Below are 93,404 nucleotides of genomic sequence, written 5' to 3'. Positions count from 1 at the left end.
GCTGCAAATATACCTCCTTTTTGGATATCTGCAAGCCTTTTTTTGGGTTTTCGGGAAATATTTTGAAAAAATGAATTTAGAGGACTGGAATTGAAGCGCTTGGGTGCGCAATTATTTTATAGCTTATAGGAAGTGACGTGTTCACGTTTCCTTGTAGCCCCTTTTGAATACATACTATATATAATGTATACAAAGAACACAAAATACCCCTCACCTTATATATAAACGATACACCGAAACAGGAAAAACTTCTATTCACCCACCATTATTCCGAATGAAGAAACATCTTTTAATAATGAGTGAAAACTATTTTGATATCAATGGAAGGATAATCAACAATCAATTCTTCATTCACAACAGTCCCTATACCTAATAAATAATTGCCCGGATTAGTATAAAATTCATAGCCATTACCATTTTTCTTCCACAATGACTTATAGTCCGGATCCGAATAACAACTTTCCGGCGTTGCAGCAGCATCTTTAAATTTCCAACTATAAACACCGTCTTCTTCAACCTTTAAATATTTGTGCTCAACACAGGCCAGAGGCACCAAGTGACCATCGTAATATCTCTCGACTGCTTTCCAACTGCCAACTACATTATCCAAGTCATCATTTGAACAGGAAAAAAATAATACCAAAAATGAACATAGAAATACAAATGTCTTTATCATAAGTAGAAATTAAAACCTCCAAAGATGTTAAAAACAGAAAATGGACACAAGGGAGTAGCAACATTATTTTCCTTAGAAAGAATACTTCAATGCAATGAAACCGGAAAACAAATCACAAAACACCATGAAACAAAAAAGCCTCCCTAAATCGGGAGGCTTTTGTTGGCCTACTAGGGCTCGAACCTAGACTCTTCTGGACCAAAACCAGACGTGTTGCCAGTTACACCATAGGCCATCGCTTTGTTTTGCGAGTGCAAATTTAATACAATCTTTGACATGCGCAAAAGTTTTTTTAAAAAAATTTTCAATCAACCTAAGGTTTACCTAAAAGCCATAGTGTTTATCATATTTATTACTAAATTCGTCCGCAACAATAGACAACATCTTATGACACATTTCAACTTCAAGAAATGGAATACCATCCTGGGATGGATCGCTTTTACAATAGCTCTTATCACTTACGCTTTAACCATTGAACCCACCGTAAGCTTTTGGGATGCTGGAGAATACATTTTAACTTCTTCAAAACTGCAGGTTGGACACCCACCTGGAGCGCCATTGTTCCAAATGCTAGGAGCGTTCTTCTCCTTATTTGCATTAGAACCTTCACAGGTAGGAATGATGCTAAATATGATGAGTGCCGTTTCCAGTGCATTCACTATTTTATTCATGTTTTGGACCATTACCTTATTATTGAAGAAATTGGTAAAAGAAGATGAAGAAGGCATGACCCAACAGGCTGCAATGGCTATTTTGGGGAGTGGTTTGGTAGGAAGCCTTGCTTTTACCTTTACAGATTCGTTTTGGTTCAATGCTGTTGAAACAGAGGTTTATGCCATGGCTACCCTTATCATGTCAATAATGTTTTGGTTGGGATTACGCTGGGAACAGGATATGCATACTCCTAGAGGAAACCGTTGGCTCATTTTAATTGCCTTTATCATTGGGCTTTCCTTTGGGGTTCACTTTATGGGGTTATTGACCATTCCTGCCATTGGTTTGATCTACTTCTTTAAGAACTACAAAACTGTAACAGTTAAGAATTTTATCATTGCCAATGCCGTTGCTATTGCCATTTTATTGTTCATCTTTAAATTATTGGCTCCAAATATCATGAGAGCCTTCAGTGCCTCAGAGTTATTTTTTGTAAATACTGTTGGATTACCATTTAATTCAGGATCTATTATTGCGGGTATTGTGTTGATTGCCTTGATTTATTTTGGACTGAAATATACCCGTGACAAAGGCTATAAGCATTTAAACACTGGCATCCTATGCCTTACCTTTATAATTATAGGATTTTCATCTTGGTTGATGCTTCCTATTAGAGCCAATGCCAATACCATTATTAATGAGAACAACCCTTCCAGTGCCCGAGAGCTTTTGGCCTATTATAACCTTGAGCAATATCCCGAAACTCACCTTTTCTATGGACCCTTGTTTACAGACCAGTATACGGGGTATGACGAAAACCAACCTTTTGTTGACGACAAGCCAAAATATGAAAAGGACCTTGAAAAAGGCAAATATGTTGTTGTAAACAATTATAAGAACGCCAAACAGAATTACAACTCCACACAGGCCGCTTTATTACCTAGAATGTGGAGTACAGAGCATGCCGAAAACTACATGCGCTTTACAGGCCTCTTGGACTTCAAGATCAAACCAGAGTACCAAATGGAAAATGAGGTACGTGCCTTGGTGAATGATTTTAGAAAACGTGTTGCCGAAGGCCGTATCGATTATGAAGGCTATCACAATTTCCTAAAACAGTATGGACAACAATTCTTGGATATCGAAAAGCCTTCCTTGGGAAAAAACATCAGCTATATGTTGGAATACCAACTTGGTTATATGTACTGGCGTTATTTTATGTGGAACTTTGTAGGGAAGCAAGATGATATCCAAGGGAAATTTGATGACCTCCACGGAAATTGGATCAGTGGTATTAACTTTATTGACGAACTACATTTAGGCATGTCCCAAGACAACCTTCCTAGCGATATATTGAACAATAAAGGACGTAACACCTATTACTTCCTACCATTTATATTAGGACTCATTGGCTTTATGTTTCTGTTGAACAAAGACAAGAAAACCTTCTGGACCATGTTGGTATTCTTCCTGTTTACAGGTTTGGCCATTCAGTTCTATACCAATGTAAGACCTTTTGAACCTAGAGAACGTGATTATTCGGTGGTAGGATCTTTCTACGTTTTTGCCCTTTGGATAGGATTTGGAGTGTACGCACTTTATGATCTATTGAAAAACTTCACCAAATCAAAGTTCTTGGCACCTGTAATTACCACTGTGTGTCTAGTATTGGTTCCAGCTATTCTTGCTGCCAACAACTGGGATGACCACGACAGATCCAACAAACGTACTGCACAGGCCATGGCAGCGCAATATTTAGAATCTTGTGCGCCTAATGCTATTTTGTTCACCATTGGAGATAATGATAGTTTCCCACTTTGGTATGCCCAGGAAATTGAAGGCATCCGCACCGATGTGCGAGTAGTGAACACCAGTTTATTCCAAACAGATTGGTATATCGACCAAATGAAACGAAAGGCTTATGAGAGTGATCCAATCCCTTCTCAACTTACACACGACAAGTATAAATATGGTACCAGAGATGTTATTATAAAAAGAAGAATTTCTGACGATACTGTGTCAATTAAAGACTTTTTGAACTTTATCACTAGCGACAGTCCTAAAGCTAAATTTAAGTATAGGTTACAGCAAGATGGTGAAGATCCAAGTTATTACCCTGAAAACTTATTGAATTCAAACTACTTCCCTACGGAGAATATCAGAATTCCTGTTGATAAGGAAGCTGTTTTGAAAAATGGCATTGTTAAGGAAAAAGATGCCGACAAGATTGTGCCTTATATAGATGTGCGCATCACTTCTGGAGCCATCTATAAAAACAGGTTGATGATGTTGGATATTATTGCCAATAACAATTGGGAACGACCAATCTATTTCACGGGTGGAGCTTTTGGAGACGAAGATTATATCTGGATGAAAGATTACCTGCAATTGGATGGTCTATGTTATAAATTGGTTCCTATAAAAACTCCTGTAGACAGAGCAAATCCATTTGACATGGGCCGCGTAGATAGCGATTTGATGTACGACAAAGTAATGTCTTGGGATTGGGGTAACAGTGGGACCGATATTTACCACGATGTAGAAACCCGTAAAAACGGAATTACTTACCGCGGAAACCTTGCCAGACTTATCGAACAGTTGATTAATGAGGAAGACTACCAGCGCGCCGAAAAAGTTGCCGATTTGGCCATGGAAAAAATGCCAGTAGACATTTACGGATATTACACCTTATTGGAACCCTACATTAGCGCCTACTATGAAATGGGACAAAAAGAAAAGGGTCGTAAACTCTACAAGGAGGTTTCTCAAAAATACCAAGAGAAACTTACTTACTACAGTGGCTTGAGTATAGAAAACCAAACGCGTTATTTGGATGAAATTGTTACGGATATTGAACGGTACAGAAGTTTGGTAGACATCTTGGTAATCTATAACGACAAAGATTTTGCGATGGAAGAAACCCAAAAATTTAACAATTATTTGAAACTTTTTGGGCACTTTACAGATGAAGAACCTGCTGTAGAATCCTTGATTGAAGATGAAGATATTGCTGTGGACACCATCGACAGCATGTTGAAACTGGAAGAATAAGGCTAACAAATCATGCCTCTTGGGATTGCTTTTTAAAGACACCCTATCATGAAAGTTGCACCCATCAAAACACCGGAAGTAGTGAAGCGAATGTTCCCAAACTATGTTTGGGACATGCCTTCCGGCGAAAAAACGATTTACCTCACCTTTGACGATGGTCCTACCCCAGAAATTACTGAATGGACTTTGGACATTCTCAAACAATTTGATGCCAAAGCCACCTTCTTCTGCATTGGGGATAACATCAAAAAATATCCTGAGATATTCCACAAAGTTTTAGATGAAGAACACCGTATTGGCAACCACACCTTCAACCATCTTAAAGGCTGGAAAACCGAAACTGAAGACTATCTCGAAAACACATTAAAGGCCCAACAGATCATAGATACCGAAAGTGACCAAATTGGCCTAAGCAAAACTTCTCTTTTAGCACCTAAATTATTCAGACCTCCTTATGGCAAAATAAAACCTTCCCAAACCGAACGATTGCTTGCACAGGATTATAAAATTATCATGTGGGACGTGATTTCTTATGATTGGGACAAGGACATTTCCAAAGAACAGTGTTTGGAATATGTAACTTCAAAAGCAAAAGATGGAAGCATCGTAGTGTTTCACGATAGCGTAAAGGCAAACAGAAATATGAGTTATGTGCTTCCAAAAGTTCTGGAGCACTTCAAACAAATGGGATATACTTTTAAATCCCTATAGAGATTCTTAAATAAATTCTTGAATAATACCGATAAGGGTGTTGGCATCTTGCTCGCCACTGTGACGCCATTTCATCTCACCATTTTTGTAGATGATCAAAGTAGGTAGACCTTTTACTCTAAGGGCATCGGCAAGCTCCTTATTTTTATCGACATCAATTTTGATAACCTTGGCTTTATCTCCAAGGGCTGCTGCCACATCCCTTAGTACAGGGTGCATGGCGATAGATGGTTCACTCCATTCTGTGAAAAAATCCAATAGAACCGGGATATCAACATCTATTAATTCCCCAAATTTTGACATACATAATTGTTTTAGGCCAAATCAGTTATACAAACCTACATATATTTTCCCAATTTAAACAATATCATATCAAAATTGTAAGGTTTATACTAATTCTTTCAATAAAAATTAGGATACTTTACCTTTTCTTAACTCAATGACAGTTACCTCTGGCCAAATACCCGTGCGCCCCGGAAAACCTAAATAACCAAAACCGCGGTTGACATTAATGTATTGGCCCATTTGTTCATAGATACCTGCCCAATATTTATAACGCCATTTGGCAGGACTCCACTTCACCCAACCTGGGATTTCAATCCCAAATTGCATGCCGTGGGTATGACCACTCAAGGTTAAGTGATAATGATAATCATCATGAACCACGACATCTTCCCAATGGGATGGGTCATGACTCATCAATATTTTAAAGTCATTTTCATCAACAGATTGCACTGCTTTTTTAAGGTCGCCTGCTTTTTTGAATGGCCCTCTCCCCCAATTTTCAACGCCAACAAGTGCCAAACGCTGCCCGTTTCGTTCTATAAAACGGCTTTCATTCAACAACAAATCAAAGCCCATATCCTTTTGGATTTGCTTCAATTCTTCCAAATTGGCATGTTTATCTGCTTCAGAATTCCATTCCACATAATCTCCATAATCATGATTTCCCAACACCGAATACACACCATCCTTAGCCTCGAGTTGTCCAAACAAATCCTTCCAATCATGCATTTCTTCAGCCTTATTGTTGACCATATCGCCGGTGAACAAAATCATATCACTCTCCTGCTTTTTGATTAGATCGATACCATAAGCAACCTTGTTTCTATCATCAAAACTTCCACTATGAACATCACTAATTTGAGTAATCCTATAGCCGTCAAAAGCTTCGGGAAGATCTTCAAAATGTAGCGTATATTTCAACACTCTATAATCATACTTCCCTTTATACATACCGTACAATAAGGATGAAAACGGAATGGTTGCCAAACTGAGTGCTAACTGACTTACAAACTTTCGCCTAGAGGGGATATATAAAGACTCTTTTCCTGAGGCGTATTTATCATACACTCCAAAAATCAACCTAAGTATATCTTCACCCAAAAGAATGGGAACCACTACAATGTTAAAAGACATGAACACCAACAAAAATCCAAAGGCATAACTCTTGGACTGTGTCAATACCCGACCTTCCGGGCCAGCAACAAATTGGAAGATAAAATTCCCCAAGACTAGAAGGGCAATGGCAATGAAGACATATTGCACCCAATTATATTTAAAAATTGTTTTAATGGCCTGCAAACCATAAGCAGTCAATAGCGCATAAACAATGCCGAAAATAATCCAACGAACCATAATTCAAATTTGCCCAAAGATAACCTCATTTTAATGGTATTGCCATCCACCGAAGCATATTTAACTATACCTTAAGATTTTAATACTTTAAAATGAGCTGTTCATTAAAACCACTTAATGGTCATATTGATTAATTTTTGCTTTAAGGACGTATACGGAGGAAACAACAGTTCAATGGCTCCTGATGTATGCTGTTTTAAAACCGCCCGCTGGTTTGAAAACTCCTGGAACCCAAAATACCCATGACTTTTACCAATGCCACTGGTGTTACTTCCTCCAAATGGCAGATAATGATTGGAATATTGCAGTACATTGGCATTAATTGCGGTACTCCCAGCTCTGGTATTATTTAAAATCTGGTCTATAAAGCGTTGGTTTTTACTGTAGATATATAGCGCCAACGGTTTGGATTTAGCATTGACATATTCCAAAATATCCTCAACCTTATTATAGGTTTTAATAGGCAAAATAGGCCCAAAAATCTCTTCTTGCAACAGACTTGCCTCATCAGGCAAGTTGCTAACCACTGTGGGAGCGATATAGCAATCTTCCTCTATAGCTTCTCCTCCAATATCAAAACTAGCCTTGCGGTTCTTGGCATCATCCAAATGCCCAACCAACCTATCGAAATGTTTTCTGTTTACCACCCTACAATAAGCCGATGATTCGTGCGGATTCTTAGAATAAAATTCTTCTAACTGGAGTTTTAAGGCTGCAACAAAATCATCCTTTACCGATTCTTTGACCAACACATAATCTGGCGACAAACAAATTTGCCCGTTGTTTATGAACTTCCCCCAGGCAATCCGTTTTGCAGCCAGTTTTAGATTGGCGGTTTCATCTATAATTGTGGGCGATTTTCCTCCCAATTCCAAGGTAACCGACGTTAAATGTTCGGAAGCGGCTTTCATCACCAACTTTCCCACTCCGGGTGACCCTGTAAAAAAGATATGATTAAAGGGCAGTTTCAACAATTCCTGAGACACCTCTACATCTCCCTGCACCAAGGCTACCTCTTCTTCTGGAAATAGATTTGTAATGATTTCTTCCATCACTTTTGAAATATGCGGCGTCATTTCCGAAGGTTTCAAAATCACGGTATTCCCGGCAGCAATGGCTGATACCAAGGGCCCCAATGTTAGATTCAACGGAAAGTTCCAAGGCGCCATAATCAAACAGACACCTTTGGGTTCATGTTGATACCATGACGATGTCCCCAACAACGCCAATGGAGTTTCCACTTTTTGAGGTTTTAACCACTGCTTTAAATTTTTACAAGCAAACTTGATTTCGCTTACCACTGGATAAATTTCCGTAAGATCGGTTTCTGCAAATGGCTTTTTAAAATCATTGTACAGAGCTTTTTGGATTGCTTCCCTATACCTAAATTCTATAGCCTTTTGTAGTTTTTTCAGCTTTTGAATTCGGGTTTTGTAATTGGTATTTCCTAAATGGAATTGATTCTGTTGTTGTTTTTCAAACAAGCTATCATACTTATTGGCAGCGGATTGTAGCATTTACTGTGATCTAATTTAGAAGATTGAAGGCTCTAAGGTGCATTTCATCGATATTTTTGGTGCTGTTTGTCAGATAATCCATTTATCGACGTTTTTCATCTAATTAATTTACTGTAACCGTATCAGTTATGTTTCTTTGACTTGCATTACAAACAAAAACCCACTTTTAGGTCATGAAAAAAGTTATCGCACTTATAGTATTAGGCTTTCTACCAATCATGTTAATTGGACAAAACAATACTACTGAAAACTTACAACAAGATACTAAAATAATTAAGGAAACTTCGGTCGAAAAAACCGAATCCACCAAAGAGATTAAAGAAGGTACAGAGCTAAAATCGGCCATCAAGGCTCAGGTTTTAGACCTCAACTATAGAAAAAGTAATGATATCATTAGCGTGAAAGCTTATAAGAAAAGCCTCCAAATCAAGGCGAAGTCCATAAAGCTTTGCTAATGCATTACCGGCCAAAAAGAGAAAACCGAAGTTCACGCTTCGGTTTTTTTCTGGAATAATCTCAACGCACATTTCTATTCGCCCCTAACTTTTCGTAGTTTTGAAGTTCTTTCAAAAACAAATACATGTCAGCACCTAAACGTCTTTTTTTAGTCGATGCCTACGCCCTGATTTTTAGAGGGTATTATGCTTTTATCAAAAACCCAAGAATCAACTCCAAGGGAGTGGATACCTCTGCCATATTAGGGTTTATGAACTCCCTTTTGGATGTTATCAAACGGGAACGCCCAGACCACTTGGCCGTATGTTTTGATAAAGGTGGTAGTACCGACCGTGTGGAGATGTTTGAGGCCTACAAAGCCAATCGTGACGAAACACCAGAAGCCATCAGGATTGCGGTACCATATATCCATGAAATCCTGAAATGCATGCATATTCCTATCATGGAAAAAGAAGGATACGAAGCAGATGACATCATAGGAACCCTTTCAAAACAGGCAGAAAAACAAGGCTACCAAACCTTTATGGTCACTCCAGATAAGGATTTCGCCCAATTGGTTTCAGACAATATTTTTATGTACCGCCCTGTATTTGGCGGCGGCTATGAAACTTGGGGAATTCCCGAAGTGAAAGAAAAATTTGAAGTGAATGATCCTTTGCAAGTCATTGACTTTTTGGGAATGATGGGAGATTCTGCGGACAACATCCCAGGGCTTCCAGGAGTAGGAGAAAAAACAGCCAAAAAGTTCTTGGCCCAGTTTGGCAGCATGGAAAACCTTTTGGACAATACCCATGAGCTAAAGGGAAAAATGAAGGAGAAAATAGAAGCCAACAAAGAACTTGGCCTTATGAGCAAAAAACTGGCTACCATCATGCTGGATGTGCCTGTGAAATTCTGTGAAACCGATTTTGAAATGTCTGAACCCGATGTTGAAGCGGTAAAGAACATTTTTCAGGAATTGGAATTCAGAAGGCTGATTGACAATTTTATTAAAACATTTGCTGCTCAAGCAGACACTACCTCTGCCGACAACTCTGCAGAAGGCAATACCACCACTACAACCTCAGCAAAACAAACGACGGCTGGCGCAGGTCAATTTTCTCTTTTTGGAGACGATTCCAGTTCATCTGCTCCAACAACTGAATTCTCCAGAAACACCTCGATTTCTACCTCACATTTTTATCAAAGTGCCGATTCGCCTTTGGCCATAAAACTATTGATCAAAAACTTGATGCAACAGACTTCGGTGTGTTTTGACACCGAAACTACAGGCATCAATCCTTTAACGGCAGAATTGGTGGGAATAGCATTTTCATGGGAAACAGGAAAAGGTTTCTACGTACCCTTTCCCGAAGCCCGCGATGAAGCCCAAGCATTGATTGAGCAGTTCCGAGAGTTTTTTGAAAACGACACTATTGAAAAAATAGGTCAGAACCTTAAATACGATATTAAGGTTTTGGCCAAATACAATATTCAGGTAAAAGGCAAACTGTTCGACACCATGTTGGCTCATTACCTCATCAACCCAGACATGCGTCACAACATGGATGTGTTGGCTGAAACCTATCTCAACTACACGCCTATTTCCATTGAAAGTCTTATTGGCAAAAAAGGTAAAAATCAATTATCCATGCGACAGGTATCTCTGGAAAAACAAACGGAATATGCTGTTGAAGATGCCGACATTACCCTACAACTAAAAGAACACTTTGCCAAAGAATTGGGAGCTGCCAATACACAAGCTCTTTTCGATGATATTGAAGTACCACTTTTACGGGTTTTGGCTGCCATGGAATTGGAAGGCATTAATTTGGACCAAGAATTCCTGAAGCAACTTTCGGAAGCACTTAATAAGGACATCGCCGATTTGGAGCAAAAAATATATACGGAGGCTGGAGAAGAATTCAATATTGCCTCTCCAAAGCAATTGGGAGATATCCTTTTTGACAAATTAAAATTGATTGACAAACCCAAGAAGACCAAGACAGGACAATATGCCACTTCCGAAGATATTCTGTCCTACCTCGCCAAAGACCATGAAATCATTCAACATATTTTGGATTTCCGCGGCCTAAGCAAATTAAAAAGCACTTATGTGGATGCCCTACCTCTACAGGTAGAACCTTCCACTGGGAGAGTGCATACAGATTATATGCAAACCGTGGCTGCTACAGGACGCTTAAGCAGTAACAACCCTAACTTGCAGAACATCCCAATCCGTACGGAACGCGGTAGACAGGTTCGTAAAGCTTTTATTCCACGCAACGAAGACTACACCCTTTTGGCTGCGGATTATTCTCAAATTGAGTTACGCATAATTGCTGCTCTAAGTGAAGAAGAAACCATGATCAACGCTTTTAAACATGGTGAAGACATTCACGCTTCAACAGCTTCAAAAGTATTTAATGTGCCTTTGGAAGAAGTTACCAGAGAACAACGTAGCAATGCCAAAACCGTCAACTTTGGAATTATTTATGGCGTGTCTGCCTTTGGTTTGAGCAACCAAACCGATCTTTCAAGAAGCGAAGCCAAGGAATTGATAGATACTTATTATGCTACCTATCCAAAATTAAAGAGATTTATCAGTGAGCAGGTAGATTTTGCCAGAGACCATGGCTATGTACAAACCGTTTTGGGAAGACGCCGCTATTTAAAAGATATCAATTCTAGAAATGCGGTGGTGCGAAGTGGCGCAGAACGTAATGCTGTGAACGCTCCTATACAGGGAAGTGCCGCCGACATTATTAAAATTGCCATGATTAATATTTACAAGAAATTGGAAGAAGGCAATTACAAAACCAAGATGTTATTACAGGTACATGATGAATTGGTATTTGATGTGTACAAACCAGAATTGGAAACCATCAAAACCTTGGTCAAAACTGAAATGGAAAGTGCCTACAGCTTAGCAGTGCCGTTGGTGGTTGATTTAGACACAGGAGACAATTGGCTGGAAGCCCACTAATACAGAAAAAGCTATCGAAATTCGATAGCTTTTTTTCTTTTCCGGATGAATTTTCTAGCCCAATTCTTTAGCTACTAGATAATAAAATGCAGGCCGGTTTTTATTTTTAAACTCAGACATTGTTTCGGCAACCTTTGTAATGGCAGCCATGGCCTTGTCCTTATCGGTGATTCCCAACTTCTTTTCAACAAAATTCCTACGCACCGTTTCCAACTCCGATGGATCCTGGGCTGCTACCAAGGATGCATCGTGGTTGTCTACCATAGTTTTCAAACTATTTACGTAACCGTCCAATTGGGCATGGTCAATATCACTCACACCACATTTGTTCAGTTGGCTGACAGCAATTTCTTTAAGCTCTGACAATTTTGCTTCTACGTCATTCATGTTCTTAAAATTTTATGGATTAATAATTGATTTTCAAACAGATAGGATAAATTAAACAATTTACAGCACATTACCTCAATCCCTTTTCATCTATTTTTTAACCCTCCCGATTAATTAACTTTTGCTTAACGGACAGGTCCATTTTTCATCTTAAAAAATTTCATTCACACACTGATATTTAGACTTAACACTTTCAGTTTTAAACTTTTTTGTAATTTAAACAGCATAAAATCCAACCAAAGATCTCCAACCACAACTCATAAACACTATGGAAAGTTTACTCAATATTGGCCTGAGCATTGTTGCTTCCTTAATCATGCTTGGTTTTGGTTACATTATTGGACGCATTAGGGAACGTAAACAGCAACAAGGCACGCCTCTTGAAGACTATCCTTTTTATCCTTTTAAAGTGAACCAAGACAATTTGCTGTGTTTCGATCTAGATTTGTTTAATGAGGCCGTGAGCGAACTTCTTCAAAAAACCAATCCCCAAGCAGGAAGACAATTGGTACTTATTGGAGAACAAAACAATGTAAAACACCTTTTGAAAAATCCGTTCAGAAAGCGCTATTATAAATTGTATAAAAAATATAAAGGCGATCAAGTTTTGGATGAATCGGTTAATTATCTAAAAAACTACAAACGCATTGTACAACATATTGGGGATAGTTTCCCAGATTCTGGTATTGAGATTCTACTTCACAACCTTACCAACCCTTCCAAAGCTCTTTACTATATCAAGAATAATGTCACTGGTCGCAATATAGAAGCACCCGCCACCAATTTGGTATTGGACCTAAAAAGACGCAATTCGCATAACGAAGACAAAATCAATTACGAACTCAATATTGGTGCCCGGAAATTTAAATGCACTACCATTCCTATTTATAAAGAAAAAGACGGCTTGATTGGCGCCATATGCATTAACATAGACTACAACTATATTAATGACGAAGTGCGCCACAATCCAAAGATTATGAATTCTTTTTTGGATTCCATAATAAGGACAGACATGGTACTTAACGAAAACATTTTGAGCAAATCAGAATTCCAAAAAGCCCAAGAAGGCAAACGGCATTTTAGAGACTTTTAAAACTGTACATCAGCATATTATATTTTAGTATCTTTATAAGAAACAAAGCTTTCTAACATGGCTAATGTAAAGATTCCCGTGGTTACCTATACTGGCATCAACCAACAGATTGTACACACCGATCCTGACTCTACACTCCTAGAACTGTCCATCAACAACCAAATACCGCACATGCACGAGTGTGGAGGCAATGGTTTATGTACCACCTGCCGAATTCGGGTTTTGGACGGTCTGCACAACCTTACGCCTAGAACCCTTAAGGAGCAAGAAGTAGCCAGTATCAGAAAATGGGATCCTTCCATTAGATTGGCCTGTCAATGCTATCCAAAAGGAGATGTCAGTATTCAGCGTTTGGTTTGGACCAGTGCCGAAGTCAACAAATTACAATTAGAAACAGTTCCTGAAGGTTCGGCAGAAGAACGTGCTATTGCCATTTTATTCTGCGATATTAGAGGCTTTACCAAAATGGCCTCGGAAAACAGTAACTTTGATGTTGCTCATATTCTTAACCGGTTCTATACTGTATTGGGAGATCCTATCTTAATTAACAACGGTGTCATCTATCAATATGCCGGCGATGAAATCATAGGTCTTTTTGGGGTTTCAGGAGGCCTTCGGAACAAAAATTGCCAAGATGCCGTAAGGGCGGCATTAGGTATGCAGTATGCGATTGAACGACTCAACAGATTTGAATTGGTAGATTTTGATGTCACCATTAAGCTTGGCATAGGCATCAATTTTGGAAAAGCCTACATTGGCCACTTGGGCCATCCAAAACATAAGCAATTTGCCGTAGTTGGCGACCCTGTTAATACGGCCAGCCGTATCCAATCCTTTAACAAAACAGCCATGACGAATATTTTGATTTCGGAATCTATTTATAAAGGATTACCCGAAGGCACTTTGGAAACAGGACAAGTCTTTACCCCACAAATGGACGGCCATGAACACCAAACCACACTCTACGAACTGAAAGGTTTCAAGGAAATGGATATTCAATTGGAACTGCAGCGTTCCCTAGACTACATCTTACGCAATGAAGAGGCCTTTGCTACCAAGTTTTATAATCGGGTATTTGAAAAAGCTCCGGAAGCTAGAGCCCTTTTCAAAAATAACATGGCTTCCCAAGGGCGGTTGCTCACCCATATGCTAGGAGGTATCGTCTATTCTATGAGTCGGCCAGAACATCTTACGTTAGGTCTTAAAATGTTAGGCGAAAGTCATGCCAGATATGGGGTTAGTGAAGCCCATTATCCAGTGGTCTTATCTTCACTTTTGGAAACCATAGAAGAAGAATTGGGCGATTATAGCAGTGGGCAATTACTAAAAGCTTGGGAACAGGCCTTGACCATCATTACCACCGAAATGAAAAAATACGCTTAAAGCCATTTTTCTCCATACACTTCCCATAAGGTATCCATAGGGTTGATATGGGGATGCTATAGGGCAGCTATTGCATTTCTATAAAAGGGATTTCAATACAAAATGTTTAGTATTTCTTCTTATAAAACCTCCTTTATCCCCCTTCTTTTTATAGGCTTTTAAGTATCTTTATACCTTAAGTTCATAACTCAATAATACATAAAAGACCATTACAAATGACGGATCTTCAAATATCGCAAAGCGTCGCCCCAAAGCATATCCGCGACATTGCAGCCACACTAAATATCGACGAATCTCAACTGGATTATTACGGATCGGACAAGGCCAAGCTTCCTTTGGACCTTATTGACCAAAACAAGGTTGACCAAAGCAATTTAATTTTGGTTACTGCCATTACTCCAACCCCTGCCGGTGAAGGAAAAACGACTACTTCTATTGGTTTGGCCGATGGCCTGAGTAAAATTGGCAAAAAAACGGTAACCGTTTTGCGCGAACCTAGTTTAGGCCCTGTATTTGGGATTAAAGGTGGTGCCGCCGGAGGTGGATGGAGCCAAGTAATCCCAATGGTAGACATCAACCTACATTTTACGGGAGATTTCCACGCCGTAGAAAAAGCCAACAACCTTTTGGCAGCACTAATAGACAATAACATCCAAAGTAAAACCAGAAGTTTAGGAATTGATCCCCGAACAGTACTTTGGAAACGCTGTATGGACATGAACGACAGAGCCCTTCGCAATATTGTTGGCGCTTTGGGAGGAAAAGCGGGTGGTGTGCCTCGCGAAACAGGCTTCAACATTACGGCTGCTTCCGAAATTATGGCCATCCTTTGTATGAGTACGAGTTTGGAAGACCTTACAGAACGCATGGGCAACATTTATATAGGAGATACTTGGGAAGGGAAACCAGTTTTCGCCAGAGACCTCAACGCCCACGGTGCTATGGCCGTTTTGATGAAAGATGCCATTAAGCCCAATTTAGTTCAAACTTTGGAAGGAACACCTGCTATTATCCACGGTGGCCCATTTGCCAATATAGCACAAGGTACCAACTCAATCCTTGCCACAAAAATGGGAATGAGCCTTGCCGACTATGTAGTCACCGAAGCTGGTTTTGGTGCCGATTTAGGGGCCGAAAAATTCATGAATATCAAATGCCGAAATGCAGGACTCTCACCTAAGGCTGTTGTATTGGTAGCCACTATTAGAGCTTTAAAATACCACGGAGGAAAACCCTTGTCGGAATTGACACAAGAAGACACCGAAGCTCTTGCCAAAGGACTCCCAAATTTGGAACGTCATGTGGACAGTTTGAAAAGTTTCGGGGTACCTGTGGTGATTTCCATAAATACTTTTGATAGTGATACCGAAGCTGAAAAACAATTGCTCTTTGAACACTGTGAGAAAATGGGAGTACCTGTAGCCCTAAGCTATGGATGGGCCAAAGGAGGTGACGGTTGTACCGATTTGGCAAAATTAGTGGTTGAAGCTGCTGAAAATTGCACCGAAAAAATCAGCCACACTTATGAATTATCGGATTCCATCAGAACCAAAATGGAAAAAATTACCCGAACCATTTACGGAGCCAAACATGTCATCCTTTCCAATAAAGCAATGAATCAAATGAAGCACTTTGAAGCGCTTGGTTTTGGAGACCTTCCGGTTTGTATGGCTAAAACGCAGAAAAGTTTGAGTGATGACGAAAAGAAACTGGGCCGCCCGGAAAACTTCGATATCAATATTAGAGAATTTGAAGTTGCTTCAGGAGCAGGATTTATCATTCCAATTGCCGGCGCCATTTTGCGAATGCCAGGATTGCCAGCCACACCTTCGGCAGAACTTATAACCATAGATGCCGAAGGCAACATTGAAGGCCTATTTTAAACCGCATTACTAAATAATGAAAAGCCCAAAAAGATAAATTTTGGGCTTTTTGTTTGCCTTAATTCACTTGAACCATTTATTGTGTATCTTGTTATTACCAAATCCAACACTGTTAACAAAACCAAAAGATCATGAAAAACACGAGAATATATAAAATGGCATTTGCCAGCGTCTATCCCCACTATGTTACCAAAGCAGAGAAAAAAGGCCGCACCAAAGAGGAAGTAGACACCATTATTTGTTGGCTTACGGGATATGACCTAACCGAACTTCAGGAGCAAATAGATACCAAGGCGGATTTTGAAACCTTTTTTGCAGAAGCTCCCGAAATCAACCCCAATGCTTCCAAAATTACAGGTGTTATCTGTGGTTACCGTGTAGAAGAAATTGAAGAAGATCTCATGCAACAAATTAGGTATTTGGACAAACTTATTGATGAATTGGCCAAGGGAAGGGCTATGGAAAAGATTTTGAGAACTTAAAAAGACCTCTCTTTTCATCTTCTCGATTTAAAACACAAAAAAGCCCCAAAATATTTTGGAGCTTTTTAAAACAAATCACAGTCTAAACAGGATTGTTTACCATACTAATTGATCCTGCCTATTTTTTAAAACAACTAACTTTTAATGTGCTATCAATTTTATGGTTTTTGAACCATCTTGAGCATTTAAGTTTACAATCCAAAGACCATTCGCAATATCTATTGACGTATCCTGATTGGTTTCAAACTCATGTACTAAGGCACCTGTTAAAGCATACACTTTTACCTGAGTTGCAGAAGACACATTGGAAATAAATAACTGCTGACGGTAAGCTCTCACGGTAACCGCAGTTTCCATAATGTCATCTTCAATTCCCAATGAGCCGTCTAATTCCGGAAAAGGGTCCCAACCATCATTTCCTTGGGTAAAATTAAGAGTATTGATGGCAGTGCCATCGGTCAACTCTGCTGTGGTCAACACCGTAGACCATGCCGCACGGTTCTCAGAGTTATCTACTCCTTCAGCATTTTCAATAGTACCATATTCATACATCATGGACGACTCTCCTCCCAAACTATTGGTCCAACCAGCTGGTGCAATCAAGGACAAGCCTTCTGATCCTGGATATGTTGACTCGTCAATAGTCGTATTGTAGAACACAACTTCACTGGTATTCGGTGCCCAGGGACGTCCAAAATACCCAGGTTTAGAACCATAAGTAGAAGCCGTCTCCACACCTGGTACTGGCGATACTACATGACATTCATACATTAAAAACCCTCTTCCACTGGTTTGTTGTGCTGCCGTGATATAAGCTGCATCGTTACTGGAATCACTGGTATTTAATACTAAATCGGTTTGGTAAAACACAGCGGTCATTCCTCCAAACAGATAATCCACAGCTCCCATCATGGCACCTTTGTAAATCGCTACACGAGCTCCCGATGCTCCATAGAAAGAATCCTGACGACCAATAACACGGCAATTGTTCAAAATTATTCTATCGGCACTATTGGCAATCCCGATAGCAGCAGCCTGGGTTACAAAACCAGCCGAGCGATCCTGCACACTTGTGTTTCCATAATCGGTTGGACGAGTTGGTTCACTTGGTGCTTTGGCCAATACCGTATCTTCCGATTCCTTTTGAGAAATATATTGGTTAAAAGAGTTTTCCAGAATGATGTTTTCGAAAGTCACATCCTCGGCAGTAATCACTACGGTGGCATTCCAATAGGAACTTCCTCCTCCAGTGCCTTCTTGGTTCACATAATTGGTATATCCGTTGGCAGTATTTACCGCCAAAGCCTCAGCACTCCATTTATTGTCTGTGCCTTGACTAAAGAAGTTATATTTCTGTCCATAATAAGAGGTAATACGAACAGCATTGGCATCTATATCCACACCTTCGTTCAGAATTGCGATACTTGGAGTAGATGATACATTCGTTAGAGTGACATTAGGGCTTGACACCACCAACATCTCCTCATAATTACCTGGATCTATCTCAATGGTCACCAATTCATTATTTGGACGTTCCATATTGGCTACAGCATCCAAAGCAGCGTTAATAGTTTGGTAATCCTTATCAACTCCCACAGTAATCACAGCGCTATAAGCTACGATATCTACCACTTTAATAGAGCGGAAATAAGAAGTTCCACCTACCGAAATCGTCACCGTACCATCTACTGTTCCTTCATATACATATTCAGAAACCACGCTAGAACTGGTACTTCCAGAAGTATTGGCTACTACATCGCCATCTTCAATGGTATAATTAGATTGGTAGTAATCGGTTACAATCACTTTTTGACCAACAGCAATTGGCACTGCAATAGTAGCTCCAGTAGAGGCTACCAAGTCTGGTGGACTGTGATCTCCTCTTACGCTCACACTTCCTGAAAAAATCAATCCTTTATAAGCTGCTGCATTGGAAATGACTTTATCATCGAATAGCCATTCGCTTACAGGATCAAAAGAAAGTTCCTTAGAAGTATCGGCTCCATCAACAGTTATATTGGAAGTTAAGGCCAATTCAATTGGATAGGCGTCCAATCCATCGTATGTAATACTATAAACCCCATTACGTAAAGCTACAATAGTAACATCGGCAAAAGTATAGGTATAGCCTTCTTCATTATTATTGGTAAAGGTCAAACTCAAAGCACTCATTTGCTCAGCATCCAAATCTGGAGCAGTAATGCTTACGTTATATACTGGTTTTAAAGTGAAATTGACATCGGAAGTCGCAGCTGCAGTTCCTATAGTAATGGTATTATCCAAAATCTCATAGTCGTTAACACCTTCTGCAGAAATGGTATATTCTAAATCGGCTTCAAGATTAACCGAATAGGTCATAGCTTCTGGATCTACGGTAACTATTGGTTGGTAAATGGTTTCCACTAATGGATCTGGGGTGAAATGTAATTCCAAATTTGAAAGGTCTGACAATCCAGTGATAGCACCACTTAAATTGTATAAGTCTACTTGTAACACCGTAATGTCATGCATAGTGCTTTCCTCAGTTACCTCCACAGTATCTCCATTGGTAATGACATACCCATTGGCGCCACCTAAACTTAAGGCATAAGTATAAGGTGCAGGCACCTCAATGCTGTAAGTTCCATCGGTCACTACGGCTTCATACATTTTACCTGCCTCATTGGTATATTGTACGGTATAACCCTCTGGAATCCCAGGTGCTTCAGTAGTATCTACATTTCCTGTAATGGTGATGTAATTGGCTGCTTTTCTTAAAACCCTAAAATAGCTAGGCTTTCCTATATTGTCATATACATGGTATTCTCCCGCATATTGGGCCACGAATTGCAGTTCTACCTCTGCGGCAGGCATTTCAACCTCATCTTTTTGGGCAGCCGGGTCGGCGGCATATTCAAAATTGATATTTCCTCCTGAATCTGTTCTGGCATGAATGGTAACTTCATCATCTTCCTGTAAATTAAGCGTCAAGTAACGATTCGTATTAGCTCCAGAATTAACGTATACTCTTCCAGTGAAATTAGTTGAACTGGCAATATTTTCATCCCAACGGGTAATACTGGTGTTGGTAGTTCTTAAACGATCGCTGGTGCCATTGGTAACATAGCCCAAATCGCCAGCTGAAAATGACGGTAGGTTTATACCACTTGTCCCTGGAGTTACACCATCATACCAAGCATTGATTACTTCTTCATTCAAATGATTATTATACAAAACCTCATCAAATTGTTCTGCCCCAAAATCCCAAACATCTGTCATAATGATAGACGCAGGAAGATTGGTCACCTGAATGGCAGGCGTATAAGCATTGGAGCCATTAAATGTAAAATATAAGGTAGTAGCTCCTCCCACATAAGTAAACTCATAGTAGCCTGTTTGGTCTCCCATTTCAGGGTAGGCATCCATATCAACGTCCATAACTCCCAAATCGTTACCTCCCAAGGTGGTTCCTCCACTCATGGTACCCGAGCTATACACCGATCCGTAAAAGCGAACCGTAGTATTGGTTCCCTCCACATCAATTTCCAATGAGTTTCCTTCCTTAAAGGCCACCCCATAACCGGTACTATGCCACTGAGATGTTGCCGCTTGGGTTCTTACCTTTCCGTCAGGACTTGTGGTAGACGTTACGGGATCCCATTGTACTCCAGTATTGGTAAAAGTAGATTGGTCTCCCAAATTATAAATGGTATAGGGATAGGTGACCTCTATAGCCGGAGTGTAAGCATTGGAACCACTAAATGTAAAATATAGGGTTCCAGCCCCTCCCGTATAACTGTATTCATAATACCCCGTTTGGTCTGCCATTTCTGGATATGCATCCATATCTACATCTAAAGTGCCAAGATCGTTTCCCCCTAGGGAAGTACCGCCATCTAAGGTTCCTGCACTATAAACCGATCCATAAAATCGGATGGTACAAGTTCCCGTAACGTCTATTTCCAATGAATTCCCATTTTGGAAGGCAATGCCATATCCGGCACTATGCCACAAACTTGTCGCGGCTTGGGTTCTAACGTTCCCATCTGGACTTGTGGTAGAAGTCACAGGATCCCACTGATTACCCGAATTGGTAAAGGTGGATTGGCCCCCTAAATTGTAGCTGGTCGTGGTCTGCCCTTGAACGGCAGCTACAACACATAAAAGGAACAATTGCAAAAGAAAGTAATGTTTTTTCATGTAGTAACAATTTGTTCTAGTTAATTATCAAAAAACGTCAAGTCAATGACTGGCATTAACTTGTGACATTCTTCACCAACAATGGTAGGTTTAGCCAATTAATAAGGGGAATCGATAAGATTTTAAGACGGTCGACAACTACTTAAAATTAATGTAATCGATTACGTAAATATATTACAAAATTGTTATAATCAAAAAATATCACTCAAAAAAGTGTGAATTTCACATTTATCACATATCAAAAAAACCAATATATTAATCCGGGATAAAAAAACCCCAAGAACTCGTCTTAGGGTTTACAAGGGTTTTTAAACTATTTTCTATCGTTTCATCAAACGGAAGCTTTCAGTTTTTCCATTAATTTGAGGTTTACATATGTACATACCTTTAGAAAATTGACTCAAATCTAAGGCGTATCTTTCTAGCCCATCCATTTCATGAGTATTTGGAAGGGCATCCAATTTTTGTCCTGTTACAGTAAAAATTTCTATGGACACATTTCCATTAAGTTTGGATGGGAATTCGATATAGCACATATCTTCCACAATCGTTGGATATACCTTTACCCCTATACTTTCTAAGTCTTGAAGGCCCAGATTATCACAAGAGGAGGAAATTTCCCCTGTATCAGTAATATCAAGAGTAGCTCCAGCACCACAACTTTCATTACTAATCACCTCAGCAACATCTTCTACCTCAATCACGGTATAGCTATACGTAGGCGCCGTAACTGTGCCAACATTAGATTCGCCATTTAAGCAGTTGTCAAATACCAAGGACACGGTTCCTCCGTCGGAACTAGCATTTTGGTACACATTGCCCACATTCGCAAAATCTGTATTTTCCACATAGCAGGTAAGATCATTGATACCTCCTCCCAATCCCAAGGCTGTAGAACTCGATACATCTGTATTGACATAACAGTTTAGAATATGCAATTCGGCATTTCTGGCTCGGGGCATTCTGGCCTTCACACCATCTGCCCAAAAGCAATTTTGAAAGGTCACACTGTAATGTCCATCTACAGGAGCATTGGTACTGCTAGAACCCACCAAATTGGAAAACCTGTGGTCATTAGATCCCCCTGGACCACCTGGAACGGCAGGCTTTAAATAGGTAAACTTACACCAAGACACCGTCACATTATCTGAATTTCCTTTAATATCGAAATCGCCATCCACACCATCCTGAAACTCGCAATGGTCCACCCATAAATTGGTACAACCATCGGCCGTTAAATTATCACGTCCATCCACATCATAAGCCCCCGGACCTTCAAAAATCAAGTTTCTTATAATTACATTATTCGATCCATTTTTCAAGTTCAAAATCCCTGAACCACTTTGAGTCTGGCTATTGTTCACCAATTTGGCACCCGGCAACCCTAAAATAGTTTTATCGGTCACCACTTTACTAATTTGCTGACCTTCCGGAATGGTGATCGTCCCAGAAACCAAAATAACTTTGGGACCAGCCGCCTCAATATTCGTCTTCAAAGCTGTATAAGTAGTAACCGTAATAGGAATAGCACTCCCACCTCCAGTAGCAGCAGCCCCAAAGCCTTCCGGCGATTCCATATAATAATTTTGCCCATTCACATAGAACATACCCGCCAATAAGGCAGCAAAAAGTAATCGTTTTTTCATGAGTATATCAAATTAAATTAGGAAGGAATCACAATGCCATAGCCTAGAAAGCATTTCGTTACTATTTCAACAATGTAATCGATTACCAAATTAAGACATAATATTCAATTCTCCAATACCAAGGACCTAATAGCGTTGTTAAAATGAGATTCTATCACTTTAGAAGAGTACGGCTTAAGAATAAAAAACAAACTGTTGTTTGCTGATTTTTAATTGATTACATTTAAGAAACTATTAAAATCAATTATTATGAGCACCAAAGTAACGTACCTTGGAGTGATACTTTTCACCCTTATTTCATTTAGTTTTCAGGCCCAAACCATCTCCAAGCCTTCGGCCCAATTTTCGTCAGATTTACTTTCTACCCTTAATCCAGGGAATGATTTAGGAATTTCCTCTGAACTCAAAGACAAAATTGAGTCAGAAAATCGCAGCTATGTTCAGGACATTATGGACATTGCCAGTGGAGATGACGACGATGATACCAAGATTAAAAAACTGACGAATAGAAAAAATCAACGGGATGGCGTCCTTGAAAGTGCCTTTGGAAATGACGATATGTTGAAATCCTACAAAAAGAAAATCAACAAAGAAATCAAGCCTTTCAAGCGAAAATATAAATTAGCCAAATGGGTTTTATAATATAAAATCCCTTGCTACTTCGAGCAAGGGATTTTTTTATATTCTTACCTAAATAAAACTCCCCCCTTTCCAAAAAACAATGCCTCTTCCCTTCTCCCATTTACTTACAAAGCAACTATTCCTTAAAACACTAAAATTTCCTTCGATATAGTTAGAGGCCAATGGATTCAACTAAAAAAATTTAATGTAAAGTTTTCACACCTGTAATATTTCACTTTCAAAACTTTTAATATATTTGGCCGCTATCAACCAACAAAAACCCTCATGAAACAACTTTTCTTGTTTGCATTCCTTTTTCTAGGACTTGCTACTAACTTTTCCATGCAATCCCAAAACTATGTAGGTTTCAATATTGACAATTACGCTGGAGTCCACAGTGTCTTACTTAACCCTTCTAATGTTGTGGATTCTCCCTTTAAAACGGATATCAACTTCTTTTCTTTTAGCTCCTTTGCAGGAAGCGACTATTTAAGTTTCAACTTTAAAGACCTTTTTAAAAGTAATGGAGAATTCGATTTTGAAGAAGATTCCAATACCACAGCCAGCAACAACAATAATTTTTTCCTTAATATGGATGCATTGGGTCCTTCCTTCATGATGAACATAGCCCCAAAACACAGTATAGCCATCACTACAAGGGCAAGAATCTTTTTGAATCTCCACAATATGAATGGTAAACTCTTTGACGATTTGGAAAACGGATTTGAGGACGACCAAGATATCGACATCAATATCAACGATTTGAATGGCACCGCACATTTTTGGGGAGAATATGGCCTTAGTTATGGAACTATACTACTAAACAAAGAGCATCACTTCCTAAAGGCAGGAGTCACCTTAAAATATATTCAAGGAGCAGGAAGCACCTACATAAACGCCGATCAAATACAAGGCCACTATAACGCAGATACCAACCTACTCACTACAACCGGCAATCTTAACTATGCCTCCACGCTAGATTTCGATACTGACGATTTGGATTTATCCAATTTAAGTGCCGGATTTGGGGCCGATATTGGAGCCACATACGAATGGCGCCCAAAAGCAGTTATAGACTCCACCTCAAAAAAACTTAAGGACTACAAGTTAAAAGTAGGCCTATCGGTTACAGATATAGGTTCGGTAACGTACAAAGGCACAACAGAAACCAGTTATGATTTGAACAACATAGTAAATACCGACGAGTTTGAGGACAAAGAAGTAGAAGAAATTCTTGACGAATATTACGATTACTCAGAAAAGCTTACAGACAGTAAAATACAATTGCCAACTGCCCTTCATTTCTTAGCAGATTATAGTATTGTAAAATCATTATTTGTGAGCGTACAAGGCTCATTTTCTCTAACCGACAAAAGCAATTCCACTGCATCGAGTATTATCAATACAATAACTATTGCCCCGCGATACGAAATTAAATGGTTCAGTTTTTATCTGCCGGCGAGTTTTAGGGAATACGGAAACTTTGCTTGGGGCTGTGGTCTAAGAGCAGGTCCCCTAATGGTAGGCTCTGGCTCCCTACTCTCCAATGCCTTTTCAAAATCGACCAAAACGGCAGATATTTATCTAGGACTTAAAATCCCTATTTATCAATAAAGACAAAAGTGCCCCAAAATTGGGGCACTTTTTTTATCCCCCACATATTAAAATCACTCCTCAAAGTTTTTTTGCTGCCCCATATTTTCAACCAACTTTAAAAATCTAGGTTCCTTCCTTAGTTCTTTAAAATCGTAATTGTTTTTCATTCGTGGCATCAAAAGTTCCCTAGCTTCATAGCTCTTCTCCAAACACTCCAAAGCTTTTTCATAATTTTTAGCCATACAGTATAAAGTTCCCAATTTATAGTAAGGTTCCCCACTTTTAAATTCTAAACGATCGGCATAGGCCCTTAACACCGCCTCCATACCTCCATTTTTAAACAACAGATCAATTTCCGCCATATCATCTTCATTGCCCGATTCCATTTTCTTGAAACAGTTCAACGCCTGTTCTTGATCGTCCAACCGCATTAAATTTTTCATACAGAAAGTATAGTCCGGTATTCCAGAAATTTCTGCCGACTTAGTTTGTTCTTCTAAAGCTCTTTTAAAATTGCCCGTATTGTAAAACACCATGGCGCTTATGCTATTTCCAACTCGCGAATTGGGGTTGTACTTTAATGCCAGGTCAATTTGCTCCCTTGCCTCTCTATTTCTTCCCAAAATGTCCAACAACTCAGCATAATATTGATGACCCGTAGCATACTGAGGATCTATGGAAACTGCCTTTTTCAACTCTTCTTCTGCCATTTCCCAATTCCAATCATACCAAGCTAAAATCCCCCCTAAAGTGGCATGGGCAGAAGCGTCCTTGGAATCTAAATTCAAGGCCATATCCACATACTTTCGGGCTTTAGCGATCCCCGTTTCCACATCATACCAACCCCACCAAACCATGATAAAATAGGCATCAGCCAAACCGGCATAGGCCAAGGCATATTGAGGATCTATCTCAACAGCCTTTTCGAAATAATAAATGCTTTTCTTCAAATCCTCCTCTGTACGCCGGTGCCAAAAAAAGCGTCCTTTTAAATAGGTATTGAAGGCTTCAAAATTTTTAGGTGCGTTAGTTTGATGTATTCTATCCTTATTTGGGCCAATAGTCACTTTAAGCTGTTTGGCCACGTCCTGAGCAATCGCACCCTGCAACTCAAAGATATCCTCATAGGCCCGCTCATAATTTTGAGACCAAAGATGCCTGTCCTCCTTGGCATCTATCAACTGAAGGATAATTTGTGTTTTATCGGCATACCGCTGAACACTACCTTCCAATATATAGGACACGTTGAGCGCCTTTGAAATTTCAGGGATGGTATTGGTAGTTCCTCTGTAATGTTCCATGGTAGTCCTGGAAATGACATTTAGCCCATCTACATGAGACAATTGACTCGTGATCATGTCCATAATACCATCGGAGAAATATTGGTTGGACGGGTCTTCGCTCAAATTTCTAAAGGGCAGCACCGCCAGGGACAATGGCTGATTTTTGGGACTGATATACCACAAATTGAAAATAACCAAGCCGGCCACAAAGGTAGCCATTAGTGCTACCCAAATTCTTTGACCTACACTGGAAGAACGCTCATCGGGCAATAGTCTTTCTTTCAATCCGTCTCCAAACTTATCTGAACTGTGGGATTTCAATTCACCTGGAGAACATTTGTAATGGTCGTGAAAGCATTTGATAAAATAGGAAGGACTGTTAAACCCAACAGCATAGGACACTTCGGAAACGGTTGAGACATTATTTTCCAAAAGCGTGTGTGCTTTCTCAAGACGAAACGACCTGATAAATTTACTGGCCGACATTCCTTTTAAAGTTTGCAATTTTCGGTGCAATTGAGACCTGCTAATTCCAGCCCCTGAAGCCAACTCCTTCACTCCAAAGTTCTCATCCTGATAGTTCTCTTCTAAAATCCCATATAGCTTTTCAATAAAAGCTTGGTTCATTGATATCAGCGGATCCATATCCCCACATGTCTTTAAACAATCTCAATGATTGCAAACCAGTTCCCTAACTCAGCTAATGTACTGATTCTAAAATTACTAAAAATTAAAAAAAGCTTTGACCTGCATTGCTTCTTTTTCATTAACCTTAAGGATGTGAATTTATCGTATGCCACGGAATCACCCACTTTTGTTACAGGGTTTGCAACATAGTTTAAGGTGCATGCAACATGTATTTTCCCAAAATAAACACGTCCGCAATACCTTTATATACACGAATAATCAAAAACATAACCATATAAAATTTAAGCATCATGAAACCACTTTCTCTATTCCTTTGGGCATTTGCCCTATTATTAAGCTTCACTTCATGTGACACCCAAGAAACCGATATGATAAGCAACGAAATCTCCACTCAAGCCAAGATGGCTAATAGCTCTGTAGAAAAACCATTAAAATTGAATTTTTTTACCAAGCGAAATTATAGTTTGACTGGGGAGGGTTATTGTACCGAAGCCCCTTTCGTTGGATTTAACTACCAAGTTGGTGCGGGAACAGGCACCCATTTAGGAAACTTTAGCGTTACCATTAAATTTTGCGAAGCTGGTTTGACCTATACCAATATTGATGGCGTGCTGATAGCTGCCAATGGAGATGAGCTGTATTTTACCAATCCCGATGACGGATCCTACGGTGAAGTCATAATTATTGACGATCCTTTTTATGAAGGTTATTTTGAAGACCCTATTGTTTTTAATGGAGGTACTGGCAGATTTGAAGGCGCCACTGGAAATGCCACTTTTAATAGTTATGTCAATTCCTTTGATGATGACGGAAATTTCATCCCCGAATTCCAAACGGACCATCAACTAACAGGAACACTGATTCTCCCAAAAGGCAACAAATAGTTGAACAAGACGAATAAGTTCTATAAAAGTCCCGATGGCATTTTGATTTTAAAGTGGTATCGGGACTTGTTTTTTCCTCAGTCCGGTTAACAATAAGGGACATTAAAAAATCTCAGCCTTCATTATTTAAATTTATATCATTCTCCTAAAAATCAAACATTTAAAATTTCGTAACTTTATATAAATCAGAACCTTAAATTGATTTCAACATGAAGTTACATTACTTTTTACTAGGCATATTTCTGATTTTTAGCTGTTCAAGTGAAGATGATGAAAGTTGCACCTATGAAATCTCCTATTTTACAGATTGTGAATGCACCTATGAAGAGCAATCCTGCTTAAAAATTGCCTTCATATACAAAAACGAATTAGAACGGCTAAGGGATATTTATGTAGCTGGTGGCAGCCATTGTGTATATGTTGAAAATATAAGCACCACAACCAGACAGAACCTATCGGGCTATATCAAAAAAATTCCAGATGAATGCTATGACCTAGATGGGTGGCAAATTACCCAATAATACTTCTCTAGCTCCTCTTGACTTTTCCAGTGATTTTATATAAAAGCACTACTCCAGACAAAGCTGAAAGAATCTCCTTAATGATTGTTGAAAAATCCGTTAGGATAGCGATAAAATTTTACTTAATTTAGTGATTACAAACTATTTACAATTAAAAAAGCCCTACATCACACCTCACACGGTGCATAAACTCAAACCTTATTTAAACATGTAATTAATGAGTTTAACTTATAACTTTAAATTATGAATAAATTAACTTTATTATTTGTCTCTGCTCTACTATTTAGTGCAGCAAGTGTTTTCGGACAAGCTAGAAGTGAATTGAACTTTGGCTTTGTAGGTGCTAATTATGAAATTCCTATTCACAGGGATATTACCATTGCTCCCGGAGGTGGGACTAGTTTAGATTTTGACTGGTTGAATTTAGGGGTAAAAGGAAACTATTATTTCGACAATTTATTTGGCTTAACCGCTCCTGCTTGGGACGTTTACGGAGGGGCCAATTTTGGGTATTCCGTATATATGGGAAGTGGCCATGACGACAGCGACATTGATTTTGGTCTGCAAATTGGCGGTCGCTGGTTTTGGAATGACAAATGGGGAGTCTATGCAGAAATAGCTGGAGGAAACGTTGCTGGCTTATCTCCTGGTATTGGGCTAACCGTCAAATTATAGATAAAACTAATAACATTAAAAATAAAACAGGGAGCTATAGCTCCCTGTTTTATTTTACCTCATTTATCCGGAAACCACAAACACCCCTAAAACAAAAAAGCATCCCAATCTTCAATTAAGAAAAAAGGAAAGCTTCTCATTGGCAAGTCTCCTGTTGGGGAGGCTCACAACTCCCAGATTGCCCCGGGAACAACACAACTAAACTTTAGGCCAAAAAAAAGCTCCAATTTCTCGGAGCTTTTAAGGCAATTTTGCGGTCTGGACGGGACTCGAACCCGCGACCCCCTGCGTGACAGGCAGGTATTCTAACCAACTGAACTACCAAACCGTTGCTTCATTGCGGTTGCAAATATACAACGCTTTTTCAATTGCGCAAACATTTTTTGAAGAAAAAATGAAAAAAATTTCACTACAAAAATTTATCACGTTCTATCATATACGTTGTCAACACTTTATCGAAATCTTTTTTTATGTCGGCTTCTACATATTTTATTCCGTATTGCCCACATTTTAATCGGAGCTCGTTAAAATAAGTGCCAACTGCCTCCTCATAATTATCCTTAATGGTGTCTGGATACAGGTTAATGTACTCTCCCGTCTCTACATCGATGAACCTTTTTGGGGTATTATCGAAATCAAACTCAAGCTCCTTCTCCTTATCGAACACATGAAACAGCACCACTTCGTGCTTATTGTACTTTAAATGCCTCAAGGCTTCAAACAACTTTGCCTCATTGGTAGAAGTCTGGAACATATCGGTGAAAAAGAAAATCAAGGAACGTCTATGAATCTTTTCGGCTATTTGGTGTAGATAGGTATAAGTTTCCGTTTGCCTTTGTTCGGGTTTAGCCATGACCATATCACTTAACCGGTGCAATAACATCTGATGATGACGTTCACTTCCCTTTTCGGGTGCGTAATAATCATAAGCATCACTATAGATACTCAAACCTACCGCATCGCGCTGTTTCTTTAAGATATGCATTAAAGAAGCCGATGCCAAAGCTGAAAAGGCAATTTTGTTTAAATGGTCTATGGAAAACTGGCGCATCTCAGGATAATGCATCGAGCTACTGTTATCTATAATCAAATGACAGCGCAAATTGGTCTCTTCATCATAACGCTTGGTGAACAATTTATCGGTTTTGGCAAAGAGTTTCCAATCGATGTGTTTGGTACTCTCACCCCGATTATAGATTTTATGTTCAGCAAACTCAGCCGAAAACCCATGAAAGGGGCTTTTATGCATGCCCGCAATAAAGCCCTCTACCACCTGTTTGGCCAGTAGTTCAAGATTTTTGAATCCGCCTGTTTTATTTAGCTCCTGTTGTAAATCCATTCAAATAAAAACACTCATTTATATAATAGCATCCACAATGCCATATTCCACTGATTCCTCTGCTCCCATCCAATGGTCACGGTTAAAATCCTTCATTACCTTATCAAAATCCTGACCACAGTTATCGGCCAAAATTTGAGCACTCAATTCTTTGGTTTTAATAATTTCTAAAGCAGTAATCTCAATATCGCTAGCAGGTCCTCTCGCTCCCCCACTTGGTTGATGGATCATCACTCTGGCATGAGGTTGAATAAACCGCTTACCCTTTTTCCCCACAGAAAGCAAAATAGAGCCCATAGAAGCCGCCAATCCTGTACATATGGTAGAGACATCGCTATTGAGTGATTTAATGCAATCATAGATAGCAAAACCCGAAGTTACATAACCTCCTGGACTATTAATGTACAGTTGAATGTCCTTAGTCTCTAAAGCATCCAAATACAATAAGCGGTCAATAACATGTTTGGCAGACTTATCATCTACTTGCCCCCACAGAAACACTTTGCGTTGGTCCAACAATTTACTATCTATAAGATCTTGTACTTTTGGCTGTTTATTCATGGTATATCATTTTTTCCTAAAAATAAAAAAAGGTTTGCTGAACACAGCAAACCTTTCACATTTCTTTTAGAAAGTATTTTTTATAATAGAGAATCAATAGCTTCTGTATAAGCACTCTTTTGAGCTACACCAACTTGACGACCTACAACTTCACCGTTTTGGAATACCAATACCGTAGGAATGTTACGCACACCATATTTTGCAGCAAATTCTTGGTTAGCATCAACATCAACTTTACCAACAATAGCTTTACCTTCGTATTCTTTGCTAATCTCGTCAATGATTGGTGCTACCATTCTACAAGGACCACACCATGCCGCCCAAAAATCGACCATAACCGGTTTGTCACTATTCAAAACGGTTTCTTCAAACGTTGCATCTGTTATCTCTAATGCCATAATCTATAATTTAAATTGTGTTTTACTTCAGTTTCTATGAATATGCAAACTTAGTCAAAAAATTTGCCAAAGCTTACATACTGACAATATGTTTTGATTATATCCACATTGTTTCAGCTTATTATGCTAATTTGGCATAAATCCAAAACCATCTAATTAAGTTTGTAAAGGATATTTTGATTCTCCAATTCCTTTAGCAATTCCTGTGAAATCCTCACCTTCTGTTTTCGGCCAATCATTTCCAGTTTTATTTGCTCCTCATTATCATATACCGTAAAGTTCAATGCCTTTTCACCAGAGTGCATCCTTATCAAATCGCTAAGCATGTGTACTTTTTCCTCTTGCAGGTCAGCAATATTAAGTTGAATGGACAACTTTCTGGCATAGGTTTCCATAACATCATGCAACAATTGGAAATAGTTGAACTGCATCCTCGGCTCTCCTCGCTGCCCGGTGTCCTTATTGGTAATCCATCCTTCACGAACAAACACTTTCACAAATACAAAGGAGTTCTGCACTAAAAAGTGACGGAATTTCAAATACTCTTCACCAAAAATTCTAAATTCAACACTGTTATTATAATCGTCCATCGTGAACATGGCCCAACCTTTCCCCTGCTTACTCACCCTGTGCTGCACATCGGTCACCACACCTCCAACAGTCAATTCACGGTTGACAAACTGATCCAGTTGCGTCAATGCCGCCAAGGTGGCATTACAGAAAGTATTCAATTCTATTTTGAAATCATCCAATGGGTGTCCCGAGATGTAAATCCCTACCACTTCCTTTTCCCGAGCCAATTTTTCCATAGTCCCCCAAGTCTCGCAAGGCGGTACAACAGGCTCTTCAATCTGCACATCACTAGACTCCCCAAAAAGACTTACTTGTGCCGAATTCTCGTTCTCTTGGTGCTTGTTTCCATATTTAATCGCCTTTTCCAAAAAGGTAATGCCATCTCCTTCATCATGGAAATATTGCGCACGATGGGTTCCCGAAAAACAATCGAACCCACCAGCCAAAGCTAAGTTTTCAAAGGCCTTCTTGTTCGCAGCTCTTAAATCGATACGTTTGGCCAAATCGAAAATAGACTTATAAAAACCGTCTTTCTTTCTATTATCAACAATGGTTTTCACGGCACCATGTCCCACACCTTTAATAGCCCCCATACCAAAACGCACGGCATTTTGATCGTTTACGGAGAATTTATAAAAGGATTCATTAACATCAGGCCCGAGTACATTTAATTTCATGCGCTTACATTCCTCCATGAAGAAGGTCACCTGTTTGATGTCGTTCATGTTATTGGAAAGTACCGCTGCCATATATTCCGCAGGATAATGCGCCTTTAAATAAGCTGTTTGATAGGCAATCCAAGCATAACAGGTAGAGTGCGATTTGTTGAAGGCGTAACTTGCAAACGCTTCCCAGTCTTTCCAAATCTTCTCCAACACCTTACGCGGATGCCCATTGGCTTCCCCTCCATCCAAAAACTGAGGCTTTAATTTTTCCAGTAAGGCAAAGATTTTTTTACCCATCGCCTTACGAAGCATATCCGCATCACCCTTGGAGAAGTTGGCCAATTTTTGCGACAACAACATTACCTGCTCTTGATAAACCGTAATCCCATAGGTTTCCTTAAGATATTCCTCCATGGCCGGTAAATCGTATACAATTTCCTGGTCTCCATGCTTACGCGCAATAAAGTCTGGGATGTATTCCATTGGACCAGGACGGTACAATGCGTTCATGGCGATAAGGTCATCAAACACGGTTGGCTTTAAGGACTGCATGTGTTTTTGCATCCCAGGGGATTCGTATTGGAACACCCCAACCGTTTCACCTCGCTGGAACAGCTCATAAGTCATTTGATCATCCAGAGGGAAATTCTCAGGATCCAACTCTATGCCATGTTTCGCCTTTACAATCTTCACGGTGTCCTTAATCAGGGTCAGTGTTTTCAACCCCAAGAAATCCATTTTTAACAGTCCTGCAGATTCCACTACCGAGTTATCAAACTGCGTCACATACAAATCGGAATCCTTGGCTAAGGACACGGGTACGAACTTGGTAATATCATCTGGGGTAATGATTACCCCACAGGCATGGATCCCTGTATTTCGAACAGAACCTTCCAAAATCTTGGCCATGTTTACAGTCTCTGACTCTAAACCTGCTCCATCAGCAATATTGAAAAGTTCTTGTATTAATTCTATCTCTTCGGATTTGAACTTCGCCTTTAATCCCTTTTCATCCAAACCAAAAATCTTGTTCAGTTTGGTCATGTTTGGGATCAATTTGGCAATCCTGTCAGCTTCAAACAAAGGCAAATCCAACACCCTTGCCGTATCACGAATAGACGACTTGGCCGCCATGGTTCCGTAGGTGATAATCTGAGCCACCTGACTGCTCCCATATTTACCGATTACATAATCCATAACACGGCTACGTCCTTCATCATCAAAATCGATATCAATATCGGGCATACTCACACGATCCGGATTCAAGAATCTCTCAAAAAGCAGATCGTACTTGATTGGGTCAATATTGGTAATCCCCAAACAGTAGGCTACGGCAGATCCCGCCGCCGATCCACGACCCGGCCCTACCGATACGTCCATGTTCCGAGCTTCCCGAATGAAGTCTTCCACAATCAAGAAGTAACCCGGATATCCCGTTTTCTCGATAACGTCCAGCTCAAAGTCTAAACGCTCAGCAATGGAGGGAGTAATTTCTTCATAACGCCTTTTGGCTCCTTCGTAGGTTAAATGCTTCAAATACGCATTCTCCCCACGTTTGCCTCCATCCTTTAAATCGTCTTCATGCTGAAATTGCTCAGGAATATCAAACTTCGGCAAGAGAACATCCCGTGCCAAATCATAAGCTTCTACCTTATCCAGAATTTCCTGAATATTTGAAATAGCCTCTGGAATGTCCTTGAACAAGGATTTCATTTCATCGGCCGACTTGAAATAATATTCTTGGTTTGGCAGTCCGTAGCGATAGCCACGGCCTCTACCAATTGGGGTACTTTGCTTTTCCCCATCCTTCACACACAACAAAATGTCGTGTGCATTGGCATCTTTCTGATCTACATAATAAGTATTGTTCGTAGCGATTACCTTAACATCATGTTTCTTAGCCAAATCAATTAACACCGGGTTCACACGGTTTTCATCTTCCTGATTATGGCGCATGATTTCTACATACAAATCATCCTGAAACATCTCCTTCCACCACAACAAAGCTTCCTCTGCCTGGTTTTCCCCAACGTTCAATACCTTACTCGGCACTTCTCCATAAAGGTTCCCCGTCAAGACAATCACATCTTCCTTGTATTGTTTGATGATTTCCTTATCAATCCTTGGGACGTAATAGAATCCTTCGGTAAAGGCAATGGAAGACAATTTGGCCAAATTGTGATAGCCATTTTTATTCTTGGCCAACATCACTATTTGATATCCGTTGTCTTTACGGCTTTTATCCAATCGATCTTCACACACAAAGAATTCACACCCTACAATAGGTTTGATTTCCTTTAATTTGGCTTCACCCCCAGCTGCAATTGCTTCTTCATTTTTAGCCTTAACTCCTTTGTTGTGATTCAATACTGCACGCACAAAATGAAAGGCCCCCATCATATTGGCATGATCTGTCATGGCCACACCAGGCATGTTGTTTTTTGCTGCAGCAGCTACCAAATCCGGAATGCTAATAGTAGACTGCAATACAGAGAACTGGGAATGGTTATGTAGATGCGCGAAATTAGCTTCCTCAAGATCTGATATATTCTGCTGAATTTCGGCTTCGGTAATATCTGGAGTCTGCTGCTTTTCTAGACGCTTTCTAATAGCATCACTCGCCTTTTTAAGGTTGATGTGTTTTAAGCCAATTAATTGTATTTCTCCAGGATTGGCTTCACCAAACCTATTGAAATATGTAGGCTCTACATCAAGAGCTTCAACAGTAAATTCTTGACGACGCACTAATTCAAAGAAACAACGTGTTGTTGCCTCAACGTCGGCGGTTGCGTTATGTGCTTCGGCAAAAGGCTGGTTGAAGAGGTATTGGTGCAATTCCGTTAAGGTTGGCAACTTAAATTTACCACCACGTCCTCCAGGAATTTGACACAATTCCGCGGTATGTTCCGTACAGGTATCCAAAACCGGTAATTCCTGAAGTGCATTGGCCACACCTTCTCGATAGAATTCTGCTCCCATAATATTGACATCAAAGCCAACATTCTGTCCAACTACAAATTTGGTTTTGGATAAGACTATATTGAATTTTTCCAACACCTCACTTAAGTACACACCTTGTTCTTGGGCCAATTCGGTAGAAATACCATGGACCTTCTCGGCATCATAAGGAATATTGAATCCTTCAGGCTGTATCAAAAAATCCTGATGCTCTACACAGCGCCCTAACTCATCGTGTAACTGCCATGCAATCTGTATCGCTCTTGGCCAGTTATCGGTATCTGAAATAGGGGCATCCCAACGCTTGGGCAAACCAGTTGTTTCGGTATCAAAAATTAAGTACATAAATCTCCTGTTGTAATTCCAGTATTGGTAATAATTGCGGTTTCAAAGAAAGGCATCTACATCTGTATCAACACCTTAAAAAACAATTTTGCAACTATTGAAAAGCCTTTAAAAATAAGCATAAATAAAACGCAACAAAGCCAAAGTTATAAAGAGTTGTAAACAAAAAAAAGCGCCTTGTACCAGGCGCTTTATAATATCTTATTTTCAGTTTTCTTATGGATTACAATCTCCCAAAGCATCGATAGCTGCCTGCAACACCCCTGAAGTATCTCCACAAGAATTACTTTGTACCACTAAAGCATCTTTATAAGCATTACACAACTCGGCATATTCAGGTAATTCACTACTTGAAGCCGCTAATGCTGATGCGGCTTCATCTGAAATTTTCTGCGCCTGCTGACAACTGGTTCCTCCTCCTGTCACCAATAATCCACCTATAAGTGGCACTTTATAAAATTCACCTTGGATGAAATTTACACTCGTCAAACCATCTTCTGAAAAAGCATTGAATTTAAATTTCCCTGTAACAGTATTTGTAGGCTTATCAAAATCTATAATTTCAATTTCACCATTTGCTGGATACACCTGGACACTTGGGTCAGGAGCATTCAACGTTGAATAAGTCACTCCATATGCATCTGTAAATCGCGCTTCATTTTGATTATCCCCACCCAAATAATACGTCCCTACATTATCCAATGTAGTAACTAAAGACAATGTTTCGTAACTTGTCCCTCCTTGCACAACCAAACCACCCTCATCAATATCTGCAGCATAATACTTCCCTCTCCACGGTTCTCCATCCTTCTTACCAACCATAGCAGGGGTATTGAATTCCAAATCATCTGCACAGCCAAAGACCGCAAACAAGGTCAACGCAAAAAACATTATATTTTTCATCTTATTCATAGGGCTTAATTTTTAAGGCTAATTAAAATAACGTTTTGAAAAACCCAAAAGTATAATAAAATTCTGTCACTGTCTAATTCTAAAAAATTTATGCTATTAATTAAAATTGTAGTATCTTTGCACACTTATTAATAACCGAGGTCGCGAACCTCACTAATTAATTGATATGTCAGTTAAAATCAGATTACAAAGACACGGTAAAAAAGGAAAACCTTTTTTCTGGATCGTTGCAGCAGATGCAAGAGCAAAAAGAGATGGTAAATTCTTAGAAAAATTAGGAACTTACAATCCAACTTCTAACCCAGCTACTATTGACTTAGATGTTGACGGTGCTGTAAAATGGCTTCAGAATGGTGCACAACCAACTGATACGGCTAGAGCTATTTTGTCTTACAAAGGAGCTTTACTTAAAAACCATTTGGCTGGTGGAGTAAGAAAAGGAGCTTTAACAGAAGAGCAAGCTGAAGCTAAATTCAATGCTTGGTTGGAAGAGAAAAGCGGGAAAGTGGATGCTAAAAAAGACACTTTAGCAAAAGCTGATGCAGATGCTAAAGCTAAAGCATTGGAAGCAGAAAAAGCTGTAAACGACGCTAGAGCGGCTGCGGCTGCTGAAGCTGAGGCAGAAGCTAAAGCTGCTGAAGAAGCTGCAAACGCTGAAACAGCAGAAGAAGAAACTGCTAACGAAGAAGAATAAAAAATTTATTTTTTATACTTTTAAAACTCCGATAGTCACTATCGGAGTTTTTTGTACCATTCCGTTTGTCTCCCACATCCTCAAGAACATTTAACTTATTTCATTTTCAGGCAAAACTCACTCACAATGCAAAAAAAAGATTGCTTTTATCTAGGTAAGATTGTAAAAAAATACAGTTTCAAAGGCGAAGTACTGGTAAAACTAGATACAGATGAGCCAGAACTTTACGACAATCTAGACTCTGTTTTTGTAGAACTGCGCAACAATCTGGTGCCATTTTTTATTGAATCCTCTCAGTTGCACAAATCGGATTTGCTTCGCATTAAATTTGAAGAGGTAGACACTGAGCAGGATGCCGACAGTATTATGAAATGTGATTTGTATTTACCTTTGGAATTTCTACCTAAGCTGGAAGGCAACAAATTCTACTTCCACGAAGTCATTGGTTATGCTATCGAAGATGTCAACTTTGGACCTATCGGAACCATTAAAGATATTAATGACAGTACGGCACAGCCTCTTTTTGAAATAGACAGGGATGGCATTGAAATTTTGATTCCTATGAACGACGAATTCATTAAGGAAGTGAACAGGGAAACCAAAACTATTTTGGTAGAAACGCCTGAAGGATTGATCGATTTGTACCTAGAATAGATTATTTGCAGACCAATGAACAAGCCATTTGCATTTAAGCAATTTACCGTTGAACAAGATAAGTGTGCCATGAAAATAGGCACGGACAGTGTACTTTTGGGCGCATGGGCTTCTGTGGAAGCCAACCCTTTTTCTGTTTTGGATATTGGGGCTGGAACAGGGGTTTTGTCCCTTATGCTGGCACAGCGCAGCAATGCCGAACTTATCGATGCCTTGGAGATTGATGATGACGCCTACGAACAATGTGTGGCCAATTTTGAAAATTCGCCTTGGGGAGATCGTTTGTTTTGTTACCATGCCTCATTGCAAGAATTTGTGGAGGAAATTGAAGAGGAATACGATTTGATCGTTTCCAACCCACCTTTCTATTCCGATGCCTATAAAACAGAGAACACACAGCGTGACTTGGCCCGTTTTGAAGACGCCATGCCTTTTGGCCATCTATTGGAAAGTGCCGCGCATTTATTGGCTGAAACTGGAATCTTTTGCGTGATCATACCGTATTCTGAAACAGATAATTTTATCGCATTGGCGAGGGAATTCCAATTGTATCCCAATAAAATTCTACAGATAAAAGGCACTCCAGAAACCGAAATCAAGCGCAGTCTCATTCATTTCTCATTCCATGAAACCGAAGTAGACACCAAAGAACTTATTATTGAAACGGCCCGCCACCAATACACCGAAGATTATATTGCGCTTACCAAAGATTTCTATTTGAAAATGTAACATAAAAAAAGCGTTGTTCACACATGACAACGCTTTTCCTTTTTTATTGCTGCAATATATTACTGCAAACTTACTACAGCCTTAAGATTTACATCCGTCCAAGTCTTTCCCTCGTGCAAAGCATTACAAGCAGCGTGCAAAGCATCAAAAGCAGTGTTTGCTCCAAAGTCCTCCAACAGATCAATACTTCCTTCAAAGGTAACTGATTGACCATCTGCTGCTGGCACAAACGAAAATTCCTTGTTAATGGTTTTGTCATTCAGTTTAATTTCCAACTGCGCCTTACCATCTTTTACCTCTAGGATTCGTCCTGAAATACCTCCCACAAGTTGCGCAAAAAATTCATTCTTTAAAGTTGTATCCCTAGCTGCGTCTCCCGTACTCACAGTTGTTTTATCCATGTTAAAGGTAAGCCCTTTAAACTTGTCCTCGAGAACATCGGCTTCTGTCAATTCTCCATAAGCTATTTCAGAAAAGGTACCATTCACCCCAGCTTTGGCCGGTGTTTTAAATGCCGTCCATGTAAAATCTACATCCTTAATGCTTGGCTTCTTTTCAACCTCCACTATTTCTTGAGCGGTTTCTTCAACGATGGGTTCCGTTTCCTTTTTGGTTTCGCTTTTACAAGACACCAACAGCCCGATCAAGGCCACACTATAAATTACTTTCTTCATATTGTTTAAAAATTCAATAACTGGTTAAATGATTTGTTCCAAACAAATATAGCCCATATCTTTTCCTACACCTTGATAGAGCCTCGTTTTTTAGTTTTTCTATACTATCTAGAGTTTCCTAACTGCTTCACGAATTAAATTAGCATCTTGAAAACGTTTTCGCTACTTTTGTGAACCGCTCAAAAAAGCCATTGAAAATAACGGACTTAAAAAGCGCGACATAACATAAAAATAATTGACATGGCAGGCGAACAGGCCTCCATCACTTTTAAAAATATAGCATGAAACCAGATTTATTTGAAGCACCAGACTATTACCAACTTGACGAATTGCTAACAGAAGAACACAAATTGGTTCGCGATGCGGCCCGTGAATGGGTGAAGCGCGATGTATCTCCAATTATCGAAGACTATGCCCAACGTGCGGAATTCCCAACACAAATCATCAACGGATTGGCCGAAATAGGTGCCTTTGGCCCTTATATTCCTGAAGAATATGGCGGGGCTGGATTGGATCAAATTTCGTACGGTTTGATCATGCAAGAAATTGAAAGAGGAGATTCTGGCGTGCGCAGTACGGCATCTGTACAATCATCCTTGGTAATGTATCCTATTTGGAAATACGGAAACGAAGAGCAACGCCAAAAATATTTGCCAAAGTTAGCTAGCGGTGAATGGATGGGCTGCTTCGGTTTGACTGAACCAGACCACGGTAGTAACCCAGGAGGCATGGTTACCAATTTTAAGGATATGGGAGACCACTATCTTTTAAATGGTGCCAAAATGTGGATTTCGAACGCACCTTTTGCTCAAGTTGCTGTTGTATGGGCCAAGAATGAAGAAGGCCGTATTCACGGATTGATCGTAGAGCGTGGTATGGAAGGATTTTCAACTCCTGAAACTCACAACAAATGGTCTTTAAGAGCCTCGGCCACTGGAGAACTTATTTTTGACAATGTAAAAGTTCCAAAAGAAAACTTGTTACCGGGAAAATCTGGTTTGGGAGCGCCACTTGGTTGTTTGGATTCCGCCAGATATGGCATTGCTTGGGGAGCCATTGGAGCCGCTATGGACTGTTACGATACAGCTTTAAGATACAGCAAGGAACGCACACAATTTGGAAAACCTATTGGTCAGTTCCAATTGCAACAAAAGAAATTGGCTGAAATGATTACCGAAATCACCAAAGCCCAATTATTGACTTGGCGTCTAGGAGTATTGAGAAATGAAGGCAAAGCGACTTCGGCACAAATCTCTATGGCGAAACGCAACAATGTAGATATGGCCATCAACATCGCTCGTGAAGCTCGCCAGATTTTGGGAGGTATGGGAATTACTGGAGAATACAGCATCATGCGCCATTCCATGAATTTGGAAAGTGTGATTACTTATGAAGGCACCCACGACATCCACTTATTGATTACTGGTTTTGACGTTACAGGCCTCAACGCCTTTAAATAATTGATTCAAAATATGTTATGAAAAGCGAGTTTTTACTCGCTTTTTTTGCATCTTTATACTATGTCTTCAAAATCCAGATTAGATAGGGCGTATAAAAATGCAAAGGTCATCCCCTTTGATGACAGTAGTAAATTCATACTTTTTAGCGACTGCCACAGAGGTGACAATAGTTTTGCCGATGATTTTGCCAATAATCGCAATATCTACCTTCATGCGCTAAAACAATATTTTGCAAAAGGTTTTTATTATTGCGAATTGGGAGATGGCGACGATTTATGGGAAAACATTTTCTATAGCCACGTTCTTCAAGCCCACAAGGACGTTTACAGACAAATTCAGCTTTACTTCAATCAAAATAGGTTTACCATGTTATGGGGCAACCACGATATGGTCTACAAAAAACCTGAATATGTCAAAAAACAACTCTATAGTTATTTTGATAAACGAAGTGGCACCCAAAAACCATTATTCCCAGGAATTGAAGTTCATGAAGCCATCATCTTAAAACACTCCCAGACAGGGCAAGAACTGTTTTTAACCCACGGCCATCAAGCCGATTGGTGGAATTATGTCTGTTGGAAATGGAGTCAGTTTTTAGTAAGAATTCTTTGGAAACCCTTAAACGTTATGGGCATTGCAGACCCAACGAGTCCAGCCATAAATTACAAAGAACTGATAAAGGTAGAACGCCGCATCAAGGATTGGATCCAAGCGAACAACAATTTAATCACAATTGTTGGGCACACCCATCGCCCTAGATTTCCCTCTCCAAATGAGATTGCGTTTTTTAATGATGGAAGCTGCGTGCATCCGAGATGCATTACGGGAATAGAAATTGAAAATGGACAAATTTCTTTAGTGAAATGGGAAACCTCCACCACAGATGACGGCACCCTGAAAATTGTCCGTGAAATGTTAGAAGGCCCTAGAAAGCTATCAGAATACCATATGTTTAAAGCGAATTGACGAAGTCCAGAAGGTCTTGTCTTTCACTAGCAGAAAGGTTTTTAAAGCCATTTTTGGCAGCTTCAGCTTCTCCTCCGTGCCACAAAATGGCTTCTGTTACATTCTTGGCTCTACCGTCATGTAAAAAGTGCGTATGGCCATTCACCACCTGAGTCAAGCCAATACCCCATAACGGACGTGTTTTCCACTCTTGTCCATCGGCTAAAAAGTCTGAACGATTGTCTGCTAAACCAGGCCCCATATCGTGTAACAGCATATCCGTGTAAGGATAAAACTCTTGATTGGCCAAAACATTGATATCAGCTTCTTCAGAAATCATTTTGGGAACATGACAACTAGCACATTGCAACTCTTCAAAAATTCTGGCACCATTTTGAATATGCTCCTGGTCCAAATTTCTAGCAGCAGGAACTCCCAAAGTTTTACAATAAAATGCCACCTGTTCCAAAACGTCATAGGTCACTTCAGGATCATCCCCAAAACCATCATTTCCGTTGGATTGGTCATGCCCAGTTTCCTGAGGAAATAAAGGAGTCGTGATTCCCATATCCTCCAAATAGGCTCCGGCACATTGCTCGATGATGGAAGCTGTGTTGGCTTTCCATCCGAAACGGCCCAATGTCATAGATTCTGTTACATGATTGTAAACATAGTTGGCCTTTCCTGAAATGCCATCGCCATCGGCGTCATTGACATCTTCATATTGTAAAATATAGTATTCCGGAATTACTTCTAGCAAGCCCAATCCAAACACTGGCGGCGCCAATCTTGGGGACAGATTTGCTTCCGAAGGAAAAGGAATATAAGTATCCACAACATTATAGCTAGGCTTCTTTAAGATAACCTCAGTCCCATCTGCTAAAGTCTCTACTTGATTTGTAAATTCAACCGAAAACTGTACTTCTGGTTCATAACCGTAAATGGCTTGGTTCTGCAACTGTTTTCCAAATCCAGGCACCGCTACAGGTCCGCCCAAAGCATCTGTTCCTGGAAGACTAGCTCTTAAGAAAAACCCACTTAAACTATTAATGTTTGATGGAAATGCACTTCTTCCATCTTTTGGATGGCAAGAAATACAAGAGGTATTATTGAATACAGGACCAACACCACCGTTGACCTCTGCAGGGGCCGATACAAATACCGCTCCGAATTCCAAATCGGCATCAAAATGATCGGCTATTTGAGAAGCAGACAGGTTAGCAGCAGGAGTACTGAACGAATTACTTGAGGTAAGATACACCGTAGTCTCTCCACCCGCCGCAGTTCTTTCGGTTAACGGATTTACCGACTGATAGCCTTCTTGGTCATCTTTTTGACACGATACTACCATTCCCATTAAAAGGATTCCTACCAATAACCTGTTCGCTTTTCTCATTTTATTAAAAATATCTTGATTATAGGTTACCAATTAAAGGCAACAATTGACTATCCAATAAACTTTGAAGTTCCAATACTTTTTCCTGTGCTAATCCAACAGCATCACGATTGTCGTAAATTGCTTCTGTGAAAGTGCCAGGTATCGCATCAATAGCATAGATAGCAGCGGTGATAGCTCCCTGAATTTCTTGATCTAAGCTACTGTCTACAGTCGCTACAATTTCAGAAATTCCTTTCCCATTAATTCCGTTATAATCTCCTACGTATACATTAAGGATACTTCTCATGTTGTTAGAGAAATCCAATTTAGAATTGTTACTGAAACGAGATTCTTCAGCTTCTGGTTTTGCACCACCATTGTTTCCGTTCAAAGGCTCTTCAATTTTACCATTTCCAACCTCATCAGCAATGATAGAAAGTCCTTCTACGATTTCTTGAAGCGCACCTTTTTGTGACGTATAGATAGATCCAGACTCACCAGCGTTAACGAAATTGTTGGCGAAATTTCCTCCTGAAGCAATCCATCCGTTGTACAATTGGGCTGTTTTAGATTGTAGGTTTTCAGTAGCAGCTACCAAATATTCCAACTCACGCTCTGTAAGTTCAGAAGCTGCTTTATCTCCCTCGATTCCCCATACAAAGTACTCGATGGTATGGAATCCACGAGCTTCATTGTTACTCTCCAATAAACTTTGAGTGATAGGATTCCCACTGTTCAAAATACCGTTGATAGCATTTACGTCTACTGGCCAAGAATCAATAGCTGGATCGATACCTTCAGTATCTACTGGTCCGTATAAAAATCCTTCAGAGTTTTCCCAAGGCTGACGTGTTGCCTGCCACGCCTCTTTTACTGTTTGCAATGCTGTTTCGTCTCCAATAGTTAAGTTGGCCACAGCCTCTTTCAATGCGATTGCATTGTTGTTCATTGAATTGTAAGTTTCTGTAATTACAGACACAGACAAGTTGGTCAATACCTCTTGGTATAGTGCTTCATTTATAGCATCATCGTTGTTAGAATCTTCGTTGCTATCGCTACAAGACACAAACACCGTTGAAATAAATACCAGCATTAAGATTGATTTGATTGAGTTGCTCATTTTCATTTGATTTTAACTTGTTTATATATTAGAAAAAGAATCCTATTCCTGTACTGAATGTTTTTTCATGCTGCTTCTCACCGGTATATTCCAAAGTGGCCAAATCATAATTTTCAGAGCCTAACTTTCTATCGGAATAATGTGCCTTGAACACAATTTGAGGATGTACAAACCAGTTCAACCCTCCAGTAATACTGCTGCGTTCCCATCTTGGGTTATCAATAATTTCACCCGTTACAGAATGCATAGTATCGTAATAATCGTATCTTACAAATGGGTACAACATTTGCTTTGTAGAAGCCTTTAAATGAGGTAAAACATTATAACCTACCTCAGCAGAAACTCCCAAGGCTGTTTTTCCTACTGGAGTTCTTTTAACGCCTAAATTATTGGAAAGATTCGCGTTTTTCTTTGAAACGATATCGGAGTTTTGAATGTTCCCGTAAAGACCAATGGCATTAAAGCGAAGGTTACCTTCGTTATAGCTAACGTGCCCTTCCACCATGGTAACATAGGCAGTATCGTCCATATCATTTTTAGGTCTGTTGGCAGCAGCGTCGTTCATATAGGCTGCAAAACCAATAAACGTATCTTTATGCGTTCCAAACTTATAATCTAAACGCAATGCCAAAGCCACACTTTCAGCATTGGCTGTCTCAAATCTAGATTGGTATCCATTCTTGATCCATCCTCTTGAGGAAAATCCACTGGCATCCAAACCGCTTACCACATAAAACTTATAAGTGAATCTTTTTGCGAAGGTTCCGTATAATTCAATCCCGTTTTCATACCATCCCAAAGGCAAGATTTCGTTTTCCATTTCTTGACGGTGCGTCGTAAAATAGCGTGTTGGCGTATCCAAAGTTTGATGCAAGCCAAAGTACATTTTCATACGTCCTACACGCGCATTGAAATAAGGAAGAATCTTAAAATTGATATGTGCCTGCTCCAATTTAACACCACCACCTTTTTCAATTTCTTGTTCAAATTCACCAAACTCTTCTTGGGTATCCAACTCCAATGTGGTTGCTGTTCCCCCATGTTCAAATTCAATCTCGGATTTAAAATTGATCCAATCGTTGAATTGGTATTTTAAGTATAAGTTAAGACGTTCTGGATCGAACTGATTTTTTAGGTTAGGGTCTGTATCGTAATCGTAGTTGTAGTAGTTGACTACACCATAACCATTCAATGAAAACCGGCTAAGGGAAAACCAGTTTTGTTTTTTGTCGGTCATGGAATCTTTTACTTCTTGTAAAAGTTCCTGTTTGATTTCAGACTTAAGTTGATCGTAAGTAGCTTGATCTATGGTTTGCTGGGCGGAAACTGCCCAGCCAAAGAATACCATTAAGAATGTAATGTGCCGATTCATTTGAAAAATTTGGCACAAAATTAACGTTATTTGGATTTAATCCAAATAAAATCTAAAAAATTAAGACTCAGGGGCCAACTCCACTTTTAGACCTTCCATTTCCGGTGTCATCTGAATCTGACAACCTAGACGGCTATTGTCTTTTACGTAGAAAGCTTCGGCCAACATGGCCTCTTCTTCGTCCTGCATTTCAGGCAGCTCATTATCGGATAACACATAGCATTGGCAAGAAGCACACATAGCCATACCTCCACACACACCAATAGTGCCCTCTGGAGCCAATTCATAACTTCTCACCACTTCCATTAGGTTCATGGCCATATCAGTAGGTGCCTCAATTTCATGAGACACCCCTTCTCTATCTATAATTGTAATGTTTATGTCTTGACTCATTCTTTTTAGTCGATTGATTTTACAACTGCCTTAGGCGCTTCCTTTCTGGTTCCATCAAAACCATCAATACCGCTTACCGTGGTATATTTTAACACATAGCGTTTCCCTGGATTGATAATTTGATAGGCTGCCTGACACATTAAAGTTGCTTCATGGAATCCACAAAGAATCAACTTTAATTTCCCAGGATAAGTGTTCACGTCTCCTATGGCAAAAATACCAGGAATGTTTGTTTGGTAATCTAAAGCGTTGTTCACTTTTATGGCATTCTTTTCGATTTCCAAGCCCCAGTTTGCAATAGGTCCCAACTTAGGTGACAAACCAAAAAGAGGAATGAAATGATCGCATTCTATCTCTAATTCCGTTGGAATATGATCTGCTTTTGTAACGACCACACCGGTTAGGTGATCATCCCCCAAAATCCCAACAACCTCTGCTGGTGTAATAAGATTGATCTTCCCTTTATTCTTTAACTCCTGTACCTTTTCAACAGAATCCAAGGCTCCCCTAAATTCGTTTCTTCTGTGAATCAAGGTTACTTCTGAAGCTACATTACTCAAAAAGATACTCCAATCCAATGCAGAATCACCCCCACCTGCAATAACCACTCTCTTGTTGCGGTACACTTCAGGATCTTTAATCATATATTCCACACCTTTGTCCTCAAAGTTGGCAATGTTATGGATTAAAGGCTTTCTAGGTTCAAAACTCCCCAAACCTCCAGCAATAGCAACCACCGGTGCATGGTGTTTTGTTCCTTTATTGGTAGTAACGATAAAGCTACCGTCTTCCAATTTCTCAATGGTTTCGGCGCGCTCACCCAAGGTAAAACCAGGTTCAAACTGTTTGCCCTGTTCTAAAAGTCTTTCGGTTAGGTCCCCCGCAAGAATTTCCGGATAAGCAGGAATATCATAAATAGGTTTTTTAGGATATATTTCGGAACACTGTCCTCCAGCTTGCGGCAATGCATCTATAAGGTGGCATTTTAATTTTAGCAAACCTGCTTCAAATACCGTAAAAAGTCCTGTTGGTCCAGCGCCAATAATAAGAATATCTGTTTTAATCATGAATTAGTTCTTTCTGCAACAAACATATGCACATGAAATATTGCTCTATATGATATTTATCATTTTTGGGAATAAATTGATTTCCCAAGAGACTCCCTATTTACCCCTCAACATTGATGACCTGCTCAATTTGAGGCGCATACTTTTTAATGGTCATCTCAACCCCAGACTTCAAAGTCATCTGGTTCACGCTACATCCTACACAAGCTCCTTCCAACTGCACTTTTACCAATTTATCGTCCTCAATGGAAACTAGGGAAATGTTACCTCCATCACTTTCTAAAAAGGGACGGATTTCAGCTAGCGCTTTCTCTACATTTATTTTTAATTCTTCTGTTGTCATTATATAAGTGAAAAGTGTAACTTTTATTTTTTAACAGCAGAACATCCTGCCATTGTAGTAATTTTAATTGCTTCGGTTGGCGGTAAATCTTCATTTCTTCTTACTACTTGCTCTACCACATTTCTAGTAAGGGCTTCAAAAGATTGCTCTAAAGGAGTTGCCGTTTGCAGTGCTGCTGGACGTCCTACGTCACCCGCTTCGCGAATGCTTTGCACCAATGGAATTTCACCCAAAAATGGCACATCCAAATCTTGAGCTAAATTCTTGGCTCCTTCTTTTCCGAAGATATAGTATTTATTATCTGGCAATTCTGCTGGTGTAAAATAGGCCATATTTTCTATAATACCTAAAACCGGCACGTTAATACTGTCCTGTTGGAACATAGCAACACCTTTTTTGGCATCGGCCAAAGCAACGTTTTGTGGCGTACTCACCACAACTGCTCCGGTAATAGGTAAGGATTGCATAATGCTTAAATGGATATCTCCGGTTCCCGGAGGCAAATCGATTAACAAGAAATCCAAGTCTCCCCAAGCCGCATCAAAAATCATTTGATTTAAGGCTTTTGCCGCCATTGGCCCACGCCAAACAACGGCTTGGTCTGGTCTGGTGAAAAATCCAATAGACAATACCTTCACGCCATAGCTTTCGATGGGCTTCATTTTTGACTTTCCATCCACATTAACAGCCACGGGCTTTTCATTTTCAACATCGAACATGATTGGCACCGAAGGCCCATAAATATCAGCATCCAAGATTCCTACATTGAATCCCATTTTGGCCAAGGACACGGCTAAATTGGAAGTTACCGTAGATTTTCCAACCCCTCCTTTACCAGAAGCAACCGCTACGATATTTTGGATTCCAGGAATTTTCTTCCCTTTAATTTCATTCTTTGGGCTTTCCGGAGCATTCACCTTTACGTTTACTTTGATTTTAGCCTTTTCATACACCTTGTCGTGGATGACTTTCATTATTTCCACTTCGGTTTTCTTTTTGGCCTGTAAACTTGGGTTTGAAATAGTAATATCTACCACTACCTCATCTCCAAAAGTCACTATATTGGTTACGGCACCACTCTCAATCATATTTTGTCCTTCTCCAGGAGCTGAAATATTTTCAAGTGCCTTTGATATGTCTTGTTTTTTTAACTTCATAATATACTCTCTACGCAGAATTTCCTACTGTTTTGAATCTTGTTTTTAGCCCTTCGTTTTCGATTTATAAAGGATGGTCTCCTCCTTATTTTCTGTAAATCACAAAAAGCTAAATCTCACTAATTTAGACTTATTCTAAGATGCAAATATACTGTGAAATGTTTAGAATGAGAAACAGTTTAATTGAAATGATTTATGCCTAAATTTTGTTTGTTTATAATTCTTTTGACGGATCCCAAAATACCTTTTCAAAGTCTTGAACTTGGCTATCCTTTACCCTTATTCCTTCGCTTTCCAGAAGCTGTTGCATATGGCTGGAACCTTCAAAATGAAACTTGCCGGTTAACAATCCTAAGCGATTTACCACACGATGGGCTGGCACATCCTTCCCTGTTGAACCATTCATGGCATAGCCCACCATTCGGGCACTTCTAGTGGCACCAAGGTATTTGGCAATAGCGCCATAACTGGTTACTCGCCCACTTGGAATCTGTTTGGCTACCTCGTATACTTTTTCAAAAAAACTTAAGGTTTCGGGTTTCATTTCAAGTCCTTAATGATATTGACCAAAGTGATCAAAGAAATGATTCCCGTAATCCCCCCAATAATATAGTTCATGTTCTTTTGGGAGGTGAATTTCAAATGCTTGATTTTTTCAAAGAAGAACATGTAAATGTACAACATTGCAAAAGAGCCCATGGCAGCTCCGGCAACATAGGCCGCAATACTCGTGGTGTCAAATTGCAGCCAACCTAAAGAAGCCAAGGTAATGGCCATATACGCCTGGAACGGAATAGGAAACACATTGATACTGGACATAAAAACGCCTTGAAAAAATCGGCTACGCTTGCTTTTAGGTTCCAGCTCTTCCTCTACTTTTTCCCTTCCCTTGGCAACCAATAAAAAATATACGGTAACCAACACAAAAATCACAAAAGCTACGCGCTGTAAAATTTCTACAACATCAGGATGCCTATTCAAATATCTGGCAAAAACAGTTGCGATAAGGGTTTGGATAAATACAATTATACAAGCGCCTATAGAAAATACGATACCTCTTGTATGACCTTCCCTTAAGCTGATTTTGGCAGCAGTCATATTTAACAAACCAGGAGGCATGACTGCTAAAAAAGCAGCCAAGAACCCTAAAACAAAGGTTATGGTAATATTCAAGAATCTTTGATTTTAAACCTAATATACGTAATTGGTTTGTTTTGTTCTAAATATTGACTCTCATAAAAGGTTTGTATGCTCGTTACTTCTTCCGGGCTTCCTTCCTGTCTGTACACATCATGGTTGGAATACAACACCTCATGTCCTTCACCATGTAACAAACCTAGGGTGTAACCATGCATAAATTCGCTATCGGTTTTTAGGTTAACAATACCATCTGGCTTAAGAATGTGCTTGTAGCGTTTTAAAAATTCCGAATTGGTCAAACGGTGCTTGGTACGTTTGTACTTAATCTGCGGATCTGGAAACGTAATCCAAATTTCGTCCACTTCATTTTCAGCAAAGGCATACTCGATCAATTCAATCTGCGTTCTCAAAAAGGCAACATTATCAATCCCATCTTCCACTGCTGTTTTAGCCCCTCTCCAAAAACGGGCTCCCTTAATGTCAATTCCTATAAAATTCTTCTCTGGATATTTTTGGGCCAAGGCCACGGAATACTCTCCTTTTCCACATCCCAATTCCAACACCAACGGATGATCGTTTTTAAAAACTGTGTCATTCCAGTTCCCTTTCAACTTAAATTCTGCATTCACCAATTCATCCCTTGTAGGCTGAAACACATTTGAAAACGTCTCATTTTCCTTAAAACGCTTGAGCTTATTTTTACTTCCCACTACTTCAATTTAATGTTTATAATAAGATTCGGTAAAATTAAGGAAATATATGGAAGCAGTATTATACTTATCTTTGATTATTAGTGCATCTTGGGAGGTTTGGCTAGCGCAAGTTTCCCACAGAAACCTATAAGCAACAGAAAGCCCTTTAGCGTCACTATGAAAAAACGCATTTTAGTAATGCCCCTTAACTGGGGATTGGGTCACGCCACCCGCTGCATTCCAATCATCCGTGCTTTAATAGCCCATAATTTCGAACCTATCATTGCTTCCGATGGTGATGCTCTAGCTCTTTTAAGAAAAGAATTCCCCAATTTGGAATCCTTGGAACTGCCTTCTTATAAAATTCATTACGCAAAAAAGGGACAGTGGTTCAAACTGAAATTGATTGCCAATGCCCCAAACATTTTAAAGGCCATACAAAACGAAAACAAGATGGTCGACCAGATCATTGCAACCCGCAAAATTGACGGTATCATTTCAGACAACAGACTTGGGGCCTACTCCAAGAAAGTTCCTTCGGTAATTATTTCCCACCAATTACGGGTTTTAAGTGGCAATACCACCTGGTTCAGTACGCGCATGCATCAATCCTACATTAAGAAGTATAATGAATGTTGGGTACCTGACGGTTTGAAATCACCCAATCTTAGTGGGCAACTAGGACATGTGGATAATTTTGAAATCCCCTTAAGATATTTGGGGCCTATTAGCCGTTTTGAAAAACAGGACTCCAAAGATGTCTATGACATCATGGTATTATTGTCGGGACCAGAACCACAACGTACCCTTTTGGAAGAAAAAGTTTTGGCGCTTTTTAAAGACCAGTCTATCAAAACTGTTTTTATAAAAGGGGTGATGGATGAACAGCAAACCTGTGAACAAATGGGCAATATGACCATTTACAATTATATGAGCAGTGACCAATTGGAAGCCACCATCCACCAAAGCTCACTTATTGTATCCAGATCTGGATACACTACAGTTATGGATTTGGCCAAACTTGGCAAAAAAGCCTTCTTTATTCCAACTCCTGGCCAATTTGAACAGGAATACCTTGCCAAAAGATTGGACAGCCAAAAATTGGTGCCATACTGTAAACAAGATGATTTTAACCTAGAGCAGTTGCAGCGGGTGAATGCCTATCAAGGACTTTCAGAACTGGAATACGATGTGAATTACAAAAAGCTATTCAGCCTTTTCAAGGGTGAATGAAAATTCACTTCCTACACCAATTTCACTTTCTACATAAATCTTTTCGTCATGAGCCTCTATGATGTGCTTTACGATGGCAAGACCCAACCCAGAACCTCCTTCTTTGCGAGAGCCACTCTTGTCTACACGGAAGAAACGTTCAAACAGTCTCGGGATATTTTCTTTTCCAATGCCTTCTCCGTTATCTGTAACCCTAACGATTACTTTGTTCTTGATTAGGTTTTCGATACTCACTTCCGTAGTTCCCTTATCGCGTCCATATTTTATAGAATTTACAATAAGGTTTGTAAGTACTTGTTGAATACGTTCCTTATCAGCCCTTACCATAACCGGTGAAGTATAATCCATATCAAAAACCAAAGATATTTTCTTTTTGGCCGCCTTCATTTCCAACATGTCAAATACATTCTCTACCAACTCCACAATATCAAAAACTTCAACATTCAAACTTAGATCACCAGCTTCCAATTTGGTAATCATATCCAAATCGCTCACAATATAAATAAGACGCTCCACACCTTTATTGGCTCTTTCCAAGTACTTTTCGCGAATTTTCTTATCGTTTTGAGCGCCATCAATCAAGGTTTCCAAATACCCTTGCACCGTAAACAAAGGGGTTTTAAGCTCATGGGCTACATTCCCCAAAAACTCCTTTCGGTATTCTTCTCGCACCTTCAAGGTTTCAATCTCCAGCTTCTTATCCTTGGCATACTTGTCTATTTCATGGGTAAGCGTAGCCATATCGGTAGTAATGGGCTGTTTTCTTAAGGAGGCAGATTCCAATAAAGTTAAATCGTCATAAATCTTTTTAACCCTACGGTATATAAAACGCTCCACACGGTATTGGATCACAGCAAAGGAAAACAGATAGGAAACCACTGCAAACCCCAAAATTAACACCCACCAATATTCTAGATTGGAGGTATATAAAAAAACACTCATAAAGAGCGTTAAAAAAAGTGTAATGTATGTAGAAGTTCTAATAGCGAACTTATACGATTTCTTTATTTTTTTCTTCTGCATTAATCTACAAACTTATAGCCTACTCCTTTAACGGTTTTAAAGCTATCATCTCCTATTTTTTCTCTCAGTTTTCTAATATGAACATCAATCGTACGTCCACCTACCACTACTTCATTACCCCAAACCTTATCCAGTATTTCCTCTCTTTTAAATACTTTCCCAGGTTTAGTTGCCAACAAAGATAATAGTTCAAACTCTTTTCTAGGCAAAACGATTTCTTCTCCCTTAACCGAAATTTTGTACTCTTCTCTATTGATGGTCAAGTTACCAACTTTCATCACGTTTTCTGCGGAATCCTCCTCCTTCAAACGTCTCAATAAAGCCTTTACTTTACTAATCAATACTTTTGGCTTGATAGGCTTGGTGATATAGTCATCGGCTCCAGCTTCAAAGCCTGCCACTTGGGAATAATCTTCTCCTCTGGCCGTAAAAAACGTAATGATGGTTTCGCTTAATTCTGGAACCTTTCTGATTTGTTCACAGGCCTCAATTCCGTCCATTTCAGGCATCATTACATCCAAAATGATCAACTGAGGCTTTTCAGCCTTGGCCTTTTTAACAGCCTCAAGACCGTTTTCTGCCGTAATCACCTGATAGCCTTCAGAACTAAGGTTGTACCCTACAATTTCCAAAATGTCCGGTTCATCGTCAACCAGAAGAATTTTTATGTCCTTTTTTTTCATCGGTTTTGTTGTAATCTTTTCAGCGTCAAAGATAAAACTAATAACAAAAATTTATACTTCGTTACACAATGATAACATTAAGATAACTTTTCACTTACCCTTAAATAATCTCCTACAAAGTTCCCATTTTTTTTCGAATAATTTCAAACTACAATTTTTAACCCTCAATTTAAAATCAACGTTAATTTATTGTAAAATAAGCATTTATATTTTCATTTAATAAAAATCACTCTGTTTTCTGTTTATGTTTGTAGGAACAGCATTACTAATTTAAACACTGAAATTTATGAAAAAAATTTACTTTTTGGTATTTACGCTTACTACAATGTTATCTTTTGCCCAGGATATGGTAATATCCGGCGTTTTTGATGGTCCATTATCGGGAGGTCTACCTAAGGTTGTCGAGCTTTATGTTATCAATGACATTGCCGATTTATCGCTTTACGGTTTTGGTTCTGCCAACAATGGAGGAGGTACCGATGACGAAGAAGTCACTTTTTCTGGATCTGCCACAGCTGGAGAATATCTTTATATTGCTTCAGATGAAACTTCTATTGTAGAATACTTTGGAATTACCCCAGATTTCATTTCAGATGCTGCCAATGTAAATGGCGACGATGCTTTGGAATTATTCTTCAACAGCTCTGTTATTGACACTTTTGGAGACATCAATGCAGATGGAACTGGAGAGGCTTGGGAATATTTAGACGGATGGGCTTACCGTGTTGACGGAACTGGACCTGACGGTAGCACTTTTGTGTTGGGCAATTGGACCTATAGCGGTCCCGATGCCACAGATGGCTGTACCAGCAATGGCACCTGCGCTTCTGTGTTTCCAATTGGCACTTATAGCACCGAAGGTTCCACTGCTCCAAGTTTAACCATTCTATCCCCTAGTAATGGAGAAGAATTTATCCCAGGAACGACCTCCGTAACCCTTTCCATAAGTGTTCAAAATTTTGTAGTTGGCAATCCAGGGGAAGGCATTGATGGTCATATTCACTGGATTATTGATAGTGGTGAAGGCGCTGTTTCCCAACCTATGAAATACGATACAGACGATGTTAGCATTACTGTAACTAACGGAGGCGAATATGTTGTTGAAATGATTTTGGTTGACAACAACCACGCTCCTATTAGTCCTGCAGTAAGTGCCATGGTTGAATTTGATGTTGAAGAAATAATGCAAGTAGAAAATCTAGCCGCTTTGAGAGCTGATGTTCTGGCTAATGGAGATGAGCATTATTACGAATTATTGAGTACTCCCACCATTACTTACACCAGAACATTCAGAAATCAAAAATACATTCAAGATGCCAGCGCCGGTATTTTAATTGACGATAATGCAGGTATCATCACAACAAGTTTTACAGAAGGAAATGGCATTAGCGGACTTGTTGGCCAAGCGATTGAATATAACGGTGTATTGGAACTTGTGCCAATGCAAGACGCTTCTGTAGCAACAGGAAGTGCGGTAACTCCAGAAGTTGTTACCATTGCTACCCTTTTAACGGATTGGGAAGATTACGAATCGGAGTTGGTGGAGATAGCTGATGCCACATTTACTGATGCTGGAGCAACGTTTGCTTCTGCCAGCAACTACGACTTAAGTGATGGTTCTACTATCAATTTCAGAACCAATTTTAGTGAAGCCGATTATATTGGCACTACCATTCCTTCTGGAGCTGTTCCTGTTGTCGCGTTGGTAAATGAGTTTAATGGTTCTCCACAAATTACCTCCAGAAGTTTGATGGACATGACACTTTCAGTAAATCAATTTGAAAATGTTGAGTTTTCCCTTTACCCTAATCCTACAAACTCTGGTTTTGTGACTATTTCTACCGCTTACCAAGGTGATATTTCAGTAACAGTTATTGATATGTTGGGTAAAAATGTGTTTAACTCCGAAGTTTTAAATGGACAATTAAATGTGAGCACTCTAGCCCCTGGATTATACCTTTTGAAATTGGAACAAAACCATGCTTCAGTTACCAAAAAACTGATCATCAAATAAGAACATTTCTTCTGAATCTTAAAAAAGCGTTGCCATGGCAGCGCTTTTTATTTTTACCTACTTTTGTTACCATGATATCAGCCCAAGACATTTTCGGGATACAAACTCAGGAAGAGTTTCAAAAAGTAGCCCTGGACGTTTTTAAGTTTCAATTCAAGCACAATACGGTATACCGATCCTTCTGCGATCTGCTGTACATCCATCCCAGCGATATTTCAAACTATCGGGACATTCCTTTTCTGCCTATCCAGTTTTTCAAGTCGCATGAAGTATTGAGCAGTAAAGAAGCCATTCAAAAAACATTTAGCAGTTCGGGCACCACTGGATCAATCACCAGTAAACATTATGTTACCGACCTTTCTATTTATGAACAAAGTTTTAGAAAGGGGTTTGAACATTTTTACGGCCCTGTTGAGGACTATGTGGTTTTGGCCTTGTTACCTTCCTATTTGGAACGCGACGGTTCATCGCTCATTTATATGGTGAACGATATGATTAACCAATCCAAACACCCAGAAAGCGGCTTTTACCTTCATAACCTGAGCGATTTAAAAGAGAAACTTTTAGAGTTGGAAGCTCAACAAAAAAAGACTTTACTTATAGGAGTTTCCTTTGCGCTTTTGGATTTGGTGGAATCGTTTCAATTTGATTTAAAACATACCATTGTTATGGAAACTGGCGGCATGAAAGGCCGAAGAAAAGAATTGATTAGAGAAGAACTCCATCAAATTTTGAAAAAAGGGTTTGGGGTTGAACACATCCACAGTGAATATGGTATGACGGAATTATTAAGTCAAGGTTATTCCAAAGGGCAAGGTATTTTTGAATGCCCTCCTTGGATGCAAATCCTTACTCGCGATCCTGAAGATGCGCTTACTTTAGCAGACAATCATAAAACCGGAGGTATCAATGTGATTGATCTTGCCAACCTAAATTCCTGTGCGTTTATTGCCACACAAGATCTTGGCCGTGCCTATCCAAACAACACTTTTGAAGTTATTGGTCGTTTCGATCATTCAGATATTAGAGGCTGTAATTTAATGGTCTTGTAAGGTTCATAAATTTTTACCGACCAAGGGTTTGCTAAGAAAAAAGCAAATTTATTTTTTTAGTTGGTTGGTTAATTGAACGCCCGGCTTTGCTTCCGGGCGTTTTTTTATGCTACTAACTTAATGATGTAAGTGTTTTTCTTTCCTTTGTTGATGATGATATACTGTCCGTGGATCAAATCTTCTTCACTCAAGATGTAATCTTCCTTCACTTTTTCTTTGTTCACCGCCACCGCATTTTCCTTAAGTGCTCTTCTAGCTTCGCTGTTAGACCCTAAGAATCCTGTTTTGGCTGAAAGCGCTGCAATCATATCCAGGCCTCCTTCCGCAAATTCTGCTTTAGAAATCTCCGCTTGAGGAACCCCTTCAAATACATCCAAAAAGGTACTTTCATTTAAAGTTTGAATGTCTGCCTTAAAGGTTTTGCTGAACAAGATATTGGAAGCCTTTATCGCGTTTTCCAATTCTTCTTTAGAGTGTACAAATGTGGTCACTTCTTCCGCCAATCGTTTTTGAAGGATTCTTGCATGTGGCATTTCCTTGTGATCTGCAATTAGCGCTTCAATAGTTTCCTTATCTAAAAAGGTGAAGATTTTAATATACTTTTCAGCATCCTCATCGGTGGTGTTTAACCAGAATTGGTAGAATTTATACACCGAAGTTTTATCGGCATCCAACCATACATTTCCGCCTTCAGACTTCCCGAATTTAGAACCGTCTGCCTTTGTAATCAATGGACAGGTCATAGCGTAGGCCTTGGCCTCTTCCCCAACATTCATACGACGCACCAACTCCGTTCCTGTAGTAATATTTCCCCATTGGTCACTTCCTCCCATCTGCAACAAACAATTGTAGTTTTTATACAAATGGTAAAAATCGTATCCTTGAATCAATTGGTAAGTAAACTCAGTAAAAGACATCCCAACACTTCCCTCATCACCGGACAAACGTTTTTTAACAGAATCTTTGGCCATCATATAGTTAACCGTAATACGCTTTCCTACCTCACGAGCAAAGTCGATGAATGAAAACGTCTTCATCCAATCGTAGTTGTTAACCAATACAGGCGCATTGGCTTCTGTAGAATTGAAGTCCAAAAATCTAGACAGCACATCTTTTATACCTTCAACGTTGTGGTTCAAGGTTGCTTCATCCAAAAGGTTTCTCTCATCGCTTTTCCCTGAAGGATCCCCAATCATTCCTGTAGCTCCCCCCACCAAAGCAATTGGTTTGTGGCCAGCTTTTTCCAAATGCACCAATAAAATAATCGGCACCAAACTTCCTATATGCAAAGAATCTGATGTAGGATCAAACCCAATATATGCAGTAGTCATTTCCTTATTCAACTGTTCTTCGGTCCCGGGCATCATATCGTGCACCATTCCTCTCCATCTCAATTCTTCAACAAGCTTGTTTGCCATAATATTTTCTATTGATCACTTATTTTTCGCAAAGATAAAAATCAATGTAGAAATCCTCATGCTTTATGAATAATTCTTTACTTTAGTTCCATGGTTTTAGTCACAGGAGGCACAGGTTTGGTAGGGTCGCATTTGCTCTACAAACTCATCAGTAACAATGAAAAAGTTAGGGCTATTTACAGGAATCCCGAAAGTCTTTCTTCCGTTAAAAAGGTTTTTTCATATTACTCGCAGGATTCAGAAAAACTGTTTGGCACCATCAAATGGGTTAAAGCCGACATTACTGACATTCCATCGTTAGAAATCGTTTTTCAAGGAATCACACAGGTCTACCATTGTGCTGCCTTAGTGTCCTTTGCTCCCAACGACTATTACAAACTTCGAAAAATAAATATTGAAGGCACTGCGAATGTGGTCAATTTATGTTTGGCCAACGGCATAGCGAAACTATGCTATGTTAGTTCTATTGCTACGGTTGGCAAACCTCCAAAACCAGAGATGCTTATAGACGAAACTACGCCTTGGAACCCAGAAGATGATAACAGTGTGTATAGTATTACCAAATACGGCGCTGAGATGGAAGTTTGGCGGGGATCTCAAGAAGGGTTAAATATTGTAATGGTAAATCCAGGCGTAATTATAGGCCCCGGATTTTGGAATGGAAATGGTAGCAGTGGACTTATTAGAAGGATTCATAAAGGCATCCCTTACTATACTACTGGTACAGGTGGCTATGTAGATGTGGATGATGTTGTAAACATTATGCACCAATTGATGCACAGTGAAATTACCAACGAAAATTTCATTTTGGTTTCGGCCAATCTTCCTTTTAAGGATTTTCAGTATAAAATAGCAACGGCCTTAGATGTAAGCCCTGCAAAAAAGGAACTTCCTCAATTGTTTTTGGAAATGGGTTGGCGATTGGACTGGTTTAGACATAAACTCACTGGTGCCAACAGGCAACTTTCAAAGCAAATGGCCAAGACCGTTAGAAACACTTCTTTTTACGATAGCTCAAAAGTAAAAAACACCTTGAACTACACCTTCAAGGATATTGATACAAGTATAGAGGGTGTTTGTCAATATTTTTTAGAAGACCTTTAATAAGAGACGTCAATCTATTTGTGGTAATCCGGGCTTTCTTAAAGTGGCCTTTTTTATTGAATCTACATCAATCTTTTTATCGGTTTTGGTTGCCCTTACAGAATCCCTTACCTTTTTAACCGAATCTTGTTGACGTGTTTTTTCATTTTCCTCCGCCTCTCTTATGGAATCAAAATGGTTCTTTTGAACATCGATGCGTTCCTCAACTCTTTTAATAATGGCATCATAGGTTTCGGTATCATACGCATAATAGTCGTTACTTTGGGCAAACTGCAAACTATCAATACCATGCTTTTTGAATACATAATCCTCTGGATGGATTCCTTTATCCTCTAAAGTTTGTTTTTTCATGGACTTGGCTGCATTCATCAAAAAAACGTCATATAAAATATCCGACATCTTTTCTTTAGCAATCAGGTTGTCTGGCTTTTTAGGCCTTTGCTCATCCTTACAGCCCCAACAGCAAGCAAGTAACAGAGAAAAAATCAGTAGTTGCTTCATCTATCAAAAGTTAATCGCTTGGCAGCTTTCCCGTTGGTGAACTTAAAGTTATTATAAACTAAACTACCGTTTACAAAGGTGTGGGTAATTCGGGATTTAAACGTAGTCCCCTCAAACGGCGACCAACCACATTTATAAAGAATATTCTCTTTTTTCACGGACCATGGGCTGTTGATATCTACAATCACCAAATCGGCAAAATAGCCTTCACGGATATATCCTCGTTTTTCAATTTGGAACAAAATGGCCGGATTATGGCACATCTTTTCTGCAATTTTCTCCAATGAAATTTTTTCTCTGTGATAAGCCTCAATCATGGCTACCAAAGCATGTTGTACCAATGGACCTCCCGAAGGGGCTTTGGTATACACATTTTTCTTTTCTTCCAACGTATGGGGCGCGTGATCTGTAGCAATCACATCAATACGACCATCCAATAAGGCTTTCCAAAGTCCTTCCCGATCCTTGGCCGATTTTACAGCAGGATTCCATTTAATAAACGTTCCTTTGGTATCGTAATCTTCATCACTAAACCATAAGTGGTGCACACAAACTTCAGCGGTAATTTTCTTCTCCTTAAGTGGGATTTTATTAGTGAACAGTTCTGTTTCTTTTGCTGTGGACAAATGGAAAATATGCAATCTTGCCCCTGTTTTCTTTGCTAATTCAATAGCTTTTGAAGAGGACAAATAACAAGCTTCTTCACTTCTAATTGCTGGGTGGAACTTGATTGGAATATCATCACCATACTTTTCTGTATACTTGGCCATGTTGGCCTTGATGGTTTCTTCGTCCTCGCAGTGTACGGCAATCAACAAATTAGTACTGCTGAAGATTTTTTCCAAGGTTTTTGGATCGTCTACCAGCATGTTTCCTGTTGAAGATCCCAAAAACAATTTCAAAGCAGCAACATTCTTTTCATCTACTTTTAAAATTTCCTCCAAATTGTCATTGGTACCACCAAACATAAAGGAATAATTGGCATGCGATTTTTCGGCCGCGATGGCGAATTTCTCCTCCAATTTTTCAATGGTAGTGGTTTGCGGCACCGTGTTGGGCATTTCAATAAAAGAAGTAATCCCTCCTGCAATAGCCGCTTTAGATTCCGACTCAATATCTGCTTTATGGGTCAATCCTGGCTCCCTAAAATGCACTTGATCATCGATAGCGCCAGGGAAGACATAATTCCCTTCGGCATCAATCACCTTTACCGTAGATGATTTTGCACTAATGGAATCTGCAATCTCCTTGATATACTCTCCTTCAATTAATATGTCTCCTTCAAAAATTTTGCCCTCATTAACAATCTTGGCATTTTTAATAAGTACCGTACTTGCTTTCATACTATTTCCCAACTAAGCTTTTTAATTTCATATTCAACACCCCAAAAATGGCTTCGGAAATGATACCACTGCTCATTTTCGATTTTCCTTTGGAGCGGTCCGTGAAGATCACGGGCACTTCTATTATTTTAAATTTTTTAAGATACGCTTTAAATTTCATTTCAATTTGAAAAGCGTAGCCCACAAATTTGATGCCATCCAGATTGATAACTTCCAGGACTTGCCGCTTGTAGCATACAAAACCTGCTGTGGTATCCTGCAGTTTCATCCGGGTGATCAACCTTACATATTTCGAGGCAAAATAGGACATCAACACCCTGCTCATAGGCCAATTAACCACATTCACGCCTTTAATGTAACGTGAACCAATGGACACATCGGCACCTTCAATGGCACAGGCGTTATAAAGCCTTACCAAATCCTTGGGGTCGTGCGAGAAGTCGGCATCCATTTCAAAAATATACTCGTACTTCTTTTCCAAACACCATTTGAAACCATCTATATAGGCCCTTCCCAACCCTGTTTTGCTCTCACGCTTTAACAAAAATAAGGAATCTGGAAACTCCTTTTGAAGTTCCTCCACCTTAAGTCCTGTTAAATCTGGGGAGTTATCATCAACCACCAAAATATCGAAGGCCTTGTCCTGGGTAAATACGGCCCTGATTATGGCCTCAATATTTTCAATTTCGTTATAGGTTGGTATGATGACAATGGCGTCCCTCATGCAATCAAATTTTAGCAAAAGTAAGTTTTTTAAAGTATTATTTTTATTGAAAAGTCCTTAATTAAAAGTTAAACAGCTAAAAAATTCTTAGTAATTTAGCGCTATGTTAAGAGAGGTTGTTTCCAACGAATGGTTTACTATTTTAATTGTTATGAGTTTAAGCTTTATAGCAATGGCCAAATTTATGTTCGAGCACCGTTTTTACGACTTTCTAGTTCTTATTGGGAATTCCAAATATTTAAAAATCTACGGAAGAGACCAAAAATTTGTGGATGGCTTTGACACCCTCCTTTTTTTGAACTTGATTATTTCGGTGTCCATTTTCACCTACATAACCTACTCTACACTGATAGATCCTGCCAATTTCAACTTAATAGGCTTTTCAAAATTGCTTATCGGAATTGGAGCACTGCTGCTTATAAAAATTCTATTGGAACGTCTTTTGGGCAGCCTTTTTGAAATTGATGACGTCATGGACCAATACCTGTTCCAAAAGACCAGTTTCAAAAACCTGAGCGGTCTGTTTCTACTGCCAATCAACATCTTACTAATATACACCATTGCCCCGTCAAAAGCCGTTATTTTTGGCACCTTAGGGCTGATGGTACTTATCAATATCATTGGATTTGCAACCACTTTCAAGAGCCACCAAAATATGATAATGAATAACTTATTCTATTTTATTTTGTATCTTTGCGCACTTGAAATTGGTCCTTATCTAATTTTATATCACATATTAATCAATTACTAAGCTTAAACCTATACCAAAGCCTATGAAAGTGAAAACAATTTTAGTGTCGCAACCAGAACCTAAAATAGAAAATTCGCCTTATTTTGATCTTCAGGAAAAACAAAAAGTAAAAATAGACTTCCGCCCTTTTATTCATGTTGAGGGAGTTCCTGCCAAGGAAATCAGACAACAAAAAGTAGATTTGAGCCAATATACTGCTATTATACTTACCAGTAGAAATTCTGTAGATCACTTTTTTAGAGTAGCTGATGAGATGCGCTTTAAAGTGCCAGATACCATGAAATATTTTTGCCAGTCTGAAGCCGTGGCTTTTTACTTGCAAAAATACGTAGTGTACCGTAAGCGTAAAATTTATGTTGGAAAACGCACCTTTGCAGAACTTTCTCCATTAATTAAAAAATACAAGGACGAAAGTTTCCTATTGCCAACTACCGACAAATTGAAGCCGGAAGTGCCAGATACCATGAATGCCCTGAACGTAAAATGGAAAGAAGCCGTTTTTTACAGAACCGTTATCAGCGACCTTTCGGATCTTGAAGACGTGTTTTATGATATTTTAGTGTTCTTTAGTCCATCTGGTATTGAATCATTATTCCACAACTTCCCAGATTTCAAACAGAACAATACGCGCATTGCCGTATTTGGAAATACCACCATAAAAGCCGTGGAAGAAAAAGGACTACGTGTAGACATTGCCGCACCAACTCCTGAAACACCATCCATGACTATGGCCTTAGAAAAGTATATTGAAAAAGTGAATAAGGGAAAATAAACCTTTACTCTTAACCATAAAAAAAGCGATTCAAAATTGAATCGCTTTTTTATTTTCCTTTTTCATATTTATAGCATCTAGAAGGCGTAACGTTGCGGCCCTCCTCTTCTAATTTCCTCGTTTGCGTAGCTTTCAAACTTCTTGAAGTTTTCCCTGAATGCATTGGTCAACTTAAAGGCCATCTTGTAGTAAGCCTCGTCATTGTTCCAGGTAGTTCTTGGACTCAACACTTCGGTTGGCACTCCAGGACAGCTTCTTGGTTGTGCAACCCCAAACACCGAGTGGATGTGGTAATCATCATATGAATACAATCCTAAATCACCGTTCAATACGGCATTGATCATCGCTCTAGTGTATTTCAATTTCATTCTGGTTCCAACACCGTAAGGACCTCCAGTCCAACCTGTGTTTACCAACCAAACGTTCACACCTGTTTCTTTCATTTTTTTGCTCAACATTTCAGCATACTTGGTTGGGTGCAATGGCATAAAAGGCGCTCCAAAACAAGCTGAGAAAGAAGGCTGTGGTTCCAACACCCCAGCTTCGGTACCTGCCACCTTAGCTGTATAACCCGAGATAAAATGGTAAGCAGCTTGAGCAGGAGTCAATTTTGAAATAGGAGGCAATACCCCAAACGCATCGGCAGTCAGGAAGAAAATGTTCTTAGGATTTTTCCCTATAGAAGGTTCTTGAATGTTATTGATATGTTGGATAGGATAACTTACACGTGTATTTTGTGTAATGGAAGTATTGGAAAAATCAACCACGCCATTCTCATCCAAAATCACATTTTCAAGAATAGCTCCCTTTGTAATGGCTTTGAAAATATCTGGTTCATTTTCTTCGCATAGGTTAATAACCTTGGCATAACATCCACCTTCAAAGTTGAACACCGTATTTTCATTGGTCCAACCGTGCTCGTCATCTCCAATCAATTTTCTGTTTGGATCTGCCGAAAGGGTTGTTTTTCCAGTTCCAGACAATCCAAAGAAAATTGCCGTGTCACCTTCTTCACCAACATTGGCACTACAGTGCATTGGTAAAGTGTTCTTGTAAACTGGCAAAATAAAATTCAACGCAGAGAAGATTCCCTTTTTGATTTCTCCGGTGTATCCGGTACCACCAATTAAAGCCACTTTCCTGGTAAAATCCAAAATTGCGAAGTTGTGTTGGCGGGTTCCATCCTCTTCAGGATTAGCCATAAAACCTGGGGCATTTACAATGGTCCATTCTGCTTCAAAACCTTCCAATTCCTCCTCGGTAGGACGTAAAAACATATTATAGGCAAACATGTTGCTCCAAGGATATTCATTGATCACACGAATGTTCAATCGGTAGTTATCATCAGCGCAAGCATAACTGTCGCGCACAAAAACTTCCTTTCCTGAAAGGTATTCTGTTACTTTATTGTATAATTTTTCAAACTTGTCAGACTCAAAAGGAATATTGATATCCCCCCACCAAACTTTGTCTTTGGTAATCTCGTCTTTTACGATAAAACGGTCTTTTGGAGATCTTCCAGTAAACTCTCCTGTATTGATTGCCAACGCTCCAGAGGAAGCTTCCACTCCCTGTCCTTTGGCAATTGTAATGTTGTGTAATTCTTCTGGGGATAGTTGATACTTGACCTTAGCATTCTTGATTCCGTAGCTATCTAGCGAAATCGTTTTCGTAGTTTGGGTATTTTCTACCATAATTTTGTTTGTGTTGTTTGTCCCGCAAAATTAACAACAATATTTTAAAGTACCACCTAAAACCTTATTTATCGGTTTTTAATTTAAAAAAGTCCCAGAACATCAAGCCCCAAGAGGCTATCAAAAGCAACCCTCCTATTGGGGTGATAAAACCTATCGTTTTGAAGTTGAACCCTGTAAGGTCATTGGTAGCCAGGCCATAAATGGATCCAGAAAAAAACAGGACGCCAACCATGACTAAATAGAACATTATTTTTTTGGTTTTAGGTTGAATAAATTGAGTACTTCCCACAAATAACAGCAATAAAGCATGGTACATTTGATAGCGCACCCCAGTTTCAAATGTCTGCTGTGCCTCTACAGCTATTAATTCCTTTAAACCATGTGCGCCAAAGGCCCCTAAAACGATGCTAATGCCTCCCAAAAGAGATGCTGCAATCAAAATGGTTTTATTCATATATTTTAAAAATTTGGTTTTTAATGCCTTAACATTTTATTACATTCGTAACAAAATTAACTAACTATTCTCATTATGCGAAAGATTTTAGTGATTGGTTCAGGGAAATCTGCTTCTTACCTGATCAAATATTTATTGGACAAATCCGACGAAGAACAACTTTTTGTAATCGTTGGTGACGTCAACTTTACCAACGCAAAAAAACTGATCAATCATCACCATAATGCCCAGGCCATAGTTTTGGATGTAAAGGATAGAAAGACACGACAAGCGGCCATTCAAAATGCCGATATCGTCGTATCCATGCTCCCGGCCAGGATGCATGTAGAGATTGCCAAAGACTGTATTTCGTTCAACAAAAATATGGTAACCGCTTCCTATGTTAGTGAAGAAATGCAGAATTTGGACAAAGTCGCTAAAGAAAAAGACCTCATTTTCATGAACGAAGTTGGGGTAGATCCAGGAATTGACCATATGAGTGCCATGAAGGTCATAGATCGCATAAGAGAACAAGGTGGTAAAATGTTATTATTTGAATCCTTTACAGGTGGTTTGGTAGCCCCTGAGAGTGACAACAACCTATGGAACTACAAGTTCACGTGGAATCCACGTAATGTGGTTTTGGCAGGTCAAGGAGGAGCTGCCAAGTTTTTACAGGAGGGCACCTTTAAATACATTCCTTACAACCGCCTTTTTAGACGAACAGAATTTTTGGACATTGAGGGTTATGGCCGATTTGAGGCCTATGCCAATCGCGATTCCCTAAAATACCAAAGTGTCTATGGCCTTGACGACGCCATCACACTTTATAGAGGCACCATTCGCAAAGTTGGGTTTAGCAGAGCCTGGAATATTTTTGTGCAACTGGGCATGACCGATGACGAATATACTATGGACGGCAGTGAGCACATGAGCTATCGCGACTTTGTAAATGCCTTTTTGCCTTATAGTCCTACAGATTCGGTGGAACTAAAACTTCGCCACGCCCTTAAAATAGATCAGGATGATATTGTATGGGACAAATTAGTAGAACTGGATATCTTTAGCAGCACTAAAAAAGTTGGCTTGAAAAAAGCAACCCCAGCAGAGATTCTTCAAAAGATTTTGGAAGATAGTTGGACCTTGGGCAATGATGACAAGGACATGATTGTGATGTACCATAAGTTTGGCTACGAACTCCATGGAAAGAAACACCAAATAGATGCAACTATGGTTTGTTTGGGTGAAGACAAAACCTACACTGCCATGGCAAAAACTGTAGGACTCCCTGTAGCTATTACAACTTTGGCAGTCCTAAACGAAAAAATCACAAGGCCTGGCGTGCAAATTCCAATCCATAAAGATGTGTATGGACCAATTCTTGAAGAATTGGAACAATATGATATTGTGTTTAATGAATACGAAGTCCCTTACTTAGGTTATAATCCGTTAATACTTTAATGAAAAAAGGCAATAAATTGACGGCTGTTTGTTAACTTTATACTTATCAACCTGATAAATAGGTTTCAATTTTTCTGTAAACACATGATTTGCCATGAAAGTCGTCAATCAAAATATCCAAATAGACGGTATCGATAAAAAGATCCTCAGGGCACTTATGGAAGATGCCCGAACTCCCATTTTGGAAATTGCCAGACAGGTAGGCATTTCTGGGGCAGCCATCCACCAGCGTTTACGTAAATTGGAAAAGTCTGGATTGATTGCCGGCTCCAAATTCATTATCAATCCTAAAATTTTAGGATATACCACCATGGCCTTTATTGGAATTTATCTGGATAAAGCCGTTAGCAATCCTGAAGCCGTAAAACAACTTAAAAAAATACCAGAGGTCATCGAATGCCACTACACCACCGGAAACTGGAGTATTTTCATTAAAGTCCTTTGTAAGGACAACGAGCACCTTATGCACCTTCTGAATAAAGACATTCAATCCATTTCTGGGGTTTCCAGAACCGAAACCTTTATTTCCTTGGCACAGCAAATTGATAGACAGATCAATGTGTAGTTTGCCTGTCCTCAGATTCAAGCATTACAAAAACAACAAACATTTCATAAAAGAAAGAGAGCCCTTAATCAAGGGCTCTCTTTTTATAATTGTTGATCCGAATTCTTTACTCTCGAGACATTAAAATACGTAATACATACCAAAATAAAAGCATTAGGGACGCAAACAGACCCAAGGCTGCAGGAATGTAATCGTCTGGAGTGTATTTATTCACCAAATTGGATGTTTGGTATAAAATGGTACCCCCAGCCAAGAGGCACATAGCCACAGAAAACCATAAGCCTAAATTGAATCCGAAAATAGCGCCGGCAATTATCAAACCAAGGGCTATAAAAAAGCCAATGGTCAAACCTGTTCTTAAAAACGAGAAATCTTTTTTAGTCAAGAAAACCACAGCAGACAAACCCGTGAACAATGACAAGGTAACAATAGCCGCTTGATTAAGTAATTCAGGCCCCGATTGGGTAAAATTGATGGCCATATAAATCAATGGCACAAAAATAAGGGCCTCTGCCAGGATATAAATTCCAAAAGCAAGGTATTGCATGTTTTTATCCTCTGAACGCATCGCTGTACTCTCGGCATAATTGGCCACCAACATAAAGCCTCCTAATAACAAGAGCCATTTAAAGCCATCCATCATAGAAAACATAAAGTTGACAACAGCATCACTTTGCAATAAAAGGTATTCAAAAAGAATAAAGGCCAATACACCCCCTGCTACATGGGTATAGGTCTTTTTGTAAAACTCAACACGGTCGGTTTCTGCCAGTTGGTTCAACAAGAATTTGGGTTGAACATTCTGTTCCATAAAATATAAGTTAGTTTATTGGTTTAGATTTTGAAAGTAGCAAAAAAAAGTCAGATGTAACCATCTGACTTTTAATTTTTATAAGATTGTCCCTACTAATCACGGCCACCAAATACTTGCATAGCCCAGTACAATAAGGAAGCCAAAGCGCCAATAGCAGCTACCAAATAGGTACGCGCAGCCCATTTTAAGGCATCTTCAGAACCTGCATACTCCTCAGGTGTAAGCATATGTTTGTTTTTCAACCATGCCAAAGCTCTGTTACTGGCATCATATTCTACCGGAAGGGTAATAAAGCTAAATAGCGTTGCAGCTCCCATAAATACCAAGCCCAATATGGCTATCCAAAAGCCCATACCAACACCGGCCGCGGCCCCTAATACCAAGCCTCCAATCACCAACCATTGCGACATGCCCGAAGTGACACTTACCACTGGCACCAAAGCCGAACGCATTTGCAAGGCTTTATATGCCTGAGCATGCTGTACCGCATGTCCACATTCGTGGGCTGCCACAGCAGCAGCAGCGGCATTACGTTGACTGTACACCGCTTCACTCAGGTTCACCGTTTTATTCTTTGGATTGTAATGATCTGTCAACTGTCCTCTAGTAGAAATCACCTGCACATCTGTAATGCCATTATCGGCCAACATTTTTTCGGCAATTTCCTTTCCACTCATGCCATTTCTTAAATGAACTTTTGAGTAAAGTTTAAATTTCTGTTTTAATTGATTACTTACCAACCAGCTTACCAGTGCAATCCCACCAATAAGTAAGTAATACCCCATATATCCGCCCATAGTTTTTGAGTTTAAAATTTGTTGTATAAAGATAACAAAAAGCAGGCCATTTTATGGTAAGGAAATTTTGTCAGTTACTCACATAATCTGACGGCCATCCAAAGGATTCCGCGATTCCATCATATACAATTTCACCTTTGACAATGTTCAATCCTTTAGACAATGAAGCATCTTGTTTACAGGCCTCTTCCCAGCCCATATCTGCCAATTTCAACACATAGGGCAAGGTGACATTGGTCAGTGCCATTGTAGAAGTATAAGGTACTGCTCCCGGCATATTGGCGACACAATAATGGACAATATCATCAATGATAAACGTAGGATTCTCATGAGTGGTCGGTTTGGTGGTTTCTATACAACCGCCTTGATCAACCGCCACATCAATTAATACCGTCCCTGGACGCATCTCCTTCAACATGTCCCTTGTAATCAATTTAGGTGCCTTCCCTCCTTTTATCAAGACCCCTCCAATAATCAAATCATGGGTTTTGATGTGTTTTTTAATATTGTAGACACTTGAAAATTCTGTCACCACATGATTGGGCATGATGTCATTTACATAGCGCAAACGTTTCATATTAATGTCCATAATGGTAACATGGGCTCCCAAACCTGCCGCCATTTTAGCAGCCTGTACTCCAACAACACCTGCTCCCAACACCAACACTTTTCCTGGAGGTACACCAGGGACGCCGCCCAGCAACACTCCTCTACCTTTAATCGGTTTTTCCAAATACTTTGCGCCCTGCTGAATGGCCATTCTTCCGGCAACTTCAGACATTGGAGTCAATAATGGTAAACTGCCATCTTCATCTTCCACGGTTTCATAGGCAATACACACCGCTTCACTTTTCAGCATGGCCAAAGTGAGTGGTTCACTGGAAGCAAAATGGAAATAAGTAAACACAATTTGATTAGGTTTCACTAAAGGATATTCCGAAGCTATAGGCTCCTTAACCTTTACAATCATATCGCTTGACGCATACACTTCTTCAATGGTATCCAAGATAATGGCACCCACTTCCAAATAATCTTCATCAAAAAATCCACTTCCTTCGCCGGCAGTGGATTGCACATAAACAGTATGGTTTCTATTGATTAATTCAAACACACCGGCGGGGGTCATGCCCACCCTACTTTCGTTGTTTTTAATTTCTTTTGGAACGCCAATTTTCATGGTATCGAAGGTTTTAAGGTTATGATGGACTTAAAGATACAAGGAATCTACGAAAGCATATAAATGAAAATCAGGTTTTTGGGATTTTTATAGAATCCTCAAAAAGTGGATTCTATTTAAAGGATTTTTTAATTGAAAAGGAATGCCATTTTTATCAGTTCGTCATTTCGAGTGATTGGTTGGGATACCAATCACAAACAATTGTATCGAGAAAAAGAACTGAAACTAGTAAATGTTCTCGATACAAAATTCTTTTCAAGAATTTCACTCGAACTGACGATTGGGATACTATTAAAAAAAAGAGGCTCCGATACGAAATCGAAGCCTCTCAACTATATCACATTAGACCAATTAGCCTACAATGTTCACAATCTTTCCAGGTACAATAATAACCTTTTTAGGGGTACGACCTTGCAACTGCTCTTGGGTTTTTTCATGAGCCATCACCGTTTTCTCGATGTCCTCTTTACTCATATCCAAAGGCAGCTCCAAAGTAAAACGCATTTTACCATTGAAGGAAATAGGGTAGTTTTTACTGCTTTCCACCAAGTGCTTTTCATCAAACACAGGGAAGGCTGCGGTAGAAATACTTCCTTCATTTCCTAACTGGCTCCAAAGTTCCTCAGCAATATGCGGTGCATAAGGAGAAATCAACACCAATAACGGTTCCAACACTGCTTTGCTGGTACATTTTTGGGCAGTCAACTCATTCACGGCAATCATAAAAGTAGACACGGATGTGTTGAATGAGAAATTCTCAATATCCTCTTCTACCTTTTTAATAGTTTTATGAAGGGTCTTTAAGTTGTCTTTGGTGGCTTCGCTATCGGTTACTTTTAGGGCATCGTTCTCAAAGAACAATTTCCAAAGTTTCTTTAGGAAACCGTGCACGCCTGTAATTCCTGCCGTATTCCAAGGTTTGGCCTGCTCCAATGGCCCTAGGAACATTTCATACAAACGCAAACTGTCCGCTCCATACTCTTCACAAATGTTATCTGGATTCACAACGTTGTATTTGGATTTGGACATTTTTTCAACCTCGCGGCCTACTTTATATACCCCATCTTCCAATACAAACTCTGCGTCCTTAAATTCCTCTCTCCAATTTTTGAATGCTTCTACATCCAATTCATCTGAAGCATTTACAAAAGATACATCCGCGTGGATTGGACTTGTAGCTCCCAAAACTACAGTGTATTGTTCAAAATTTAGGTACTCTTTGTCTTCTGGTGCAACAAAATCTACAAATGCTTGAACAAGCATTTTAGAATAAGCCTCCTGAACATCAAAATTATTCAAAATACCTTCCTTAGAAACACCTCGTAAACTAGAGAATCTCTTTAAGTTAAGTAATGAATCTGACAAATACACTTGAGCATTTAGTTCAACTGTCTTCACAAATTCATCTGCTAAAGGAGTAAATTCCTTTCCAGGATTGGCATATACTTTATTTTTCGTGTGAATATTTAATTGAGATACTCTTCTTACAAAAGCCGAAGTCCCCAAAATCATTCCTTGGTTGATCAACTTTTTAAATGGTTCTTCAACCCCTACATACCCACGATCCTTAAGGAACTTGGTCCAAAAACGGGCATATAGCAAGTGCCCTGTGGCGTGCTCACTTCCTCCAATATATAGATCGACGTTTTCCCAGTATTTCAAAGCCTCTTCGCTTGCAAAGGCTTCACCGCGTTTGGCCGCTTCTTCCATATAACGGAAGAAATACCAAGAACTCCCAGCCCATCCCGGCATGGTGTTCAATTCCAAAGGAAATACCGTTGTGTTGTTTATATTATCATTGCTAACCACTGTGTTGGTTTCGGTACACCAGGCCCAAACATCGGCACGGCCCAATGGCGGCTCCCCTGTTTCGGTTGGCAAGTACTTTTCAACTTCCGGCAAGGTGATTGGCAAATGTGCCTGATCAATCATTTGTGGCATGCCATTCACATAATATACTGGGAACGGCTCACCCCAATAACGCTGACGGCTAAATACCGCATCGCGCAAACGGTAATTGGTTTTTCCATTACCTTGACCAAGGGCCTCCAATTGTTCGATGACCTTTTTGGTAGCGTCCTTATAATTCAATCCGTTTAGGAAATCGCTGTTGGCAATAATGGTGGCTTCCTTATCGGCAAAAGCTTCTTCAGAAATATCTACACCTTCAAAAATATTAGGAATCTCGATATTGAAATGCTTCGCAAAATCATAATCGCGCTGATCTCCACAAGGCACGGCCATTACCGCTCCTGTTCCGTAGCTGGCCAATACATAATCGCCAATCCAGATTGGAACAGGCTCTTTACTGAACGGGTGCTCTGCATAAGCCCCGGTAAACACTCCAGAAATGGTCTTTACATCCGCCATACGCTCACGTTCACTACGCTTTGCAGTGGCTTCAATGTAGTTGTTCACCGCTTCTTTTTGATCATCGGTTACGATTTTTGATACCAAGTCGTGCTCTGGTGCCAAGGTCATAAAGCTCACCCCGAAAATGGTGTCAGGACGTGTAGTGAACACTTCAATTACCTCATCATGACCATTCACATTAAAGGTGACGCTAGCTCCAACCGACTTCCCAATCCAGTTGCGTTGACTTTCTTTTAGCGAATCCGTCCAATCAATAGTTTCCAAACCTTGCAGCAAACGCTCTGCAAAGGCAGAAATACGCATGCTCCATTGGGTCATTTTTTTACGTACTACAGGATGCCCGCCACGTTCGGATACACCATTTACAATTTCATCATTTGCCAAAACCGTTCCCAAAGCAGGACACCAGTTAACTTCGGTTTCTGCCAAATAGGTCAAACGGTATTGCAAAAGGATTTCCTGTTGTTTTTCAGAAGAGAATTGATTCCATTCTTCTGCTGAAAACGCTTCTATAGTATCATCGCATGCCGCATTAATATTTGCGTTCCCTTCCGTAGCAAATTTTGCCACTAGGGTATCTACATGCTCTGCTTTGTTATTGTCATAATTGTACCAAGACTCAAACAATTGGATAAAGATCCATTGTGTCCATTTGTAATATTCTGGATTGCTGGTACGCACTTCACGAGACCAATCGAATGAAAAACCAATTTTATCCAACTGCCTTCTATAGGTCGCAATATTGGTTTCGGTAGTGATGGCAGGATGCTGTCCTGTTTGGATGGCGTACTGTTCTGCCGGCAAACCAAAGCTATCGTACCCTTGTGGGTGCAATACATTAAACCCTTTATGGCGCTTGTAACGCGCATAAATATCGGAAGCAATATATCCCAGTGGGTGCCCAACATGCAGACCCGCACCACTTGGGTAAGGGAACATATCCAATACGTAGTATTTGGGTTTATCGCTGTTGTTTTCGGCTTTAAAGGTTTGGTTCTTTGCCCAGTAGTCTTGCCACTTTTTCTCAATTGTATTGAAGTTGTATGTCATACCTATAATATTCTATTTTTAGTTCCCCATTCATTTTCTTTACTCACTCATAACATTTTTGGTGTTCGTGAATGCTTCCGCATTTGCTTGTCCAAAGAAAACGAATCAAAAGAAAGGACACTTTTGCGAGGAATTTTTCCCAATGTCAAACAGACATTGAAAAAAACCTTGTCAAAACTTCGTGTTCCGCTTTGCTTCACTACATTCGAAGTTTTGCCAACACATTCTGCGCAAAAGGTTTCGATGCTCTGCATCGATTTGGTTTTAAAAGCGCAAATTTAAGGTTTATTAGTAAGACTGTAAAAGGATGACGAATCAAAAAACAGGTTGCATCAGTTTTCCCGAATACAATATCCAAATCATGGAAAGTATGGCCGATATATTCATGGCAACCCCAAACAAAGTCATTTGTGAAACAGAATATGGTTTGGATTTGAAGAAGATGAAAATATCCAAAAACAACCAACAGGAAAAGCCCCCTAAAAACCCCGCCAAAACATAATCTTGAAACCAGAAAAAAAGAATGGCGGTTTCAATAATGAGCAACAAAAGCATTAACAACTTAGTGTTTTTTCTACCGATTAAAGTGGCTGTTGTTCTCTTTCCCGCTTCAATATCGGGTTCAATATCCATAATTTCTCCTGCAATATGCGCCTGAAATGCAAACAAACACAAATACATTATCGTTTGCCAAGGTACCATATTGAGTTCGTTGAGAAACACACTAAAATAAGCCGTAACCACATATCCTACCTGAATAAAAATCTCAAAAGGCGGACGCTCCTTAATTCTAAAGGGTTTAAAATTATAGATGATGTTCACCAACACCATAAACAGCAAAAGCAAAAACATTTTCCACCCTGCCTGATAACTAAAGAATATGATAAAAGGTACAGTGACCAATGCAATCCTTAAAGGTACTTTTGACAAATGACTTTGGGAACTTTTGGCTCCAAAAAGAAAATTACCCTTTCTGGCATTCACCGCATCTGCCTTCACATCGTTGTAATCATTCAGTCCATATACTAAGTAATTGAGTGGAAATGTAAGAAAGCATAAGCCTATCCAAAAGTTGGCTTCTACCCAAAAGTGGCTTTCCAAACTAAATGGCACCAAATAAATCCAGATGGTTGGAAACCATAACCCAGGGCGGGAAATTTTTAAATCTTGTAAAAAGTTTATGTTGATAGATTTTAGGTTACTGCCGCACTAAAATATAGCATTTATAACAATGTTGAAAGTTTAAACGTTGTAAACCTAAGGGGTATAGAATTCTTTTATATTTTTACGTCGCTAACAACATTACATATGAGCTCTTCTTTTGACAGATACCAAAAGCGCAAGTTAATTTCATCCTATTTTTCAGTGGTCATCAGTATTGCACTGGTACTGTTTTTATTAGGTTGTTTGGGCCTTTTGGTGTTGAATGCCAAAAAGGTGGCAGACCACTTTAAAGAGCAGGTGGTATTGACTATTTATTTGAACGATTCTGCCAAGGAAGTGGAGGTGAACCAACTTGAAAAGAGCCTTTCCATGGCCGATTATACCAAATCCATTACCTATGTTTCCAAAGAAGAAGCTGCCGAACTCATGAAAGCAGAGACCGGTGAGGACTTTATGGATTTTGTGGGCTACAACCCTTTGCAGAACTCCATCGACGTATACCTAAAGGCCGATTATGTTACCAACGCGACCTTAGACGAGATTACCGAAGAATTGTCTACCAAAGCTTTTATTGAAGAAATCCGTTACGACAACGACTTGGTAGAGCTCATGAACGACAACGTAAAGAAAATCACCTTTTGGGTATTGGTCATTAGCGGACTGTTTACCCTTATTGCGGTATTATTAATCAACAGTTCTATTAGGTTGGCCGTGTACTCCAAGCGTTTTATCATCAAGACCATGCAAATGGTTGGGGCTACCAAACGTTTTATTAGAAGACCTTTTGTGTTGAAAAATGTACAGTTGGGCATTATTGGCTCTATCGTTGCTCTGGCAGGAATGGCCGTAGTGTTGCATTACCTTAACAAGACGTTCCCTGAACTAGGTCTTTTAGGGCAACCGGTATTGATTGCCGCCTTGTTTGCAGCCGTATTCTTTATGGGAATTTTAATTACTTGGATCAGTACTTTTATTGCTACCCAACGTTTCTTGAACCTGAAAACAGACCAGTTGTATTATTAAACAACTTAAGGCCGAACACCACACATTATGCATTGTACCCTTTGTGACAGCCAGCTCAACCAAAAGGCCGATGCCTATTATTTTATCTGCCCTACCTGTGGCGCCTATGTAATGGACAAGGCCCACTACTTTACGGCCGAACAAGAAAAGGCCCATTACGAGTCCCACAACAATGATGTCAACGACCTTGGCTACCAAACTTTCACAGCACCTATTACCAATGCCATATTGGAAGCTCAAACACCTGAACAATTAGGACTAGACTTTGGCTGTGGCAATGGCCCTGTAATCACCAAAATGCTTCAGGAACAACAGTATCAAGTACACTTGTTCGATCCTTATTTTTATCCTGACCCAGCTTACAAAAATCACCGTTACGATTATATTTTTAGCTGTGAAGTCTTTGAACACTTCTACAATCCCAAGCAAGAAATTGCCCAATTGCTAGCCCTTTTACAACCCGAAGGCCGTTTGTATATCATGACGCATTTGTACCAAGGCCATCCGGATTTCGACACTTGGTATTATCGCAAGGATGCCACCCATGTATTTATCTATACAGAACAAACCATGAGGTATATTGCAGAAAAATTCAACTTGGTTATTGAGAGTTTAGGGGAACGAATGACGGTGTTTCGGAAACTATCCTAAAGTATTAAAATACTATCTAAGATATATAAGTTCAGTCTAACAAAACCCTTTCTTATATAACCCAACCTTCCCCTCCAAATTTACAGCTCCTTAACGCGAAAGTTTTAAATAAAACCGTTACTTTGCACTTGCCTAAACTGCCTAGCAGTAGTAAGGCCGTTGCCCAGGTTGTTGGCAATGCAATTTGTTTCAAAGAATTTTACAGCATATGGGAGCACAAAAGCAAAAAGAAACCAACAAACAAGACTTTCTTTTCGGGAAGAAAAACTACCAGTTCATGCTTATTGGCTTGGCCTGTATTGCCCTTGGATTTATTTTAATGTCTGGAGGCGGTAGTGACGACCCTAATGTATTCAACCCCGAAATTTTTAATTTCAGACGCATCCGAGTGGCTCCTACCCTAGTGCTTATTGGCTTTGCAATAGAGATCTATGCTATCTTGCTCAATCCGCATAAAGCGCCAAAATCCAACAACTAGTTGAGGCCTTCGCCGTTCTGTTTGACATCCCATTATTGATATTTATACCGCATGGACATTATCGACGCCATCATCCTTGGAATCGTACAAGGGCTTACCGAATTTTTACCCGTATCTTCTAGTGGCCATCTCGAGTTGGGAAAAGCCATTTTGGGAGACAGTTCCATTCCTCAAGAAAGTTTAATGTTTACCGTGGTATTGCATTTTGCAACAGCCCTAAGTACTATTGTCGTGTTTAGAAAGGATATTTTGAGCCTATTGGAGGGTATTTTCAAGTTCCAATGGAATGAAGACTTGCAGTTTGCTTCCAAGATTGCCCTTTCTATGATTCCCGCTGTAATCATCGGGGTGTTTTTTGAATCGGAGCTAGAAGAACTTTTTGGCGGTAACATCCTTTTGGTTGGCTGCATGCTATTGGTAACTGCTGCCCTATTGTTTTTGGCAGACCGTGCCAAAAACACCAACAAACCGGTAAGTTTTAGCAATGCCTTTGTTATTGGTATATCGCAGGCCGTTGCCATGTTGCCTGGTATTTCGCGTTCTGGAGCGACTATTTCCACATCGGTACTGTTGGGGAACGACAAAACAAAAGCGGCCCGTTTTTCATTTTTAATGGTAGTGCCCCTTATCTTTGGAAAGATTGCCAAAGATGTCCTTGGCGGTGAATTGAGCTACGAAAGTTCCAACTTCACGGCCCTTAGTATTGGTTTTGTGGCGGCCTTTGTGGCGGGACTTTTTGCCTGTACCTGGATGATTGCCTTGGTGAAGAAAAGCAAACTTTCCTATTTCTCTGTGTACTGTGCCATTGTGGGCCTAATTGCCATTGTGGTAGCCTTAATGTAATTTGATTTTGTGATGATGACTGCTGAAGATTTTAAAGACGGACAAGTATTATTAATAGACAAACCCCTTACCTGGACCTCCTTTCAAGTGGTGAACAAACTGCGTTGGGAAATCAGGCATGCCCATAACATTAAAAAGATAAAGGTAGGCCACGCCGGAACTTTAGACCCTTTGGCCTCTGGGCTTTTGGTGATCTGTACCGGAAAAATGACCAAGCAGATCGACACTTTTCAGGCACAGATAAAGGAATATACCGGTACCATTGTTTTGGGAAGCACCACCCCTTCCTTCGATTTGGAAACCGAAATTGATGCCACCTATCCAACCGACCATATTACCGAAGCCCTAATCCATGAGACCACCAAAAGCTTTCTGGGCGATATCGAGCAATACCCACCTGTATTTTCGGCCATAAAAAAAGACGGAAAACGTTTGTATGAATTTGCCAGAGCTGGTGAAGAGGTAGAAGTAAAACCAAGAACCATTAATATTTCTAAATTTGAAATCACCCGTATTGGGGAGAACGAAGTCGATTTTAGGGTAGTGTGCAGCAAAGGGACTTACATTCGTTCCTTGGCGCACGATTTTGGGAAAGCCTTGAATTCTGGCGGGCACCTGTCGGTTTTGCGCCGTACCAAGATTGGAGATTTTGATGTGGCCAATGCCCTCACCCCGGAAAATTTTATAAAGACCCTAGTTTCGGAATAGTTTTTGTGTAAGGGTTTTCATGAATAATCAACCTCTATGAAACCATACCTTTTTACCCTAACTCTACTTGTAACCGTATCCACTTTTGCACAAGACGGTCTTAAAAACAAAGGCCTTTTCTACAAATTTTCCCTAGCCGCTACCCTTAGGACCAATTCAGACTACGTAGTAACCCGAGACGACGGCAACACCCTTATCCAACTTAACGGGCTATTCATTAACAACTCTTTGGGCTATCAGTTTGACAGGCGTGCCAGTGTGGCCCTAAACGTGGAGTACGACCATTACTTTAAACAGAGTTTCAACTTTATGCCGGTGTATGCCACCTTCCGTTACAATGTACTGGATTTTGACGACCGATTGTTCCTTCGTGCAGGTTATGGTAAACTCTTCGACATGGGCGCACATTTTGAAAACGGCACCATGTACAAGGCCGGTATAGGCATACAGACCTTTGATGCCAATTATAGAAATTCCTGGCTGTTTGGACTGGATTTTAGCCGAAAACGCTTTGGGTATAGACAGGAAGAGAAACTTTCCAGTGTAGCCATTTTCATCGAATTTATGCTCTTTTAATCCATTTTAGTTAAATTAACGTATATATTTATGCACTCAAGTCGCAAATTTGGAATTAATAGAAAAACATAAAGCCTTAATAATCACCACGCTCATTACAGGAATTGTGGTGATGATGCTCTTTAGCTTCCACATAACCAAGCAACAGGCCACCATCTCCGAAAGCTATTATGAAATGGAGCCGCCTACCCCAGAGGAAATCGAAGAACTTAAGGAACTGGAAGCTCTGGAAGAAGCCTTGGGCAAAACTACCAACCAAGCGTACAACGAAGACCAAGAGTTTAAGGACATGATGAAAAACTTCAAGTCCATGAACGCCAACGATTTTGAGAAAACCACCCAACAATTGGAGGAAGCCGCCCCAGACATGGAGGCCAATGATGTAGTGACCTCCAGCAATACCTTTAACGGCTCTGGCGACTATAGTGTAAACCAAGACGAATTGGAACGCTATAAAAAGGCCAAGGACATGTTGGCCATGAAAACGGCCGACAAAAGTGAAAAAAATGCTAATAACAACCCTTTAAGCACCTTGACCTATTCCCTAAAAGGACGCGAACTTTTAAGCAACGAAACCCCGCGTTACCTGTGTGAGGAAAGCGGTAAAATTGTGGTGAATATTACGGTGAACAACACAGGTGAAGTAACCGATGCTTATATTAACAAATCCTCTACCTCAACCAACCAATGCCTTTTGGACCACGCTTTGGAATACGCAAAATCGGCACAGTTTGATAATGGTAATCTCTCAAGCCAATTGGGGTCCATTACTTTTTATTTTAAGGGGAAGTGATCAACAAGGACTTACCATGTAAACAATTATTACATCTGGATTCCTTAAAATTAGTATGAAAAGATATTTTCTACCATTAATCATTCTCACCCTTGGTTGTAATTCTTCTCAAGTAGATGAACTCGAAAAAACTATAGTTGCCTATCAAGATTTACCCACTGAGGTAAAACAACAAATATTCAAGGTTAGTTATATTGAAATAAATGAACCTAAGAGATATGTAAAAAAGACAAAAAAAGAGTTACTTTTCCCATGGATTTATAATGTGATTTTTGAAAGAGTTAATGACGGTAAAGTTTTTAAAACTTCAGGTATAAAAGGAGAGCATGGAAGTACATATGTAATCTATGACGACTTTTTGTATATCCCTAATCACTACAATATTTACCCTTCCGATAGTTTATCCTATTTGTTTACTCGTTTTGATTTAAAGTAAGCCATTTTACAATAAACCATAAGATACCCTCTAAATACTAAGAGATTACCTTACCAATATTTTTCCAAATTTATTTAGAGACCAACTACTTTTTGCCCCCACCTATCCGTCACTTCGAGTGATTGGTCTGCATGGCAATGCAGATCAATAGTATCGAGAAGTGTTTTACAGCCCCTACCCATCCAGCAAACTCAAAATACTCCACCTCCTTAATTAACCACTTGATCTATTATCACTTACGAAAAATATTTCACATTTGCAATAGTGTGACGTCTTATGACCGTTTATGACTACTCTTGACGCTTAATGACTGTCCAACCCATTTTTTTAGGGGGCTTGTTCGAGGATGGTTCGAGGTTTCTTCGAGAATAGCTCGAGGCTATTTGGGCAGGAGGCACCCCTCCCCGAACAAAAGCCAAAGCAAGCCCTAATCACAGTGGGAACAAGGGTTTGGAAACTACATACAAACCTAAAACTGTCTTTCCTTAAAAGCGAAGGTATATTTGTAGCGCTATGATTACAAATTGAAAGTAAAAACGTGAGGGATATGGTGGAAAGGTGTATATTTAGGGGAGATGAAAATCAAGAAAGCCCTGCGTAACAATTGGATTGGTGAGACTACGGTGGCTAGACCTTCAAGGTTTTTAAAACCTTAAAGGTCTGATAGAAACGATTAGTTTGGTAAATTTTAAAAAGATTTAATGACTAAAGAAAATATTTTATTGGTATTATGGATAATCTTCGGATTTATATTCATTACAGGAATTGATGCCATTCTAAACTTTATTTGCTACCTAATCTACTTTGCGCAATTGGAAGCAGGGATTCCTTTAGGCATCATAAACTATTCCATGCCTATAATTACGTTACTGTTATATCTATCCACGACTTTCCTGATGTTAAAAAACATTAAACTAGACACAAATTTAAGTGGTATTTATCTGACTCGTTTTCCCAAGAGATTGTTTATTGTTCTAGGAGTAATTTCCATATTTTTAATACCAATTACCAGCAAATTATCAGGACTATACACGGAACGCCTAACAATAAAAGAAACAGTTTATAATAGCTATGAATTTCTTGCAACTTACGGCTGGTTGACTTCAGGTATTTATATTTCAAGATGGATTATTTTAATCGTCTTGACCATTATCTTTCTAAAAAAATTAAAACTGATTGAGAACCTCAACTAAACGCAATACCCAGACACGAGCATGGGTTAACAAAAGCACCCTTGTTTATTAACATTAATTCCCTTTAGATGAAATACATTCGATACATTTCAATTGCTATTGCAATCCAAATACTTTCATGTGGACAGGCAAAACATGACCCCCATCAAGATGACTTGCAAAACCTCTGAGCACGATAAAAAAAATTCTTTACAAACAAAAAGCAGTGCTATTCCATTAAATACCCCCCACGTTACAGACACCACGATACTTGTTGATTATATATCGAAGTTTGAAAATCATAATGATTATCACCTTCCTTTAAGTTTAACTTCTGAATATACAGATGAACTATGGGAACAGCTATATAAGGCTTCTACTGGCATTGCATATCAGGGCGATTTGGAAACAATATATGAAATGCCAGATAGTATTATCAATGTGCATTTTTCAACAACAGGGATAGACCGCTTACTTTTAATTAACGCTCAACAAGATGTATTTGACACCATTTACAAAAAGAAATACAAATTCTATGATGCCTCTATAGAGTCCTACTATGTTGCTAGCTACGAAATTAAGGAAGAACAAAATGATGCTATAATTGCCATATCCACTAATAAGGATCTTACAGGTTTACTTAACAAATCGCCTGAAACCATTACAAAAGACAGTACAGAAATGAGCTACAAAAGCCTTATTAATAAAACATATAACACCATCTTTTCAGAATCTACACTTATTCACAATAAAGATACTATCTCAGTTGTTTCCTCAGGTAGTTACCCAAAGAGTACCTACAGTGTATTTTTAATACAAAACGGAATGATAAAGGACTCCCTAACAACTGAATATCTAGCTATTGAGGAAATGAAGCCTATTCCTTTAGCAACCGATAAGGAATTGACATACATCTATTCTGGCTTCCAACCAGATACCGATTGGTATTGGAATGGATTGTTAGCGATAGATATTAAAAATTGGAAATTAAAAACATTCACTAAAAACAGAATAAACAGATAAACATAAGCTAAAGAATTAGCAATGATACTTTGTTATTAAATAAGAATAAAAAGAACTAGAAAACTATTAAAAAAGGAAGCCTTTACTTTTGCTTTTAGTAACTTTAAGGATTCATACTAGGTATTATGCCCAATATTTATCAAGCAAAAAGTCATGACATTAACTGCTCTTAAACCACGCACCATCATTAAAGACACCCCTAAACTGGAAAGGGCCTATATTCAATTTGAAAAACTCCTTAACGAACTGCAAAAAAGAGACCTTCCAGAAGCTATTATACACACCATCAACACCCATATTGAAGCCCTAAACGCACTACCCGACAATGAAAAAACCTTGCGAACGCAACTAAAAAAGGGCCTGAAAAAGATTGTAACATTATTGGAGAAAGAATTGCAATTAGTCCCAAAAAATTATTACCAACAGAAATGGATGGCTATTGGAATATCTGTTTTTGGGATTCCACTTGGGGTGGTTTTTGGCACAAGCCTTGGAAATATGGCTTTTTTAGGTATTGGACTTCCTATTGGCATGGCTATGGGCATTGCCGTCGGTTCAGAAAAGGACAAAAAGGCTCAAGCCGAGGGAAGGCAACTTGATTTGGAATTGAAATATTGAATACCTAACTTTTCAAACCTGTTTATTCTCTTAAATTACTGCAACCAACTTAACCCTATACTTATAGCTTGAGACTCCTAAAAAACCTTTTGTTATTCCAAAAACCACATTTCTTTCTAGCCTATGCCATTGCCATTGTACTAGGGCTTTTGTTTGGAGGGGAGCCAGCAACCATTGGATGGTGCTTTTTGTTTACGGCTCCGCAGATGCAATTCTTCTTCTACGACCTTAAAGACAAACAACAATACTATTATTACTATAATCTAGGTTTGAGCAAGCGCACCCTCTGGGGGTCGACCATTGGTATTTGCTTCATCAACCTTGTAATACTGTCGATATTATGAATCATTTACATATAGACAGTGTTTCAAAAAGTTATGACACAAAGGTCATCCTAAGTGATGTGTATATGTCCTGTAAAAAAGGGGAGACGGTTGGTTTGATTGGACGCAATGGCTCAGGTAAATCTACCTTGCTCAAAATTGTTTTTGGTATCGAAAAAGCCGATTTTAAATTTGTAAGGGTAGGCGAAAACATAATCAAATCCGTTAAATACGGTAGAGGCCTTATCAATTACCTGCCTCAGGACAACTTCTTGCCCAACAATGTTTCCGTAAAGTATTTGATCCATTTGTTTCTTGAGAAAGCACATAGAGAAGCAGTACTTGAAAACGAATACATACAACCTCTACTAAAAAAGCAGAATCAACAGTTAAGCGGTTGCGAAAAACGCATTGTTGAAATTTTTCTGATGGCACATTCCAATGCAGACTTTGTGTTGTTGGATGAACCCTTTAATGGTCTTAGCCCGATTATAAAAACCTATGCTATTGAGTACATCAATGGACTGAAATCGTCCAAAGGCTTTATCATCACAGACCACGATTATGAAAATGTTATCCAATTGGCAGACCGTATTATGTATTTACAAAACGGTTTCCTAAAATCAATACAGGACCTCAAAGAACTGGTAACCTTGGGATATATGTCTGAAGGTGTCTATGAGCAGGTATCCTCCTTTCAACAATCCTAATAAAACTAAAAAAACAACCATTTATTTCAAATTTCATTCTACAGGGAATTGTTTATAGCTTTCTGAAAAAGTTGAATCCTTAGCAATTTACTTTTAGAAGAAACTTGTTTATTTTGATTTCAATATCTAATTTAGGGTCAACAATTTACTGCAGATCAAACTTTTAATTATTTTACAAACTTTAAGAAATCCATTTATTCTTTTACCAAAGGGGTAAATTACAATTCAACCATTTAACAGTTTTAAAATGCAGCATCCATATTAACCATAACAATTAACGCCAGCTGTAATATGTTATTCAATTCGTTTGATTTCTTATTATTCTTTCCAACAGTATTTATTCTCTATTGGAGCTTGAACAGAAATTTAAAAGCTCAGAACATCCTGTTGCTGGTATCAAGCTATATATTTTATGCCTGGTGGGATTGGAGATTCTTGTCGTTGATTGTCATTAGTTCAATAATCGATTTTACAGCTGGAGCAAGAATATTTAACGTTACTACTCAAAAGGGCAAAAAGCAATGGCTTTTAGTGAGTTTAATAGCCAATTTAGGCTTACTGTCTATTTTTAAATACTACAACTTTTTTGCAGAATCGTTCACAGACTTAGTTAGCTCTTTTGGCTGGCACCCCAATGATTTAACATTAAATATCATCCTTCCGGTAGGCATTAGCTTTTATACCTTCCAAACCTTAAGTTATACAATTGACATTTACAGAGGGCAGTTTCAACCTACTAAAGATATTATTGCCTTCTTCACCTATATCGCATTTTTCCCTCAGTTGGTTGCCGGCCCCATAGAAAGGGCTTCTAACCTCTTGCCCCAAATTGAGAAACAACGCAGTTTTAAAAAGGAATGGTTTAACGAAGGAGTAGTACAACTATTAATTGGGCTATTTCGAAAGATTGTAATTGCAGATAGTTTGGGAGCTTACGTGGACATGGTTTATGGAGATGTAAGGATTTATAATTCAACCACCATCCTATTAGCAACCTTTTTATATGCCTTTCAAATCTATTATGACTTTGCAGGTTACTCCGATATTGCCATTGGAACAGCAAAACTAATGGGTTTCAAATTCAACCAAAACTTCAATCTTCCCTATTTCTCCAAATCCATCACCGAATTTTGGAGAAAATGGCACATGTCGCTTTCCTATTGGTTACGGGACTATCTGTACATTTCCTTAGGCGGCAATAGAAAAGGCATAAAAATCACCTATCGCAACCTCATGTTAACCATGCTTTTGGGAGGCCTCTGGCATGGAAGCTCCTGGAATTTTATTATATGGGGAGGTATTCATGGTTTGGCCTTAAGTATTGAGAAGTTGATAAAATCCAATAAGAAATTAAAACTGCCCAATAGCTTAGACTTTTTGGGATATTTCAGCACTTTTTCAATTGTTCTGTTGTCTTGGATTTTTTTTAGGGCTCAAGATTTAGGTACTGCGTTTACAGCTATTTCAAAGATTGTGCACTTTGATTTCTCAGCGCCTTTTATTGGCAACAGTAATTTGGTTACAAATGCCCTACTTATGCTAACCATAGGATTTCTTTTTGACTTATTCTTATTTAAAAAACAGATTCATTTAGAAAGCTTTGGACCTCAATTTAGCGCCGTAAAAATTTCAATCATCTCCACTATCATCATTACCCTGATTAACCTATTTTATTCTACTTCCAACAATTTTATTTATTTTCAATTCTAGTGATAATGAATCCTGCAAACGTTACATATATCGCCAAAACATTTCTTATGACCCTTATCATTTCTTTCTTGATTGACAAATTAATTTTTGTTACTCTTAATAAAATTAGTGATAAGGTTTATACAGGTCAAAAGGTTGGAAAACTAAATCAATACCTTCTTCAAAAGGATGATTTCGACTTTATTGTTTTTGGAAGCTCAAGAGCCAACCACAACATTGATCCAAAAAAAATATCCAACAAGGGCTTTAATATGGGAATTGACGGTCAAAAATTAGCCTATTCAGGAACGCTCATAAAGCTTTTACAAAACAAAAAAGAACAAACATTGTTATTACATATTGACCCTGAAAACGCCTTTAATGAAGCCTACCTAGGAAATGATATAAAAGCATTATTAATAAAATATAACAGAAATAATATCGTAAAAACAGAAATAGACAATTTAAAACAAAATAACATTCTTCAAAAATATTATTGGAGTTTGAGTTACAATGGATCTGTGATTGCCATTTTAAAAAACTATTTCAAACCAAATTACGATTATAGAAGCTATTTTGGCTATGACCCAATTCATGTAAGCGAAACCCAAAGAGAGATTTTCCAGAATATTCTTCAAAAAAATGACACAGTTATTAATTGCAAATATGAATTTAAATTAAACAAAATCTACAAAGATTATATAGATGAATTAAATACATTTTGCAAAGTCAATAACAAACACCTCATTATTTTTACCTCTCCAAAATTTTCCGATAAGTGCAAGAATGACAATAAAGCTTTAAGTCAAGTTTTGGACACTAGAAACATTCCTTATTTCGATCTCACAGATTTCTTCAACAACGACAATGCCGTTGAATATTGGAAAGACAAGGAACACCTGTCAAGTAAAGGTGCTGAATTATTTACTGAGAAAATTAAAGGATTGTTTCATGAAAATTATGCACTCTTAAGAACCAAAAACACCTATTTAAAAGACTTAAGGCAATAGTACCTATAACTACAAAAAATAAGCCCCACATCACTGCGAGGCTTTTTCACACATATTAACCAATCTAATTAAAACCTATTATTATTGTCGTTATGTTTTACAGGTACTCTTTGAGGCACCAATTGTTTTCTTGTTTTATAAATTCCTAAACCCAAAACAGGCACCAGGAGTATTGCAGTTGTTATTACTATTGTTGTCATCATCAAAAATTCAATTACGGTTAAGTTACACATCCAACCTATATATTAAGTGGACTCTTGCTATACTTATAGCAATAACCGTACCAAATCACTAATAACAGACTGTCCTTTGTCGGTATTGTACCAAACCTGCAGCTCTTCCTTAAATTCAGGGGTCAATGCGCCATGTTCCGCCTTGTAAGCTTCCACCAATTGTGTGGCAGCTTCGGGTCTTGGACCAAAGGTACTGACCACTTCACCAGTAGTATCTTCCACCATGATCAATTTTGGAATGGAACGGCCACCATTGGTTAAAAATTCATCCATTAAGGCTTCATTCTCATCTCTAAAAACCAACTTTAGAGAAATGTTATCATTAAGTTCGGCTACTTTATTAATGGCAGGCACTACGTGTGCAGCATCCCCACACCAACTTTCGGTGATTACCAGCCAAGTTACCTTAGTTTGGAATTTCGCCACAGCTTCTTGAATATCTTGGGGCACTTTTATGGTCTTGTCCCACCGCTTCATACGGCGGTCGTTGAGTACTGTAAAATTAACACGGTCTTCCGATTGGTCCTCTCCTGATGTAGCTTGTTGAGCTACCAAGTCCTTGACCTTTTCACGATATTGTTCATAGTTCATACTATGTGTCAAGCTCGCTTTGACAATCTCGTCTACTCTGTTAATTTGTGATATATTCATACTCTAAAATTTTTTGACAAAATTAAGGCTAAAATGCCTATTTTTAGGTAACTGTTGTTACATTAAACAGCTCATTTTTCAACAAAATCACTATGGAAAAACACAGATGTGGATGGTGCCTAGGAGACCCACTTTATGAGACCTATCATGACGAAGAATGGGGCGTTCCTGTATATGATGATGCCAAGCTTTTTGAGTTTTTGATATTGGAGACCTTTCAGGCCGGGTTAAGCTGGATAACCATCCTTAGAAAGCGTGAGAACTTTAGAAATGCCTTTGATAATTTTGATTACAAAACCATTTCACAATACAATGATGATAAGGTCGAAGCACTGCTTCAAGATGCCGGCATCATTAGAAATAGACTGAAAGTAAAAGCCACCATTACCAATGCCCAGGCCTTTATGAAAATACAGGATGAATTTGGAAGCTTTAGCAAGTACATTTGGGGATTTGTAGATGGCCAACCCCTCACCAACAAAATAGAACACTATAAAATGGCTCCAGCCACTACCCCATTGAGCGATAACATTAGTAAAGATTTAAAGAAAAGAGGCTTTAAGTTTGTGGGTTCTACTGTTGTGTATGCCCATATGCAAGCCACAGGTATGGTAAACGATCATGAGACCAAATGTTTTAGGTATAATGAGGTTTGAAAGGAGTGAAATGCTTTCCTTACTTCTAAAGAAGATTTTCATTCATCTGATTACAGATATTTCACAAATTCCTCTCTAGGCATGTCCTCAGCACCTAAACTTTCCAAATGGTTGGTATACACTTGGCAATCTATCAACTTATAATTGGTGTTTTGAATATAGGTGATGAAGCCTGCTTTACTGGCATTGCTAACTTTGGAAAACATACTTTCACCACAAAACACCCCATTACCCAAATCAACGCCATAAAGACCGCCAACCAGTTCATTATCCAGCCACACCTCAACTGATTTCGCATAGCCCAATTCATGTAAGGCCGTATAACCGGCAATCATATCTTGGGTAATCCAACTACTAGGCTGTCCATGTCTCTTGATTTTGGAGCAAGAGGAAATAACTTCAGTAAAGGCCTTATTCACCGTCACCACAAAATCTGTATTCCGAAGCACCTGCTTCATACTTTTGGAGACTTTTAAACGCTCAGGAAAGAGTACAAATCGGGGGTCTGGCGACCACCATAGAATGGGATCGTCGTCATCAAACCACGGAAAAATGCCATTCCGATAGGCCAACAACAAACGCTCTACAGATAAATCACCCCCAATGGCCAAAAGCCCTTCTGGTGAGGTTTCCCTAACGTCTGGAAAATATAATTCATTTGTAAGAATACTTACCATCTACTACAACGTTTTCGTGAATATTCACACAACTTTCCTTTCAAAAACCAATAATTTTTATCAATTTTGAAATGGCCTGCATAATAAATTACTTATTATTCATTGCATTTTGATAATTACTTTTTATTTAGGCCGCACCTAAAACCACAATACTAAAGTCCTGGGTTTCCCAGGGCTTTTTTTATGCCTTGCTCTTAAAATTACATTCTTTTTTTGAGCTTTTCAGTAATTTGAAGCAGCTACTGTTTTCTACATACAAAAAACCCCACTTTTTAAAAGTAGGGTTTCTGTATTGCATCTAAAATTCTTAGACAATTCCTAGAAAGGAAGATCGTCATGCTCATCTTCATTCAAGTTTCCTGCTGGTTCAAAAGCATCTGCAGGTGGCATTGGAGGCATACCTCCTGAGGCTTCAGCCTGCGCTGCTTCGATACGCCATCCTTGAATAGAGTTGAAATATTTAGTTTCACCTTGTGGATTCACCCATTCTCTACCTCTAAGGTTGATACTGATTTTTACGGGCTGCCCTACTTGGTAAGAATTTAATAAGTCGGTTTTATCCTGTACAAATTCCACCATAATGTGTTGTGGATATTGTTCGTCTGTAGTAATAACAATCTCTCTTTTTCTAAACCCGCTGCTTCCGAAACTTTGGGTTGTCCCAATCATTTTAATTTTTCCCTGAATTTCCATTCTTCTTACTATTTATTCTTATTTGTAATTTTTAAATCTTATCTCAACTACCGTTATGATAGCAGTACTTTCCAAGCACTTGCCACATCCCCAAAACTCAAATAGTTTTGCGCTAATTTGTGTTTTTCCCGATGTGTCATGCTCGTTACATTGGGGTAACGCTCACTAATATCCTCTAAAAAAGCTGCAATATCCTCCTGAGAAGGCAGCTGCTCCACATTCCCAAGCATTCCCAAATCATTCCCTGTCAAGATCATGCTATTTCTGACTTCATCTGGAAGCGCATCCACACCAAGCCCTAAGGTTTGCAATGGCTTAGGAATTTCAAAAAAACCATTTCTAGCTCTGCTGTAATAACTCCCACCTGCTCTAGCCACCAAATCCAATTTCTCTTGATCGATACGCTGATCGTCGTCCAACACTTCTTCAGAAATATGGAACTTCACGACTTCACAGATTATCAAGTTTCCGGCACCTCCCTCTGTTCCCAACTTCACAATGTCATTCACCTTGCACTCAAATTGCACTGGTGATTCGGCTACTCTAAAAGGTTTTACCAAATCCGATTTCAACATGGTCAACCCAGCTTTTTCAAACTCATTGACACCTTTACCATACTCGGTACTGCTCAAGGAAGCCTGTTGTACCAAATCAAAATTCACCACATTAATAACCACTTCCTTTACCGCTTCTGCATTCTCTAAGGTATGCTTATTTGTATTGTCCCTAACTCTTCGCGCCGGTGAAAAAATCAATATGGGCGGATTGGCACTAAACACATTAAAAAAACTGAAAGGCGATAAATTAGGATTGCCTTCCTCGTCAATAGTACTCGCAAATGCAATAGGTCTTGGTGCCACGGCACTTAACAAATACCCATGTACTTTTGCAGTAGGCATGTCCTTTGGGTCAAATGAAATCATTGGCATAATTGATTTGAGGCAAATGTAACCATATTACCAAAGTAATAAAAATGATTTGAAAACCTTAAGCACAATATTATTAACAGAATTCCATTATATTTAGAATTACAAAAATTTTAGAATGACCTTATCTACCAATAGAAACATTTTACGTTGGACCATCATCGTAGTATCTTTTGTGACTATTTCCCTTATCCTTTGGAATACGTATATTTTCTTTCAAAACTTCAAGGCAGAAGAACGCACCAAGATGGAAAATTGGTCATTGGCACAGGAAGAAGTAAGCAAGGTTACCGATTTGAAATCCAATGTAGGAGAATTACCATTGGAAATCCTTAAAAGTAATACCACAACACCCATGATTTTGGTAAGCTTGGAAGGTATCACCTATAACAACATTGATGAAACTAAAGCTGAAGATTCACTATACATCCAATCACTAATTGAAAAATTTAAAAGCGAAAACCAACCCATTGAAATTCGATATAAGGACAAGGTACTCTCAACTCTATACTACGGAAATTCACCATTGTTGAATAAACTAAAATATTATCCCTTAGCCCTCTTGCTTATCATCTTTTTGTTTGGCGCCGTGGTGTATTTTTTCTACCGAAGCAACAAAAATGCCGAACAAAACAAACTTTGGACAGGAATGGCCAAAGAAACGGCCCACCAAATAGGCACCCCACTTTCTTCACTTGTAGGATGGATTGAAATTTTAAGGTCTGAAAATGTAGATCCTGACTATATTTTGGAAATGGAAAAAGACGTACAACGCCTTCAAACCATAACAGAGCGTTTCAGTAAAATAGGCTCTATGCCCACCCTTACCAAAACTGACATTGTAAAGGAAACCATAGATAGTTATGCCTATTTAAAATCGCGTTCTTCAAAACTGATTGATTTTGACATCTCCGTTCCAAATGATGAAATATTTGTAGATCTCAACTCGCAACTTTACAGCTGGACCATTGAGAACTTGGTAAAGAATGCCATCGACGCCATGAAGGGCAAAGGCAAATTAAGTGTTGCCATAGAACATGACACCAAACATGTAAAAGTAAATATTACGGATTCGGGAAAAGGAATTTCCAAACAACAGTTCCATCAAATTTTTGAACCCGGCTACACTAGCAAAAAGCGTGGTTGGGGACTTGGGCTATCTTTAGCCAAACGCATCGTAGAAGATTACCATAACGGCAAAATAAAGGTCCTACACTCCGAAATCGGTAAGGGTACGACCATGCAGATAAGTTTAAAAATTCTTTCGTAAATTTGAGTTTATGAGCGCATCATTTTTTACCCTAAAAGAAGTTGATCTTAACAACAATTGCCCCGAGTGCTATTCCAAAAAAGGCCTACACTTAACCTTTAAGCAAAAGTTGGTGGAAAACGCCTTTTACAAAGCCGTCACCAAAGACACTAGCCATACGCTCTATTGCCATACCTGCAATACCGAAATCTATCCCGTACAATGGACCCATGAAATAGAGCAGGTATTCGCTTACCAACAGCGCGCCACTCCGGCCAAACCAAGGTCTGTGAAACTCACCAAATTATCATGGATACTTATTGCCTTAGACCTTTTGCTCATTTTGGCTATTATCCTATACGTGTTTGGCGTTTTTGAAAATTGATAAACTATAAATGTGAGGCAATAGCCTTGGCAATTGCTTCAAATTCTTCAGGCTGCAAGGTTTCTTTGGAAAGAAAACGGGCATCATCCATTCTATTCAACGGAATTAAGTGTACATGCACATGAGGCACTTCCAAACCAATCACCGAGACACCCACGCGTTTACAAGGAACTGCTTTTTCCAATGCAATGGCTACTCGCCTTGAAAACGCCATTAAACCCATATAGGTAGCTTCGTCCAAATCGAAAATCTTATCAACTTCCTTTTTTGGAATACATAAAGTATGTCCCTTTGCATTAGGGTTGATGTCCAAAAATGCCAAAAACTCATCAGTTTCAGCAACTTTATAACAAGGAATCTCTCCGTTAATAATTTTTGTAAATATTGATGCCATGGTGATTCAGAATTAGATTTAAAGATAAAAAGATTCCCGCAGAACGGGAATCTTTTACTTAAATTTTAAACTGGTCTATCGAGACCGCCTATGATCTTGAAATTTCTAGAATATCAAATTTCATAACACCATTTGGTACCTGAATGTCTGCAACTTCTCCAACAGATTTCCCTAATAACCCTTTACCAATTGGAGAATTTACAGAGATTTTACCAGAGGCCAAATCGGCTTCTCCATCGGCAACCAAAGTATAGGTCATTTCCATACCGTTCGTTTGGTTTTTGATTTTCACTTTTGAAAGCACTAATACCTTAGAAGTGTCCAATTGCGACTCATCAATCAAACGTGCACCTGCCAAAATATCTTCCAACTTAGAAATTTTCATTTCCAATAAACCTTGCGCCTCTTTAGCAGCATCATATTCGGCATTTTCACTCAAATCCCCTTTGTCCCTTGCTTCTGCAATGGCTTGAGAGGCTTTTGGGCGTTCTATATCCTTAAGTTGTCTTAACTCATCTCTTAATTTCTTCAGTCCTTCCGCAGTGTAATAAGATACTTTACTCATAACTTCATTATTTAAATTGTAAACTGTAGCCGAAGTTCGTTCAGCATAAAAAAAATCCCGCTAGCACGAGATTACATACAAATTTACACAATTTTTTTAAATGTTAACTAGGCCTAAAGGTAACTAAAAAAATGGGAGTTCAAAGTAGGTGGTACTTTATAATAATTCGTTAAATTTTTAAAGAGCTCATATGCAAGGCCTACAGAAAGCCTTAATTTTATCGTAATTTGCAGTTCTATTTTACAGCTATGAAAA

At 39.2% G+C, this 93,404-nt stretch carries 88 protein-coding genes and 2 tRNA genes (1 of these 90 cut by a window edge); 45 read left to right on the top strand and 45 right to left on the bottom strand.

Annotation, left to right across the window (positions count from 1 at the left end; genetic code table 11):
* Positions 1–289 precede the first annotated feature (289 nt).
* Together BKM32_RS06330 and BKM32_RS06325 are read right to left on the bottom strand one after the other, a co-directional pair.
* On the bottom strand, positions 290–676 hold the full coding sequence (locus BKM32_RS06330) for a hypothetical protein (RefSeq protein ID WP_076663001.1): 387 nt from the start codon (positions 674–676) through the stop codon (positions 290–292).
* Positions 677–838: 162 nt separating this feature from the next.
* Positions 839–911: transfer RNA gene (locus BKM32_RS06325), tRNA-Gln, on the bottom strand.
* Between the two features lie 152 nt (positions 912–1,063).
* On the opposite strand from BKM32_RS06325, the gene BKM32_RS06320 reads away from it, so the two are divergent.
* Together BKM32_RS06320 and BKM32_RS06315 are read left to right on the top strand one after the other, a co-directional pair.
* Positions 1,064–4,381, top strand: coding sequence for a DUF2723 domain-containing protein (locus tag BKM32_RS06320; protein ID WP_076663073.1), 3,318 nt, complete (start codon positions 1,064–1,066; stop codon positions 4,379–4,381).
* A 48-nt stretch (positions 4,382–4,429) separates the two neighbouring features.
* On the top strand, positions 4,430–5,092 hold the full coding sequence (locus tag BKM32_RS06315) for a polysaccharide deacetylase family protein (protein WP_076663000.1): 663 nt from the start codon (positions 4,430–4,432) through the stop codon (positions 5,090–5,092).
* Positions 5,093–5,098: 6 nt separating this feature from the next.
* On the opposite strand, the gene BKM32_RS06310 is transcribed toward BKM32_RS06315, so the two are convergent.
* The 3 genes from BKM32_RS06310 to BKM32_RS06300 form a co-directional block, all read right to left on the bottom strand.
* Entirely contained in the window at positions 5,099–5,395 is a 297-nt protein-coding gene (locus BKM32_RS06310; protein WP_053976990.1) for a co-chaperone YbbN, read from the bottom strand.
* Between the two features lie 108 nt (positions 5,396–5,503).
* Positions 5,504–6,730 (bottom strand): metallophosphoesterase, encoded by a 1,227-nt coding sequence (locus BKM32_RS06305; RefSeq protein WP_076662999.1) that lies wholly within the window; start codon positions 6,728–6,730, stop codon positions 5,504–5,506.
* A gap of 104 nt (positions 6,731–6,834) precedes the next feature.
* Positions 6,835–8,247 (bottom strand): aldehyde dehydrogenase family protein, encoded by a 1,413-nt coding sequence (locus tag BKM32_RS06300; RefSeq protein ID WP_076662998.1) that lies wholly within the window; start codon positions 8,245–8,247, stop codon positions 6,835–6,837.
* Positions 8,248–8,420: 173 nt separating this feature from the next.
* Here BKM32_RS06300 and BKM32_RS06295 point away from each other — a divergent pair, with 173 nt between their 5' ends.
* Positions 8,421–8,702, top strand: a complete 282-nt coding sequence (locus tag BKM32_RS06295) for a hypothetical protein (RefSeq protein WP_076662997.1) — start codon at positions 8,421–8,423, stop codon at positions 8,700–8,702.
* Between the two features lie 125 nt (positions 8,703–8,827).
* Positions 8,828–11,668, top strand: a complete 2,841-nt coding sequence (gene polA, locus BKM32_RS06290) for a DNA polymerase I (protein WP_076662996.1) — start codon at positions 8,828–8,830, stop codon at positions 11,666–11,668.
* A 54-nt stretch (positions 11,669–11,722) separates the two neighbouring features.
* On the opposite strand, the gene BKM32_RS06285 is transcribed toward polA, so the two are convergent.
* On the bottom strand, positions 11,723–12,055 hold the full coding sequence (locus BKM32_RS06285) for a DUF2853 family protein (RefSeq protein ID WP_053976985.1): 333 nt from the start codon (positions 12,053–12,055) through the stop codon (positions 11,723–11,725).
* 268 nt (positions 12,056–12,323) lie between these two features.
* On the opposite strand from BKM32_RS06285, the gene BKM32_RS06280 reads away from it, so the two are divergent.
* From BKM32_RS06280 to BKM32_RS06265, 4 genes are all read left to right on the top strand, one after another.
* On the top strand, positions 12,324–13,148 hold the full coding sequence (locus BKM32_RS06280; RefSeq protein ID WP_083702105.1) for a PAS domain-containing protein: 825 nt from the start codon (positions 12,324–12,326) through the stop codon (positions 13,146–13,148).
* Between the two features lie 57 nt (positions 13,149–13,205).
* A complete protein-coding gene (locus BKM32_RS06275) occupies positions 13,206–14,531 on the top strand; it encodes an adenylate/guanylate cyclase domain-containing protein (protein ID WP_076662994.1) in 1,326 nt (441 codons plus the stop codon).
* 215 nt (positions 14,532–14,746) lie between these two features.
* Positions 14,747–16,414 (top strand): formate--tetrahydrofolate ligase, encoded by a 1,668-nt coding sequence (locus BKM32_RS06270; RefSeq protein ID WP_076662993.1) that lies wholly within the window; start codon positions 14,747–14,749, stop codon positions 16,412–16,414.
* A gap of 131 nt (positions 16,415–16,545) precedes the next feature.
* Complete coding sequence (locus BKM32_RS06265) at positions 16,546–16,896, top strand: DUF2200 domain-containing protein (protein WP_076662992.1); 351 nt, start codon at positions 16,546–16,548, stop codon at positions 16,894–16,896.
* A 141-nt stretch (positions 16,897–17,037) separates the two neighbouring features.
* Here BKM32_RS06265 and BKM32_RS06260 read toward each other — a convergent pair whose 3' ends face one another.
* The gene (locus BKM32_RS06260) at positions 17,038–21,075 is read right to left on the bottom strand and encodes a pectinesterase family protein (RefSeq protein WP_076662991.1); all 4,038 of its coding nucleotides are present in this window, start codon (positions 21,073–21,075) and stop codon (positions 17,038–17,040) included.
* A gap of 320 nt (positions 21,076–21,395) precedes the next feature.
* Positions 21,396–22,721: a T9SS type A sorting domain-containing protein gene (locus BKM32_RS06255; RefSeq protein ID WP_076662990.1), complete on the bottom strand. Its 1,326-nt coding sequence runs from the start codon at positions 22,719–22,721 to the stop codon at positions 21,396–21,398.
* A gap of 249 nt (positions 22,722–22,970) precedes the next feature.
* Here BKM32_RS06255 and BKM32_RS06250 point away from each other — a divergent pair, with 249 nt between their 5' ends.
* Both BKM32_RS06250 and BKM32_RS06245 read left to right on the top strand, forming a co-directional pair.
* Positions 22,971–23,363 carry a hypothetical protein gene (locus BKM32_RS06250; protein ID WP_076662989.1) on the top strand — a complete coding sequence of 131 codons (393 nt, stop codon included), beginning with the start codon at positions 22,971–22,973 and terminating at the stop codon, positions 23,361–23,363.
* Between the two features lie 264 nt (positions 23,364–23,627).
* Positions 23,628–24,956 (top strand): DUF5723 family protein, encoded by a 1,329-nt coding sequence (locus BKM32_RS06245; RefSeq protein ID WP_076662988.1) that lies wholly within the window; start codon positions 23,628–23,630, stop codon positions 24,954–24,956.
* A 53-nt stretch (positions 24,957–25,009) separates the two neighbouring features.
* On the opposite strand, the gene BKM32_RS06240 is transcribed toward BKM32_RS06245, so the two are convergent.
* Positions 25,010–26,866, bottom strand: coding sequence for a helix-turn-helix domain-containing protein (locus tag BKM32_RS06240; RefSeq protein ID WP_083702104.1), 1,857 nt, complete (start codon positions 26,864–26,866; stop codon positions 25,010–25,012).
* 293 nt (positions 26,867–27,159) lie between these two features.
* Between BKM32_RS06240 and BKM32_RS06235 the strand changes: the two genes are divergently transcribed.
* From BKM32_RS06235 to BKM32_RS06225, 3 genes are all read left to right on the top strand, one after another.
* Positions 27,160–27,753 carry a hypothetical protein gene (locus tag BKM32_RS06235; RefSeq protein WP_076662986.1) on the top strand — a complete coding sequence of 198 codons (594 nt, stop codon included), beginning with the start codon at positions 27,160–27,162 and terminating at the stop codon, positions 27,751–27,753.
* 209 nt (positions 27,754–27,962) lie between these two features.
* Entirely contained in the window at positions 27,963–28,274 is a 312-nt protein-coding gene (locus BKM32_RS06230; RefSeq protein ID WP_076662985.1) for a hypothetical protein, read from the top strand.
* Positions 28,275–28,517: 243 nt separating this feature from the next.
* Entirely contained in the window at positions 28,518–28,949 is a 432-nt protein-coding gene (locus tag BKM32_RS06225) for a hypothetical protein (RefSeq protein ID WP_053976973.1), read from the top strand.
* Between the two features lie 254 nt (positions 28,950–29,203).
* Here BKM32_RS06225 and BKM32_RS06220 read toward each other — a convergent pair.
* The 6 genes from BKM32_RS06220 to BKM32_RS06195 form a co-directional block, all read right to left on the bottom strand.
* Positions 29,204–29,277 (bottom strand) — tRNA-Asp (locus tag BKM32_RS06220).
* Positions 29,278–29,358: 81 nt separating this feature from the next.
* Positions 29,359–30,288, bottom strand: coding sequence for a DUF58 domain-containing protein (locus tag BKM32_RS06215; protein ID WP_076662984.1), 930 nt, complete (start codon positions 30,286–30,288; stop codon positions 29,359–29,361).
* An 18-nt stretch (positions 30,289–30,306) separates the two neighbouring features.
* Positions 30,307–30,849 carry a ClpP family protease gene (locus BKM32_RS06210; RefSeq protein WP_076662983.1) on the bottom strand — a complete coding sequence of 181 codons (543 nt, stop codon included), beginning with the start codon at positions 30,847–30,849 and terminating at the stop codon, positions 30,307–30,309.
* An 80-nt stretch (positions 30,850–30,929) separates the two neighbouring features.
* Positions 30,930–31,247, bottom strand: a complete 318-nt coding sequence (trxA, locus tag BKM32_RS06205) for a thioredoxin (protein WP_076662982.1) — start codon at positions 31,245–31,247, stop codon at positions 30,930–30,932.
* A gap of 152 nt (positions 31,248–31,399) precedes the next feature.
* A complete protein-coding gene (dnaE, locus tag BKM32_RS06200) occupies positions 31,400–35,788 on the bottom strand; it encodes a DNA polymerase III subunit alpha (protein ID WP_076662981.1) in 4,389 nt (1,462 codons plus the stop codon).
* Between the two features lie 216 nt (positions 35,789–36,004).
* Positions 36,005–36,700: a DUF6252 family protein gene (locus BKM32_RS06195; RefSeq protein ID WP_123812070.1), complete on the bottom strand. Its 696-nt coding sequence runs from the start codon at positions 36,698–36,700 to the stop codon at positions 36,005–36,007.
* A 166-nt stretch (positions 36,701–36,866) separates the two neighbouring features.
* On the opposite strand from BKM32_RS06195, the gene BKM32_RS06190 reads away from it, so the two are divergent.
* From BKM32_RS06190 to BKM32_RS06180, 3 genes are all read left to right on the top strand, one after another.
* A complete protein-coding gene (locus BKM32_RS06190; protein ID WP_053976961.1) occupies positions 36,867–37,394 on the top strand; it encodes a 30S ribosomal protein S16 in 528 nt (175 codons plus the stop codon).
* A gap of 126 nt (positions 37,395–37,520) precedes the next feature.
* Positions 37,521–38,048 carry a ribosome maturation factor RimM gene (rimM, locus tag BKM32_RS06185; RefSeq protein WP_076662979.1) on the top strand — a complete coding sequence of 176 codons (528 nt, stop codon included), beginning with the start codon at positions 37,521–37,523 and terminating at the stop codon, positions 38,046–38,048.
* Between the two features lie 15 nt (positions 38,049–38,063).
* Positions 38,064–38,777 (top strand): tRNA1(Val) (adenine(37)-N6)-methyltransferase, encoded by a 714-nt coding sequence (locus BKM32_RS06180; protein ID WP_076662978.1) that lies wholly within the window; start codon positions 38,064–38,066, stop codon positions 38,775–38,777.
* A gap of 59 nt (positions 38,778–38,836) precedes the next feature.
* Here the strand turns inward: BKM32_RS06180 and BKM32_RS06175 are convergent, their stop codons facing one another.
* Complete coding sequence (locus BKM32_RS06175; RefSeq protein ID WP_076662977.1) at positions 38,837–39,451, bottom strand: YceI family protein; 615 nt, start codon at positions 39,449–39,451, stop codon at positions 38,837–38,839.
* Between the two features lie 281 nt (positions 39,452–39,732).
* On the opposite strand from BKM32_RS06175, the gene BKM32_RS06170 reads away from it, so the two are divergent.
* A complete protein-coding gene (locus BKM32_RS06170) occupies positions 39,733–40,911 on the top strand; it encodes an acyl-CoA dehydrogenase family protein (protein ID WP_053976957.1) in 1,179 nt (392 codons plus the stop codon).
* Between the two features lie 60 nt (positions 40,912–40,971).
* Positions 40,972–41,877 (top strand): metallophosphoesterase, encoded by a 906-nt coding sequence (locus tag BKM32_RS06165; RefSeq protein WP_076662976.1) that lies wholly within the window; start codon positions 40,972–40,974, stop codon positions 41,875–41,877.
* On the opposite strand, the gene BKM32_RS06160 is transcribed toward BKM32_RS06165, so the two are convergent.
* The 10 genes from BKM32_RS06160 to trmB form a co-directional block, all read right to left on the bottom strand.
* Complete coding sequence (locus BKM32_RS06160) at positions 41,864–43,252, bottom strand: di-heme oxidoredictase family protein (RefSeq protein ID WP_076663072.1); 1,389 nt, start codon at positions 43,250–43,252, stop codon at positions 41,864–41,866. The two genes, BKM32_RS06165 and BKM32_RS06160, sit on opposite strands and share 14 nt — an antisense overlap.
* 19 nt (positions 43,253–43,271) lie before the next feature.
* Complete coding sequence (locus tag BKM32_RS06155) at positions 43,272–44,354, bottom strand: imelysin family protein (RefSeq protein ID WP_076663071.1); 1,083 nt, start codon at positions 44,352–44,354, stop codon at positions 43,272–43,274.
* A 28-nt stretch (positions 44,355–44,382) separates the two neighbouring features.
* Positions 44,383–45,726 (bottom strand): hypothetical protein, encoded by a 1,344-nt coding sequence (locus tag BKM32_RS06150; RefSeq protein ID WP_076662975.1) that lies wholly within the window; start codon positions 45,724–45,726, stop codon positions 44,383–44,385.
* Positions 45,727–45,786: 60 nt separating this feature from the next.
* Positions 45,787–46,119, bottom strand: coding sequence for a 2Fe-2S iron-sulfur cluster-binding protein (locus tag BKM32_RS06145; protein ID WP_053976953.1), 333 nt, complete (start codon positions 46,117–46,119; stop codon positions 45,787–45,789).
* Positions 46,120–46,124: 5 nt separating this feature from the next.
* Positions 46,125–47,186, bottom strand: a complete 1,062-nt coding sequence (locus BKM32_RS06140) for an NAD(P)/FAD-dependent oxidoreductase (RefSeq protein WP_076662974.1) — start codon at positions 47,184–47,186, stop codon at positions 46,125–46,127.
* 100 nt (positions 47,187–47,286) lie between these two features.
* Entirely contained in the window at positions 47,287–47,529 is a 243-nt protein-coding gene (locus BKM32_RS06135) for a NifU family protein (RefSeq protein WP_053976951.1), read from the bottom strand.
* A gap of 23 nt (positions 47,530–47,552) precedes the next feature.
* The gene (locus BKM32_RS06130; RefSeq protein ID WP_076662973.1) at positions 47,553–48,686 is read right to left on the bottom strand and encodes an Mrp/NBP35 family ATP-binding protein; all 1,134 of its coding nucleotides are present in this window, start codon (positions 48,684–48,686) and stop codon (positions 47,553–47,555) included.
* A 214-nt stretch (positions 48,687–48,900) separates the two neighbouring features.
* On the bottom strand, positions 48,901–49,230 hold the full coding sequence (locus BKM32_RS06125; protein WP_076662972.1) for an MGMT family protein: 330 nt from the start codon (positions 49,228–49,230) through the stop codon (positions 48,901–48,903).
* Positions 49,227–49,859, bottom strand: a complete 633-nt coding sequence (locus BKM32_RS06120; protein ID WP_076662971.1) for a LysE family translocator — start codon at positions 49,857–49,859, stop codon at positions 49,227–49,229. Before BKM32_RS06120 ends, BKM32_RS06125 begins: the two co-directional genes overlap by 4 nt.
* Positions 49,856–50,536, bottom strand: a complete 681-nt coding sequence (gene trmB, locus BKM32_RS06115; protein WP_076662970.1) for a tRNA (guanosine(46)-N7)-methyltransferase TrmB — start codon at positions 50,534–50,536, stop codon at positions 49,856–49,858. The genes BKM32_RS06120 and trmB overlap by 4 nt, the downstream gene beginning before the upstream one ends.
* 159 nt (positions 50,537–50,695) lie before the next feature.
* Between trmB and BKM32_RS06110 the strand changes: the two genes are divergently transcribed.
* Positions 50,696–51,751 carry a glycosyltransferase gene (locus tag BKM32_RS06110; RefSeq protein WP_076662969.1) on the top strand — a complete coding sequence of 352 codons (1,056 nt, stop codon included), beginning with the start codon at positions 50,696–50,698 and terminating at the stop codon, positions 51,749–51,751.
* Here the strand turns inward: BKM32_RS06110 and BKM32_RS06105 are convergent.
* Together BKM32_RS06105 and BKM32_RS06100 are read right to left on the bottom strand one after the other, a co-directional pair.
* Positions 51,725–52,774 carry a cell wall metabolism sensor histidine kinase WalK gene (locus BKM32_RS06105; protein WP_053976945.1) on the bottom strand — a complete coding sequence of 350 codons (1,050 nt, stop codon included), beginning with the start codon at positions 52,772–52,774 and terminating at the stop codon, positions 51,725–51,727. The two genes, BKM32_RS06110 and BKM32_RS06105, sit on opposite strands and share 27 nt — an antisense overlap.
* Positions 52,774–53,457, bottom strand: a complete 684-nt coding sequence (locus BKM32_RS06100) for a response regulator transcription factor (protein ID WP_053976944.1) — start codon at positions 53,455–53,457, stop codon at positions 52,774–52,776. The genes BKM32_RS06105 and BKM32_RS06100 overlap by 1 nt, the downstream gene beginning before the upstream one ends.
* A 286-nt stretch (positions 53,458–53,743) precedes the next feature.
* On the opposite strand from BKM32_RS06100, the gene BKM32_RS06095 reads away from it, so the two are divergent.
* A complete protein-coding gene (locus tag BKM32_RS06095; protein WP_076662968.1) occupies positions 53,744–55,471 on the top strand; it encodes a T9SS type A sorting domain-containing protein in 1,728 nt (575 codons plus the stop codon).
* Positions 55,472–55,542: 71 nt separating this feature from the next.
* Positions 55,543–56,523: an acyl transferase gene (locus BKM32_RS06090; protein WP_076662967.1), complete on the top strand. Its 981-nt coding sequence runs from the start codon at positions 55,543–55,545 to the stop codon at positions 56,521–56,523.
* A 104-nt stretch (positions 56,524–56,627) separates the two neighbouring features.
* Here the strand turns inward: BKM32_RS06090 and tyrS are convergent, their stop codons facing one another.
* Positions 56,628–57,941 (bottom strand): tyrosine--tRNA ligase, encoded by a 1,314-nt coding sequence (tyrS, locus tag BKM32_RS06085; protein ID WP_076662966.1) that lies wholly within the window; start codon positions 57,939–57,941, stop codon positions 56,628–56,630.
* Between the two features lie 90 nt (positions 57,942–58,031).
* Between tyrS and BKM32_RS06080 the strand changes: the two genes are divergently transcribed.
* Positions 58,032–59,045, top strand: coding sequence for an NAD-dependent epimerase/dehydratase family protein (locus BKM32_RS06080; RefSeq protein WP_076662965.1), 1,014 nt, complete (start codon positions 58,032–58,034; stop codon positions 59,043–59,045).
* Positions 59,046–59,054: 9 nt separating this feature from the next.
* On the opposite strand, the gene BKM32_RS06075 is transcribed toward BKM32_RS06080, so the two are convergent.
* The 3 genes from BKM32_RS06075 to BKM32_RS06065 are packed head-to-tail and all read right to left on the bottom strand — an operon-like array spanning position 59,055 to position 61,613.
* Positions 59,055–59,546 (bottom strand): DUF4296 domain-containing protein, encoded by a 492-nt coding sequence (locus BKM32_RS06075; RefSeq protein WP_076662964.1) that lies wholly within the window; start codon positions 59,544–59,546, stop codon positions 59,055–59,057.
* Positions 59,543–60,889, bottom strand: a complete 1,347-nt coding sequence (locus BKM32_RS06070) for a dihydroorotase (protein WP_076663070.1) — start codon at positions 60,887–60,889, stop codon at positions 59,543–59,545. Before BKM32_RS06070 ends, BKM32_RS06075 begins: the two co-directional genes overlap by 4 nt.
* A 1-nt stretch (position 60,890) precedes the next feature.
* Positions 60,891–61,613 carry a polyprenol monophosphomannose synthase gene (locus BKM32_RS06065; RefSeq protein ID WP_076662963.1) on the bottom strand — a complete coding sequence of 241 codons (723 nt, stop codon included), beginning with the start codon at positions 61,611–61,613 and terminating at the stop codon, positions 60,891–60,893.
* A gap of 103 nt (positions 61,614–61,716) precedes the next feature.
* Between BKM32_RS06065 and BKM32_RS06060 the strand changes: the two genes are divergently transcribed.
* Both BKM32_RS06060 and BKM32_RS06055 read left to right on the top strand, forming a co-directional pair.
* Complete coding sequence (locus BKM32_RS06060; RefSeq protein ID WP_076662962.1) at positions 61,717–62,364, top strand: DUF4271 domain-containing protein; 648 nt, start codon at positions 61,717–61,719, stop codon at positions 62,362–62,364.
* Positions 62,365–62,386: 22 nt separating this feature from the next.
* A complete protein-coding gene (locus BKM32_RS06055) occupies positions 62,387–63,136 on the top strand; it encodes a uroporphyrinogen-III synthase (protein ID WP_053976935.1) in 750 nt (249 codons plus the stop codon).
* 77 nt (positions 63,137–63,213) lie between these two features.
* On the opposite strand, the gene pckA is transcribed toward BKM32_RS06055, so the two are convergent.
* On the bottom strand, positions 63,214–64,830 hold the full coding sequence (gene pckA, locus BKM32_RS06050; RefSeq protein ID WP_076662961.1) for a phosphoenolpyruvate carboxykinase (ATP): 1,617 nt from the start codon (positions 64,828–64,830) through the stop codon (positions 63,214–63,216).
* 64 nt (positions 64,831–64,894) lie between these two features.
* Complete coding sequence (locus BKM32_RS06045; protein ID WP_076662960.1) at positions 64,895–65,287, bottom strand: DUF423 domain-containing protein; 393 nt, start codon at positions 65,285–65,287, stop codon at positions 64,895–64,897.
* Positions 65,288–65,362: 75 nt separating this feature from the next.
* Here BKM32_RS06045 and BKM32_RS06040 point away from each other — a divergent pair, with 75 nt between their 5' ends.
* Both BKM32_RS06040 and BKM32_RS06035 read left to right on the top strand, forming a co-directional pair.
* Complete coding sequence (locus tag BKM32_RS06040; RefSeq protein WP_076662959.1) at positions 65,363–66,727, top strand: saccharopine dehydrogenase family protein; 1,365 nt, start codon at positions 65,363–65,365, stop codon at positions 66,725–66,727.
* A gap of 94 nt (positions 66,728–66,821) precedes the next feature.
* A complete protein-coding gene (locus BKM32_RS06035) occupies positions 66,822–67,292 on the top strand; it encodes an Lrp/AsnC ligand binding domain-containing protein (RefSeq protein WP_076662958.1) in 471 nt (156 codons plus the stop codon).
* Positions 67,293–67,398: 106 nt separating this feature from the next.
* On the opposite strand, the gene BKM32_RS06030 is transcribed toward BKM32_RS06035, so the two are convergent.
* The 5 genes from BKM32_RS06030 to BKM32_RS06005 form a co-directional block, all read right to left on the bottom strand.
* Entirely contained in the window at positions 67,399–68,103 is a 705-nt protein-coding gene (locus BKM32_RS06030; RefSeq protein ID WP_076662957.1) for a Bax inhibitor-1 family protein, read from the bottom strand.
* 95 nt (positions 68,104–68,198) lie between these two features.
* Positions 68,199–68,903, bottom strand: a complete 705-nt coding sequence (locus tag BKM32_RS06025; protein WP_371328827.1) for a zinc metallopeptidase — start codon at positions 68,901–68,903, stop codon at positions 68,199–68,201.
* Positions 68,904–68,973: 70 nt separating this feature from the next.
* Positions 68,974–70,080, bottom strand: coding sequence for an alanine dehydrogenase (gene ald / locus BKM32_RS06020; RefSeq protein ID WP_076662956.1), 1,107 nt, complete (start codon positions 70,078–70,080; stop codon positions 68,974–68,976).
* A 351-nt stretch (positions 70,081–70,431) separates the two neighbouring features.
* Positions 70,432–73,503: a leucine--tRNA ligase gene (locus BKM32_RS06015; protein ID WP_076662955.1), complete on the bottom strand. Its 3,072-nt coding sequence runs from the start codon at positions 73,501–73,503 to the stop codon at positions 70,432–70,434.
* A gap of 315 nt (positions 73,504–73,818) precedes the next feature.
* A complete protein-coding gene (locus BKM32_RS06005; RefSeq protein WP_371328828.1) occupies positions 73,819–74,631 on the bottom strand; it encodes a UbiA family prenyltransferase in 813 nt (270 codons plus the stop codon).
* A gap of 180 nt (positions 74,632–74,811) precedes the next feature.
* On the opposite strand from BKM32_RS06005, the gene BKM32_RS06000 reads away from it, so the two are divergent.
* The 15 genes from BKM32_RS06000 (at position 74,812) to BKM32_RS05930 (ending at position 86,720) form a co-directional block, all read left to right on the top strand.
* The gene (locus BKM32_RS06000) at positions 74,812–75,690 is read left to right on the top strand and encodes an ABC transporter permease (protein WP_076662952.1); all 879 of its coding nucleotides are present in this window, start codon (positions 74,812–74,814) and stop codon (positions 75,688–75,690) included.
* A gap of 27 nt (positions 75,691–75,717) precedes the next feature.
* On the top strand, positions 75,718–76,341 hold the full coding sequence (locus BKM32_RS05995) for a class I SAM-dependent methyltransferase (RefSeq protein ID WP_076662951.1): 624 nt from the start codon (positions 75,718–75,720) through the stop codon (positions 76,339–76,341).
* Between the two features lie 208 nt (positions 76,342–76,549).
* On the top strand, positions 76,550–76,819 hold the full coding sequence (locus tag BKM32_RS05990) for a DUF3098 domain-containing protein (protein ID WP_053992742.1): 270 nt from the start codon (positions 76,550–76,552) through the stop codon (positions 76,817–76,819).
* Between the two features lie 51 nt (positions 76,820–76,870).
* Positions 76,871–77,662, top strand: a complete 792-nt coding sequence (locus BKM32_RS05985) for an undecaprenyl-diphosphate phosphatase (protein ID WP_076662950.1) — start codon at positions 76,871–76,873, stop codon at positions 77,660–77,662.
* A 15-nt stretch (positions 77,663–77,677) separates the two neighbouring features.
* On the top strand, positions 77,678–78,370 hold the full coding sequence (truB, locus tag BKM32_RS05980) for a tRNA pseudouridine(55) synthase TruB (RefSeq protein WP_076662949.1): 693 nt from the start codon (positions 77,678–77,680) through the stop codon (positions 78,368–78,370).
* Between the two features lie 36 nt (positions 78,371–78,406).
* Entirely contained in the window at positions 78,407–78,946 is a 540-nt protein-coding gene (locus BKM32_RS05975; RefSeq protein ID WP_076662948.1) for a hypothetical protein, read from the top strand.
* A gap of 49 nt (positions 78,947–78,995) precedes the next feature.
* Positions 78,996–79,739 (top strand): energy transducer TonB, encoded by a 744-nt coding sequence (locus tag BKM32_RS05970; protein WP_083702102.1) that lies wholly within the window; start codon positions 78,996–78,998, stop codon positions 79,737–79,739.
* A gap of 55 nt (positions 79,740–79,794) precedes the next feature.
* The gene (locus BKM32_RS05965) at positions 79,795–80,175 is read left to right on the top strand and encodes a hypothetical protein (protein ID WP_076662947.1); all 381 of its coding nucleotides are present in this window, start codon (positions 79,795–79,797) and stop codon (positions 80,173–80,175) included.
* A gap of 701 nt (positions 80,176–80,876) precedes the next feature.
* A complete protein-coding gene (locus BKM32_RS05960; protein WP_076662946.1) occupies positions 80,877–81,368 on the top strand; it encodes a hypothetical protein in 492 nt (163 codons plus the stop codon).
* 135 nt (positions 81,369–81,503) lie between these two features.
* On the top strand, positions 81,504–82,370 hold the full coding sequence (locus BKM32_RS05955; RefSeq protein ID WP_076662945.1) for a hypothetical protein: 867 nt from the start codon (positions 81,504–81,506) through the stop codon (positions 82,368–82,370).
* A gap of 153 nt (positions 82,371–82,523) precedes the next feature.
* Complete coding sequence (locus BKM32_RS05950; protein WP_076662944.1) at positions 82,524–82,988, top strand: hypothetical protein; 465 nt, start codon at positions 82,524–82,526, stop codon at positions 82,986–82,988.
* Positions 82,989–83,056: 68 nt separating this feature from the next.
* Positions 83,057–83,332 (top strand): hypothetical protein, encoded by a 276-nt coding sequence (locus BKM32_RS05945; protein ID WP_076662943.1) that lies wholly within the window; start codon positions 83,057–83,059, stop codon positions 83,330–83,332.
* The gene (locus BKM32_RS05940) at positions 83,329–84,021 is read left to right on the top strand and encodes an ATP-binding cassette domain-containing protein (RefSeq protein WP_076662942.1); all 693 of its coding nucleotides are present in this window, start codon (positions 83,329–83,331) and stop codon (positions 84,019–84,021) included. The genes BKM32_RS05945 and BKM32_RS05940 overlap by 4 nt, the downstream gene beginning before the upstream one ends.
* Positions 84,022–84,375: 354 nt before the next feature.
* Complete coding sequence (locus BKM32_RS05935; RefSeq protein ID WP_253187425.1) at positions 84,376–85,731, top strand: MBOAT family protein; 1,356 nt, start codon at positions 84,376–84,378, stop codon at positions 85,729–85,731.
* A gap of 47 nt (positions 85,732–85,778) precedes the next feature.
* Positions 85,779–86,720 carry a hypothetical protein gene (locus BKM32_RS05930; RefSeq protein ID WP_123812068.1) on the top strand — a complete coding sequence of 314 codons (942 nt, stop codon included), beginning with the start codon at positions 85,779–85,781 and terminating at the stop codon, positions 86,718–86,720.
* Between the two features lie 266 nt (positions 86,721–86,986).
* Here BKM32_RS05930 and BKM32_RS05925 read toward each other — a convergent pair whose 3' ends face one another.
* Positions 86,987–87,604: a thioredoxin family protein gene (locus tag BKM32_RS05925; protein WP_076662939.1), complete on the bottom strand. Its 618-nt coding sequence runs from the start codon at positions 87,602–87,604 to the stop codon at positions 86,987–86,989.
* Between the two features lie 92 nt (positions 87,605–87,696).
* On the opposite strand from BKM32_RS05925, the gene BKM32_RS05920 reads away from it, so the two are divergent.
* Positions 87,697–88,260 (top strand): DNA-3-methyladenine glycosylase I, encoded by a 564-nt coding sequence (locus BKM32_RS05920; protein WP_076662938.1) that lies wholly within the window; start codon positions 87,697–87,699, stop codon positions 88,258–88,260.
* A gap of 50 nt (positions 88,261–88,310) precedes the next feature.
* Here BKM32_RS05920 and aat read toward each other — a convergent pair whose 3' ends face one another.
* The 3 genes from aat to BKM32_RS05905 form a co-directional block, all read right to left on the bottom strand.
* A complete protein-coding gene (gene aat / locus BKM32_RS05915; RefSeq protein WP_076662937.1) occupies positions 88,311–88,937 on the bottom strand; it encodes a leucyl/phenylalanyl-tRNA--protein transferase in 627 nt (208 codons plus the stop codon).
* 318 nt (positions 88,938–89,255) lie between these two features.
* Positions 89,256–89,630, bottom strand: a complete 375-nt coding sequence (locus BKM32_RS05910) for a DUF3127 domain-containing protein (protein WP_076662936.1) — start codon at positions 89,628–89,630, stop codon at positions 89,256–89,258.
* Between the two features lie 53 nt (positions 89,631–89,683).
* A complete protein-coding gene (locus BKM32_RS05905; protein WP_076663068.1) occupies positions 89,684–90,553 on the bottom strand; it encodes a flavin reductase family protein in 870 nt (289 codons plus the stop codon).
* 121 nt (positions 90,554–90,674) lie between these two features.
* Between BKM32_RS05905 and BKM32_RS05900 the strand changes: the two genes are divergently transcribed.
* Positions 90,675–91,826 (top strand): HAMP domain-containing sensor histidine kinase, encoded by a 1,152-nt coding sequence (locus tag BKM32_RS05900; protein WP_076662935.1) that lies wholly within the window; start codon positions 90,675–90,677, stop codon positions 91,824–91,826.
* A gap of 10 nt (positions 91,827–91,836) precedes the next feature.
* Positions 91,837–92,190: a hypothetical protein gene (locus tag BKM32_RS05895; RefSeq protein ID WP_076662934.1), complete on the top strand. Its 354-nt coding sequence runs from the start codon at positions 91,837–91,839 to the stop codon at positions 92,188–92,190.
* 4 nt (positions 92,191–92,194) lie between these two features.
* Here the strand turns inward: BKM32_RS05895 and BKM32_RS05890 are convergent, their stop codons facing one another.
* The gene (locus BKM32_RS05890) at positions 92,195–92,584 is read right to left on the bottom strand and encodes an HIT family protein (protein ID WP_076662933.1); all 390 of its coding nucleotides are present in this window, start codon (positions 92,582–92,584) and stop codon (positions 92,195–92,197) included.
* An 88-nt stretch (positions 92,585–92,672) separates the two neighbouring features.
* The gene (gene greA / locus BKM32_RS05885) at positions 92,673–93,149 is read right to left on the bottom strand and encodes a transcription elongation factor GreA (protein ID WP_053976903.1); all 477 of its coding nucleotides are present in this window, start codon (positions 93,147–93,149) and stop codon (positions 92,673–92,675) included.
* A 248-nt stretch (positions 93,150–93,397) separates the two neighbouring features.
* Here greA and BKM32_RS05880 point away from each other — a divergent pair, with 248 nt between their 5' ends.
* Positions 93,398–93,404: the start of a hypothetical protein gene (locus BKM32_RS05880; RefSeq protein WP_076662932.1), read on the top strand. 425 nt of this gene lie beyond the right edge of the window; the window shows 7 of its 432 coding nt (coding positions 1–7); it begins with the start codon at positions 93,398–93,400; the stop codon falls past the right edge of the window.

Origin of the sequence: Mangrovimonas sp. DI 80 (genome assembly GCF_001975575.1) — a bacterium.
GTDB lineage: Bacteria > Bacteroidota > Bacteroidia > Flavobacteriales > Flavobacteriaceae > Mangrovimonas_A > Mangrovimonas_A xylaniphaga.
Note: the sequence above shows the minus strand (reverse complement) of the source record. Positions and strands in the feature narration are given on the sequence as shown.

Coding starts and splice junctions, on each gene's coding strand:
- BKM32_RS06330 (WP_076663001.1), bottom strand. CDS start 676: ATGATAAAGACATTTGTATTTCTATGTTCATTTTTGGTATTATTTTTT.
- BKM32_RS06320 (WP_076663073.1), top strand. CDS start 1,064: ATGACACATTTCAACTTCAAGAAATGGAATACCATCCTGGGATGGATC.
- BKM32_RS06315 (WP_076663000.1), top strand. CDS start 4,430: ATGAAAGTTGCACCCATCAAAACACCGGAAGTAGTGAAGCGAATGTTC.
- BKM32_RS06310 (WP_053976990.1), bottom strand. CDS start 5,395: ATGTCAAAATTTGGGGAATTAATAGATGTTGATATCCCGGTTCTATTG.
- BKM32_RS06305 (WP_076662999.1), bottom strand. CDS start 6,730: ATGGTTCGTTGGATTATTTTCGGCATTGTTTATGCGCTATTGACTGCT.
- BKM32_RS06300 (WP_076662998.1), bottom strand. CDS start 8,247: ATGCTACAATCCGCTGCCAATAAGTATGATAGCTTGTTTGAAAAACAA.
- BKM32_RS06295 (WP_076662997.1), top strand. CDS start 8,421: ATGAAAAAAGTTATCGCACTTATAGTATTAGGCTTTCTACCAATCATG.
- polA (WP_076662996.1), top strand. CDS start 8,828: ATGTCAGCACCTAAACGTCTTTTTTTAGTCGATGCCTACGCCCTGATT.
- BKM32_RS06285 (WP_053976985.1), bottom strand. CDS start 12,055: ATGAATGACGTAGAAGCAAAATTGTCAGAGCTTAAAGAAATTGCTGTC.
- BKM32_RS06280 (WP_083702105.1), top strand. CDS start 12,324: ATGGAAAGTTTACTCAATATTGGCCTGAGCATTGTTGCTTCCTTAATC.
- BKM32_RS06275 (WP_076662994.1), top strand. CDS start 13,206: ATGGCTAATGTAAAGATTCCCGTGGTTACCTATACTGGCATCAACCAA.
- BKM32_RS06270 (WP_076662993.1), top strand. CDS start 14,747: ATGACGGATCTTCAAATATCGCAAAGCGTCGCCCCAAAGCATATCCGC.
- BKM32_RS06265 (WP_076662992.1), top strand. CDS start 16,546: ATGAAAAACACGAGAATATATAAAATGGCATTTGCCAGCGTCTATCCC.
- BKM32_RS06260 (WP_076662991.1), bottom strand. CDS start 21,075: ATGAAAAAACATTACTTTCTTTTGCAATTGTTCCTTTTATGTGTTGTA.
- BKM32_RS06255 (WP_076662990.1), bottom strand. CDS start 22,721: ATGAAAAAACGATTACTTTTTGCTGCCTTATTGGCGGGTATGTTCTAT.
- BKM32_RS06250 (WP_076662989.1), top strand. CDS start 22,971: ATGAGCACCAAAGTAACGTACCTTGGAGTGATACTTTTCACCCTTATT.
- BKM32_RS06245 (WP_076662988.1), top strand. CDS start 23,628: ATGAAACAACTTTTCTTGTTTGCATTCCTTTTTCTAGGACTTGCTACT.
- BKM32_RS06240 (WP_083702104.1), bottom strand. CDS start 26,866: ATGGATCCGCTGATATCAATGAACCAAGCTTTTATTGAAAAGCTATAT.
- BKM32_RS06235 (WP_076662986.1), top strand. CDS start 27,160: ATGAAACCACTTTCTCTATTCCTTTGGGCATTTGCCCTATTATTAAGC.
- BKM32_RS06230 (WP_076662985.1), top strand. CDS start 27,963: ATGAAGTTACATTACTTTTTACTAGGCATATTTCTGATTTTTAGCTGT.
- BKM32_RS06225 (WP_053976973.1), top strand. CDS start 28,518: ATGAATAAATTAACTTTATTATTTGTCTCTGCTCTACTATTTAGTGCA.
- BKM32_RS06215 (WP_076662984.1), bottom strand. CDS start 30,288: ATGGATTTACAACAGGAGCTAAATAAAACAGGCGGATTCAAAAATCTT.
- BKM32_RS06210 (WP_076662983.1), bottom strand. CDS start 30,849: ATGAATAAACAGCCAAAAGTACAAGATCTTATAGATAGTAAATTGTTG.
- trxA (WP_076662982.1), bottom strand. CDS start 31,247: ATGGCATTAGAGATAACAGATGCAACGTTTGAAGAAACCGTTTTGAAT.
- dnaE (WP_076662981.1), bottom strand. CDS start 35,788: ATGTACTTAATTTTTGATACCGAAACAACTGGTTTGCCCAAGCGTTGG.
- BKM32_RS06195 (WP_123812070.1), bottom strand. CDS start 36,700: ATGAATAAGATGAAAAATATAATGTTTTTTGCGTTGACCTTGTTTGCG.
- BKM32_RS06190 (WP_053976961.1), top strand. CDS start 36,867: ATGTCAGTTAAAATCAGATTACAAAGACACGGTAAAAAAGGAAAACCT.
- rimM (WP_076662979.1), top strand. CDS start 37,521: ATGCAAAAAAAAGATTGCTTTTATCTAGGTAAGATTGTAAAAAAATAC.
- BKM32_RS06180 (WP_076662978.1), top strand. CDS start 38,064: ATGAACAAGCCATTTGCATTTAAGCAATTTACCGTTGAACAAGATAAG.
- BKM32_RS06175 (WP_076662977.1), bottom strand. CDS start 39,451: ATGAAGAAAGTAATTTATAGTGTGGCCTTGATCGGGCTGTTGGTGTCT.
- BKM32_RS06170 (WP_053976957.1), top strand. CDS start 39,733: ATGAAACCAGATTTATTTGAAGCACCAGACTATTACCAACTTGACGAA.
- BKM32_RS06165 (WP_076662976.1), top strand. CDS start 40,972: ATGTCTTCAAAATCCAGATTAGATAGGGCGTATAAAAATGCAAAGGTC.
- BKM32_RS06160 (WP_076663072.1), bottom strand. CDS start 43,252: ATGAGAAAAGCGAACAGGTTATTGGTAGGAATCCTTTTAATGGGAATG.
- BKM32_RS06155 (WP_076663071.1), bottom strand. CDS start 44,354: ATGAGCAACTCAATCAAATCAATCTTAATGCTGGTATTTATTTCAACG.
- BKM32_RS06150 (WP_076662975.1), bottom strand. CDS start 45,726: ATGAATCGGCACATTACATTCTTAATGGTATTCTTTGGCTGGGCAGTT.
- BKM32_RS06145 (WP_053976953.1), bottom strand. CDS start 46,119: ATGAGTCAAGACATAAACATTACAATTATAGATAGAGAAGGGGTGTCT.
- BKM32_RS06140 (WP_076662974.1), bottom strand. CDS start 47,186: ATGATTAAAACAGATATTCTTATTATTGGCGCTGGACCAACAGGACTT.
- BKM32_RS06135 (WP_053976951.1), bottom strand. CDS start 47,529: ATGACAACAGAAGAATTAAAAATAAATGTAGAGAAAGCGCTAGCTGAA.
- BKM32_RS06130 (WP_076662973.1), bottom strand. CDS start 48,686: ATGAAGTTAAAAAAACAAGACATATCAAAGGCACTTGAAAATATTTCA.
- BKM32_RS06125 (WP_076662972.1), bottom strand. CDS start 49,230: ATGAAACCCGAAACCTTAAGTTTTTTTGAAAAAGTATACGAGGTAGCC.
- BKM32_RS06110 (WP_076662969.1), top strand. CDS start 50,696: ATGAAAAAACGCATTTTAGTAATGCCCCTTAACTGGGGATTGGGTCAC.
- BKM32_RS06105 (WP_053976945.1), bottom strand. CDS start 52,774: ATGCAGAAGAAAAAAATAAAGAAATCGTATAAGTTCGCTATTAGAACT.
- BKM32_RS06100 (WP_053976944.1), bottom strand. CDS start 53,457: ATGAAAAAAAAGGACATAAAAATTCTTCTGGTTGACGATGAACCGGAC.
- BKM32_RS06095 (WP_076662968.1), top strand. CDS start 53,744: ATGAAAAAAATTTACTTTTTGGTATTTACGCTTACTACAATGTTATCT.
- BKM32_RS06090 (WP_076662967.1), top strand. CDS start 55,543: ATGATATCAGCCCAAGACATTTTCGGGATACAAACTCAGGAAGAGTTT.
- tyrS (WP_076662966.1), bottom strand. CDS start 57,941: ATGGCAAACAAGCTTGTTGAAGAATTGAGATGGAGAGGAATGGTGCAC.
- BKM32_RS06080 (WP_076662965.1), top strand. CDS start 58,032: ATGGTTTTAGTCACAGGAGGCACAGGTTTGGTAGGGTCGCATTTGCTC.
- BKM32_RS06075 (WP_076662964.1), bottom strand. CDS start 59,546: ATGAAGCAACTACTGATTTTTTCTCTGTTACTTGCTTGCTGTTGGGGC.
- BKM32_RS06070 (WP_076663070.1), bottom strand. CDS start 60,889: ATGAAAGCAAGTACGGTACTTATTAAAAATGCCAAGATTGTTAATGAG.
- BKM32_RS06065 (WP_076662963.1), bottom strand. CDS start 61,613: ATGAGGGACGCCATTGTCATCATACCAACCTATAACGAAATTGAAAAT.
- BKM32_RS06060 (WP_076662962.1), top strand. CDS start 61,717: ATGTTAAGAGAGGTTGTTTCCAACGAATGGTTTACTATTTTAATTGTT.
- BKM32_RS06055 (WP_053976935.1), top strand. CDS start 62,387: ATGAAAGTGAAAACAATTTTAGTGTCGCAACCAGAACCTAAAATAGAA.
- pckA (WP_076662961.1), bottom strand. CDS start 64,830: ATGGTAGAAAATACCCAAACTACGAAAACGATTTCGCTAGATAGCTAC.
- BKM32_RS06045 (WP_076662960.1), bottom strand. CDS start 65,287: ATGAATAAAACCATTTTGATTGCAGCATCTCTTTTGGGAGGCATTAGC.
- BKM32_RS06040 (WP_076662959.1), top strand. CDS start 65,363: ATGCGAAAGATTTTAGTGATTGGTTCAGGGAAATCTGCTTCTTACCTG.
- BKM32_RS06035 (WP_076662958.1), top strand. CDS start 66,822: ATGAAAGTCGTCAATCAAAATATCCAAATAGACGGTATCGATAAAAAG.
- BKM32_RS06030 (WP_076662957.1), bottom strand. CDS start 68,103: ATGGAACAGAATGTTCAACCCAAATTCTTGTTGAACCAACTGGCAGAA.
- BKM32_RS06025 (WP_371328827.1), bottom strand. CDS start 68,903: ATGGGCGGATATATGGGGTATTACTTACTTATTGGTGGGATTGCACTG.
- ald (WP_076662956.1), bottom strand. CDS start 70,080: ATGAAAATTGGCGTTCCAAAAGAAATTAAAAACAACGAAAGTAGGGTG.
- BKM32_RS06015 (WP_076662955.1), bottom strand. CDS start 73,503: ATGACATACAACTTCAATACAATTGAGAAAAAGTGGCAAGACTACTGG.
- BKM32_RS06000 (WP_076662952.1), top strand. CDS start 74,812: ATGAGCTCTTCTTTTGACAGATACCAAAAGCGCAAGTTAATTTCATCC.
- BKM32_RS05995 (WP_076662951.1), top strand. CDS start 75,718: ATGCATTGTACCCTTTGTGACAGCCAGCTCAACCAAAAGGCCGATGCC.
- BKM32_RS05990 (WP_053992742.1), top strand. CDS start 76,550: ATGGGAGCACAAAAGCAAAAAGAAACCAACAAACAAGACTTTCTTTTC.
- BKM32_RS05985 (WP_076662950.1), top strand. CDS start 76,871: ATGGACATTATCGACGCCATCATCCTTGGAATCGTACAAGGGCTTACC.
- truB (WP_076662949.1), top strand. CDS start 77,678: ATGACTGCTGAAGATTTTAAAGACGGACAAGTATTATTAATAGACAAA.
- BKM32_RS05975 (WP_076662948.1), top strand. CDS start 78,407: ATGAAACCATACCTTTTTACCCTAACTCTACTTGTAACCGTATCCACT.
- BKM32_RS05965 (WP_076662947.1), top strand. CDS start 79,795: ATGAAAAGATATTTTCTACCATTAATCATTCTCACCCTTGGTTGTAAT.
- BKM32_RS05960 (WP_076662946.1), top strand. CDS start 80,877: ATGACTAAAGAAAATATTTTATTGGTATTATGGATAATCTTCGGATTT.
- BKM32_RS05955 (WP_076662945.1), top strand. CDS start 81,504: ATGACCCCCATCAAGATGACTTGCAAAACCTCTGAGCACGATAAAAAA.
- BKM32_RS05950 (WP_076662944.1), top strand. CDS start 82,524: ATGACATTAACTGCTCTTAAACCACGCACCATCATTAAAGACACCCCT.
- BKM32_RS05940 (WP_076662942.1), top strand. CDS start 83,329: ATGAATCATTTACATATAGACAGTGTTTCAAAAAGTTATGACACAAAG.
- BKM32_RS05930 (WP_123812068.1), top strand. CDS start 85,779: ATGACCCTTATCATTTCTTTCTTGATTGACAAATTAATTTTTGTTACT.
- BKM32_RS05925 (WP_076662939.1), bottom strand. CDS start 87,604: ATGAATATATCACAAATTAACAGAGTAGACGAGATTGTCAAAGCGAGC.
- BKM32_RS05920 (WP_076662938.1), top strand. CDS start 87,697: ATGGAAAAACACAGATGTGGATGGTGCCTAGGAGACCCACTTTATGAG.
- aat (WP_076662937.1), bottom strand. CDS start 88,937: ATGGTAAGTATTCTTACAAATGAATTATATTTTCCAGACGTTAGGGAA.
- BKM32_RS05910 (WP_076662936.1), bottom strand. CDS start 89,630: ATGGAAATTCAGGGAAAAATTAAAATGATTGGGACAACCCAAAGTTTC.
- BKM32_RS05905 (WP_076663068.1), bottom strand. CDS start 90,553: ATGATTTCATTTGACCCAAAGGACATGCCTACTGCAAAAGTACATGGG.
- BKM32_RS05900 (WP_076662935.1), top strand. CDS start 90,675: ATGACCTTATCTACCAATAGAAACATTTTACGTTGGACCATCATCGTA.
- BKM32_RS05895 (WP_076662934.1), top strand. CDS start 91,837: ATGAGCGCATCATTTTTTACCCTAAAAGAAGTTGATCTTAACAACAAT.
- BKM32_RS05890 (WP_076662933.1), bottom strand. CDS start 92,584: ATGGCATCAATATTTACAAAAATTATTAACGGAGAGATTCCTTGTTAT.
- greA (WP_053976903.1), bottom strand. CDS start 93,149: ATGAGTAAAGTATCTTATTACACTGCGGAAGGACTGAAGAAATTAAGA.